Raw genomic sequence first — 115343 nt, 5'->3', positions numbered from 1 at the left:
GGCGCTGATGAAGGCCGGGTTCGCCGTCTTGGTGAACGCGAGATCGTTGGCGCGGTTCAGGGTGGTGGTGCGGGTGGCTGTGGCGGTGACGTTCGCGCCGGTGGGCGGCTTGCCCGTCACCGTCGCCGTGTTGACGACCGAGCCGGCGTCGACGTCGGCCTGGGTGAGCGTGTACGTCGCGGAGGCGGTGACCGACTGCCCGAGGCCGAGCTCGCCGGTCGCGCCCGGCCAGGTGCCGTAGACGACGGTGACCTTCGGGTCGGTGATCGCGACTCCGGTGAGCGGCACGTTGCCCGTGTTGGCGGCGGTGAAGGTGTACGCGATGGTCGAGCCGACCGTGGAGCCCGAGAGCATGCCGTTCTTGGTGAGGCTGATCGCGGGGGCGTAGCGGATGGGAGTGTTGACGGACGAGGTCGCCGTGACCGTGGTGGGAGTGGTCGCGAGGGTGCGTCCGCTGACCGTCGCGGTGTTGGTGAGCGAGGCGCCGCTGTTGATGTCGGCCTGCGTGACCGTGTACGGCGCGGAGGTGAAGGTGGCGGTCGCTCCGGGGGCGATGGTCGCGGTCGTCGGCGTGATGCCCGAGACCTTCGGGTCGGAGACGGCGACGTTCTGCAGGCTCACGTTGCCGCTGTTGCGGGCGGCGAAGCTGTAGGTGATGGTCTCGCCGGCGTCCGCGAGCGTGTTGGCGTTGGTGTCGGCGAGGGCGCCGGTCTTGGTGAGGGCGATCGCGGGGGCGGGCGTGGCGATCGGGGCGGTGACGGTGGCGGTCTTGCTGGTGACAGCGACCGTGGCCTGGCCGGGTGTCGTCTTCGTCGCCGAGGCCGTGGCCGTGTTGACGAGGGTGCCCGCCAGCGCCTCGGCGGGCGTGACGGTGTGCGTGCCGGTGCAGGTGACGGTCGCGAGAGGCGCGAGCTGCGTCGTCGGGCAGGTGACCGTCGGGACCTTCGGGTCCGAGACCGCGACTCCGCTGAGCGTGCCGTTGACCGAGCCGTTGGTGACGACGAACTGGTAGGGGATGACCGAGCCCTCGGTGTAGGCCGCGGGCTGCGTCGTGGTGCGGTCGATCTGCTTGACCAGCGTGACGTCGTCGAGGTTGGTGATGGAGGAGACCGACACGTTGCGGATCAGGTGCGTGTCGCTCGAGCCGCCGGTCGAGGCGGTGAAGCCGAGCTTGAAGGTGGGCGGCGCGTTCGTCGCCATCGTGAACTGCATCACCTGGGTCAGGCTCGCGGCGGGCAGCCCCGCCGAGCTGCCGTAGTACACGGTCACGACGGGCTTGGCGTCGGGCGAGATCGTGACGCGGATGGTGCGGCCGACGTCCGTGCCCGGCGTGCCGGTGCTGGCGAGGTTGAGGGTGGGGCGGAGGGAGATCGCGCTGCTGCGCGCGATGTAGCAGTAGTTGGCCGTCCCCTGCCCGGGGCCGCGAGCGACGATGCGGTTCTGCACCCGGGCGCCCGTCGCGGAGTTGGTGGGACAGCCGGCGCCCAGCCCGCCGTCGTCGAACGAGAAGTTGCCGTACACGTCGAGGCCGATGCCGAGGTAGCCGCCGTTGACGCCGGGGACCGCTGTCGACTGCCCGTAGCCGAGCGACCCTCCGGGGGCACCCGCGGCGGTCAGGCTGCGCGACCCGTCGGTGAGGAAGAAGCCGATGCCGTCGGCGCCCTGCAGCCCGAGGAGCGCCTGGTACTGGTACTGGTCGAACTGCACGTCGAGCCCGCCGGTCGCCGGGATCGGCCGGTTGAAGACGGCGCCGCCCTTCGCGTTGTTGCGGGTGTCGGTCAGCTGGAGGAACCCTGTCGCGAAGTCGGCGCGAGGAGCCTGCTCGCGGTTGGCGCAGACTCCGAGGTTCGACGCCCCGCTCGGCGGAGCCGCGGTGGCGCGGGTGATGCAGGCGCTGTCGAGCGCCTGCCAGGCCGGATCGGGCACGCTCGTACCGCCGAAGCTCTCCTGGAGGAGCACCGTCGCGGCCTCGGCCCTCGTCGCCGGCAGCACGACCAGGACGGCCGCGAGCAGCGCGAGAACGAGGGTCAGCGCGACGGAGCGGCGCTCGGTGCGCGGGGTGCGTCGGTGGCGCCCGAGCGCGCGCACTTCCGACATGACGTGTTCTCCCAGACTCCGCTGGGCCGGATCGTCCCGGTCGAGCAGCCATCAAGATACGGTTCTGCCCGGGATGAAATGTCCCCCTAAGTGGGCACGTGGAGGACCAATCCGATGACGCCCATTCGGGTGGCATCCAGAGCTGGTGCGGCGAGTGCTCACGGAGCATTCAGCTTCAGCGGGTGCGTGCAGAGACGGAGTCGTGGCCTCCCGCCGTCTCGGAGGCGCCGGAGACCGTGAAGATCCGCACAGATCCGGGCCGCGGGGCTCGTGGGCGGGGAACTCGCGGCTGAGCTGAGGGCGTCTGCGCATCGGGCCGGGCGCGACCGTGGGCGCCGGTCTGTTGCCGCGCGTGCTGGCGGAGAATGCCGCCGACCTGACGCGCGCGTGCTCCCTTCGGGTCCGTTTCTGCGCCCGTAGCGGTGCTGAGTTGCCCGAGAAGGCTCGTTCTCGAGCCCTCCGGCGAGCCTTTTCGGGCAACTGAATGTTCGGAGGCCGTGACAGCATGCCGGGATGAAGCTTCTGATCCTCGGTGGCACCGCCTGGCTCGGCCGGCAGCTCGCGACGGAGGCGCTCGCCCGCGGCCACGAAGTCACCTGCGTCGCCCGCGGCACGGACGTGCCCGAGGGCGCGCGCCTGATCCGCGCCGACCGCGACCACGACGACGCTCTGTCCTTCGTGGCTGCCGAGCAGTGGGACGCCGTGATCGACGTCGCCCGGCAGCCCGGCCACGTGCGCCGGTCGGTGCGCGACCTGGGGGAGGCGGGCCGGTACCTCTTCGTCTCGACCGGCAACGTCTACGCGTCGCAGGCCACGATCGGTGCGGACGAGGACGCCGAGCTGCTGCCGGCGCTCGCCGCCGACTCGTTTACTGATCCCGAGGACTACGGAGCCGCCAAGGTCGCCTGCGAGCAGGCCGTGCTCGCCGAGTTCGGCCCGTCACGATCGCTCCTCGCCCGGGCCGGCCTGCTCGGCGGCCCCGGCGACCCGACCAGACGCACCTCGTACTGGCCGTGGCGCTTCGCCCACCCCGCGGTGGAGGGAGCCGTCCTCGTGCCGGACGCCCCTTCGCTGCCGACCGCCGTCCTCGATGTGCGCGACCTGGCGGCCTGGCTGGTGCAGTGCGCATCACTGGGCACCGCGGGCGTCTTCAACGCTGCCGGAGTGACGATGCCGCTGCCCGCTCACCTCGCGGCCGCCGCGCTCGGCTCCACCGCCGTGCCCGTCCTCGCTTCGGAGCAGTGGCTCCGCGACCACGACGTGAACGAGTGGGCCGGCCCCCGCTCCCTGCCCCTCTGGCTGGCCGACCCCTCCTGGTACGGCATGAACGCCCGCTTGACCACCCGCGCCGAGGCCGCCGGCCTCACCCGCCGCCCCCTCGCCGACACCCTCCGCGACACGCTGGCCGCCGGCCACCCCGGCGGCGCCGGCCTCAGCGACCCCGACGAGCGCGAGCTCCTCTCCGCCCTCGGCAGCCCCTAACTCCTGGCGGAGAAGCCCGAGCCCTCGTCGCAGAAGGACGGGCGAGAGCCGGCCAGCTTTGCCTTGTGGAGAGCGCGGGCGCGACTCGCAGAGGAGGCGCCCGCCTTGATTTAAGCCCGCCCTCAAGCCTGTTGGTCGAGTAGCCGCCGAAGGCGGCGTATCGAGACCCACCTTCCTACGAACGCCGGCCCGCCTTAGTTCCGACCCATCTCGACGGCGCCGCAAACAGCCAAGGAAACCGCATCTTGTCCAGTACCCGGATCAGTACAACAGGCCCAGCAATACCGACCGCAACCCCCACGACGATATAAACAGCGACCGACGTCACCCCCAGCGCATCAAGCACAATTCGCGACCCCGAGGCAAATAAAATATGCCCGAGAAATATCTCCAGACTCCGCCGCCCTAACAAGCTGGCGAACGCCGCTACCGGCGAGGCATATCGCGCGATAAGCCACGCCACCGCGAGTACGAACACGATCCCCGCACACGTCGCCACCACCCCGACCGCCACCGACCCACCGGTCCGCACCTCCCCACCAGTCGTCGGAGGCGTCCCACCCCACACGTTCCCGGCAACGTAGATCCCGCCGCCGACCACCAGCGCAAGCACCACCCACGTAGCCCGCACGCGCCCAGCCCATGCCGCAAACGCCCCCGCCCCCACCAGCGCTCCGACAACGAAGAACGGCAGAATCCCGTACCCCTGTGTCCCCGCAACCGGCCCGTTAAGCCCCCACGATGCGAGCCCGACCACCAACGAGACCCCCACCGCCAGCCCCGCGCGCACCCCCGACCGCCACGGCCCGACAATCGCGATGAACGGCAGCACCACAGTGAGCAGTGGCAGATACCAGAGCTGCCCCTCCGGATACCAGAACCACAGCACCTCCACGAGCGCCTTCGGCGAGTTCACGAACGACGACGTCACTACCTTGACCAGCGACTGCAATATCTGCCAGACGACGTACAAGTAGAGGAATTGAATGACGCGCGCGCGCACGTAGGCCGAAACGCCCGCCTTCTCCACCGATTGCCGAATGAAGAGCCCCGTCAGAAACGCGAAAACTGCGAGGTGCACGGAGTATAGAAGCCGATCCGCGAGCTGCGCCGACGTGCTGAACGAATCGATGATCTGCGACGAGGCCAATCCGCGCAGGACATGTCCGGCGACGATAGCCGTGATGGCGAGACCGCGGGCGATATCGATCGTCTGGTCTCGCTCTGCACGCATCAGGACGCCTCTTCCGCCGGGACCGCGGCTCGGGCTTCGAACGTAGCAAGAAGGACCACCGGGAGCGCTCCCAGACCGGTCAGGCGTCGGAGGTTCGCGGTCAGAGACTCACCCGATGAGATGTCTCGAGGGCGGGTAGCAAGTGTGCTGGCGGGACCGCGCGGATCGACCTGATCACGGTGGGAGGGCGGCGATGAGGGGACGTTCGGGCCGCTGTTTCTGCTCGGTGAGACTTCACGGTTGGACTCGGTCAGCTGGGGGCGAGCTTGAAGTCGGAGACCGACTCGAGCAGTTCTCCAGACTTGACGTAGGGGTTCTCGGCGTCTCCGAGTAGCTCGATGACGATCGCGTCGCCGTGCTGTTCGATGACTCGGAACTGGTCACCGGCGCGCAGCTCGGGTGCGGTATCGCCTTCTGCGTCCTGGAAAACGGTATAGACATGCCCTGACAGCGGCGCGGGCTTGACTATACGCTTCACCGTTTGAGTAGCTTCGTGGAGACCCTTCTTGATCGTTGGGCCCGCGGCGGTTCCAATGATCGTTCCGACTGCAACGCTTCCGGCGACGACGTAAATCGCGAGCTTGACGGGGCCGTCGGTGGCTTTTGCGAGGCTGACCAGCCGCTGGTAGTTGCCGAGGTTGCCCACGCTGCCCATACGTTCCCCTGTCGATCGCGAGTTCGCGTGAGCGTAGCAGGCGGCCCACGGCGTCACGGCCTCGCATGGAGTTCCGGCCTCGGGGAGTTACTTCGTCGTCTGCGGTCGAGGTTGCGAACGGTCGAACTCAAGCCAATGTGGATGATTGCTCGAGACTCCCAGACCGTGCCTAGGTCTCCAGCCCAAAGAACTTGCCGTGAGAGCGGACCGTTCGGCGTTGCAGCAGTTCATGGCGTGCTTCCTGAACGAGGTGTAAAAGATCGGGAGTGAGTCCCGGGATCCACTGTGGTAGTAGGCGGTCGGTCGCCTCAATGAGCGCCTCGGGGGATGGGTCGGTTCGTGCGATGCGGTCGAGCTTGTCGAGTTCTTTGTGGGCGGCGGGCGCTGCGGGGAACAGTAGTGACGCAACCTCGCTGGGTACGAGTTCTAGGACGCCTCCGCCGAAGCTCCGCCCGTCTGTCTCGACGGAGAGCAACGTGAGTGAGTTGTGGAATGACGCGGCGACGTCGTTCGCGGTCAGGGTTGAAGTGGGAAGCATGTGGCCGCGGTAGATCGTGTCGGTTGTGACCACGCCGGCTTGGTTGACGATGACGCGAGGGAAGAGGTTTGAGCGTTTCGACATGAGTAGCTGGCCGGGCTGAACGACTGGAACGCGGTACCACGGGGTACGGACGCGGCATTTGAATCGTTCGTGCAGCTCGGCCGTTTCTCCGGTTGCGATGTAACTGCCGGCGCGGCTGTATTGCGTGGGGACGGGCTTGTCGGCGGCGAAGTGAAGCATCCAGGCCGCGGCAGTGGTGTCGGCGAGCTCGAGATGCTCTTCCTTGCTGTAGGTCAGTCCTGGCGCATAGCGCGTACGGGGGAGCAGCGGAAGGGCCCACTGGCTGAGGTCGTTCTCCTCGACCGTGGCGGTGTCGACGCAGAAGTATTCGTTGGCTCCTGTCACCGTCGACACGCTGAACCTGACTTCAGATCCGAGTCGCGTGATGCCTTCCAGGCGTGCGCACTCGGTCAGCGCGGACTCTTGTTCGGGGTTCAGTAAGTAGGACGTCCAGGTCTTCGCGGCAGGCGATACCTCGTGACGCCACTGGTGGGTGCCTCCGTTGTGGTCGAAGAATCGCACTGTTTTGCTCGCGTCCTGCGCGGAGTCGGCCTTCCGGCCGGTGAGGACGAGCACCTCCTGCAGCACGGCGGGGAAGGAGCCTGGTTTGAAGAGGTCGATGGTGAGGTCGCGGGTGGTCGCGAGAAGCCAGGCTCGAACGCGGCCGGCGGAAACGCCCGTGAGGAACTCGGTGGGCAGGATCATCGAGAACACACCGCCTGCTGCGAGTCGCTCGACCGCGAGGAGGAAGACCGGGATCCAGAGGTTGGAGACAGCTGAGCCGGTGATGCCGAGCTGATTGCCGATGGCCAGCGCACGTTGCTTGTCTTCAAGAGACACGAACTGGAACCGCACGTAGGGCGGATTGCCCAGCGCAAGGTCGAATGTTCCGGATCGACCCTGGTTCCATTCGAGGACGTTTGCAATGTGCACCGCACCAGGAATCCCGGACCGGGAGAGAGCTTCCATCGCCTTCTGCGCCTCGGACTCGAAGATCTCTACCGCCTCGACGTGAGCGACCGCCCGCCCCAGGTCAGTTCGATCCAGCCCGCGGATGAAGGCGCCATCACCAGCCGATGGCTCAAGTACCCTGACGTGTTGCTTGCCGCGGAGCAACTCGGATGAGCGGCCCAGGCACAGATCCACAAGAACGTCGGGTGAGTAGAACCCGCCACGTAGCTTCTCGGCGCTGACAACGTCGCGTGTTCTCATGGTCCTCACTTCAGTATCTGAAGCAAATCCTACCGGTCCTCCTCCCCCGAGCGAGCGCCCGCGGCAGGAGACTCAACACGTGAAAGCACGATTCGTCGGCCAACCCGCGCAAGGCCAACCCAACCTGCTCGACTTCATCGAGCACGTCCTGGACAGCGACGCGGATCGCCTCGACATCGTCGTCGCCTGGGCAAAACGTTCCGGACTTGGCCGGGTGATCCCTCAGCTCACTGACTTCCGAGACCGCGGTGGATACGTCCGCATGATCGTCGGTGTCAGTGAGGGCGGCGCGACGAGAGAGGGCCTCGCTCTCGCGCAACATCTCGCCGACGACGCTTACGTCTTCCACGACCCGCGTCGCACCTTCCACCCAAAGGTGTACCTCGCGACCGGCCCTCAGCAGCACTCCCTGTTCGTCGGCTCCAGCAACATGACTGCCGGCGGACTCGGCTGGAACTACGAAGGATCACTTTGGCTCGACGGCACCGGTGACCTGGACGGCCCGTTCGCAGAAGTAGAGAGCTGGATCGCATCGCTGCTGGCCGAGCCGACAGCGTGCCAGCCCCTCACCGACGAACTTATTCAGAACATGCTCCGCAGCTCGGACATCGCCATCGGAAGCGAGGATGCCAGCCGTCGGGTAGTGCGGCCGAAACAGGACGCCCCGGAAGACACCGACAGCGTAACGTCCGGCACGGCACGAGGGCTTTTCGGCCCGCCCGAAACCGCTATGCGACCCCTACCGCCGCTCGCGCCCGGTCTCATTTCTAAGAAGCCCATAACCCCCGGGAAGAGTAGCCAAACGCTTGAACCGGCGCCTACTCCCGTTGAACCGTACGTCGATACACCCCTTCCAGAGGCTTGGGTGATCAGGCGTTGGTTCAAACAAATGGACCACACGGCCGCGCAGAGGCCGAGGGCCGCGAACAGTAACCCAACAGGGAATCTCCGGCTAAGCCAGGAGGGGTTCCCACTCAATAACCAGACATACTTCATTTCTGATTTTTTTGGCGGCCTGCCCTGGACGCCTAACCTTGACAATTTGAGCGAGATGGAGGTTAACGTGACGTTCGACGCCTATATCAACGGCGAAACGCTTGGACCAATCGACCTCCGGGTCAGCCACAACCCCAATCGCACCGCTGGCCAGAATAATGTACCGACCGTCCTGCACTGGGGCTCCGAACTTGGTAAGCTGCTCCGCAAGACCAATTACATCGATTACTACGTCACCCTGGAGCGTATCGTGCCAGATCAGTTTCGAATCATCATTGCGCCGATGCCCTCGGGAGATTTTGCGGCCTGACTGGGATCAGAATTACGCGGAGCCCTCGTCCTACGGGCGCAGCTTCCTGAACCAGCGCGCGAGCCGCGTGCGTGGCCTTGAGGTAATAGGAACCGGTTCCCGTTCAGCGATGGAGCGTTGCTCCTTTCGTGCGTGGTCGGCTTCGCGGTTAGCTTCGACCTTCTGAGCCGACCATTGGTCCGACCAGATGACGTCACCGCGCCGAATCAAGTAGTGCGATCGACACGGAAAGCTCCAGTTCCCGATAGACGGTGTCAGGCTGACGGAGACGCCGTTGAAGATGATGGACCAGTCGTCGGGTGACAGTGGAGTGACGACCTTGATTCCGCATCCACATGCGCAGAGGTGAAGCGCGCTGGCGTAAGGCGTGGAGACGTAGACCGTCCCCGGGGCGGGCGTGGTCGGGAACTCGTCGTCGAACTCATAGTCAAATCTTTGGGTTTTCATGACGGGTCCTCGTTTGCGATCGCGTTGCTGTCGATCATGTAGATCGAGGTGTCGGTGACGTCCAGGTCGAGGAAGAACCCGAGATGCTTCTTGAACCTGATGACGGCGAGGGCAGCGTTCAACGCGTTGAGGTCGGCGATCTGGATGTTCTGCGTGTACTCGTTGGCGCTGTCGTCGCCGAACGAGATCCGGCTGCGTGCATCGGCCCGGCTCTGCTGGTCGTTCCGGCTGAGGGTTGTTCTGACGAGGCCGCCGAGTGCGCCGAGTCGCTCGTAGATGCCCATGCCGACGTCGATGAAGTCGATTCCGACCACCTCGAGGTGCGTGACAATGACCTCCTTGGCCGGGCCGTCGTCGATCGCGAGGAACACGAAGTCGGTGTCGTCTAGCTGGCTCAGGTTGGTGGCATCGATGTTGATCGGGTGTGGGAAGATTCCCTTCCTCATCGCGGCGTATCGGCCCGCGAGGTAGTTGACCTTGTATGGGGTGGAGCCAAGTTCGTCGAGGGTGGGGGCGCCGGGAGCGCGGAACGCGTTGTGCTGCAGGAAGCGATCTCCGTCGAAAAGGTGGAGTTCGCCAATGGGTGTCTTGGCCAGGAGGTCGAGGATATAGGCGCCGGTGCCGCCGACTCCGATGATCGCGACCTTACCGATTTGGAGCTTGCTGGCGATCATCGCGATCCCCGCTCGGCTGGAGGCGGTGTCAAGGTAGTTGAACACGCTGGTGTCGTCCTCATCGGTGACGGGCGCGAAGGTCTGGGCGATTGCGTCTGGATCCAGGGCCTGGGCTTCCTGCAGCAAAATTGTCGCGTATGTGCTCATCTTTGCGAAGTAGTCCGGGTAGAGCCCGGAGGGGACCGGCTTGTGCGAGAACATGAAGTTCACGGCGAGATTCGTCGTGAGCTGGGCGTCGTAGACCGCGTGGATCAGGTTGTCGAGCGGGGTGCCGTCTGCCGTGCACGGCGTCTCGCCGATGAAGTAGACCACGTGGGTGTCTGGTGTGGTGGTGGTATCGCCGCTGAGGGTGAGCGTGGAAACGAGGGAGCCGTAGGTGACCTGGCGAGCAGCGTTGACGTAGGGGACGTGGGAGAGGACGAGGTGCCCGTCGATGACGGACACCTCGTATCCCTGGTCACGCAGCTTCTGCAGGTCGGCGCTACGACTTATCAGTCGCTGTGACATTGAAGATGGTTCCGTTCTTGATCGTGACGGTCTCGCCGGCGCGCAGCGTTCCGGTGGGACGGGGGCCGACGCCTCGGGTGTAGCCGACCGTGTAGATGAGCTGGGAACCGGTGGGCGGCACGGGGAACGCGAGCCCGACGATGGTCTCGAAGGAGACGATCGGGCCGGCGACGGTGTGCCTCTCCGTGTTGACTCGGATTTCGAAGGTGGTGCGCTCGGGCACCTTGGTGAAGAAGCGATCGCCGTCTCTGATGAGGATGATCTCGTCTTCGGCGATGGGATCGTCGAGGTCGTCGTAGATGTCCTTCCAGATGCGGTGATCATCCGGAATCGCCGGTGAGGTGAGCTCGCGCAACTTCTGCTCGATAACGGCACCGGCTGGGACCCGATAGGGCACTGAGTCGATGTAGATGGTGATGGGCGTGTTCGTGAAGAAGCGCAGGTCGCTGGCGATGGTGATGGTGGACTCCGGCGGAACCGGGACGTCCTGCGCGTCCGGGAGGTCGAGCCACAGGTCGTTGGCCGCCGGGCTGGTGAGTTCCCGCAGTTCCTGCCCGGTGATGTCACCGTGCTCGAGCTGGAAGGTGGTGTTGTCGATGGTGATTACCGCGGAAAGCGGCCGAGCTGGGTCGTTCATTTTTCTCCTGACCGGGCCCAGGATGAGCCCTCGCAAGGAACAGACGATGTAACTCTGAGGCTTCGTCAGGCGGCGCAGTCGGAGCAGATGCCTTCGGTCGCCGATGCCTCTGCTGACCCCTTCAGGAGGAAGCAGTCGGTGCAGAGGAATTCGGCTGGGGCTGTGATGGAACAGGCGCAGCGGCCGCACTCGGTGCAGGTCGACTGATGGCAGACGGAGCAGACGTCTTTCGGCCCGGCCAGGAACTCGGCGGCGCAAGCAAGGTGGGGGCACACGTACCAGCGACCGTACGGAGCGCTTTCGTGTCGGGCGATGGACAGTGTCCACGGCACTCGTTCGATCGCGGCGACGATGATGAAGCCGGTGCCGGCAGGCGTGGCTTGCATGAAATAGATGTCGCCGGCCAGTGCTGCTCCGTAGGCGAACTGTCCCCGCGCCGTAACTGTCTCGTTCGCGTGAGCGCGCTCAATGGCCGACCAAATCGGCGTGGCAGTTTGGTCACTTCGCTGCCCTGGGCGGATCGCGGTCGTCGATGTCGCAAACGTGACGATGCCGTCGGCATTGAGAACGACAACGTGGCCGTCGCCATCAATCTGTCGACGAGCTCGCATCGCGACCGCTGAGCGAGATACCGTCCCGAGCGTCTGCCAAAGCTGAACGACGGATTCGGCGGAGGGCGTCCCTCTGCCGAGCAGACTGGATGCGGCCGCTTCCGGGATCAGGATCGCTGCGGCAAAAGCGTCGCAAGCCTCCTCCTCCAGCGCAGCTCCACCGTCCGGACGCTCCACGAGCGAGTTAAGAAGTTCCTCGTCGGTCATTTGAAGGTGATGCCCGAGCTCGTGCAGAGCGGTGAAGTTCATCCGCTGTCGGGTCTCGGAGAACGCAATACCGATCCGAGGCGGTGTTTCCTCCCCCCGGTAGAGTCCGGCTACATCACATCTCGAATCTGACTCCGCTCGCGAGGGTTCGAAGTCAAAGACGTCGACTTCGTTCCACTCCTCCAGCCAGCGGATGGGGTCTTGACGGATCTCCTCCAGCGAGACGTCGCCTCGAGCTTGCAGCGACGCAATCATGCGGCTGACATGGTCCGGAGCATCAAGTCGCGCGCGGATCCGGGCAGCGCGGTTGACGTCAGTCATCACGCTCCAGCTCGGACTGTAGGTAGCTATGGATTCGCGCACGCACGCTCGCGGTCTCGAGGTTGTTGCCCTGCCGCGCAGCAAGCGCGTACGAGCCGTAAGCCACGGAGCGCCAGGCCTCCGAGTCCGACTTACGGCGCTGTCGCGCCAGATTGCGCACTGGTCTGCGGTAAGCAGCGGACTGCAGCTCGTCCTGCCACTGCTGGGGCAGAGTCGGGTTGGAGGAAAGGATCTCGTGCGCGGTCAGAGGTACCGCGGCCGCGAGGGCTTCCGCTTCCTCAGATGTGACGGGTCGCCGGTTACGAAGGATGTTCGCGCCTACGACGAGGGGCTGGCCAAGCGCTTCCGCGATTTGCCGCGGAGAAATGTGAAGTCCCAGTAGACGCTCACGCAACGTGCCGTCACCTTCGCTGTCCCTGGTCAACGCCGCGAGCGTGTCGAGGGGTTCGGTCATCTGTGATTCGAGGACCTGATTGATGATCCGACCCGTCGTCTGTCTTGTTAAGGGGACGGATCCGAACGCGGCATCGAGGGTGAGCGGCGCGATATTTCGGGCCTGGCTCCAGAGAACGACGGCCGGCTGCCCCTCGAGCGCGACCTGATCCTCCTCGTTGAAGATCAGGTCGTCGAAGTCAAAGAAGAACGGAGCAACGCGGATCGAGATCTCAGTGGCCTCGAGGATGACAACGAGAGTTGCAGTTTCATCCCAGAGAGCCCGCCAGACCTGACCAGGCTCGGGCGGGAGCGCCTCGACCTGTTGGGGAATCTTGATCCTCCTGCCCAGCTCAATCAAGTCGGCGCGGGTCAGAGGAGGTAGGTCGATCATGACGACGTCCTCTCTGTAGTCGGTGATCTCACGTGAACGGACGACCTAACTTGCAACCATGCCGGAGGGCGAACACCAACGCGCAGCGAGGCTCACTGCATCACGCCCGACGTCGCTGCCCCCGTAGATGCGAAGACGCTCGAAGAGCGCGTCGCGGGCGGGGTTCAACGCCGACAGGTCTGCGGCCGTGCCCACGTTCCCCAGGATACGGATCTCCGCAACGGACAAGTCGTTGTAGATCGTTCGTGCGAGCACCGCGACCTCGTCGTCTAGGTCAAGGGACAACGTAGGCGGTGGACTGCTCGCCGATCCGGGCGACGTCGGTTCGGCGGAGTCGAGGGCGAAGCGGCGGTAGAGAAAACGGGCGAGGAGCTGAGCGCGCATCGCGCCAGCGGTCCGAAGCAAAGCCTCGTGACTCATAGTGAGAAGAGACTCGCGAACGGGCCCCGGCGTCGGGCCGGCACTGTTCAGGCGATGGATCGGCGCCACCTGCACGGATGCTGTCACGCGCTCCAGGTCCTCGAGATCTTCGGTCCACACGGCGGAGCCGTTTGCCGGGATCGTCCACGCTTCTTCGCCGGCGAGCAGCGTAGTCGCACTGACGAAACGCGCGTCCTTCCCGAGCAGACCGCGCAACCGGAGCCGAAGCTTTCCGACCGGGGTCGCCTTCGCCTCATCGATCATGAACCGCCGGATGGACGTGAGTAACAGCCGCTCCAACGAGCGGTCGTCCGTCGCTGACACCACGCACCCAATCGCCATACCGGACCCGCGCGTACTGGACAGAATGCTCCCGACGTAATCCAGAACGGCCTGGTCGGACCAGTTCCCGTGCCCAAGTGGAGGGGGAAACGAGTTGGTTCGACCCGTCTGGCCCACGAGGCGAATCAACAGATCGACCGTTTCCGATCCAATCACGCCCGACTCAGACAGCTCCTGAAACGCGGACATCGACACGACCTTCGACTGAAGAGCAGACTTTCGACCAACCTAGCGCCAACGACGGAGTGATTCCGCGCGCGCTGAGGCGTGGTCGAGATGCCCCACAAATCACGCCGTGCCGGGCGCCGGAACCACTGCTGCACGTCCAATCGTGGCGAGTTGCTTGAGTATCTTCGATGGCGGCGCGGAGACATCAATTCGCACAATCCTCACCACGATGTTCGACTCCCTCACCGTCGCCCTACGTTCCCTCGTTGCGTCGCCGTCCGAGATGTAGATGAGCGTCCCCTCAGCGAGTCCGAGCACCGTGCAATACGCGAGCATTTGATAAAGGTCTTCGACCCTCGGAACTCCGAGCTTGTACTTGGCGTCGATGACGACGAGCGGCTCGCCGTTGACGAGGTGGACGAAGTCGGGCCGGATCGGCTGCCGACGCTCGACGTCGAGATGCGTGGCGAACTGGCCGACGCTGACGCCGCGGGAGATCTCGGCGAAGGTCGCGCTGAGCGATGCTGTGACGAAGCCCTCGAATACCTCCGCCATGTTGACGACGAAGGACGCGACCGACCCGCCGCCGCCCGTCGTGGATGGGGTGAGGCGAGCGAGGATCAGCTCGGCGAAGCGCAAGGCTGGTTGATATCGCTGGTTGAGCCGCGACGGCTGCCACTGCGGTGTGCCGGTGCCCGGACGCAACAGGGTCGCCTCTGACAGCTTCGATTCGAGATGAAGGAGGCGCCGCCGGGTGTCCGAGGTCACTCGGGGAATCGTGAGTAGGAGTCGCGCAGCGGCACGAAGGATCTGGTTCTCAGCGATGTCGGCCGAGTAATCGTCCACGGTCAGCTCGACGGGGAGGAGTCTGCCACCGCGACGGGACATCTGATCAGAGAAGCGAATGCGCCCGCGCACGGTGACCGCGCTCTCGTCGAGGCGACGGTAGCCCTGCAGAATGCCGCGACCGACTGCCCGCTCGGCGACACGGGCGTAGGTCTCGGCGATCGCCGGGAAGATGTCCGATCCGGCACCGGAGACCTCTTCGGGACGAAAGCCAGGATCGGCTGCGTACCCGAGCATAAACAGGACGGACGAGAACGACGCCTTCGGGTGCACGACGAATTCGTCGTCACGGATCGCTACTGAACCGACCCTGTTCAGTAGCGGCTTCAGCTCTGCACCGCATGCGGTGATCCGTGATTCGAGGAGTCCGCTGCTGCACGCGCGGTCGATGACGTCGAGGGCGAACGGCGCGGCCGTCCATCCGCCGTTCTCGTCGAACTCGACGCGGGTCATTCGAGCGGGGCCTCGTCGACCGACTCGTCCGGCTCCTCCAGAGCACCCGGTTCGAGAGCGGCGAGCCCGAAGGTCGCCCGGATCTCCGCCCGGGACAGTCGACCGTAGTAGTGCTCGTCGAGCAGAGGGAGGATGTCGTACTCCCAGATCCGAGCGAGTCCGGCATCGGTGCGCGCGGAAGCGCCCATGAGATACGACGGGCCGATCTGGAAGTCGCGGTCGAGGTCGCCGATCCGCTCATTGAGCTGCCGGAGGAGGCCGCTGCGGCTGACCTCGTGGCGCTGCGCCTTCGACCAGCGCTCGATGAGGCCGAGGACCGGCTCCTGGGCCGGGTGCAACTCGACAAAGGAGAAACGACGCCGGATCGCCGCGTCCACCAGCGAGATCGACCGGTCGGCCGTGTTCATCGTGCCGATGACGAAGAGGTTCTCGGGCAGGCGGAACTCCTCTTCGGGCGAGTACTGCAGCGAGACCCCCGCATCGCGGTACTCGAGCAAGAGGTAGAGCTCGCCGAAGACCTTCGCGATGTTGGCGCGGTTGATCTCATCGATGATCAGGACGTGCGGCACGGTCGGGTTGGCTTCTGCCGCCGCGGCGAGGAGGCGGACCGGCCCCGGCGCGAGGCGGAAGCTCGCCGCGCCGTTCTCGTTGACGGTCGGGCGGAAGCCCTCGAAGAAGTCCTCATACGAATAGGAGGGGTGGAACTGCACGATGCGCACCGCCCCCTTCGGAGCGATGAACTCGGCGAGAGCGCGGGCGAGATAGGTCTTGCCCGTGCCGGGAGGGCCGAAGAAGATCGCCTGTCGACGCTCCTCGAGAAGGCCGAGCACCTCATCGAGCCAGGCGGAGTCGTAGTGCAGGCGATCCGCGAACTCGGATGTGCTGCGGGGAAGGCGGAGCGGTCCTGGCGCGGGGGAGGGCGACGGGGCGATCGGCTCCGGGACCAGGAAGCTGACTTCGCTGATCGACGCAGTTGCCGCCAGGGCGTCGAGAACCGCGTGAGGCACCTCCGATCTCGAGACCGGCGACCGCCACTCGACGGTTCGAGCCTGTCGGGCATCGATGCCTCCCACGACTCCCCAGTGGATCCCGTCGGACGCGTCGACGAAGACCTGGTCGCCGGGCTGCATCGTGATGAGGAGCGTCGCCGCAGCATCGACCTTTGCGAGGACCTCGGTGACCGGAGGCCGCGATCCCGTCTCATCGACCGACGGCTGGCTCCACGAGCGGAGTGCTTCGTCGCGAAGGCCTCGGCGGCCGCCCTCGGTCGGCGGCGTGAAGTGCAGTGGAGGAAGAGCCAGCGGCGATCCGGGGACAGCGGAGGGGACGGCCCATCCGCGCTGCTGAACCGATGGCTTCGGCAGCCACCACTCGGCGTCCCATGGCGGCGAATACCAATCGATGTCGAGATCTCCGCTCGGGTCGAGGCGGTCTCTCAGGGCGAGGAGATCGCGATCGACGTCGTCGGTCACGGCAGGGAGCGCCGCCATGAAGGTGTCGCGGATGGTGTGCTTCTGCGCGATCGAGACGATGCGCTCGAAGTAGGTCGGCCAGGTCAGGGCGAGGAGGGAGCTGCGAATAGGAGCGACGTCCGGCTGCACGTCGAGGGTGCGGTCTCGGAACAGCCAGGGATCACCGAGCGCTGCCTCCCGCGCGTCCGGGTCGAGCTCGTCCCAGTGCTGCACGAAGTCGCAGAGCCACTGCACGTGCTGAGCGATCTGCTGATTGAACCCCTGGCCGCCGTTGAACACGCCGCGGGTATCGAGCGCGTCGACGATCACCTCGGGGACCTGTGGTCGGTCGGGCAGCACATCGAGGATCTCCTGCAGCAGCTGGAGCTTGGTCTGCGGCCGGATGTTCGTGAGAGGGAGGCGCTGCAGGAAGCAGAGCTCGGCGGCGAGGAGGACGACCGCGCGCGGTTGACCCGAGATCAGCTGAACGAGTCGCTCGCGGAAGCTTCCTCCCGAATCAGGCGCATCGACTGCCTGACGGAGAGCCGCCGCCGCCTCCGCCGTCCAGGTGATCGTCGTGCCATCGAAGACCGACGCCTCGCGCCTGAATCCGGCGTCGAGGACGACGCGAGCGGCCTGAGCGATGGCGGACCGCTCGGCGCGACCCGTCTTGGCTGTCCTCTGGTCGCGGTCGGCCGGGGCTCCGGGATCGACAGTGCCTCTGATCGCAGCGCAGTCGGAGCACCAGCCCGGGTGGTTCAGTGACCGGAGGTCGAGGTCCGGAGCGGTACGCCATGCCTCCGCGGCATCGTCCTGCGACCAGACACGGACCGGACTCGACACGCCGTGCGCGCAGCCGGGCAGGTGCAGCTTGCCCGACGGCGCCTCCTCGTAGCCGTTCTCGGACTCGGCGAGACCCCATTCGACGCCGCCGAACGAGCGGGTGGAACCGGGGATGCGGCCTCGCGCACCGGGCACGGTGCTGAGGACCACGAACCCGAGACCCTTCAGAACCCGCTGCGCGAGTCCGGAGCCGAAGTCCCGCTTACTGAGGTCGGTCGCCTCGGCGAGCACCTGCTTCACGGGATAGCGGCGGCCACCGACCTCCATGAAGTAGGTGCTCACCTCATCCGGCGGAGTCGTCGCGAGGATGCCCTCGACCTGCTGCCGGGTCAGTTCGTATGTGGTGCCCTTGATTGTGAACTGCACTTCGTCCCCTTTTATCCTCTCCGCGAGTCTGCCGGATGGGGCCGACATTCTCGGCGACAACCCGATAGCCGGTCGAGGTGCCCGTCATCCTTCCTCAGGCGATCAGTGCCTAGACTCACGCACCCTCCCGCCGGGCCAGCCATCCCCGCGACTCACGTGGCCCGTATTCGAGCTTCGCGGTGCTCTTCTCATCCACGCAGATGGGTTGCCCCCTGGATGCGAAGGCCCTCAGAGCGACGGCTCGCTCGCAGTGCGGCTGAGGTCTGCGCCTTGCTGCGCCCACGGCGAGGTCCGAGAATGCAGAGATGCCCTCCTCGACATCACGCCGCAGGCCCAAGGCCTCGCCACGGTCGTGATCGATACCGCGTTCGACTTCCGTTCCGATTCTCCGCCCGGGCTCGATCCTGATGCACACAGTCCCACCCTCCGCCGATATCACCAGCTTCTGTGGAGCAGGCCGCTACCGGACGGCACGACGTTCGAACTGCGGACCGACGTTCCCGGTGCTTACCTGCTTCACGAGTCGGAGCTCGGACGCTTCCGGCTCTCGAGCGACACCGTCGCGTCGTCGCACCGGAAGCGCCTGCCAGCGCTCTACGAGGCGATGCCGGCCGCTGAGAACGAGGCGTTCCATGCTCTCGGCTACACGATCGGCGGCTCGATCGTCTTCCCAGGAAATCGGATCGGTTCTGCTCGGACCCTAAATCAGAGTCGTGGAACCAACCGGCGTATCGAGGATCGGATCGACCTCACGATCGAGTGCATCCGTCTGAACTACTTGGGTGCGAGCAGCCCACTTTCGTCCACGCTCGCCCTGTACAACGAGTTCTTCGCGCTTTTCGGGACTTTCGAGGATTACGTCAGGTTCTTCCTGCTCCAGGATCTTGTGAACGGCGACGGCACGGTCCGCTTTCTTCATCCACACGACGGGTTCGATGGCAGGGCTCTTCCGGCGTCGGTCCCGTCATACGCCGCATACCGGGCGCGCGTGGTCGAGTTCCTCCACGCTCGGAACAACCGCATCGCCGGACTTGCCCTCTGACACGGCTGCTCAAGTAAAAGACGATCGCACCAGTGAGGGATGCGCTCGACTGCCACTGGTGTCGGGAGGCTGTTTTGACGTCCCGCGCCCCGAGCCAGCCGTCTGTCGTCTCTTCGTTGATCGTGGCGGCGAGGCTCCGGGCCATTGCACGCGGCTCGTGTGAACTCAGCGGTGAGACCGGTGGTCCACGCCGCCGGTGCTCTAGCTCCATGCGCCGCCTGACAACCCCTAAACCCGCGCCGATTCGCGCCTCGCAAGCCACCCCCGCGACTCCCGCAGCCCGTCCTCGAGCGACGCGGTGCTCTCCTCATCGACGCAGATCCACCCGGAGTAGTCCGCACGGTCGAGCGCGTCGAGCACCCCGCCGAGATCGAGCACCCCGTCCCCCGCAACCCGCCACTCCCCATCCCGCCCGACCGGCACCGAGTAGTCCTTTAGATGCACGTTGTCGACATACGCCCCGAACTCGTCGATCAAGCCCGGCAGATCCTCGACCCCCGACCGCGCCAGATGCGCCGTATCGACGGTCAGCCCGAGCACCCCCGGCTCCACCCCGTCGAAGAACTCGCGGAAGTCCGTCAGCTCCATCACCGGCTGATCGGTGTGATGGTGCAGCGAGAACGCCACCCCCGCCCCCCGCGACCGCGCAGCGATCTCGAGCAGCGTGCGGGCGAACGACCGCCGCATCGAAGCATCCACCCCGTCGTGCGGGTGCCCGTGGCAGAACACGATCCGCTCGGCTCCAACCGCGGCGGCGAAGGCGATGGTCCGCCCGATCCGCTCCTGCCCCGCCTCATCGAGGGAGTCCCCGGTGATGAGCGCCGAGTAGATCCCCGGGTCGTCCCCCAGCTCGGCGAGGGCACGAGACGGGTCGTCGATATAGGAGGAGTACTGCGCCCCCTTCAGCTGCAGACCCTCGTACCCCTCCTCCCGGAAGCGAGCGATAAGAACGGGAACCGCCTCAGCCTTCAGGAACTTCGAGAACGCCAGCCGCTGCACGCTCATTCTCCGATCACCTCGCGCTCCGCCGTGTCGAAGATGATGAGCAGCTCGCACTCCTCGTCGCCGATGTTGACGGCGTTGTGGGTGGCGCCGAGGGGGATGGAGATGGTGTCGCCGGGGCCCATCTCGATGTAGTCGTCGTTGACGCGGTTGCGGATGCGGCCACGGATCACGGTGAGCACCTCGTCGCAGTTGGGGTGGTGGTGCACGGGGTTGTTGCGGCCGGGCTGGATGAAGCACTTGCCGACGGTGAGGACGTCGGAGTTCCCCTCCGAGCCGGCGATCATCCACTCCAGCCGGCCCCACTCCTGCGGGGCCACGGTGGCGGCGCCCTGGGGCACGAAGCCTCCGCGGCGGGTCTGGTTCTCGATCATGTCGTCTCCTTCTCATCGGGGCGCGAGGCCCTCGGTAGCAATAAGGGGCGCCCGGCCTACGCAGGCCGGGCGCCGAGCGGGGCTCAGCCCCCGAGCTGTGCGACCTTCGCGTCCAGCGCCGCGCCGACCTCGGCCGGGGTCAGCTGCCCCTGCGCCATCAGCTGCAGCTGCGCGACCATCTCGACGTTCAGCGCGTCCTGGTAGCGCGGCCAGGCGGCCTGCGGCAGGTAGACCCGTCCCTCCTGCAGGGCGAGGAGGTTGGGCGCGAGGTGCTCGTCGATGACGGGCTCGTAGTTGGTGGTCGTGGTCATCGAGTTGGTCGCCTGCTGGAAGGCCTCGACGCCCTCGGGGCTGGCCAAGAACCCGAGGAACGCCTGCGCCGCCTCCGGCTCCTTGGCCTTCGCATTGATGACCCAGCCGGGGGAGGCGTTACCCGAGAACCACGGCTCGCCGTCGGGCTGCGGGAAGCCGGCGATCTTCCAGTTGAGATCGGGGTTCAGCTCGGGGACCTTCGTGACGTTCCACGGGCCCATCGGGATCATCGCGGCGCGGCCGGTGACGAACTCCTCGAGCACCTGGTCGGCGTTCACTCCGACCACGTCCTTCGAGATCAGGCCCTCGTCGAACAGCTCGGCCCACTGGCTCAGCGGCTCGGTCCAGTTGTCCTCGAACGAGCCTCCGCCGTCGAAGGCATCGAGGTCGCTCACGCCGTTACGGGCGTTCGCCGCGCCGACGCTCGAGGCGATGCTGTCGGGCAGCTGGCCCCACGGCTCGAGGTAGGGGGTGACTCCGGTGGGCTTCAGATCGCGCAGCAGCTGCACGAACTCGCTCCACTCGGTCGGGAACTCGTCGTAGCCGACCGACGCGATCAGGTCGGCGTCGTAGGCGAGACCGGTCGACCACGACGAGATCGAGAGGCCGTAGGTGCGGCCGTCCCGCCCGCGGATCTCCTTGTTGAGGGGCGCGATCGCGTCCATGTAGGGCTCGTCGGTGATGTCTAGCACGAGCTCGCCGTCGATCAGGTTGGTCTTGTTCTCGGAGCCCATCACGAAGACGTCGGCGGCGGTGCCGGCGAGCAGGCGGTTCTGCAGGGTCGAGATGTACTCGGCGACGGGCGGGGCGTGCGAGACCTCGACGCGGATGTCGGGGTTCGCCTCCTCGAAGGCGGCGACCACCGGCTCCATGGTCTCGGGGTTGTCCCAGGTCATGAAGGTGAGGGTCGTGCGTCCGTCACCACCGCCTGATGCGGAGCAGCCGCTCAGCACGAGGGCGAGAGCGACACCCCCGAGGAGGGCGGTGCGGAGGCGGGAGCGGTGCGACATTGCAGGACTCGCTTTCTGGGTAGGGAGGAACACGTTCAGCCTTTGACGCTGCCGGCCAGGAGGCCGTTGACGATGTGGCGCTGCATGGCGACGAAGAAGATCACCATCGGGATCAGCGCGAGAACGGAGAGGGCGAGGAACGCCGGCCAGTCGACCGAGAACTCGCCGACGGCCTTGTACACCTGCAGCACCAGCGTCTGGTTCTGCTCGGAGCTGAGGAAGACGACCGGGGTGAGGAAGTCGTTCCACACCCACATCGTCTGGAACACGCCGACCGTGATGAGGATCGGGCGGATCAGCGGCAGCGCGATGCGCCAGTAGATCTGGAACGGGGAGGCGCCGTCGAGCTTGGCGGCCTCGATCATCTCGCCGGGGATCGTGCGCATGTAGCCGACGATCAGGAAGTAGCAGAACACCGATCCGGCCGTGTACATCAGGATCAGCCCCCACAGCGAGTCGACGAGGCCGAGTTGCGCGAAGAGCCGATACAGCGGGATGAGCGTCACCTGGCCGGGGACGAGGAACGCGATCACGAACACGATCGTCACGAAGCGCGAGCGGCGGAGGATCACCGAGAACGCCGCGAGCGAGCCGATCAGGAGCATGAGCACGATCGAGACCGCAGTGACGAGCAGCGTGTTGCCGAAGGCCTGCACGATCGGCACGTCCTCGAGGACGCGGGCGTAGGTGTCGAGCCGCCAGACGGTGGGCAGCGCGAGGGGCGCCGCGGCCGTCTCGGCCTGCGTCTTGAAGGTGTTGACGACGATGTAGTAGAACGGCAGGCCGACGATCAGGGCCAGCGGGATCATGATCGCGGTGGTGAGCAGGGCGCCGGGGCGGAGAGCCTCGGAGCGGTGAACGCGAGTGGGAGCGGCGACGGTGCGGCTCATGACGTCCTCCGTTCGAGGCGGTTCGAGAGCAGGAGCTGCACGGCGACGATCGCGCCGACGAGCAGCATGAACACCACGGCCAGGGCGGAGGCGCGGCCGAACTGGGCCTGCGAGATGCCGTTCTGGATGATGGTCTGCGTGATCGTGTTGGTCGAGAATCCGGGGCCACCGCTGGTCAGCGTGAACGGCAGCTCGTAGACCTTGAGCCCGCTGGTCATCAGCAGGAGGCAGCTGATCGTCAGCGCCGGGGTGAGCAGCGGCACGGTGATGTGGCGGAACTTCTGCAGGGCCGAGGCTCCGTCGACCGTCGCGACCTCGTAGAGATCGGCCGGGATCGACTGGAGGTAGGCGAGGTAGAGGATCGCGTGCCAGCCGGCGTTCGACCACACCCCGACGACGATCACCGAGAGCTGGGCGAGGGCGGAGTCGGACAGCCACGGGACGGGCCCGACGCCGAAGGTGGTCTGCAGGAGCGAGTTGAGGGCGCCCGAGCCGAGCGGCGAGAGGATGAACCCCCAGACCAGGCCGAGGATCGCGACGCTCGGGATCGACGGGAAGAAGAAGACCGATCGGACGAAGTTGCGGCCGAGGAAAGCCCGGTTGAGCACCACCGCGGTCGGGATCGCGATCACGGTGATCAGCACGGTCGTGCCGAGCGTGAAGAGGATCGTGAAGCCCAGGCCCGCGATCATCGACGGATCGGTGAAGATCGCGGCGTAGTTGTCGAGGCCGACGAACGAGACGTCGGTGCTGTAGCCGCCGAAGTCGGTGAAGCTCCAGTAGAGCGACTGCGCCAGCGGATACGCGAACAGCACCGCGAAGACGATGAGCAGCGGAATCGCGAAGGCGCGGATCTGGAGCAGCTCTCGGAACGCCGCGACGGGTGTGCGGGGCGGAGGCGCCACCGCGGGCGGCCGGACGACCGCCCGCTCGGACGGCTGCAGCACGGTGGTCACGGCCGCAGCCCGCCGACCAGCTCGGACGGCAGCAGTCCGCCGACCAGTTCGATCGGCTCGCCCGTCTCGGCCGAGCGGTACGCGCCGTCGATCAGGGACACGGTCTTGAGGTTGTCGCGGCCGGAGTTGGGCGCCTCGATGCCGGTCTCGACCGCGTCGAGCAGGCCGGCCAGCGCTCCGTAGGCGGTGAGCGGCTTCGCCTCGCCCGTCGAGAGCGGGTTCTCGATCCGCTCGGTGCCGTCGGGGCCGGCGAGGATGATGCCTCCGCCGGTGATGTGCAGGGTGCCCTCGTCGCCGAGGACGATGGTGTCCCACTGCGTGATCCAGCTCGAGAAGCTGTCGGTGTAGGTCACGGTGACGTCGCCGAAGTGGATCTGCAGGTTGGCGTCGGTCTCGCCGACCGCGGGGATCGACGGCGACGAGAAGGTGCGGGCGACGAGCCAGGTGGCGTCCTGGTCGATCAGGCGGCGGAAGCCGTCGAGCCAGTGCACGCCCATCACCATCAGCGCGTGGTGCGGCTGCTCGTTGCGCCAGCCGCCGTCGACGCGGTGCATCAGCTCGCGGTGGTTGATCACGCGGACCCGGCCGATGCGACCCGTCTGGATCAGCTCGCGAGCGAGCTCGAAGCCGTAGTGCTCGCGGAAGTTCTGGTCGACCGCCAGCTGCACGCCGGCCTCGTCGGTGATGCGCACGAGCTCGCGCGCCTCGTCGATGCCGTCGGCGAAGGGCTTCTCGACCAGGATGTGCTTGCCCGCCGCGGCCAGTTCGCGCACCGTCTCGAGGCGCACATGGCTCGGGGTGCAGACCACGGCGACGTCGAACTCGACCGCGGCGAGGGCCTCGGTGATGCTCGCGAACGAGGCCGGGACTCCGTAGGTCGTGGTGGCCCACTCGCGGCGCTCGGCCGACGGGTCGATCACGGCGACCACGTCGATCCGCTCGGGCCGCAGGCGGAAGCCATCGAAGTGCATCTCGCTCACACCACCGGCGCCCACGACCGCGATGCGATGGCGTGTCGGCTGGTGTGCGGTGCTGGTGGTGTCCTGTCGGGTATTGGCGTTCATCCGGACCTCCTCGTCGGACGACGAGGTCAGGGTGTTCGACCTCGGCGTCGAGCGGCACGATCACCGCTGCGAGTTCAGCTTGGGGGGCCTTCGAGGACGAAGAGAGAGCCAATGCGGCCGTGTTGGCCCACGGAGCCGGATCAGTCGGTAAGCGTGTTCCAGGTCTCGGCCAGGATCTCGATCCCGGCGCGGGTCAGGGCCGGGTCGTTGGCGTACGAGATGCGGACGAAGTCGTCGAGGCGGTCGTCGACGCTGAAGGTTGGCCCGGGGAGGATCCGCACTCCCGCCCGCTCGGCGCGCTGGGCGAGGGCGGTGGCGCGCGCCTCCGGGAGCCTCACCCACAGCGAGCCGCCGCCCTGGGGGATCTGCGGCGACCAGCTCGGCAGGTGCTCGGCGACCGCGTCGAGCACGAGCCGGCGGTGCTCCGAGAGCATCAGGAGGCGCTCGTCACGGGCCCGCTCGATCCTCCCGAGCAGCCGCGCGGCCACGATCTGGGCGAGGACGGAGGTGCCCAGATCCTCGCCGCCCTTCACCGCGGCCAGCTCGGCCACGAGATCGGGCCGGGCGCGCAGCCAGCCGACGCGGAGCCCGCCCCAGAACGACTTGCTCACCGATCCGACCGTCATGATCGAGTCGCCGCCGGCGGCGAGCGGCAGGGGTCGGCGCTCGCCGTCGATGACGGTGTCGGCCAGCGTCGCGTCGTCGATCACGGGGACGCCGTACCGGGTCGAGATCGTGGCCAGGCGGCTGCGGCGGAAGTGGTCGAGCACCGATCCGGTCGGGTTCTGCGCGGTCGACTGCACCACGATCAGCGCGGGCTTCAGCGCGACCGTCTGCCGCGCGAGCTCGTCGACATCGATGCCGTCGGGCCCCGAGGGGATGCCGACGAGCCGGGCGCCGAGTGCCTTCATCGACTCGATCGCACCGCGGAAGGTCGGCTCCTCGACGAGCACGGTGGCGCCGGGGGCGATGACCATCGCGGCGGCGAGGCGGAGCGCCTGCTGCGCACCGGACGTGATCAGGATGTGCTCGGGCGTGGTCGGCAGGCCGAGGTCGGTGTAGTAGCCGGCGACGGCGAGCCGCAGCTCGGTGAGACCGGCCGGGATGTAGCCGTGGCCGGCCACCAGGTCGCGGGTGCGCGAGCTGTCGATCGCGTTGAACTCGTCGGCCACCATCGGGAGGCCGGGCAGCGCCGCACTGCGCAGGTCGATGCGGTCGGCGCCGGCCGGGTCGGCGACGAACGAGCGGAGGCGGTCGCCGCCGTGACTCGTCTGCGGACGTCGCGAGGTGCTCACGTAGGTGCCGTCGCCCCTCCTGCTCGAGAGCAGGCCGTCGGCGCGGAGGTCGTCGAGCGCCTTGGTGACGGTGTTGCGGCTGACCCCCAGTGCTGAGCCGAGCAACCGCTCGGACGGCAGCCGTGAGCCCGACGGCAGGGCCCCGCTGCGGATGAGCGTGCGCAGCCCGGCGGCGAGCTCCTCGTGCAGCGCGCTCTCGCCCTGCTGCCACTCGCCGAGCAGCCGGAGGAGGCGGCTCGCGCCCACCGCGACCAATCGGAACGCATTGGCACTCGCTGCCTCGTAGGTCATCGGCACATCATGGAAGCAATCCCCGGCCGGGTCAAACATCCCCGACCACGCGGGACCGGATGGAAGGACCCTGCGATGGCGCACACTGTCGTGCTGCTCGGAACTCTCGACACCAAGGGCGAGGAGTACGCGTTCCTCCGGGACCGCCTCCGCTCGGCGGGTGTCGACTCGATCGTGATCGACGTGGGCGTGCTCGGTGCGCCGAGCCTCGAGCCCGATGTCGACCGCGAGACGGTGGCTGTCGCCGGAGGCTCGACTCTGGCCGCCCTCGTCGCCGGCGGTGACCGGGGCGCCGCGATGGCCGTCATGGCGGCGGGGGCGACGATGATCGTCCGCGACCTCGTCTCGGCCGGGACCGTGCAGGGTGCGCTCGCGCTCGGCGGCACCGGCGGGACCTCGCTCGCCGCGACGGCGTTCGCCGGCCTGCCGCTCGGGTTCCCGAAGCTGATCGTCTCGACCGCCGCCTCCGGAGCGACCGAGCAGTACGTCGGCAGCACCGACCTGATCCTCGCGCCGTCGGTCGTCGACATCGCCGGGCTCAACCGGATCTCGCTGCGCATCCTCGCCAACGCGGCGGCGGCCATGGCCGGGATGGTGACCGCCGACCCCGTGCCCGACCGCGAGGCGCGCCCGATGGTCGCGGCCAGCATGTTCGGCGTGACGACCCCGTGCGTCACCCGCGCCCGGGAGCGGCTCGAGGAACTCGGCTACGAGGTGCTCGTCTTCCACATGACCGGGACCGGCGGGCGCGCGATGGAGTCGCTGATCGCCCAGGGCTTCTTCGCCGGGGTGCTCGACCTGACCACGACGGAGCTGGCCGACGAGCTGGTCGGCGGCGTCTTCTCCGCGGGGCCCGATCGGCTCACGGCCGCGGGGCTCGCCGGAGTGCCGCAGGTGATCTCGGTCGGCGCGCTCGACATGGTGAACTTCGGAGCCGTCGACACGGTTCCCGAGCGCTTCCACGAGCGCCGGCTGCACGTGCACAACTCGAGCGTGACGCTGATGCGCACGACGGCGGCCGAGTGCACCGAGCTGGGAGCCCGGCTGGCCGCGCGGGCCGCGGCCGCCTCCGGACCCACCGCCGTGCTGCTGCCGCTCGGCGGTGTCTCGGCGATCGCCGTGCCCGGCGGCCCCTTCGCCGATGCGGAGGCGGACGACGCGCTCGTCACGGCCGTCCGCTCGGGGCTCGCCGGCTCCGCAGTCGACCTCATCGACCTCGACACCGACATCAACGACCCGGCCTTCGCCGACGCGGCCGTTGCGCGGCTGCACGCCGCGATCACCGCACCTCGCACACCGACCCTCCAGGGAGCGCACTCATGACCTTCGTCAGCCGCACCGACATCCTCGACCGACTCCGCACCAAGGTCGCTCTGCGCGAACCGATCGTCGGCGCCGGAGCCGGCACCGGGCTCTCGGCGAAGTGCGAGGAGGACGGCGGCGCCGACCTGATCATCATCTACAACTCCGGCCGCTTCAGGATGGCGGGCCGCGGCTCGCTCAGCGGCCTGCTCGCCTACGGCAACGCGAACGACATCGTCGTCGACATGGGCCGCGAGATCCTCACCGTGCCGCAGCGCACGCCGGTGCTCGCGGGGGTGAACGGCACGGACCCGTTCCTCGACGCGCCGCGCTTCCTCCGGCAGCTGAAGGACCAGGGCTTCTCGGGCGTGCAGAACTTCCCGACCGTCGGGCTCATCGACGGCAACTTCCGCGCCAACCTCGAGGAGACGGGGATGGGCTTCGACAAGGAGGTCGAGATGATCCGCGCGGCCCGGGCCGAGGACCTGCTGACCACTCCGTACGTGTTCTCGGAGGAGGACGCGGTCGCGATGACCGAGGCGGGGGCGGACGTGGTCGTCGTGCACCTCGGGCTCACCACCGGCGGCTCGATCGGCGCCGAGACGGCGCGGACCCTCGACGACGGGGTGGAGCTGGCCTCGGCGTGGGCGGCCGCGGCCCGCAGCGTGCGCGACGACGTGATCGTGCTCGTGCACGGCGGCCCGGTGGCCGAGCCGGAGGACGCGCAGTACGTGCTGAGCAACGCGGTCGGCATCGACGGCTTCTACGGGGCGTCGTCGATGGAGCGGCTGCCGACGGAGCGTGCGCTGACGGCTCAGGTGCGGCGGTTCACGTCGCTGACGCTGCCCACGGGGGAGCTGCACGCCACGTCGCCGTCGGCCTGAGCTGAGTTGCCCGAGAAGGCTCGTTCTCTGCGTCGAGAACGAACCTTCTCGGGCGACTCAGCGACCGGTGACGTGCAGAAGGGCCGGGGATGACCCCGGCCCTTCTGCGCGTGTGAGCCGTCAGAGGATCAGCGGCAGGCCGTCAGCGACGCGACTCCGTCCGACAGGGTGCCGGTACCGCCGAGCAGGACGACCTTCGTGGCTCCGAGGGTCGTGATGTCGTCGAGCACGGGCTGCGGGACGCAGTCGGGCTTCACGGTGTAGAGCGGGTTCTTCGTGAAGCCGGCGGCGGTCGCTCCGGCGAGGGCGTCGGGGAAGTTCTCGCCGGTGGCGAGGTAGACCGTCGACGCGGCCGTGAAGGCGGCGCGGTTGAGCTGCACCGAGGTGTCGTAGCGGTCGACGCCTCCGATGCGGACCGTCGGGGTGCGGAACGAGTTCTCGATGCCGGTGCTGACCGAGAGCTCGCTGCCGGCGATCGTCAGCTTCTTGATGCCGAGACCGTCGACGAGGCCGGTCGTGGTGGCGTCGGCGCGGTTGAGGCCGCCGTTCACCAGGATGACCGGCGCACGGAACGAGCCGGCTGCGGCGGCCGCGGCGAGGGCGTCGGGGAACTTCTCGCCGGTGGCGATCCACGCCTGCGACGCGCCCCGCGGGAACGCGCCCTGGACGACCTTGGCGGCGGTGTCGTAGCGGTCGACGCCTCCGACGCGCTCGATCTCGCCGCTCTTCGTGTAGCCGGCGAGCTCGTTCTTGAGGGTCTCGCTGACGCTCAGCTCCGACCCGACGACGACGATCTTGAACGGCTTGAGCCGGCGCAGCTCGTCACGGACCGACTGCGACATGGAGTCGCGGTCGACCAGCAGGAGGGGTCCGCTCTGCTTCGCGGCGGCGGGGCCGGCGGCGAGAGCGTCGGGGAAGTTGGCTCCGGTCGCGATGAAGACGACGGGCACGTTGGGCGAGAACGTCGCAGCCGAGATCTTGGCGGCGGTGTCCTGGCGGTCGACTCCGGCGATGCGGGTGACGATCGGGGCGCCCGGGGTGCCCGTCGGGGTCGGGGTGGGCGTGGCCGTCGGAGTCGCGGTGGGCGTGACCGTCGGAGTCGCGGTGGGCGTGGCGGTCGGCGTGGCCGTCGCGGTGGGCTCCGGGGTCGGCGTGGCGGTCCCCGTAGGGGTCGGCGTCGGTGTTCCTCCGCACGTCTGCGCGGTGATCCGGTAGGTGTACTGGATGTTCGCGGAGCTGGCGGCCCAGACCTGGAGGGTGTCGCCGACCGAGACGCTCACCGGGGCGAAGGTGAACGCGCCACCGGACGCGGGGACGGTCTGCTGCTGGACGGTGGTGGCGTTGCGAGCGAGGCCGATGGCGACGGGCTCGGGCGTGGGGTCCGTGGTGCCGGAGACCACCGCGCTGACCGGGACGCCGGCCTCGCAGGTGACGGCGGTCGACGCGGTGGACGCGGCGGCGGCGGCACTCAGCGCAGGGGTGAGGCCCGCGGTGCCGGCGATCAGCGCGACAGCGAGCAGGGCGAGCCGTGAGCGGCGCGGGGCCTTCACAGTGCCACCACCGGGGCGGGGAGCAGGCAGGAGAGGTGGAGCGATGACGACATCGTGTCGCTTTCTCGAGAGGGCGGATCGGGCGGTCCGCCTCTGCGTCGGCGGAGCCCGTCGCTCACGCGAAGTGCGACGATGCGGCCGGGTGCCGGAGCCCGACAGGTGAGGCGGAACGGTGCTCGAAAGCTAGCGTCACGCTCCGCGCCTCGGCAATGGGGCACCGCGTTGCGTCCCCTGAAGGGGGGTGCCGGCGGCCGGTCCTCGTGACCACGCCGCCGGAACGCGGAATCGCCCGGGAGCGCCTCTCTGGCAAGGCGTTCCCGGGCGACTCGGCCTAGCGGATCAGTTGCAGGAGGTCAGCGTGGCCACCTTCTCGGAGAGGGTTCCCGCGCCGCCGAGCAGGACGACCTTCGAGGCGCCGAGGCGCTCGATGTCGTCGAGCACGGGCTGCGGCACGCAGTCGGGCCGCACGGTGTACAGCGGGCTCTTGGTGAAGCCGGCACTGGTCGCTCCGGCGAGGGCGTCGGGGAAGTTCTCGCCGGTGGCGAGGTAGACCGTCGATGCCGAGGGGAAGGCGGCGGTGTTGAGCTTCACCGACGTCTCGTAGCGGTCGACGCCTCCGATGCGGGTGGGGGTCACGGGGAGCGACGCGGCGATGCCGTCGCTGACCGAGAGGTTGCTGCCCGCGATCGTCAGCTTCTTGACGCCGAGCCCCGAGATGAGGCCGGTCGTGGTGGAGTCGGCGGTGCTGAGCCCGCCGTTCACCAGGAGGACGGGTGCCCGGTAGGAGCCGGCTGCCGCGGCCGCGGCGAGGGCGTCGGGGAACTTCTCACCGGTGGCGAGCCACGCCTGCGAGGAGCCCTTCGGGAAGGCGGACTGGACCAGCTTCGCGGCGGTGTCGTAGCGGTCGACGCCTCCGATGCGCTGGATGTTGCCGTTCTTCGCGTACTGGGCGAGGTCGTTCTTGAGGGCGTCGCTGACACTCAGCGCCGAACCGACGACGACGATCTTGGCCGGCTTGAGCCGGGACAGCTCGTCGCGGACCGGCTGCGACATCGAGTCGCGGTCGACCAGCAGGAGCGGTCCGCTCTGCTTCGCGGCGGCGGGCCCGGCGCTCAGCGCGTCGGGGAAGTTGCTGCCGGTGGCGATGAAGACGACGGGCACGTTCGCGGCGAACGTCGCCGCCGAGAGCTTCGCGGCGGTGTCCTGACGGTCGACTCCGGCGATGCGCGAGACGACGAGGGGCGTCGCGGTGGGGGTCGGGGTCGGCGTGGGGGTGACGGTCGGAGTCGCGGTGGGCGTGGGGGTGACGGTCGGAGTCGCGGTGGGCGTGGGCGTGGCCGTCGGCGTCTCAGTCGGGGTCGGCGTCGCGGTCGGGGTGCTCGTCGCGGTGGGCTCCGGCGTGGGAACGGTGGTCTCGGTCGGAGTCGGCGTCGGGGTGGGCTCCTCGGTGCACGACGCCTCCGTCACGGTGTAGTCGTACTGCACGTTCTTCGGATCGCCGACGTAGATCTCAAGGGTGTCACCGGTCTTGACGTTCACCGGGTCGAAGGCGAAGGCGCCGGTGGCATCGACGGGGTTCGCCTGGTCGCCGGGCACGCCGTTGATGAGGAGGCCCAGGATCACGGGGTTCTCGGGGTCGTTGGGGCCCTCGGCCGTACCGGAGACGACCGCGCTGACCGGGCTGCCGTCGACGCAGGTGACCTTGGTCGATGCGAAGTCGTCGGCCGCGGCAGCACTGAGTACAGGGGTGAGGCCCGCGGTGCCGGCGATCAGCGCGGCGGCGAGCAGGGCGAGCCGTGAGCGGCGCGGGGCCTTCACAGCGTCACCGCCGGAGTGGGGAGCGAGCGGAGGTGGAGCGTTGACGACATCGTGTCGCCTTTCTCGAGAGGGCGGGATCGGGCCGTCCATCTCCTCCTCGGCGGAACCGTCGCCCTCGTGAGGCGCGACGGAGCGATCGGCATCCAGGGATCCGAGAGGGGGAGGTGCGGTGCTCGAAAGGTACCGACACGACCGCCCCACGGCACAGAGTAGAAACACCGTGTCCCAAATGGGGGCGCAGAGCGGTGGAAGCGCTCTCTGCGACACCGTGTCCCCCGTAGAGTGACACCCATCGCTGCCCTGTCCGGATCCCGCCGCGCGCCCTGCCGTGCCTCGCCGGCGATCACGCGCGCCGGATCAGCCGCCTCCAGCCTGGCCGCCCTCGCCGCGGTCGTCCTGGCGGCGTCCGCCCTCCTCGTCGGAGTCACCGCCACCGTCGACGCCGGCACCGGCGCGGCGGCGCAGCGGGCGGTCGGCTCCGCGATCGGCGGCGACGGCGCGGTCGTGGTCACGGCCGAGACCGCCTCCGACTCCGCCGAGCAGGACGCGGCGGTGCGCCAGATCCTGCAGCAGCGCGTCCCGACCGCGCAGATCACCCGGAGCGAGCGTGCGGGCCCGATCGGCGCCGAGCTCGACGGGGTGCCGACGCGCGTCGAGCTGCTCGCGGGGCAGGAGCTGCCGATCGACGGCGCGCAGCCCCAGCAGGGTCAGGTGGTGCCGCAGACCGCCGCCACCACCCTCACCGTCTCCGGGCTCACTCTCCCGGCCGCGGGGATCTGGGCACCCAGGGACCCCCTCGACCCTCGCTGGGCCGGCCACCCCGCCTCCGGTCGTGACGGCGACGCCGTCGGCCCCCTGCTCGTCACCGAGCAGGACCTCCGCGCGATCGCGCAGGAGACCACCTCCGAGTGGGTGATGACCCCGGGCGGCGCCGCGATCGACCGGCTCGCCCGCCTCACCGACCTCGAGCGCGACTTCGCGGTCTCGGGCGCGGCAGGTGAGGTCACCGTGACGGGCGGGCTCGCCGAGACGGCCGCCGCGGCAGCACGCGCGAGAACTGCCGCCGCCGGGCTCACGGCCGCCGCACTCCTCCTCCTGGTGACGGTCGTCGTCGTCGGCAGCAGCCGCCTCCTCGCGCTCGCGTCCCGGAGGCGCGAGCAGGGCGACACGCTGCTGCGGGCCCGCGGCGCCTCGCGCGGGCAGCTGACCGGCTGGTCGATCGGCGAGGTCGCCGCGGTGGCGGTGCCCGCGGGCGCGATCGGCGCGCTGCTGGGGTGGGGCGCCTCCGCTGCTCTCGTGCCGGGCGCGAGCTGGCAGCCGGCGGGGATGCTCGGAGTCGTCGCCCTCGTCGGCGCGCTGATCGCGACCGCGGCGGGGCAGCCGGTGCCGCTCACGCGCCGGCGGTCGGTGAACCCGGTGCTGGTCGTCGTCCTCCTGCTCGCGGCGGCGGCGGTCGCGGTGTGGCAGCTCGGGTCGGCGGAGCGGGAGCTGGGCGTCGCGGGCATCGCGGCGGTGCCGCTGCTCGTGGTCGCCCTCGCCGGAGCGACGACCACGGCGGCGGCGGCGGCGACGCGACGGCGCCGCACTCTCGGGCGCACCGCCCGCGCCCCCTGGCTCTTCGTGGCGCTGCGCTCGCTGCGGTCCCGAGCGGCGTGGTTCACGGCGACCGGGCTCGTGGTGGTGCTCGCCTCCGCCCTGTGCGTGGCGGCCTCGATGCTGCCGGGGGCGGTCTCGGAGGCGGAGCGCTCGGTCGTGGTCGACGAGAACGGGGCCGAGGTGCGCGCGTCGTTCGCGCTCGGGCCGATCGTGGCGGTCGGCGACGAACCACTGCCGGTCGCGGCGATCCCCGACGCCGCCGCGGTGCTGACGACCGCGGTCGAGGTCGGCAGCGAGGATCTCACCGCTGTGGTGCTGCCGGCGGCCCGGGCGGAGGCGCTCACCGGCTCGGCCTTCGCGCCGACGTCCGAGCGGCCCGGCGGCCTCGGCGCCGAGGCGGTCGCGGTCGGCGTCCGCCTCACCTCGCTCGGCGCGGATCGGCCGGGCACGCTCTCGGGGACCGCGTGGCTCGCCTCCGTCGACGGCGCGCTCGCGGCGATCGATCTCGGCACGGTGCCCGTGGCGGCGGGGCGCGGGGCGCTGCTCTCGGGCGAGCTGCCGAGCGGGTTCGGCGACGCGGAGCTGCTGGCGATCGACCTGCGTCTGGAGGGCGCGGAGGCGGCGAACATCGCGCTCGACGAGGTCGCGGGGCTCGACTCCGCGGGCGCACCGACCGTCATCGAGCAGGCGCGGCTCTCGCGCGACGCCTTCTCGCTCTCGTCGCAGCAGCCGCGCGCCCGGGTGATCGTCGACCCGACCGACGCGCCGCTGCCCGTGGCGCTGAGCGCCTCCGCCGCTTCGCTGCTCGGGCTCGCTGTGGGCGACGAGCTCGACGTCAGCCGCGCCTCGGGGCGCACGCTGGCGGGCGCGGTGGCCGCGATCGTGCCGGTGGTTCCCGGTGCACGGGGCGCGCGCTCGCTCGCGATCGACACGGCCGATTTCGCGCGGGCGAGTCTTGATGCCGAGAGCTCGCTGCCGACTCCCTCCGAGGTCTGGGTCGCGACCGACGACACCGCGTCGGTCGCCCGGATCGTGGCGGAGAACGCCGACGCCGACTGGACGGTGCGCGGCGCCGGCTCGCCCTTCCTGTCGACGGGCGTCGCGGTGTGGGCGGTCGCGGCGTCGACGGCGGTGCTGATGGCGTTCGTGGCCCTCGCCGCGAACGGGGCGGTGCTGCGGAGGCTGCGCGCCGGCGACGAGGCGGCCCTTGCGGCCCTGGGGCTCACCGTCCGTGAGCGGCGCGCCCGCCGGCTGGTCGAGAACGGGATCGTCGGGGCGCTCGGGATCGTGGCGGGCGCGGTGATCGGGCTGGTCGCCTCCGTGCTGTGCGTGCCGGCTGCGGCGGCGCTCGCGGCCGGGGGCTCGACGCGGCCGGGGCTGTCGGTCGATCCGCCGCTGCTGCTCGGGCTCTCGGCGGCCCTCCTCCTCGCCGTCGTCGGCGGAGTCGTCGCGGCCTCTCGTGAGCGGGGCATCCGGTGAGGCACACGCTGCGGGCGGCCGTCGCGGCGCCGGCGATGACGATCGCGCTGGCCGTGCTGAGCCTCCTGGTCGCGGGGCTGCTGGTGCTCGTGCCCGCGATGAGTGCGGCCTCGGCGACGGCGGCTCTGCGCGAGGATCTCGGGCGCGAGTCGCGGGTCGACCTCACGACGCAGGGGCTGGAGGGCCTCTCGACCGGTGGCGACGACCCGTGGGCGCGGATCGACTCGTCGCTGCGGGCGCTGCGCGACGAGCAGCCCGAGCCCCTCGCCTCCGCTCTCGGGGAGCCGGGCGAGGCGATGCTGCTCGAGGCGGTCCCGGTCGCGGCGCTGGTGCCGGGCGATCCGGTGCGGGCGTCGCAGCTCGCCCTCGCCTTCGAGCCCGAACTGGCCGACGACGTCGAGCTGACCGCCGGGGCGCTGCCGGGGGCGCCGACGCTCGGCGACGAGCCGTCCGTGCCGATCGTCCTCAGCGACGCCGTGGCCGCCGAGATGGTGTGGCCGGTGGGTGAGCGCCGGCGGATCGAGCTGCCGGAGGGCGGCTTCGCGCAGGTCGAGCTCACAGGCACGTTCGCGCCGCGCGACGCCGACGCGTCCGTCTGGACCCACGTGCCGGAGGTGCTGCGTCCCGCGATCCTGCTCGCCGGCAGCGGGGGCACGCTCGCCCGCGCGACGGCCCTCGTGGATCCGACGTCGTGGCCGCGCCTCGCGACCCTGCCCATCACCTCGCGCCTGCTCGCCTGGTACCCGGTCGAGGTCGACCGGGTCGAGGGATCGGAGGCGCCGCTGCTCGCCCAGCAGCTGCGCACCTTCGCGGGGCGACAGCAGGAGGTCGACGGCGGCCTCGACCCCGGGTACACCTTCGCCACCACCCTGCCCGTGCTGCTCGACCGCTCGCTCGCGGAGCAGCGCGCCAGCGACGCCTTCGTCGGCACAGCGGTGAGCGGCCCGGCCCTCGGCGGCGCGGTGGTGCTCGCGCTGATCCTGCTGCTGCTCGGGCGCGCCCGCGGGCCGGCGCTGGCGCTGCTCGAGGCGCGCGGGGCGTCGGCGGCCCGGCGGAGGCGCGCGCCGGCCACCGAGGCCGGGGTCGCCTCGCTCGCGGGGACGGTGCTCGGGGCGGGCGCCGGGGTGCTGCTCTCACAGCAGCTGACGGGCGGAGTCGTGATCGAGGGCTGGGCGGTCGCGACGGCGGCGGGGCTCGTGCTCGTCGTCGCGGGGGCGGCGGCGCTCGGGCAGTCGCGCGCGAGACCGGTGCTGCGGCTCGCGGCCGAGGCGCTGCTGGTGCTGGCGACGCTCGCCGTCGTGCTGGCGCTCGTGCAGGGCGCGCCGCTGCCGTTCGCGACCGTGCTCGCTCCGCTCCTCGGGGCGCTGACGATCGCGGCGGGGGCGGCGCGCCTTCTGCCTCTCGCCCTCGGAGCCCAGCGCCGGCGCGCTCGTCGCGGTCCAGGGGCGGTCGGGCTGCTGGCCTCGGCGCGGGTCGACGGCGCGCTCGTCGTCGTGGGGATCGCGGGCGCGCTGGCCGTCGCCCTCTTCTCGGGGGCGCTGCTGACCACGGTGCGCGCGGCGGTCGTCGACGACTCCGTGGCCGAGGTGGGGGCCGACCTCGCGGTGCGCGGCGGCTCGACCTCGGCCGACGTCGATGCGCTGCGAGCGCTGCCCGGAGTGGGCGAGGTGGCGGCGGTGGTCGCCGACGACCCCGCGACCGTGTCGATCGGGGCGGCCCGCGCACCGATGCGGATCGTCGTGGTCGACTCCGCCGCGCTGGCCCGGGTGCAGGCGGGGCTGGTGGGGCGCCTGCCGATCCCCGAGGGGTTCGCCGAGACGGAGGCGGACGGCACGGTGCCCGTGATCGCGTCGCGCGCCGCGGCGGCCGAGATCGGCGACGCGACGGTGTCGCTCCGAGGCCACGACCTCGCCGTGGTCGGGACGGCCGACGATGCGTCGCCGCTGACCTCGGCGGCGCAGTGGCTGCTGGTCGACGTGGCGACGGCGCTCGAGCTGCGCGTCCAGCCCGGTGTCGCCGACGTGGTTCTGGTGCGGCTCGACGACACGGCGGGCGAGGCGGCGGTCCGCGCGAGCGTCTCGGGCGAGGTGGTCACCGCCTCCGGAGTCGCGGCCGAGCGGCTCGGCAGCCCACGGCTCGCGGCCGAGCAGGTCGCGCTGATCGGAGGCGTCGCGGGCGGGGTGCTCGCGGCCGCGGCGGCGCTGCTGCTCGCGGGGATCGCCTCCGCGGGGGCTCGACGGCGGAGGGCCTCGGTGCTCGCCGCGCTCGGGATGCCGCGGTCGCAGATCTCGCTGCTCGACCTCGCGGGTGCCGCCGTGCCGGCCGTGATCGGCGCCGTCGCGGGAGTGGTCGCGGGTCTCGTCCTGCCGTTCGCGCTGATCCCGCTGCTCGATCTGCCGGCGGTGCGCCTCGACCCGGTGACGATGCTCGTCACGCTCGGCGCCTTCCTCCTGGCGGCCGCCGTCACTGTTCTCCGCCCCTCGAGAGGATCACTCCGATGACCCCACCCGCCGTGCTCTGCTCGGGCCTCGTGCGCATCTTCACCACCGCCGGAGTGGAGGTGCAGGCATTGCAGGGCCTCGACCTCGTCGTCGAGCGGGGCGAGCTGCTGGCGATCGTCGGCGCCTCCGGATCGGGCAAGTCGACGCTGCTCGGCATCCTCTCCGGCCTCGACACCCCGACGGCCGGGCGCGTGGAGGTGGCGGGCCGGGACGTGCTGACGCTGACCGAGAAGCAGCGCGTCGACTTCCGGAGGCGGACCGTCGGCTTCGTCTTCCAGCAGACGGCGCGCAATCTGCTGCCGTACCTGTCGGTGGAGGAGAACATCTCGGTGGTCGCCTCGGTCGCGCGCGGGCCGCGCCGCCTCCGCGGGCAGCGGGTCGACGAGATGGTGGGGCTGCTCGGGCTCGGCGACGTGCGCGATCGTCGGCCGTCGGCGCTGTCGGGCGGGCAGCAGCAGCGCGCGGCGATCGCGGTCGCGCTGGTCAACGAGCCCGACGTGCTGCTCACCGACGAGCCGACGGGCGAGCTCGACGAGGCCTCGACGGTCGACGTGCTGGAGGCGCTGCGCGGCATCAACCGCGAGCGCGGCGTGACGACGGTGATCGTCACGCACGACGCGGGGGTGTCGGAGCACGTGAGCCGCACCGTGCGGATCCGCGACGGGCGCACCTCGACCGAGACGCTGCGGCGCGTGAGCGAGGAGGGCGCGGGCCACTCGGCCGAGGAGTTCGCGGTGCTCGACCGCTTCGGCCGGCTGCAGCTGCCCGAGGAGTTCACGGGCGCGCTGGGGCTGCGCGACCGGGTGCGACTCGGGCTCGAGCCGGACCACATCCGCGTCGAGTCGGGAGTGGCCGCGGTGCCTGCTCCGGAGGCGCCCCTCGCGCCCCCACCGCGCCGCCGCGGCCGCCACTCGCTCGGAGACGACTCGTGACCGCCGTGCTCGACGCCGTCGACCTGCACCGCGTCTTCGCGACGCCGGCGGGCGAGGTCGTCGGCTGCGCGGGCGTCTCGCTCTCGGTCTCCGCGGGCGAGCTCGTGGTGGTGCGCGGCGCCTCCGGAGCGGGCAAGTCGACGCTGCTGTCGATGCTCGCCACGGTCGACCGGCCGACGAGCGGACAGGTGCTGATCGACGGCGCCGACGTCACCGGGCTCGACGAGCGGAGGCTCGCCGACCTGCGGCGGAGCGCGCTCGGCATCGTCTTCCAGGACTTCGCCCTGCTCGAGGACCTCACCGCGCGCGAGAACGTCGAGCTGCCGCTGCGCCTCCTCCGCACCGACCCCGCCGAGCGCGACGAGCGGGTGACGGAGGCGCTCGCCGCGGTCGCCCTGGACGAGCAGGGCGACCAGCGCCCCGACCAGCTCTCGGGCGGGCAGCGGCAGCGGGTGGCGATCGCCCGGGCGCTGGTCGGCCGCCCGCGCCTGCTGATCGCCGACGAGCCGACGGCGCAGCTCGACAGCGCCACGGCGGCGCGCGTGATCGACCTGCTGGTCGCCTCCGTGCGCTCGGGCGGCCTCGCGGCCGTCGTCGCGACCCACGACCCGGCCTTCGCCGAGCGCGCCGACCGCGTCCTCACCCTCCGGGATGGTCGCGCCGTCTGACTCGTGTCACGCTGGCCGCATGGATCTCGAGGTGCGGCCCGACCTGGTCGTCCCCGCGTCGGAGCTGCAGTGGAGGTTCTCGCGCTCCTCCGGGCCGGGCGGTCAGCACGTCAACACCTCGGACAGCAGGGTGCAGCTGACGTGGAACGTCGCGGAGTCGACGGCGCTCAGCGACGAGCAGCGGCTGCGGATCCTCCAGCACCTCGCGCAGCGCCTCGTCGCGGGTGCGATCACGGTGACGGTGCAGCGCGAGCGCTCGCAGCTGCGCAACCGCGAGATCGCCCTCGACCGGCTCCGCGATCTGGTGGCCGCCGCGCTGGCGCCTCCGGCCGCTACGCGCCGCCCGACGCGGCCCACGCGCGGCTCGGGCCGCCGCCACCTCGCGGCCAAGCAGCAGCGCTCGGCGACGAAACAGCAGCGGAGGCGCCCGACGGGCGAGTGAGTGCGCCGCCGTCAGCGCAGTGGCTTGCGCATCCGGAAGTTGGTCAGCGCGACGCCCGCGCGCACGGGGTGCTGCTCCGCGACGACCGTGAATCCGCGGCTCTCGAAGAACGGGCGGGCCGTGATGCTCACATCGGCCGACAGCTCGGCGGCGCCGTCGCGCACGGCGAGCGATTCGGCGTGCGCGAGGAGGCGCGTCGCGACTCCGCGGCGGAGGAACCGCGGCGAGACGAACATCATGTCGATGAAGCCCGACGGGGCGACGTCCGAGAAGCCGGCCACGGCGCCTCCGCTCTCGATCACGAAGGCCCGGCGGGCCTGCATCGCGGCATGCCAGGCCGAGACATCGCGGTCGTCGGCGCGCGCCCACGCGCGGATCTGCTCGGGGGAGTAGTCGGCGGCGGCGGTCTCGGTCACCGCGGCGAGGAACATCTCGAGCGTCGCGGCGCCGTCCGACACCCGGTACGCGCGCAGGATCTCCACGTGCTCATCCTCCCAGCGCCCCTACCCCCACCGCGAGATGCCACTTGGGTACGCGACACGCCGTGAAACGTGTACCCAAGTGGCATCTCGCGGGAGGCACTAAGCCGGGCCGCCTCACCGCACTTTCTTGATGGGGAAGATGACCAGGGCGCCCACGATCGCCGCGACCGCGCAGACCGAGAACCACAGGCCGTAGTTGTTGCCGGTCGGGTCGCTGACGTAGACGAGGATGCCGCCGATCAGCGGGGCGATCGTCTGCGGGAGTGCGTTGGCGATGTTGAAGACGCCGAGGTCCTTGCCCGAGTTCTCGGGATCGGGCAGCACGTCGACGACGAGCGCGAGGTCGACGCCGACGTAGATGCCGTAGGCGACGCCGAGGATCGCCTCGAGCACGTAGAAGGTGCCGACGTCCTGCACGAAGATCAGCGCGAACGTGCCGATGGCGAAGAGCGCGGTCGAGCTCCAGACGAAGACCTTGCGGCGGCCGATCCGGTCCGAGAGCCAGCCGGCGAAGTAGCTCGCGCCGACGAGCCCGATCGTGTAGATCAGGACGCTCGTCGAGATGACGCCCGGGATGTCTCCCTCCGGGACCTCGATGTGATTGAGCAGGTAGAAGAAGCGGAACGTGGTGAAGCCGAAGCTCGCGAAGGTGATCAGGAAGCGCGACCACCAGGCGAGCGCGTAGTCGGGGTGCTTGCGGGGGCTCACCCAGAACGTCTCGGCCCACTCGCGGAGCGTCGCGCGCGGCGGGCGGACGGGCAGGCGGCGGTCGGGCAGGACGACCGCGAAGACGACCATCACGATGATCGCCAGGACCGACGGGCCCACGAACATGATGAGCAGCTGGTCGGCGAACGCCTCGGCGACGTAGGTGCCGCCGAGGATGCCGACGTTCTGCGCGATGCCGATGGCGGCGGTGATCTTGCCGCGCTGGAACCGCGGCACCTGGTCGGCGATCGTGGCGATGAACGGCGCCAGCGCCATGTTCGCGCCGAGCTGGGCCAGCGACCAGCCGATCGTCGCGACCAGCAGGGTCGGGGCGAGGGCCATGATCGCGAAGGCGACGGTCATGATCACCGTGCCGGCGACGATCCAGATGCGGCGACGGCCGAGCCGGCTGGTCGTGCGGTCGGAGAGGCGGCCGAAGACGACGTTGGCGAGGGTGGCGAAGAGGGCTCCGAACCCGCCGAGCACCGCGGCCGCGCCGGTCGCGCCGTTCTGCGCGATCTCGCCGGTGTCGACCAGCGCCTGGATCTTGATGCCGATGCCGACAACGGCGGGGCCGAGGAGGGCGATGAAGAAGATCAGCTGCGCGGCGAGGAGCCAGAAGACGTACGACTTCTTCGCCGGTTCGGTCGGTTCGGGAAATTGCCGGTCCCGCCGCACGGTCGCCGTCGATGTCGTCATGCCCGAGGGCATCCCCGCAGCGGATCCGCTCGCTGTCGTCACGGCCGACTCCTCTCGTCGTTGAGCTCGAGACAGGATCTGAAAACCGATCGCTGTTCGGGATCGAGTATGCACACCCCTCCTGGGGCCGGCAAGACGCGTGCCGCAAAAACCCGAGTGTCAGATGGTTTTCACAGTCGAGGCCGTGGCGGTGGACGGTTCGGAGCGCGACCGTGCTCCACTCCGCCCACCCCGACGCCCGGTCGCGTGCGGATCGAGGTGGGCTGTCGAGCTCGTCCGCCGCGTCGGCGAAGAACTCACAGTGGGACTGGACGGCCGAGCCCCACCGACCAATATGATGCAGTCTCGATCATCCGAGTCGCACTGTGGCAGACCGACTTGGAGAGGATGAGAGGGACTGCAGTGATTGTTCTCTACAACACCCGGGTGCGAAGATGACCGCTGAGCTCCTGGATCGAGGTTTCCGAGCGGAACTTCTTCAGCAAGGATTCGACGTCGCTTTCGACGCTCTGGGAAGAGGCTCGGCGAGCGGCAGCCACTACTTGCTCGCACAAGCGAACAGTGTCGAGGAGGGTGATCGGGTCGCCTACGTCGTTCCGCGCGATGATGGGTTCGTGATTCTCGTCGAAGTTGCCGGAGCGGATGTCTCGCGGGATGCCATCGAACAGCTCCGCTCGGGAGACAGTTACTCTCTTGTGGCCTTTCCGCCGGCGATCGACGGCGTATCCAACGGTGGCTGGTCGATGGCCGAGTTGATCGGCGATCATGTCTGGGATCAGTTCCCCGGCTGGGAAGTCGTGGTGGCGGATCCGGAGGTGAGCCGCCAATTCGTGCAATTCCTCGTCAGTCGAGCTCAATTGTTGAAGAGCTACGCCTGGGGCATGGTTCAGCGGGTGGCAGCCGGGCCCGACTCTCGCGAAGACGTATTCGGGCCACTGCAGTCCCTCATCAACACGCCGGAAGACATCGAAGCAGGAACAGTCCTCCCCTCCCAAGTGATCGAACAACTTCGACGCGCGTTCACCACCATGCCCGATGGTGACTCCTTCGAGTCACTTCGCATGTGGTTCGCGGGTCAGGCGATGCAAGAGATGGCTGGCGGCCGTCTGGATGGTCCTTGGGTTTCAATCAGTATCGGCGCCAACGATTTCGGCAAGGAACGTGGTTGGTACTAGACCAGACCCTCATCTCCTCAGGAAGAACGCATCTCTTCCAGAAAGAGGCCAGGGTCCGGTCGTGGCGCCGATACCGCGTACAGCAGCTGCTGCATCGGAGTGAATCCGAATGATGCTCCCAGACCATGTGAAGTTCTTCGGGTCAGGAATGGTTCCTTCGTCTGGCACTCGGCCGCTCCATCCCCGCGTTCACGACCGCGGGAGGATCCCGACACGGATGCCCCTGGCCATTCCCCAGAATGGGCGGGGTGCGAGCGGATCGGAAGTCGGCCCTGGTCGGTGAAGGTGCGGACTTGTGTGGTGATGTCGTCGGCACTCAGATCGAACCGTTCCCTTCTTCTCGGGTAGGTACTGCGTCGGTCAGCGGCGTCATAGGCGTTACGGGGGGCGCCGTTCGCTGTCTCGCCGGGGAGCTCAGCCCTCCAGCACCGAGGCGTACACCGCGAGGTAGTCGTCGACCATCCGCTCGACCGCGAAGCGCCGACGGGCGACGGAGCGCACGACTGCGCGGTCGAGGAGGCGCGCCCGCGGCACCGCGGCGACCGCCCCCGCACGAGACCCCAACGAGAAGCCGGTGACGCCCTCGTCGATGATCTCGGGCATCGATCCGCGCCGATACGCGATCACCGGGGTGCCGCACGCCATCGCCTCGACGACCGACAGGCCGAACGGCTCGTCGAAGCCGATCGGGTGCAGCAGCGCCAGCGCCGACCCCAGCACCTGGGCGCGCTCCTCGGGCCCGACCGAGCCCCGGTACACGACGCGGGAGCCGTCGACGAACGGCTCGACCTCCTCGCGCCAGTAGCTGTCGCTCTGCACGATGCCGCAGATCACCAGTCGCCGGCCGGCGTCGGCGGCGATGCGGATCGCCTCGGCCGTGCCCTTGTCGGGGTGGATGCGTCCCAGGATCACGAGGTCGTCGCCTCCGGGACCGGCCGGGAACTGGTCGACGTCGATGCCGTGGTGCACCGTCGCCGCGTACTCGAGCTCGGGCGAGCGGTCGCTCGACGAGATCGACACCAGGTGCGCGGTGCGCGGGTGCCGCAGCGCCTCGCGGTACGCGGGCAGGATCTCGGGCCCCGAGAAGCCGTGGACGGTCGTGACCACCGGCACCGGCCACTGAGCAGCGAGGGCGAGCGGCAGCCAGTCGAGGTGGTTGTGCACGAGGTCGAAGTCCCAGGCGCGATCGAGCACCGAGGCGATGTGCAGCGCCTCCCAGACCCGCCCGTCGCGCCCCGATTCGGCGTAGCCCGTCGGGGCGACCGACTCCAGCGCGGCCGCGGTCACGGAGTCGCCGGTCGCGAAGAGCGTGACGTCGACTCCGCGGCGCACGAGGCCCTCGGCCAGGAGGCTCGCGACCTGCTCCCACGGTCCGTAGTGGCGCGGCGGGGTCCGCCACGCGATCGGCGCGAGCATCGCGACGCGCAGGGCGGTCACGGCGTCATCGCGTCCAGCAGATCGTCCACCTCGATCGAGGCGACCCCGATCCGCACGTCGCCGATGCCGAACGGGATCCAGAGCACGCCCTCGTGCAGCACCGAGCCGCAGCTGTAGACGACGTTGGGCACGTAGCCGTCCTGCCGCTCGCCGTCGGGCTCGAGCAGCGGAGTCGTCAGCGACGCGAGCACGACGCGGGGATCCTCGAGGTCGAGCAGCATCGCGCCGAGGCTGTAGCGGCGCAGCGGCCCGACGCCGTGCGTGACGACCAGCCAGCCGCGGTCGGTCTCGATCGGCGGCCCGCAGTTGCCGCGCTGCACCGCGTCCCAGAGGTGGCGCGGCGGCTCGAGCTCGGCGATGTCCTCCCAGTGCCGGCCGTCGTCCGAGCGGGCGAGCGTGTTGGTGTCGCCGTCGGTGCGGCTGAGCGCGTAGAGCACCCCGCCGACCGGCCGCGGGAACAGCGCCATGCCCTTGTTGCCCGCGGGCTCGCCCGTGAGCTGGTGCGTCTGGAACGTCTGCAGATCACGCGAGACGAGGAGGCGCGACGAGATCGCCGAGCCGTCGTAGGCCGTGTAGGTGGCGCGGTACTCGCCCGACACGTCGAGGGTGAAGCGGGCGTCCTCCATGCCGTGCGACTCCTCCGCGGCGGAGGGGATCAGCGTGCGCTGCGCGAGCGCCTCGCCGTGCGGGAAGGACGCGCGGTAGGCCGAGCGCGCGGTGCTGCGCAGAAGGGCGAAGGCGGCGGGAGCGTCGTGGCGGCGGGCGAGCGAGGCGGGCAGCGCCGCGATCACGGGCTCGAGGTCGTCGGCGGTGAACGAACCGGACAGCGCGCGCAGGACCGCGAGCGCGACCTCGCCGGGGTTGCGGCCGAGTGCCGCACGGAGCGCGGCGACCGTCCACGTGCCGGGGGAGATCTCGGGAGCGGCGGGAGCGCCTCCGCGGTGCTCGAACGCCCAGGTGCGGCCCGGGCCGATGACGGCCGACGCGAAGCCGATCGAGGAGCGGTGGCCCTCGCCGATCTGGCGGACCGAGAGGGCGACGCGCAGCTGCCCGTCGTCGAGTCCCGACTGGTCGGGGTGCGGCATCGCGCTGGGGTTGCAGAGCGCCGCGCCCTCGAGCGCGTACTCGGCAGTGAACGCGGCTCCGATCACGAGCACGCGCGGGTCGTCGGCAGCGATCCCCTCGACGGCGGCGTGCTCACGGAGGGTCGTGTCGCCGTCGGCCGCGCGGGCCGCCGACATCGCCTGCACGTCGCTGAGAGCGTCGGCCAGCTTGTCCTCGTCGAGGGCGCGGATCCGCTCGAGGATCTCGCTCACCCGCGAGCGCGTCTCGGTCGGCGCCGAGCCCGGCAGGTAGAGCTGCCACAGCACGCGCGAGGCATCGGAGTCGAGGGTCGCGTCGTGGACGCGCAGCCCGGGGGTCATCCGGTCACCGCCGCGATGCTCGTCAGTGCGGCGAGCCGATCGCCGGCGCGGGTCGGCATGAGGCCGGCGCGGCGGACGACGAGCGAGGTGTGCAGGGCGGCGACGGTCGACTCCGCGCCCCGGTTCTCGTTGCGGCCGCCCGGTTCGAGGCCGTCGAAGCCGGCGCCGGTGGCGACGTCGACCATGGGGGTCCCGGAGTCGTTCACCCCGTGGAACCAGGCCCAGCACGAGGCCAGACCCTCGCGCCAGAGCGGATCCTCCTCGAGGGTCAGCGCGCGGGCGCAGGCCGCCGCGATCGCCGCGACCTCGATCGGCTGCTGGTCGAACATCGGGCTGCCGCGCTCGTCGGGATCGCGCCCCGACCATCCGGTGACCGAGAGGTGCCCGTCGAGAGACTCGATCTCGAGCAGGAACGCCAGCGACTCGAGACCGCGCTCGAGCAGCACCGGATCGGCCAGCGCTTCGCCCGCAGCGAGCAGCGCCTCGGGGATGCAGCCGTTGGCGTAGCGCAGCCGTGCCTCGGGCCACGGCCACGCGGGGTCGGAGCCGTCGAGCAGCGGCAGCGCGGCGTCGCGGAGGAGCTGGGCGGCGGCCGCGGAGTGCGGGCGCACCGCCATCACCTCGGCCGCGCCGAGCACCGCGAAGGTCATCGAGCGCAGGTGCGGCGAGCGCTGCTCGACGAGGTGCTGGAACAGCTTCATCGCGCGGCGCCGGGTCAGCGGCAGCTCCGCGCTTGCGGCGACGACTCCGGCGGCCCAGACGCTGCGGCCCCACCAGTCTCCGACGTCGGAGTCGTCGGTCCACTCGCCCTCGGGAGACATCCGGTTGTGGACGGTGCCGTCCGCCTCCGTCGCCCCCTCGAGGAACCGGAGGTACTGCTCGGTGAGGCGGCGCGTGCGGTGCGACTGCTCCGGCTCCTGCGCCACGACGATCAGCGCGCGCGCCGCGTCGTCGACGCAGTAGCCGTGCTCGCGCCGGGGCCGGTCGAGCTCGGCGTGCTCGAAGAGCCCTCGCTGATCGGTGAGGGCGTCGAGGTGCGTGTAGGGGAGGGGCGTGGCCGGGCCGGTCACGCCGCACGCTCCAGGCGGAGGCGCTCGGCCAGCGCGAGGAAGCGGCCGGCTGCCTCGGGCCACGAGAGCATCGTCGAGTCGGGGGTCGGCGCGATGTCGGTCGCGGCATCGGTCCCGCTCAGCACGGCGCGCAGGGCGAGCGCCATCGCGGCCGGATCCTGGTGGGCGACCGCGCGACCCTGGGGGCCGCCGAGCAGCTCGAGCGCGTGCGGGAACGAGGTCGCGACGACGGGGCGACCGGCCGCGAGCGCCTCGACGAGCACGCCCGAGGTGACCTGGTTGCGGGAGTCGTAGGGCAGCAGCACCGCATCGGCCTCCGACACCGCGCCGGCGAGCTGGCCCGCGTCGAGGTAGCGGCCGTCGAGCACGACGTCGTCCTCGAGCCCGAGCTCGGTGATCAGCGCGGCGAGCGAGTCGCGGTACGCCTCGCCCTGCGACGCGACGACCTTGGGGTGCGTCTGCCCGTAGACCGTGTAGCGGGCGCGGACTCCGAGCTCGCGCAGCTCGGCCATCGCGCGGATGCCCCACTCGATGCCCTTGCCCGGGCCGATCAGGCCCCAGGTGATGATCTGCGGGGCGCCGGTGCCCGTGGCGCGGCCGCCGGTCCAGACGGGGACCCCGTGCGCGATCACTCCGACCTTGCGGGTCTCGACGGAGTAGCAGCGCTCGAGGATCTCGGCGGCCACCTCTGTCATGACCACGACGGCGTCGGCGAGGGCGGCGACGCGCTCGAGCACGAGGCGCTGGTTGTCGCTGGGCGTCTCGAGGACGGTGTGCAGGACGACGATCGCCGGGACGAGGAGCTCCTCCATGACGGCGAGGACCTCGTCGCCGTCGCGACCGCCGAAGATGCCGTACTCGTGCTGGATGACCGCCACCTCCGCCCGGTTGAGCTCGGCGGCGGCGTGCTCGATGCTCGCGCGGTCGCCGGCGACGAGCTCGGCCACCACCTCGACACCGGGCATCGGAGGAGTCGAGCCGGGGATCGCGAGCTCGTCCATCACGCGGACGGTGCGGATCGAGGCGCCGTGGTCGGCGACGAGGGCGCCCGCGAGCGCCTCCGAGAAGGTGGCGAGGCCGCAGCGCGTGGGCGGGAACGTCGAGAGGAGGCCGACGGAGGTGCCGGTCGACGCCGTCCGGGACGAGAGGGGGAGAGGGTGCTCCAAGGGGACTCCAGCCGTGGGGGTGCGGAGGGCTCCTCTGATGGAGGGGTTCCGCGAGCGGTCGGGACGTCTGCCGGTCGGCACCTCCCGAGGGATCGCAGCGCGGATCCGGTCCACGTCCGGGCGCGCCGGCCGTGAGTAGCGTCACCCTAGTGGGGGTATCCGAACGGACGGGGTCGCCCTGCGTTTTTCGGACACCGGGTGCGGGCGCGGCTCGCGGGGTGGATCAGCGCGTGCGCGCCACCGCCAGGGTCACCAGCGCCGCGCAGATCAGCCCGAGCGCGATCAGCACTCCGCCCACGCCGAGGGGCTCCGCGAGCAGCGGCGTCGCGAGCACGGCGGACACGGCGGGCAGCACCAGCCGGGCCGGCATCGGCTGCTCCTCGCCGAGCGGGGAGTGCACCGCCCAGAGCAGCAGCAGGTACGCGGCGACCGGCACCGCCACCGCGGCTCCGACCACCACGTCGGCCGCCTCGAGGTGGCCGGCCGTCGCCGCGACCGACACCTCGAGCCCGGAGCCGAGGGCGGCCAGTGCCGCGAAGACCCCGAAGTGCGCGTACCCCCACAGGTACGACAGGCCGCGTCTGCGCTCGAGCAGCTCGCCCGAGGGGTGCAGGTACGAGAGCCACCACAGTGCGAAGACGATGACCAGAGCGCAGGCCGACACGAGCACGAGCGAGGGGCTGACGCCTCCCTCGGACAGGGCGCGCTGCACGCCGGTGACCGCCGCGAGCACGCCCTCGCCGAGCAGGATGATCGTGAACAGCCCGTACCGCTCGGCGATGTGGTGCGGATGCCAGCTCGGGTCGCCCGCACGCACCGACCAGAGCGGCACGCACAGCTCGAGCGCGGCGAGCACGACGAAGCTCACGGTCGCGAGCTCGGGCGGCAGCAGGAGGCGCAGCAGCCAGCCGACCTGCACGACCGAGAAGCCGACGGCGCTGCGCAGGGCCGAGGTGCGGTGCTCGGGAGTCGACACCGCGACGCGGATCCACTGGCTCACGAGCGCGAACCGCATGATCGCGTAGCCGACCGTGATCGCGGTGAGGTCGCCCTCCTCGAACGCGCTCGGGACGCCCGCGGCGAGCACGAGCACGCCACCCATCTGCGCCATCGTCAGCAGGCGGTAGGGCACGTCGTCGGTGTCGTAGCCGGAGGCGAACCACGTGAAGTTCATCCACGCCCACCAGATCGCGAAGAAGACCATCGCGAAAGGGCCCACGGTCTCGCCGAGGTGCCCCTCCTCAGTGGCGTGCGCGAGCTGGGTGACGATCTGCGCGATCGCGACGACGAACGTCAGGTCGACGAGCAGCTCGAGCGGCGACGACACCCGGTGCGGCTCGTCGATCGCGCGCGGCCGCATCCGCACGCGGAGGGGGTGCGCGGCGCTCACGCGCTCACGGCGGCGGGGCTGCTCGTCTGCATGCCGCCCATCCTGCCGCGCGGGCGCGGGTCTGCTGCAGCCGAGCCTCCGAAAGTTGTCGTACTCGAGCGTCGACTACTCCAACTCTCGCGTTCTGGACGAGCGCGGGCGCCGGGCCCGCGCGTCGAGACTCCAGAAGTTGTCGTACTCGAACGCCGAGTACGACAACTATCGAGGAGTGGGGGGCGGGCCGCGCTCAGGCCTCCGTCGCGAGCACGCGCACGTCCCACGGCCCGAGCTCGAGCACCGCGCCCGCGGGCAGCGCCTCGCCCGAGAGCACGTCCGAGGCGGCGTCCGGCAGCGTGAACGTCGACGGCTCCCACGACCAGTTGTGCACGAAGCGGATGCGCTCCGCGTGCCGGTTCGTCGCGCTCGTCACCGTCTGCGACGCGGAGTCGCGTCGCCACGCCGACGACACATCACCCACCGCCCACTCCATCAGCGCCCGCGCGAGCGCGAGATCCGGAACCGTGCCCACGTACGTGACCCGCCCCGCCCCGTGCTCCCGCGTCGTCACGGCCGGGAAGCGTCCGTAGTGCGGGTGCTCGTAGCGCACCAGCACTGTCGCGTCGTCGACCTGCACGCCGTCGGCCCACAGCGTCGCGCACGCGCCGTCCGGCAGCACGAACCCGCCCTCGGCCACCAGCGGCAGCGGCACCGCCAGATTCGCGAACTCGTCGTAGTGGACGCCCGCCGCGACGTCGAGGAACGCGGGCTTGCGCTGCAGCCGCGCGCGCGCCTCCTCGTCCTCGTAGCCGGTGCGCACGCCCACGATCAGGTGCCCGCCCGCGGCCGCGTACGCCTCGAGCCACTGCAGCTCGGCGTCGGTCGCGATGGTGAACGCGGCCGCGACCAGCACCGGATGCGCGACGGCGAACGCCCCGGGATCCGAGAGCTGCGACGGATGCACGGTCCGCGCCGAGAGCCCCGCGTCGAACGTCCCGCGCGCGAACGCGTCGAACGCGGTCTGGAACGTGCGCCCCGACGCCACCGGCACCCCCCGCGAGTCGGGCGTGCCGTGCGCCGAGTCGCTGAACGCCGGGTACTCCTCCAGCGCCCACTTGCTCTCGTTCGAGAACAGCAGCGCCACATCGGAGTCGGGGACGAGCTCGGTCACCCGGTCGCCGGCCGCCGCGAAGTCGGCCCCGAGCGCCGCGATCTGCTGGTAGACGCGGCCGGGCTCCTGCGAGTGCGGCAGGATGCCTCCCCAGTACGTCTCGGCCCCGTGGTGCAGCGTGTGCCAGTGCCAGTACTCGATCATCGTGGCGCCCCGCGAGACCAGAGCCCACGCGGCCTGGCGCCACTGCCCGTCGAAGCCGGGCTCGTTCTGCCACGGCATGCCGATCGCCTGCGCGTCGGTCTCGGTCACGAGGAACGGCGCCTGCTTCGACCCGTACATGCGGTCGGCGGTGGCGTAGAGCGCCCAGGTGCCGGAGGTGGTCCAGTGCTGATCGAACGGCCGGGCGTCGGGCAGCGCGAGGCCGTCCTGCATCCGGTAGTAGGGATTGCCGGCGGTCACGTCGAGGCCCGACGCGAGCACCTCGTCCTGCACGGTCTTGCGCTCGTACGAGATGCAGGTCGTCACGAACTGGTCGTCGCGGCCGATCCGCGCGGTGATCTCGCGCACGATCTCGGCCTGCCAGTCGATGAATCCGGTGGTCAGCGACGCCTGGAACCGGCGCCACGCCAGGTCGTACTGCGGCTGGAGGTTCGCGTCGGGCGTCCAGAGGTCGGCCCAGGTCGACAGCCGGTGCGACCAGTAGGTGAGCCCCCACTCGTCGTTGAGAGCCTCGACCGTGCCGTACCGCGTGCGCAGGTGGTCGACGAAGCGCTGGAAGACCTGGTGGTTGGCGAAGATCTCGTTGCCCGGCTCGTTGTCGACCTGGAACCCGATGACGGCGGGGTGCGCGGCGTAGCGCTCCACGATCCTCCGGACGACGCGCTCGGCGTGGAAGAGGAAGGCCGGGTGCGAGTAGTCGATCTCCTGCCGCGCGCCCCAGCCCATCGGCTGCCCGGTCGAGCGCTGCACGTTGATCTCGGGGTAGAGCCGCGCGAGCCACATCGGAGCCGCGTAGGTCGGCGTGCCGAGCACCACCGCGATCCCCTGCTCGTGCGCCGCATCGAGCACCGGCTGCAGCCAGTCGAGCTCGAACACCCCGTTCTCGGGCTCCCAGGTCGACCACACCGATTCGCCGACGCGGATGACGGTGAAGCCCGCCGCCTTCATCAGCCGGAGGTCCTCGGCGAGGTCGCGGCTGCCCAGCCGGGAGGTGGGCTGGTACTCGTGGTAGTAGGCCGCGCCGAAGAGGATGCGATCGGTGAGGTGCTGCATGGTCGCCTTTCAGACGCGTTCAGGAAAGAGGGAGAGGAGGAGGGCGTCAGCCCTTGACGGCGCCCGCGGTGAGCCCGTCGAGCAGCTGCTTGCGCAGCAGGAAGAAGACCAGGATGGTCGGAACCGAGGCCAGCACCGCACCGGCCAGGACGAGGTCGTACGAGCGGTTCTCCGAGGCGAACAGGATGTTGAGCCCCAGCGGCAGCGTGTACTGCGACGAGTCCGAGAGCGGGCGAAGGCGGTGCGCTCGTCGGCGAGCGGGAGGGCCTCGGTGAAGAACGTCACGTAGCCGTCGTCGTGGGTCCAGAACGAGAGGTCGACGGCTCCGCTGGTGAGCGCGGCCTGCGGGCCGGTGGTCGAGCACGCGGCGAGGAGGGAGGCGAGGGCCGCCGATCCGCCGGCCGCGGCGCCGAGGCGGAGCAGCCCGCGTCGCGAGAGCGCGGGTGAGAGGGGGTGCATGGGTACTCCTCGGGGAGGGGGCGGGGTCGCGTGAGGGCGCGCCGGAAGGACCGCGGTGCCGCGGGGATCGGGCGCGGGAGGCGGACGCCTCCGTGGGGTGTGCCTAGGGGACGGGTGTCGGAGGGGCGGGCCGCACCGAGGCCCGCGCGGCGCTCGCCGGGCCTGAGGAGGCGCGGACGATCAGCTGGGCGGGGACGGAGCGGTGGCGGTCGGCGGGCGCGTGGCCGTCGAGCGTGCGGATCATGCGGTGCATGGCGATCCGGGTGACCTCGGCGAAGTCCTGCTTCACCGTGGTGAGGGGAGTGTGCAGGAACTCCGAGAGGGGGTCGTCGTCGAACCCGACGACGCTGATGTCGCCGGGGACGCGCAGACCGGCGGCCTCGGCGGCATGGATCGCGCCGACCGCCATCTGGTCGTTGGCGGCGAACACGGCGGTGACGTCGGGGCGGTGCAGGATCGACGCCATCGCCTCGGCGCCCGAGCGCGGGCTCCAGTCGCCGCTCAGCACGGGCGGCTCGGCCGCATCGGCGTCGGCGAGCGCGGCGCGCCAGCCGTCGATGCGGCGGCGGGTGGCCGACCAGGTGCTCGCGCCGGCGATGTGCCAGACGGTCTCGTGGCCGAGGGCGAGGAGGTGCTCGGTCGCGCTGCGGGCCGCTCCGGCCTCGTCGGTGCCGACGACGAGCTCCTCGGGGCGGTGGTTCTCGCTCGGGTGATCGAAGCTGAGCACGGTCACGCCCGCGGGGATGCGCAGCTGCGGGTGCCCGAAGTCGACCGGCTCCGAGAGGATGATGCCGTCGACGCCCTGGTCGAGCAGCGTGTCGACGGCGGTCTGCAGCTCGCTGCCGCTGTTCTCGAGCGTGCGGACGACGCTGAGGAAGTAGCCGGCGGCCCGGGAGGCGTGCTCGACGCCGTCGAGGATCGCGGACGGGCCGTACAGCGACGTGCCCATCGTGACCATGCCGATCCTCCGGCTGCGCTGCGAGGCGAGTGTGCGGGCGGCGGCGTTGGGGCGGAACCCGAGCGAGCGGATCGCGGCGGTGACGCGGTCGGCGATGGCGGGCGAGACGTGCGCCTCGGCGTTGACGACGCGCGACACGGTCTTCTGGCTCACGCCGGCGACGCGGGCGACGTCGGCCATCGAGACGCGGCGGGCGGGGTCTGCGGGCGGTGCGTGGTGTGCGTCCACTGGATCCAGCTCCTTCGCTCGATGCGCCGTTCGCGGCTTGACAGCGCAGTCAACGCGCCGTGCAAGGAGTAGACCACGTATTGACAGCGCAGTCAACGCCGCTCCCCGCCGCGAGAGTCCAGGAGTTGTCGTACTCGGCGTCCCAGTACGACAACTCCTGGACTCTCGTACGTCCGACGCTCGCTCCGCCCCGCCGTTCCTCAGAAGTTGCGGTAATCGGACGCGACTACCGCAACTCCTGAGGAGTCGCGGCCCGGCGAGCGACCCGCGCGCGGCCGTGTACCGTCGCAGCCATGCAGTGGGGGCGCACGTACTTCGCCGCGCAGGCCCTCGGCGGCGCCGCCTGGTGGATCGGGGTGGCCCTCGTCCCGCTCGTGCGCACCGCGACCCTCGGCTCGCTCGACCCGCTCCCGATCGCTGCGCTCGACCTCCCGCTGTTCGTCGGCGCCTCCGCCCTCGCCGCCGCGGGCGTGCGCTGGGCAGCCCGGCTCGCGACCGGCTGGACTCTCCTCGTCACCGCAGCGCTCGCCGTCTACGCGACCGTCACCGCGGAGGCGGGCTGGGGCGTCCTCGCCATGCTCGCCGCGTCCTGCGGCTCGGTCGCCGCCCTCTGCCTCCTCGTGCTCGGCCGCATCCCCACCCGCTGGATCGCCTCCGGTCCCTTCGCGTTCCGGGTCGCCTCCTCCGGTCGTCGCCCCCTCGTGCACCTCGCCGCCACTCTCGGGCAGATCGTCGTGTTCTGGGGCGGCGCACTCGTCGTCCTCCCCGTCGTGATCGCGGTCCTGGAGGCGCGCTGGGCGGTCACGGTCCCGTTCCCGCCGATCGCGTGGCCGGCCGGCCTGGCGCTGCTCGTGCTGGCGAGCGCCCTCGGACTCTGGTCGGCGCTGTCGATGTCGCTGCTCGGCGACGGCACGCCCCTGCCGATCGCCATGCCGAACCGGCTCGTGATCGCCGGCCCCTACCGCTGGGTGCGCAACCCAATGGCGGTCGCGGGGATCAGCCAGGGGGTCGCGGTCGGCCTGCTGCTGTCGTCGTGGCTGGTCGTGGTCTACGCGCTGCTCGGCTCGCTGATGTGGAACTACGCCGTCCGCCCGCTCGAGGAGGCCGACCTCGAGGCGCGCTTCGGCGACTCCTTCCGCCGCTACCGCGATCGGGTGCGCTGCTGGATCCCTCGCCGCCCCGGCTAGCACCAGGAGCGCGCCCGGGGAGGCCCTGCGGCAGGCGGCGCTGGCCGCAATGGTGCGCTAACTCAGGAGCGACAGTTCTTCGCTGAATCCCAAGGCGAGGCTCATGCCCCAAAGAGATTACCTGTTCAAATCCACTATCGGGCCCACAGGTGGGGCGTGCGGCGTCGCTGAGCGCTCGCAGAGGCCAATCCTCAGGGTCCTGTTGCATCGTGCTGATAGTGCGCTAACATCGCCACATCCACCTCACAACAAAGGAGTTGACGTGACTGAGCCGTACACCGTCGTTGCCCTCTCGCCCCTGCAGATCCCGATCGTCGAGCCGGAGGACGCGGTCCGCAACACGAAGCGCATCATCGGCTTCATGCGCACCGCTGTCGGCATGGCCTCGACCGAGGGCTACCCCGTGAAGCTCGTGGTGATCCCCGAGATGGCGATCCAGGGCATGCACATGGCCTTCAAGGCGGGCGACCGCGACGCGGAGAAGAAGTTCGCGCGCACCATCCCCGGACCCGAGACCGACGAGCTCGCGAAGGCTGCCCGCGAGCTGAACACCTACATCGCCGGCGAGCTCTACCTCGTCGCCGACGACGACTTCCCCGGGCGCTACTTCAACGTCGCGTTCATGATCGACCCCTCGGGCGAGGTCGTGTACCGCCGCGCGAAGGCGACGAGCGACGGCTTCGAGGGCGGCACCCTCGGAACCACCAACCCGCACGACCTCTGGGACGAGTGGGTCGAGAAGAAGGGCGGCGGAGACGCGCTCGAGGCGATCTACCCCGTCGCCAAGACGCCCGACATCGGCAACATCGGCTACGTGATCTGCCACGAGGGCGCGTACCCCGAGATCGCCCGCGGCCTGGCCATGAACGGCGCGGAGGTCATCATCCGAGCCACGCTCATCGAGCCGCAGACGATGAACGGGATGTGGGAGGTGCAGAACCGCGCCCACGCGATGTTCAACAACGCGATCGTGGTCGCGCCGAACCTCGGCCCCGAGCTCGGCCCCGACGGCGTGCTCAACGACCTCTTCGGCGGCCAGTCGATGATCGTCGACCACAAGGGCAAGGTCATCGTCAAGCAGGAGGGACTGACCCCGGGCGACAGCTTCGTCAGCACCGTGATCGACATCGACGCCCTGCGCCGCGCCCGCCAGTCGAACGGCGTCTTCAACGGCTTCAAGGACCTCCGCACCGAGCAGTACGCGGCGATCTACGCGAAGCCGATCTACCCGAAGAACCAGTACCTCGACGCTCCGCCCGAGACCGGCTGGCTCGACCGCGAGCGCGCCACGCGCCAGCGGAACATCGACCTGCTCATCGAGCGCGGTGTGTTCACGGCGATCGACGTCCCCGCCGCGAGCGAGCTGCAGGCCGATGAGGAGACCCTGCAGCTCCAGGACTCGAACGTCTAGCTCCCCCGACCGCGGCGCAGCCGCGCACGAACACCCGGGCCGCCGCTCTCTCCGGCGGCCCGGGTACCACCCCCAGGACTCCCGATCACTCTCACAAAGAAGTGGAACCCATGATCATGCGCGAGAACACCCGTACCCGACGACGACTGCTCGTCGGCACCACCCTCCTCGTCACCGCCGCCTTCGCCCTCACCGGGTGCCGCGCCGGCACCGCCGTCTCCTCCGAGGACAAGGCGAGCGGCGAGGGCCTCGTCATCGGCTGGAGTCAGCGCGGCATCAGCGGCAGCGACTGGTGGAAGACCCTCGTCGAGGGCGGCCAGGCCGAGGCCGACAAGCTGGGCGCCACGATCCAGCTGCTCGATGCCAACGGCGACACCGTCCGTCAGAACTCCGACGTGCAGACCCTCGAGACCAAGAACGTCGACGTCGTCATCATGAACCCCAACGATCCGATCGGCGTGGGCCCCTCGGTCGCCTCCCTGGCCGACGCCGGGATCCCGCTGGTCACCGTCAACTCGAGCCTCGACGCCTCCCTCGTGCCGGACATGTTCTGCTACGTCGCCGAGGACCAGGAGTACACCGGATCGCTCGCCGGCACCGAGGCGGCGAACCAGGCGCTCGAGCGCTTCGGCGACAAGCCCGTGAAGATCGTCGGCATCGGTGGATTCCCGGGAGACGTGCTCAGCGACCTGCGCTTCAACGGCTTCAAGGAGGGCTTCGACGCCGTCATGGCCGAGCACCCCGACGTCGAGGTGACCTACCTCGACACGAAGTACGGCGAGTGGAAGCCCGACAAGGCGCTCGACCCGATCCGCGACGCGGCGACCGCGAATCCCGACCTCAACATCGTCTACAGCATGAGCGACGTCATGAACGGCGGGGTCATCCAGGGTCTGCAGCAGGCGGGCCTGTGGGGCCCCGACGTGCTCCTGGCGAGCTACGACGGAGGCATGGTCTCGGTCAAGCAGATGGTCGACGACCCGACCGGTCCGCTGATCGCGACCGCCTCCAACCAGCCGTGGGACCAGGGTGCCGAGGCCGTGCGCATGGCGGTCGCCGCCTACAACGGCGACACCGGAGCCTGCCCCGACAAGACCCTCTACATCGACACGACCGTCGTGACGCCGGCGAACGCCTCCGAGTACTACATCGCCGAGGACACCTACGTGCGCGCCACGGACGACGAGTGAGCACCGCACCCGTCGACGACCGTCCGGTCGAGCTCCTCCTCGAGGGGATCACCAAGAGCTACCCCGGGGTCAGTGCCCTCAAAGGAGTCAGCTTCGCGGTGAGGCGCGGGAGCATCCATGCTCTGGCGGGTCAGAACGGAGCGGGCAAGTCGACGCTCGTCAAGATGATCTCCGGCGCCGAGACCCCCGACGCCGGGGCCATCTCGCTCGACGGAGTCGCCCAGCGGTTCCGCGATCCCGCCGACGCGCAGGCCGCGGGCATCCACACGATCTACCAGGAGCTCAGCCTCGTGCCGTCGCTGACGGTGGCCGAGAACATCTTCCTCGGACAGCTGCCGCTGACGGCGGGGCGGGTCGACTGGGCGCGGATGAACGCCGAGGCCCGCACGGCGCTCGCCAGGGTCGGCTTCGACCTCGACGTGCGCCTGCCCGTCTCGAGCTTCTCGGTCGCCGAGCAGCAGGCGGTCGAGCTCGCGAAGGCCCTCCGCAAGAACGCGCGGGTGCTGCTGCTCGACGAGCCGACCTCGACCCTCCCGCGACCCGATGTTCTGAAGCTCTTCACCGTGCTGCGCAAGCTCGCGGCCGAGGGCGTCACGTTGATCTTCATCTCGCACCGGATGGACGAGGTCTACTCGCTCTGCGACGCGGTGACGGTCCTGCGCGACGGCGTCGCCGCGGCGAGCATGGCGACGGCCGACAGCACGCCGGCGGAGGTCGTCACGGCGATGATCGGCAAGAGCCTCGAGGGCTCGATCGCCGACGCCGCCCTCCGTGGGGAGCGCAGCCCCCGGCTGGGCTCCGGCGGAGGCGACGAGGTCCTGCTCTCGGTCTCGGGCCTGTGCGAGGAGGGCCGGGTCGAGGACGTCTCGTTCGAGCTCCGCCGCGGCGAGGTCCTCGGCATCGCGGGTCTCATCGGCAGCGGTCAGTCGGAGCTGGCGGGCCTGCTCGCCGGCGCCCGCAGGAAGACCTCGGGCCGGATGACGGTCGCGGGGGAGAAGGTCGGCTTCTCGTCGCCGCGGGACGCCATCCGCCACGGGATCGGACTGCTGCCCCAGGACCGCAAGGCGCAGGGCTTCGTGCCCGACCTGGGCGTCGCCGCGAACATCACGCTCGCGAGCATGCCGATGTTCAGCCGCTTCTCCGTCATCGACACCAGGCGCGAGCGCCGGGTGGCCCTCGACATGATCGACCGGCTCGGGATGAAGGTCTCGAGCGTCAACCAGTCGATGAAGACCCTGAGCGGAGGCACGCAGCAGAAGGGCATCCTCGCCCGCTGGCTCGTGCGCTCCTCCTCGCTGCTCGTCTGCGACGAGCCGACCCGCGGTGTCGACGTCGGCGCGAAGGAGGACATGTACGAGCTCCTCCGAGCCTTCGCCGCCTCGGGCGGGACCGTGATCATCGCGAGCTCCGAGATATCGGAGGCGATGATGTGCGACCGCGTGCTCGTCATGGCGGGCGGCCGCGTGGTCGCCGAGTTCGAGCACGACGACATCGATCCGCGCGGCACCGCGCTCCTCGAACGCCTCGCCTGACCGGCGACCCCACCTCCGGCGCTGCCGGGCCCCCCACGACTCAAGGACGAGACAACCATGCCCAAGAACACCCTCGAACGGCCGCCGGCTTCGCGGCGCCCGGACACCTCCTCCTTCGCGGCGGTGACCGATCGACCGACCTCCGCGGCCGGGTCGCTCGCCCGCCGCATCCTGCCCAAGAGCTACCTCGTGCTCGTGCTGGTCGCGATCATCATCGTCGGCTACTACGTGTCGGCCGACTTCCTCACTCTGCGCAACGCCGAGAACGTGGTCGCGGCGGCGTCCATCGTCGCCGTCCTCGCGGTCGGCCAGTTCTTCGTCGTCCTCACCGGCGGCATCGACCTGTCGGTCGGGTCGACGCTCGCCCTCTCGACGGTGGTCGTCGCGCTCACCCTCCAGTCGGGGCTCTCGGCCGAGCTGTCCGCCGCGGTCACGCTGCTCTGCTGCGCTGCCGCCGGGCTCGTCAACGGCCTCCTGATCGTGTGGCTGCGCATCCCGCCGTTCATCGCGACCCTCGCCATGATGAGCGCGATCAAGGGCTTCAGCTACATCATCCAGTCGACGAGCCTGATCCAGATCCTCGACGAGCGCTTCATCGACGAGTTCTCCCGGGCCGAGGTGCTCGGGGTCAGGAGCCCCGTCCTGATCTTCGTCGTCGTCGCGGTGCTGGCCGGCCTCGTCGCGCGGTTCACGACGTTCGGCCGGTCGCTCTACGCGATCGGCGGCAATCCGGAGGCGGCCCGCCTGTCGGGTCTGCCGGTCGCGCGGAACCTCGTCATCACCTACACGATGTCGGGTCTGCTCGCCGGTCTCGCCGGTCTGATCGCCGCCGCTCAGCTGCGGCAGGGCTCCTCGCTGATCGGAGTCGGCTACGAGCTCGACGCGATCGCGGCCGTCGTCGTCGGCGGAGCGTCGCTGATGGGCGGGAAGGGCGACCCGATCAGCGCCGTGATCGGAGTCTTCGTCCTCGCGACGATCATCAACATCATGAACCTCGTCGGCATCTCGTCGGAGCCGCAGCTGGTGATCAAGGGCGGGGTGATCATCATCGCGGTCTTCCTCTCCAGCGCCGGCGGAGTCGCGCGGATAGGCGCCTTCTTCGCCAAGCACGGTCCCGGCCGCCGCGCCGCGCGAGCGAGCTGAGCCGATGTCCAGGCCCGCGGAGGCACCGGGGGGCGGCCGCGGGGCCCGGATGGTCGACGTCGCACGACTGGCCGGGGTCTCGCAGCAGACGGTGTCCCGCGTCGTCAACGGCTCGCACAACGTGGCTCCCGAGATCCGGGAACGCGTCGAGCGCGCCATCGGCCAGCTGCGCTACCGCCGCAATCCCGCGGCCCGGGCGCTCGCCAGCCGGAGGTCGATGAACATCGGGATCGTCAGCTTCGGACTCGCCCAGTACGGTCCGTCCGTCGCCCTCACCGGCATCGCGGACGAGGCCCGGCGGTCGGGCTACGCGACCAACCTCGTCACCCTCGGAGCGGTCGACCGCTCGAGCATGAGGGCTGCTCTCGACCACCTCGTGACCGACCTGGTCGACGGCATCGTGGTCCTCGCGCCGCTGACCTCGGCCGTGCACGCGATCGAGGGCTTCGAGGCGGCGGTGCCGCTGGTCGCCTTCGAGCCGGGAGGCGTGCCCTCCGGCGCGACGGTCGTCACCGACGAGGTGGCGGGGGCGCGGCTGGCGACCGAGCACCTCCTCGGACTCGGCCACCGCACCGTGCACCACCTCGCGGGACCGAGGGGCTGGCTGGCGACCGATGCCCGGATCCACGGCTGGACGACGGCGCTCAGCGCGGCCGGCCGGCCCCACCGCCCCACCGTCGTCGGCGACTGGTCGACCTGCTCGGGCTATCGGGCGGGCCTCGAGCTGGCGGCCGACCCGGAGTTCTCGGCGGTCTTCGCGGCCAACGACCAGATGGCTCTCGGTCTGCTCGCCGCCTTCGCGGACGCCGGCCTGCGCGTCCCGGCCGATGTCAGCGTCATCGGCTTCGACGACATCCCGGAGGCGCGCTACTTCCGCCCCGGACTGACGACCGTGCGCTTCGACTTCGAGGCGGTGGGCCGGCTGGCCGTCGACCGGATCCTCGCCCTCATGAGCTCCGACGAGTCGGATCACGTCGTGATCCCGCCCGTCGGAGCCACCCTCGTGGCGCGCGACAGCGCCGCACCACACCAGCCCCGCGGGGCTCATCCCAGAGAGACACGACCATGACCATGAACGACACCACAGCGGGCCTTCGCCCGTTCGGCCGCACCGAGCTCACCGTCTCGAGCGTCTGCGTCGGCACCAGCGCCCTCGGCAGCTTCCCCGCCCAGTACGGCTACGAGGTGAGCGAGGAGGTCGCCGTGGCCACCATCCTCCGCGTCTTCGACGGGCCCTTCACCTTCATCGACACCTCCAACGAGTACGGCGGAGGCGACAGCGAGCGCCGCATCGGAGCCGCGATCCGCGAGAACTCGGGCGTACCCGACGGCGTCGTCATCGCGACGAAGGTCGACCCCCTGCCCGGCTCGAGCGACTTCTCGGGAGACCGCGTGCGGCGCTCGGTTGAGGAGAGCCTCGAGCGCCTCGGCCTCGACACCCTCCCGCTCGTCTACCTGCACGATCCCGAGAAGATCAGCTTCGAGGAGGGCACCGCTCCCGGCGGGCCGCTCGAGGCGCTGATCCGCCTCCGCGACGAGGGAGTCATCCGGTACCTCGGTGTCGCGGGTGGCCCGATCGACCTCGAGCTGCAGTACCTCGCCACCGACGTGTTCGACGCGGTCATCAGCCACAACCGCTACACCCTGGTCGAGCAGACCGCGGCTCCGCTGATCGAGGACGCGCACCGGCGCGGCGTCGCGTTCGTGAACGCCGCCCCCTTCGGCGGCGGGATGCTCGTGAAGGGCCCCCGCGCCGTCCCGCGCTACTGCTACGCCCCCGTGGGTGAGCGCACGATCGAGCGGGTGCTCGAGATGGAGCGCCTCTGCGCCGACTTCGACGTCCCGCTGGCCGCCGCGGCGCTCCAGTTCTCGACCCGCGACCCACGGGTCGCCTCGACGATCGTCGGCATGTCCGAGCCCGCCCGCATCGACCAGACCCTCGCCCTCGCCGAGACCGCGATCCCCGAGGAGCTGTGGGACGCGCTGCTCCCGCTGGCCGCGGTCGGTCGCGACGGCATCGAGAAGTGACCCACCGGTTCGTCCCTGAGGAAGGAACACTGCAATGAGAACCATCACGAACCCCGAGCCCGTCGACGTCGTCATCGTCGGGGCCGGAGCAGGCGGCGCGACCGCCGCCAAGGTCCTGACCGAGGCGGGACTGCGGGTCGTCGGACTCGAGAGGGGCCCGTGGCTGAAGCCCGAGCACGCCTCCGGCGACGAGCTGAAGTACCTCAACCGCAACTTCATCTGGCAGGACCCCAAGCTCAAGCCGCGCACCTACCGGCAGAACGAGAGCGAGGAGGCGGTGGTCACGAACTTCTCGGCCACCCCGCAGGTCGTCGGCGGCGGCACCACGCACTGGGGCGGGATGGTCCCGCGCATGACGGAGTCGGACTTCAAGCTCCGCTCGCTGCACGGCGACGTCGAGGGTGCGAGCCTCGTCGACTGGCCCATCACCTACGACGAGCTCGAGCCGTACTACACGCGCGTGGAGTGGGAGTTCGGCACGTCGGGCCTCGCCGGCGCGAACCGCTGGGAGGGCCGTCGCTCGAAGGGCTACCCCACCAAGCCGTCGCCGCTCAGCCAGATCGGCCGCACCTTCGCGACGGCCATGGACAGGCTCGGGCACTCGACGTTCCCGATGCCGCAGGGCATGGTCACCGAGCCCTACCGCGGGCGTCAGCCGTTCAGCGAGAACGGGTTCTGGCAGCAGTACCCCGACCCGGGCACCGGCAAGTCGTCGACGCTGATCAACTTCATCCCCGACGCGATCGCCACCGGGCTCTACGATCTGCGCCCCGACTGCTACGTCAGCGAGATCCTGGTCGGTCCCGACGGCAAGGCGACCGGCGTGCGGTACCAGGACGAGGACGGCAATGAGTTCGTGCAGAAGGCGAACGCCGTGATCGTCGCGGGTGGCGGCATCGAGACTCCGCGCCTCCTGCTGATGTCGAGATCGGCGCAGTTCCCCGACGGGCTGGCCAACGGCAGCGGCCAGGTCGGCCGGAACGCCACGTTCCACCAGTACTCGTTCTCGGTCGGCCTCTTCGACCGCGAAGTGAGCGACCCGCTGTACGGCTGGGCCGGCCACTACATGAGCCTGTGCTCGTTCGACTTCTACGAGACCGACGCCAGCCGGGGCCACATCCTCGGCTCGCTGATCTTCCCGTCGATGATCGGCCACCCGGTGAACTGGAGCTTCCCGGGCCGCCCGAGCTGGGGACAGGCCTCGAAGGACGCCGACCGCGAGCTCTTCAACCACTCGATGAAGATCGGCATCCTGCTGCACGACCTCCCCCGCGAGAGCAATCGGGTCGACCTCGACCCGACGGTGAAGGACGCCTGGGGTCTCCCGGTCGCGCGCATCACGCACACCCCGCACCCCAACGACTTCGCGCAGGAGAAGTGGCAGGTCGCCAAGAACGGCGAGATCCTCGAGGCCGCGGGCGCCAAGAAGGTCGTGCCGGTGAACATGGAGCGCATCACCGGCAACACCTCGCACGAGCTGGGCACGGTGCGGATGGGGAACGACCCCGCCACCTCCGTCGTCGACAAGTGGTGCCGCTCGCACGAGGTGCCGAACCTCTACGTCTTCGACGCGAGCTTCTTCCCCACCGCGACGGGGATCAACCCGGCACTCACGATCATGGCCAACGCCTGGCGCTGCAGCGACCGCATCATCGCGGTCGACTCCCGCGGCTGGTCGTCGGACGACTGAGCACGATCAACGAAGGAGAGGACGATCAACATGGGACAGGCAGAGTGGGTCACGGTACCGATCTCGACACGCGACGTCGACGGACCGCTGTTCTTCGACCAGCACCAGTGGGACACCATCGAGGCCGCTACAGCGCGGATCATCCCGACGGACCACCACCCCGGAGCCCGAGAGGCGAAGGTGGTCCGCTTCATCGATCGGATGCTCTCGGGAACGGCTTTCGTGTTCCCCGCCGCGGACGGCATCGGCTGGCTCCGGATGGAGGGGCTCGAGGAGCAGGCGTGGCAGGAGCGGATCGACAGCCGGCGGGTCTTCTACCGTGAGGGCGTCGTCGAGCTCGACCGGCTGGCCGGCGAGCACTTCGGCGGCGTGTTCGTCGACCTCGACGACGACCAGCAGGACGCGGTGCTCGTCGCGCTCTCGAGGGAGGAGAAGCCCGCGCGGTTCCTCTTCGCCGAGTCCGACGGGCAGGGCAGCGGAGGAGCGCCGGCGGGCAACCAGCCGGTCAACGAGGACTTCCTCGAGTTCTTCCCGCTCCTGGTGCTGAACACCCGGCAGGGCTTCTACGGCGATCCGGTCTACGGAGGCAATGAGAACCGGGTCGGCTGGGCGGTCATCGGCTTCGACGGACCGCCGTCGCTGAAGGCGACGATGGACGGCAGCTACACCACGACGAAGTACATGGTGCCCGAGGCCGAGTGGCCCTACGAGCGCCACCCCGAGGTGCTGCGCTACCGGCGCCCCTGACAGGGTCGGCGGTTCGGCTCGGGGCATAATTCCCCCATGGCCCCGACCGAACCGCCGTTCCTCCCTCCTCGCGTCGGGACCGCAGGATGAGCCGGAGGTCGTCGCGGTCCCAGGGGCCGCGGATGGTCGACGTGGCGGTACTCGCGGGGGTCTCGCAGCAGACGGTCTCCCGCGTCATCAACGGAGCGCCGAACGTGTCGCCCGAGATCCGCGCGCGCACCGAGCAGGCGATCGCCCAGCTCCGCTACCGCCGCAACACCGCGGCGGCGGCCCTGGCCAGCAGCAAGACCATGAACATCGGAGTGGTCAGCTACTCCCTCTCGGTCCACGGGCCGTCGGTCGCGCTCTACGGCATCTCCGAGGAGGCCCGCCGCAACGGCTACTCGACGCGCCTGATCACGCTGGGCGACGTCGACCGGGCGAGCATCCGGCACGCGCTCGACGAGCTCACCGCCGATGAGGTCGACGGCATCATCGTCCTGGTCCCGCTCGTGAGCGCGGTCGAGACTCTCCGCGGGACGGATTCGACCATCCCCGTCATCTCCTTCGAGCAGGGCTCCGCGCCCGGTCCGTCGAGCGTGTCGATCGACGAGGTGCACGGCGCGCAGCTCGCCGTCCGGCACCTGCTCGACCTCGGCCATCGGAGCGTCGCCCATGTGCGCGGGCCCGACGGCTGGATGGCCTCCGATGCGCGCGAGCGCGGCTGGGCGTCGGAGCTCGCTCGCGAGCGCCGGGTCCTCCGGCCCGCGGTCCGCACGGCGGACTGGAGCGTCGCCGAGGGCTACCGCGCAGGAGTCGAGCTCGCGGCCGATCCCGACGTCACGGCCGTCTTCGCCGCGAACGACCCCTTCGCGCTCGGAGTGATCAAGGCGTTCGACGACCACGGGATCAGCGTCCCTGGGGATCGGAGCGTCATCGGCTTCGACGATGTGCCCGAGGCCGGCTACTACCGGCCGAGCCTCTCGACGGTCCACCTCGACTTCGCGCAGGTCGGTCAGCTCGCCGTCGACCGGGTGCTCGCGCTGATGCGCGGCGAGGACGTGGGCCCGATCCCCCTGATCGCCCCGACCCTCGTCCCCCGGGGGAGCACCGCGCCTCCCCGCTGAGGTCAGGTCTCGTGGACCTCGATCGGCAGGCCGTCGGGGTCGCGGAGGAAGAACAGCGCGCGGCCCGTGTGCGGGTCCTCGCGCAGGGGCTCGCACTCCACTCCTGCCGCCACGAAGCGGGCGCGGACCGCGCTCGGGTCGGAGGCGGCGAGTGCCAGGTGCCGCAGTCCGAGCGCCTCCGGATCGGACACGCGGTCGGGCGCGCGCGGGAAGGTGAAGAGCTCGATCAGGTAGGTCCCGTTCAGGCTGAGGTTCGCCATCCACGAGTCCCGGTCGGCCCGGTGCACCTCGGAGTCGAGGCGGAAGCCGAGGACGTCGAGGTAGAAGCGCTTCGAGCGCTCGTAGTCGCTGACGATGATCGCGAGGTGGTGGAGGCCGAGCAGGTCGCTCATCCCCGGGCCTCCGATCCTCCGCCCATCGCGCGGGCCGCGACCAGGCTAGCCGTCGAGTCGATCAGTCGAAGCGCGCGCCCTCGGGCCGCGGCGGCAGCAGGAACAGGATGAGCAGGAACACCCAGCCCGCGATCGGGATGAACAGCGCGAAGATCCACATCCCGCTGCGGTTCACGTCGTGCAGCCGCCGCCAGAGCAGCGCCAGCGAGGGGATCAGCGTGCCGAGCGCGACGATCCCCGCGAGCACCGCCACCCACGGCGTCTCGAACGAGGCGTTCCCTGAGCGGAACGGCGTGAACGAGAGCTCGAGTCCCGAGACGGAGCCGTCCAGCGCTCGGAAGGCGAGGTTCAGCACGGTCCCGGCGAGGATGATCCACCAGTACTCGGCGCGGCTCGCCCGGCCGCGGAAGGTCGCGTACTTCGTGAAGAACCGTCGCACCGCCTCGAGCGGTGGGGCGCCGTAGTAGGGCTGAGTGATCGGAGGCATGCCCTCCACGCTATCCGTCAGTTGTGGTCGAGGTCATCGGTCGGGCGGATGAGCCGGCGTGCCCCCTACGCCGCGACGGGCTCCCTGGAGGCGCGCGCCGACCGCGCCTCGAGGACGAGGCTCACCGCGAGCCCGACCAGCACGAGCACGATCGCCACCCACGGCAGCACGTCGAGCCCCGCGGCGTCGATCGCCACTCCGCCGGCGATCGCGCCGCCGCCGATGCCGATGTTGAACGCCGTCGTCTGGAGCGCCGCCGCGAGACTCCGCAGCTGGAACGACGAGGTCCGCAGCATCCGCGTCTGCAGCATCACCGGGATCCCGCCGAACGCGATGTTCCAGAGCACCGCTGCGGCGACGACGCCGGCCACTGCTCCGGCTCCGGCCGCGAGGGCGAGCCCGGCCAGCGCCAGCACGACTCCGACGGAGGCGATGATGAAGCCGAGGCGCGGGAGCCGGTCGGTCGCGAAGCCGGCGAGCACGAGCCCGATCGCCCCGGCGCCTCCGAAGGCGAAGAGCACCAGCGGGATGCTGTCGGGCGAGAACGACGCGTTCTCGAGCCACGGCGTGATGTAGGTCGAGAGCGTGTTGTGGCCGATCAGCACGAGCAGGATCACCAGGCACACGCCGAGGATGCGCGGCAGCGAGCGGTCCTTGCGCGCGGGCAGCCGGATCTCGCCCGTCTTGATCGGCACTCGGTGGTCGACCGCGGGGAGGAACTTCACGACGACCAGGGCGAGCACGAGCACGATCCCGCCCAGGATCGCGAAGGTCGGCCGCCAGCCGAACGCGTGGCCGAGCGCCGTGCCCACGGGGACGCCCAGCACGAACGCCGCGGAGCCTCCGCCCGCCGTGATCGCGGTCGCCCGGCCGAGCTGTGCGGGCGAGACGAGGTGCGCGGAGTACGCGGCGACGACCGCCCAAAACAGGCCGTGCGCGAGGCCGCCGACGATGCGCGCGCCGACGAGCAGCTCGAAGGTGGGCGCCAGCGCGGCGAGCACGTTCGCCATCGCGATGGTGCAGAGCGCGACCAGCACGAGGCTCTTGCGCGAGTAGCGCTGGGTGATGAGGGTCAGCGGAGTCGTCGCGACCACCACGGTCGCCGCGAAGATCGTCACGAGCTGGCCGGTCAGCGAGATGCTGACGCCGAGGTCGCGCGACATGTCGGGGATGAGCCCGGTCGGCAGGAACTCGCTCGTGACCGAGACGAAGATGGCGCCGGCCAGGGTGAGCAGGCCGATCCACGGGAAGGCGGGCGTCTTGGCAGTGTTCTGAGGGGTGTTCACGGTGTCCAGAGGGAGTGTGGTGCGGGAAGCGACCATCAAGCCTCGCACGCCTGCGGTGCGAACGGGCGCCTCCCGCCTCCGCGATGCCCGCCGCCCCCGAGTGTTCACGCGGGGGAACCAGTTCTGGCCGAGACACCGTTAAGACCGCGGTGTCTCGCCGAGAACTGGTTCCGTCGCGGGTCCGCGTTACCACCTCCGCCGCCGCTTGGGAACGGAGTGACGCCGCCCCCGCCTCCGGCGTTCCCTGGATCTGTGCGGCCGCCCGCCGCAGGAGGAGGAGTCATGCCCGACCAGACCGCGCCCGACCAGACCGCGCCGGATCAGACCGCGCCGGATCAGACCGCGCCCGACCAGACCGCGCCGGATCAGTACACGTTCACGAACCCCGCGACCCAGTACCCGAACGTCACGCCGCCCGTGCAGCAGCAGCCCGAGCCCGGCCTCCAGTCGCAGATGACGCCGGTGCCCGACCTCGGCGAGCACAGCTATCGCGGCACCGGTCGCCTCACCGGCCGCCGCGCGCTGATCACGGGGGCCGACTCCGGCATCGGAGCCGCCGTCGCCATCGCCTTCGCGCGCGAGGGCGCCGACATCGCGCTCTCCTACCTCCCCAGCGAGGAGGCGGACGCGCAGCACGTCGTCGAGCTCATCCGCGCCGCCGGCCGCACCGCGATCCCGATCCCCGGCGACCTCACCGACGCGCAGTACTGCTCCGACCTCGTCGCGCAGGCCGTCGAGGGCCTCGGCGGACTCGACGCCGTCGTCAACATCGCCGGCAAGCAGATCTGGCAGGACGACATCCTCGAGCTCACCGACGAGCAGTTCGAGACCACGTTCGCGGTCAACGTCTTCGCGCCGTTCCGCATCATCCGCGCCGCCCTCCCGCACCTGCCCGCGGGCTCGACGATCATCAACACGGCATCGGCGGAGGCGCACAAGCCCGCCCCGGACCGCCTCGACTACGCGATGACCAAGGGGGCCATCAACAACCTCTCCAAGGGCATGGCGCAGCAGCTGGCCTCGAAGGGCATCCGCGTGAACGTCGTCGCCCCCGGCCCGACCTGGACCGTGCTGCAGGTCACCGGCGGAGTCGACCCCGAGTCCCTCCCCGACTTCGGCTCGAGCGAGGCCCCGATGGGCCGTGCCGCGCAGCCCGCCGAGCAGGCTCCCGCCTACGTGTTCCTCGCCTCCGCCGAGTCGAGCTACGTCATCGGCGAGACCCTCAACGTCAACGGCGGCATGGTCTCGCCGTAGCGCCCGGCGCGAGGTGCAACCGCCCACAACCACCGACGGAACCAGTTCTCGCCGAGACACCGCTCAGAACGCGGCGCTTCGGCGAGAACTGGTTCCCCGGCAGGCTCCTACTTCGCGACCGTCTTGCCGGCGCTCGTCTTGGCCAGCGTCGTGAAGCCCGCCTTCGTGCCCGTGACCGTGACCGTCACCGACTTCCCCGCGTCGGCCGACACTGTCTTGTACGTCGCCCCGGTCGCGCCCGCGATGGCCACTCCGCCGCGCTTCCACTGGTAGCTCAGGGCGACGGGCGCCGGAGCCCAGGTCCCCGGAACCGCGGTGAGGGTCTGTCCGACCTTGGCGGTGCCGGTGATCGTCGGCGTCGCTCCGGTGAGGATGCCGCCGGTGATCACGGCGGTGGCGGCGCTCGATTTGGTGACGGGCGCGTAGCCCGGCTTCGTGGAGGTGATCGAGACGGTGATCGTCGCGCCCGCGTCGGCGGCCTTGAGGACGTAGGTCTTCGCGGTGGCTCCCGAGACGACCACGCCGCTCCTCTTCCACTGGTAGGCGAGCGTGGTGCCCGCATCCCAGGTGCCGGGGGTGGCGGTGAGGGTCGAGCCGACCTTCGTGGTGCCGGTGATCGTCGGAGTGGGCGCGAGGGTCTGCGCTGCGGCCTTGACCGTGGTTCCGGCGCTCGTCTTGGTGACGGCGGTGTAGCCCGTCCTCGAACCGGTCACGGCGACGGTGATCGCGGCACCGGAGTCGGCGGCCACGAGCGTGTAGGTCGCGGCGGTGGCTCCGCTGATCGCGGTCCCGTTGCGCTTCCACTGGTAGGCGAGCGTGACGGGCGAGGGCGTCCACGCTCCCGGAACCGCCGTGAGCTTCTGGCCGACGGTCGCGGTGCCCGTGATGGTCGGTGTCGCTCCGGTGATGACGGCGCCGTTGGTGACGGGGCCGTTCGCGGAGGTGGACTTCGTGGCGGGGGAGTAGCCCGGCTTGGTGCTGGTGACCGAGACGGACACGACCGCGCCGACGTCCGTCGAGCGGAGGACGTAGGTCTTCGCTGTGGCGCCGGAGATGTAGACGCCGTTGTTCTTCTTCCACTGGTAGGTGAGGGTCGTGCCGGAGTCCCAGGTGCCGGGGTTGGCGGTGAGCGTCGATCCGACGGTGAGGGATCCCGTGATGGTCGGGGTGGGCATCAGGGTCTGCAGCGGCAGTCCGATCTGGATCGCGGAGCTGGTGCGGGTGGCCGGGGTGTATCCGTACTTGGTCCCGGTGACGCTGACCGTGAGCGAGGTGCCTGAGTCGGCGGAGGCGACGACGTAGCTGCTCGAGGTGGCGCCGGAGATCGCGGTGCCGTTGCGCTTCCACTGGTAGGCGAGGTCGACGGGGGCCGGACCCCAGTTGCCCGGGTTCGCGGTGAGGGTGCCGCCGATCGAGGAGGAGCCGGTGACGGTCGGGACCGAGTTGGTGAGCGAGCCGGTGGTGACAGCGACGGCGGCGCTGGTGCGAACGGCCTTCGCGTAGCCGGTCTTCGTGCCGGTGACCTGCACGCTGATGTTTCCGCGCCCAGCGTCATTCGGGGTCACCAGGTACTGAGGGTCTGTAGCTCCGCTGATGGGATAGCCGTCGCGGAGCCACTGGTACTCGAGCACGACGGGCTGGGGGCCCCACGTGCCGGGGACCGCGGTGAGCGTGGTGCCGACCGCACCGGAGCCGCTGACGGTCGGGGTCGCCGCCGTGAGAGTGCCGACGTTCGTCAGCTTCAGGACGAAGTCGCCCTGATAGAAGTCGAAGTTCGAGACCTGGAGGAAGTAGGTCTTGCCCGCCTGGACGGCGAATGTCGTGTTCGCTCGATCGAATGAGTAGGAGTCGCCGGAGTCCGTCCATTGATCCGGACACTCGAGCAGAGACCCCGGAGTCACTCCGTCGGAATCGTAGACGCCGACGTTCACGGGAGAGAAGCTCTCGCTGAGGTCGGCCTTCACGCTTCCGTTCGATGGCGCGCGGTACTTGTACCAGACCGATCCCATGAACGGGTTGAAATCGCAGCCCGAGTACGGCTCGTACCAGTTGTTGTCGATCTTGGACGTCGAGCCCTGGATCGTCGCCGGGATCGTCGAGATCACGGATGCCGACGAGTAAGTGGTGTTCGGGACAGCAGCGCTCGCGGAGAGGAAGAAGTCGACGGGCGAAGTCGAGCCGGTCGAGGTCGAGTACTCGTCTTCACTGGCTTGGAAGTAGTAGGTCTTCCCGGCTTCCGCTTGAACGAAGTTCTGACGCCGGAACCCGACTTCGGTGCAGCTGATCCGGGTCGCATCCGTCGTCGGGCCGTCGACGAAGGCACTGATGATGTACGCCGAACCGCTGAACGTCAGGGTCTGACGTTTCGTCGAGACGTACTTGAACCAGATCGAGCCCAAGCCGCCGTCGAAGTACTCGGTGTTGTCTGGGTCGGTGGTCCGACACGTCGCGTCCTCACCCTCTGAGAGAGTGGCCCCCTCGTACGGCGCGTTGTAGATCGAGTACGGCAGCGAGGTGATGGCGGTCGCGTTCTCGCGCAGGTCGTTCGCGGGAGGAGTGACCGCGACGAGGGGCGCCGCCTCCGGTGCCGCTCGGCGAGCGGAGGGCTCGTCCGTGTGCCAGGCGCCGGCGACGGTCGTTCGCGGCTCCTCCGCTGGTGCGGCGGACGCCGCCGGAGAGACGAGCAGCCCGACGCCGACCGCGAGGGTGGTGGCGAGGGCGAGGACCCGCGAGCGGGCAGGACGGAACAGCGGCATGGCGGGACTCCAGGGAGCGAGCGGCGGATCGGGTGGCGGTGCTGCGCCTGCAGAGTCCGATCGCGACACGTTCCGCGCCTATCGGGGGAGGGCAGCTCAGCGTCCTGCTTCTCACAGGAGACGCATAGGTCCCGTTCGGGGGTACGACCCGTCACGATCGCGGTGACGCAGCCCGTCTTTCGGCGCACCCGGAGGCCTGCCGCGCTCGGCCCGCCCGTCTCTCCCTCGTCACCCGCCAGTAGAACTACCCACCGGAGGCGCCTCGGCGGCGCGGAAGAACGCGCGCCCGTCAGCAGCACCACCGTGCGCCAGGACTTCGCCGACCCCGGCCGCCGCGGCTTCCGGCTGCTGCTGCGCGTGATGGAGGGCGAGACCGGCGCGATCTTCTCCTCCGAGCGCCCCGAGCTCGTGATCCGCGAGAGCTCGCCGCCGCCGCGCGCCCGGGGCTGAGCCGCGAGGTTGCGAGGATGGTGCGATGACCGCTCCTCCGCCCGTCGCGCACCGGACGATCGAGGGGTCGCCCGCGCGCTTCGTCGAGTACGGCGAACCCGGCGGTCGGCCCTCCGTGCTCTTCGTCCCTGCGCTCGGCGTTCCGCTCGGCTACTACGGCGACCTGCTCGCGGCGTGGTCCGCGCGCGGCCGCCACGTCGTCGCCGTCGAGCTGCGCGGCATGCCACACAGCTCGGTGCGCGAGGTGCGGAGGCAGCGCTTCGGTTACTCCGCGCTCGCGAACGAGGATCTGCCGGCGGTCGTCCGCGAGGTGCTGGGCGGACCGGCCGGATTCCTCGCCGTCGGTCACAGTCTCGGTGGCCAGCTCGCCCTCCTCGCCACGGCGGCCGGCAGCATCAGCCCGCTCGGAGTCGTCGCGATCGCGAGCGGCACGAGCTCGGCGGCGGCGCGCGCGACGGTGCTCTCGCGCTCGTCGCGGCGTGCCCAGGTATCGACCGTGGCTCTCATCGCGGGCGTCCTCGGCTATTGGCCGGGTGACCGCTTCGGCTTCGGTGGCCGCCAGCCCCGGAGCCTGATGCGCGACTGGGCGCACGAGGGCGTCCGCGGACGCTACCGGCTGCACGGCGACCCCCTCGACTACGAGCGCGCGCTCGCCGCGATCAGCGCTCCCGTCCTGCTCCTCAGCCTCGAGGGCGACGCGCTCGTCACGCAGCTCTCGGTGGAGCACCTGCTGCGCCGGCTGCCCGCCTCGGCGGAGCACCGGCGGCTCGCTTCTCCGACGAGGTTCCATCACCTCCGGTGGGCGCGCCGGGAGCCGGGGCCCGTGCTCGACGCCGTCGAGGCGTGGGCGGAGTGAGGCGGGCTGTCGCCGTGCTGCCGTGCTGCCGTGCTGCCGTGCCGCCCTATCGCCCTGGTGTCCGCTGCCCTGCCATCGTGCTGCGTGCTGCGTGCTGCGTGCTGCGTGCTGCGTGCTGCGTGCTGCGTGCTGCGTGCTGCGTGAGCCCGCAGCCCTCGCAGAGGGCGTATCGAGATCCATCAGCGTCACAAGGCGGGGCCTTCACACGCTCTGAGGCGCGAGTCGTCCGGTTCTGGCGCCTTTGCCGGTCTGGTGTCGGTGCTCGCTGGTTCGATGTCCGTATGGCAGTTGCAGCAGAAATGAGACCCGCGGAAGCGTCGCTCGACGCGATCCGCGAGGGCGCCGATGAGGTCGGCCGGCTCGCCCGAACCGCGTCCCCGGCTCTGCTCGCGGCTGCCGAGAAGCTGTACGAGGTGTACCGGGCTGCGTTGTCGATCCCGCTCGCGTTCGCGCGCGGAAGCCTGTCGGGCGGTGAGTCCCACGATCTCGTCGAGCGCTCGATCCGTGCCGAGCTCGCGGTCGGATCGGGGGTCTCCGAGCGGGAGCTGTCGCGCGAACTCGAGCGCGCGCATCTGCTCGTCGAGGACCTGCCGCTGACCCGAGAGGCGCTCGCGGCCGCGCGGATCCGGTGGCGGGCGGCCGAGGTGATCTGCTCCGTCGCCGCGCTGCTGCCCAAGGAGTCACTCCCCGAGTTCGACGAGCGCGCCGCCGAGCTCGCGCTCACGACGACGCCGACGCAGCTGCGGCGCGCCGTGGACCGCCTCCGCGACGAGCTGCACGACGAGCCCCTCGAGAAGCGGCACGCCCGCGCGAAAGAGGACCGCGGCGTCTGGCTCACTCCCGAGACCGACGGGATGGCGACGCTGTCCGCGTACCTTCCGGCACCGGTCGCGGTCGGCGTGTACAACCGCCTCGACCGCATCGCGCGCATCCTCCGCGACGGGACTGACGGCAATGGGGAGTGCGGCGACGAGCGCACTCTCGCGCAACTGCGCGCCGATGCCCTCGCCGATCTGCTCTGCGACGGCGACATCGCCGGCACCACCCCGCTCAGCGACGGAACGACGACTCCGACGTTCGTCCCCGGAATCCGCGCGGAAGTACGCCTCACCCTCGCCGCGAGCACCGCCGCGGGCCTCGATGACGCGCACGCCGACCTCGACGGCTGCGGAGCGATCCCCGCCGCGACCGCCCGCCATCTCGTCGGGATCGCCGCCACCTTCACGCGCGTCCTGACCGACCCCGACACCGGCACGGTCGCCTCCGTCGGACGCACCCTCCGGGTCCCGCCGCCGCAGATGCGCCTGCACCTGCAGCTGCGCGATCAGACCTGCCGCTTCCCCGGCTGCACCCGCCCCGCGTCCACAGCCGAGGCCGACCACACGATCGAGTGGCGCAACGGAGGCGAGACGGCGCTGAGCAATCTGGCCTCGCTCTGCACCGCCCACCATCACGTCCGCCACGGCGACCGCTGGACCTACCGCCTCCACCCCGACGGCACCACCGACTGGACCACCCCCACCGGCCGCCACGTCACCACCCCTCCACCCGCCCTCCCCGGACGACCACCCGCCCCACCGCCGCGCCCGCGCTTCGACGACCCACCACCCCCGTTCTGACGCGCCTGCTCCAGAGTGCGTGGCCGGAGCCCCGATCCACTGACGCCGGCGGGTCTTCGAGACCCACCTCACGACGGCCTCACTGCGGACGTCTGCCTCCTCCTCGCCCTTCGCCGCGGCGAAGGACTCCTCCGTCCGATGCGCCCCTGCTCACCCCTTCGACCAGCGTGCTGGCACCCGTGCCGCGGAGCACGCGCCCGCGCCCGCGCGTTTCGCGCAACGGCGTCATAGCGGAGCAGCCCCCGTGTCTCTCGAGCATGGCTCCCACCCGCACGACCCTCCTCGCGTTCGACTCCCGCGTGGCCGGCGCGCTCTTCACGCGCCCGCGCCCGGCGAGCCGCCGGCACGACGTGCTCGCGATCGCCACGGCGGCGCTGGTCAACGAGCGCTACCTCGATCGCCGGTTCACCATCGCCGGCCTCAGCCGCGAGCTGCGGGTCTCCGCCCTCGTGCTCCGCCTGCGGTTCCGCCGCTTCTACGCGCTTCCCCTCGAGGAGCACCTGGCGTCGAGGCGCCTCGAGCTCGCCTGCATCCTCATGTCGCGGACGCCGCACCGCCCCGGCGCGCTCGAGGACATCGCCCGCCACGCCGGCTACCGCAGCGCTGCCGACCTCGACCGCGACTTCCTCCGCTACCGTCACACTCCGGCTCTCGCCGCCTGGTTCCGGATGGGCGCGAGCCGCGCGACTCCGGTCGACGGGCCCTCGTGATCCGCGCGCTCCTCCGCCCGGCGGAGCCCTTCGACGGCGACGCCCACGCAGCCTCCGACGACGACGACCACGAGGCGCTCTCGACGCTGCCCAGCAGCTTCGGTGGCCTGATCGCCGGGCTCGCGATGATCGCCGCCGTGTCCTGGATCGGTACCGCCGCCCTCGTGGCCGCAGGCGACCCCCGGGCCGCGATCCTCCTCCTGGCGGCGTCACTGCTGGTGCTGCTGATCGCGCCGAGCACGGTCCTCGTCCGGCCTCGCCAGGTCTCCCGGCCGGCCGCGGCTCTCCACTACAGCGCATCCGCTGCACTCGGACTCCTCGGCTGGTCGACCCTGCTGTGGGCGCCGGGCCTGGCCTGGGCGGCGATGGCCGCCGCCGGCGTCCTGCAGACCGGGTACACCCTCGGCGCCGGCCTCGTCGCCCTCCAGGCGCGTCTCGCGGAGTTCCCGACCGGCGAGTGACCGCGGCGCTCAGCGCGCGAGCGCGGCCAGCTCCGCGCGGGTGCGCGCGCCGGCCTTCCGCAGCAGGTTCGAGACGTGGAACTTCGCCGTGTTCTCGCTGATGCCGAGCTCGTCGGCGATGCGGTGGTTCGAGGCGCCGAGCGTGATCAGGTGCAGCACCTCGCGCTCGCGAGGGCTCAGCTCGACCACGTCGAGGCCGTCGGGCTGCGCGGGCGGGTCGAGGGGGAGGCGGATCGACAGCGTCGACCCCCAGCCCGACGTCGAGGTGATCTCGAGCTCGCCGTCGAGTCCGCTCACACGCTCGGCGATGGGGCGCAGCGCCTCGTCGCGGGCGGTGAGCTCGCCCCGACCGTCGTCGCGGATCTCGATCAGCAGGTTCAAGCCGTCGCAGTCCCACTGGATGCGCACGCGGCGGGTCTCCTCCGACTCGACCGAGGCGAGCACGGCGCTGCGCACGATCGCCCGGGCGGCGTGCGCCACCTCGCCGGGCAGCGCGCGCCCGGTCGCCGGCGGCTCCACGAACTGCACGTCGAGATCGCCGAACCGCACCAGCGGTCGCAGGTCGTTCCGGAGGCGCGCGAAGGCGCCCACGACGGGCTCGAGCATCGCGCTGCGCTGCTCATCGGTCGCAGTGCGCAGCTCGACCAGGGCGTTCGTCGCGATCTCGACCGCCTCCGCCCGCGCTGCCCGGTCGTCGAGTCGCGGGGCGCGCAGCGCCGCGAGCACCGACTCCAGCGCGACGGCGTGCCGGTCGGCCTGCTCGGCGACCAGCCGGGCGTGCTCGAGGAGGACCGAGCGGGAGGCGGGTGTCGACGTCATGCTCCGAACCTACCCGCCCCTCCTACCCGTGGCGCCTCGAACCACCCGTTCGGGTAGGTACTCCTGCTCGGTCAGGTGGCGGCCCGGGCGCAGACCGGAGCGCACGCTGAGGACATGCCCGCCGACCCGACTCCCGTAGACCTGACCGCCGCCGCCCCGACCCCTGCCGATCCGACCCCTGCCGACCCGACCACTGACCCGGCCCGCGCGCTCGCCGCGATCGTCGCCGAGGTCACCGCGGCGTCCGGAGCTCTCGAGGGTCTCGACCGGGTGGCCTCGCTGCTGAGCGGTGCCGAGCGCGTCTTCGTGCACGGCGCGGGCCGCTCGGGTCTCGCGCTGCAGATGACGGCGATGCGGCTGATGCACCTCGGGCTGCGCGTGCACGTGGTCGGCGACGCGACGACTCCGGCGATCACCCCGGGCGACGTGCTGCTGACCGCGAGCGGCTCCGGCACCACCGGAGGCATCGTCCGCGCCGCGCAGTCGGCCGTCGACGCCGGCGCGCGCGTGGCAGCCCTGACCACCGCGGCCGACTCTCCGCTGGCCCGCCTCGCCTCGGCGGTGGTCGTCGTGCCCGCCGCCGACAAGCTCGACCGCTCGGGGAGCGTCTCGGCGCAGTACTCCGGCGGGCTCTTCGAGCAGGTCGTCGTGCTCGCGGGCGACGCGCTGTTCCACGCCCTGTGGAAGCGCAGCGGCGCCGGCGCCGACGAGCTCTGGCCCCGCCACTCCAACCTCGAATGACTCCCACCACTACAGGAAGCAGAACCCCATGAAGCTCCAGTTCGCCATGGACACCCTCAGCACCGACGCCGCCCTCGAGCTCGCCGCCGCGGCCGCGCCGCACGTCGACATCCTCGAGCTCGGCACCCCGCTCATCAAGAGCGAGGGCCTCTCGGCCATCACCGCGATCAAGCAGGCGCACCCCGACAAGATCGTCTTCGCCGACCTCAAGACCATGGACGCCGGCGAGCTCGAGGCCGACATGGCGTTCAAGGCCGGAGCAGACCTCGTGACCGTCCTCGGCGTCGCCGGCGACAGCACCATCGCGGGAGCCGTCACCGCCGCGAAGAAGCACGGCAAGGGCGTCGTCGTCGACCTCATCGGCGTCCCCGACAAGGCCGCCCGCGCCCGGGAGGTCGTCGCCCTGGGCGCCGAGTTCGTCGAGATGCACGCCGGTCTCGACGAGCAAGCAGAGGACGGCTACACGCTCGACTCGCTGCTCAGCGACGGCGAGTCCTCCGGCGTGCCGTTCTCGGTGGCCGGCGGAGTGAGCACCACGACGATCGAGGCCGTCCAGCGCTCGGGCGCCCGGGTCGCCGTCGCCGGCGGCGCGATCTACGGCGCTCCCGACGTGGGCGAGGCCGCGAAGGCCCTGCGCGCCGCGATCGTCTGACGCGCGCGCCCGGAGTGACCTCCGGCTCGTGAATCCCCGTTCGGCTCGTCGAATCCGCCCGATTCTGCGAGCCGAACGTGTTTCTGCGAGCCGAGAGCGGGCCCGAGGACACGCCCTCGACCGAGCGTCAACCCTCTGGGCACCCCCGCCGTCCCGCGTTCTGCTGGAAGCACGTCCCCCGACCGAGAGAAGCCTCACCCGATGACCCGACCGCAGATCTCCCCGATCGAGACATACTCCGACGAGCACGGCTGGCACAACCGCGTCGCCGACGCCACTGTCGCGCTCACCGACCACGGCGACTCCCGCGACGAGGCCGAGCAGCTCGGTGCCGAGATGGCGCGGCAGCGCGGGGGCGGCCACATCGTCTCGGACTGAGCTCTCGCGCTCCCCGAGCGCCTCCGTAGCGCGCTCGTCGTCGTCCGGTCAACCGCCTCGCCGCCCCGCGCCCGCGCTGCCTATCGTTGCCCGGTCGCGCGGAGCGCGATCGACGAGAGGACGACCATGGACCGCGTGACGACCGAGACCTCGGCGAGTGAGGGCAGCGACCAGCCCTCGCTCAAGCGCCGCATCACCGGCCCGCTGCTCTACTTCTTCATCCTCGGCGACGTGCTGGGCGCAGGCATCTACGCCCTCATGGGCACCCTCTCGGCCGAGGTGGGCGGCGCCGTCTGGATGCCGCTCCTGCTCGCGCTCGGCCTGGCGCTGCTGACCGCCGGGTCCTACGCCGAGCTGGTCACCAAGTACCCGAGGGCCGGAGGCGCCGCCGTCTTCGCGCAGCGCGCGTTCCGACGCCCGGTGGTCTCGTTCCTCGTCGGCTTCGCGATGCTCGCGGCCGGAGTGACGAGCGCCGCCGGCCTCTCGCTCGCCTTCGCAGGCGACTACCTCGGCACCTTCCTCGATGTCCCGCCCGTGCCGACGGCGATCGTGTTCCTCGTGCTCGTCGCCCTGCTCAACGCCCGGGGCGTCGCGGAGTCGCTCCTCAGCAACACGGTGATGACGATCATCGAGGTGTCCGGCCTGCTCATCGTCATCGCCTGCGTCGCTCTGCTCGTCGCGGGTGGCGGTGGCGACCTGGGCCGCACCGTCGAGCTGAGCTCGGAGCAGGCTCCGGCGCTCGCCGTCCTCGGCGCCGCGATCATCGCCTACTACTCGTTCGTCGGCTTCGAGACCTCGGCGAACGTCGCCGAGGAGGTCCGCGACCCCAGCCGCGTCTACCCGCGCGCGCTGTTCGGCGCGCTGCTCACGGCGGGCGGCGTCTACCTCCTGGTCGGGCTCGCGAGCTCGATCGCGCTGCCCTCCGACGAACTGGCCGGGTCCTCCGCCCCGCTGCTCGACGTCGTGACCGCCTCGGGCGTGGGCGTGCCCGCGTGGCTGTTCAGCCTCATCGCCCTGATCGCCGTCGCGAACGGCGCCCTGCTCACCATGATCATGGCGAGCCGCGTCACCTACGGCATGGCGAAGGAGGGGCTCCTGCCCGCCGCGCTCGGCCGTGTCCTGCCGAAGCGCCGGACTCCGTGGGTCGCGATCGCGGTGACCACTCTCGCCGCCGCCCTGCTCACGCTCGTCGGCGATCTGGCGACGCTCGCCGAGACCGTGGTGCTCCTGCTGCTCCTCGTCTTCATCAGCACGAACGTCTCGGTGCTCGTACTGCGCCGGGACCGCGTCGATCACGACCACTTCCGGGTCTGGACGGCGATCCCGGTGCTCGGAGTCGCGTCGTGCGTCCTCCTGCTCACGCAGCAGGATCCCGAGGTCTGGCTCTACGCGGCGATCCTGCTCGCCGTCGGCGCCGTCGTGCACCTCGTGACCCGGCGGGCGTCGCGCGCCTCCTGATCCCCCTCTGCCCAGGCCCTGCACAGAGCGCGCTGGCACGATGGCGGGAGCCGATGACGGCGATCCGGACGAGGGAGCAGTACCCGGCACCACGACAAGACTGACTCGAAGGAGTGAGTCGTCGTGTCCTGGATCGTTCTCGTGGTGTCCGGAGTCCTCGAAGCCGTCTGGGCCACCGCCCTCGGCAAGTCGGAGGGCTTCACCCGCCTCGGCCCGTCGGTGGTCTTCGGAGTCGCCGTCGTCGCGAGCATGGCGGGCCTCGCCTTCGCGATGCGCGAGCTGCCCACCGGAACCGCCTACGCGGTCTGGGTCGGGATCGGCGCCTCCCTGACCGTGCTGTACGGCATGTTCTTCGGCGGCGAGGGCTTCTCGGTGGTCCGGACCCTGCTCGTGCTCGGCATCGTGGCGTGCGTGATCGGGCTCAAGGTCCTGCACTGATTGCACCGGGGCGTTGCGGGAGAACGCTCGTTCCCTTAGGCTCGGGTCATCCGGAGAGAACGCCCGTTCTACGAACGCGCGACTCCCGCCCCGAAGGAGGAACCATGCCCACTCGTTCTGCACGCACCGCCTGGAACGGCTCGCTCGAGACCGGCGAGGGCCAGGTCGAGCTCTCGAGCTCGAAGCTCGGCACCTACGACGTCTCGTTCCCCAAGCGCGCCGCCGACGACGCCAACGGCGCGACCAGCCCCGAGGAGCTCCTCGGCGCCGCGCACTCCGCCTGCTACGCCATGCAGTTCTCGGCCGTCCTCGGCCAGGCCGGCGGCACCGTCGAGGCCCTCGACGTGCGCGCCGACGTCTCGCTCGGCCCGGACCCCCAGGGCGGCTTCAAGCTGACGGGTATCGCCCTCATCGTCAGCGGCGAGGTCAGCGGCATCGACGAGGCGGCCTTCCTCAAGGCGGCCGACGAGGCCAAGGCGACCTGCCCCGTCAGCAAGGCCCTGACCGGAGTCGAGATCACCCTCGACGCGACTTTCGAGAGCTGACCTGGCTGTTCTCGAAGCAGAGGAGCACCCCGTCGCGTACTGCGACGGGGTGCTTCTGCGTTGGGGGCGTCATGGTCACGCCTGCGGGCGGTAGCGGAATCCGGCGCCCAGGTGCTCCTCCGGGAGCCGGTCGCCGCGGCCGTGCAGCTTGTGGCGGAGGCTGCCCTCGACGTACTCCTCGGGGTACGCGCCCCGGCGTCGCAGCTCGGGGACGATGAACTCGACCACGTCCTCGAAGGTGCCGGGCGTGATCGCGTAGGCGAGGTTGAAGCCGTCGACGTCGGTGTCCTCGACCCACTCCTGCAGGTGGTCGGCCACCTCCGACGGCGAGCCGACGACGAACGGGCCGAGCCCGCCGATGGCGCCGAGCTTCGCGATGTCCCTGACCTTCCACTCCGAGCCGTCCTCGTTCGCCTCCTGGAAGTTCGCGACCGTCGACTGGATCGCGTTGCTCTTCACGTTGCCGATCGGCTCGTCGAGGTCGTACTGCGACAGGTCGATCCCCATCCAGCCCGACATGAAGACGAGGGCGCCCTCCTCGCTCGCGTACGAGAGGTAGTCGCGGTGCTTCGCGTGCGCCTTCTCGCTGGTCTCGTCGGTGATGATCGTGAGCAGCGTGTAGATCGTCGCGGAGTGGCGGTCGCGGCCGGCCGCCTCCAGGGCGTCGCGGATGCGCGAGACGGTGGCCTTGAGGCCCGCCTTCGTCGAGGAGGCGACGAAGATCGCCTCCGCGTTGCCCGCCGCGAAGCGGATGCCGCGCGGCGACGCGCCCGCCTGGTAGATCACGGGCGTGCGCTGCACCGACGGCTCCGAGAGGTGGATTCCCGGGACGGTGAAGTTCTTGCCGCTGTGCCCGATCTCGTGCACCTTCGCCGGGTCGGTGAAGACCCCGGAGTCGCGGTCGCGGATCACCGCGTCGTCCTCCCACGATCCCTCCCACAGCTTGTAGAGCACCTCGAGGTACTCGTCGGCGACGTCGTAGCGGTCGTCGTGCTCGAGCTGGTCCTCATGGCCCATGTTGCGGGCGGCGCTCGGCAGGTAGCCGGTGACGACGTTCCAGCCGACGCGGCCCTTGGTCAGGTGGTCGAGCGTCGACATCCGCCGGGCGAACGGATACGGGTGCTCGTAGGCGGTGCCCGCCGTGATGCCGAAGCCGAGGTTCTCCGTCGCGGCCGCCATGGCCGAGACGAGCAGGATCGGGTCGTTGACGGGGACCTGCGCGCCGTGGCGGATCGCGGCCTCGTTGGAGCCTCCGTACACGTCGTAGGTGCCCAGCACATCGGCGATGAAGATGCCGTCGAACGTGCCGCGCTCGAGGAGCTTCGCGAGGTCGGTCCAGTACGAGAGGTCCTTGTAGCGCCAGGACTGGTCCTCGGGGTGGCGCCACATGCCGGAGGACTGGTGGGCGACGCAGTTCATGTCGAACGCGTTGAAGCGGATCTGACGAGTCATGCGTCGATGGTGCCGACCGCGCCTGAGTGCGGGCGCCGTCGCCGACTCGCGGCGTCACACAGCGACGGCCGTCGCGCTGCCCCTCGTGCGGCTACGCCAGCTCGCGCGCCAGGAAGCGCACGTGCTCGCGCAGCTGGAAGGTCCCGCCGCCCTCGTGGCCGTTGTACGGGTAGACGCGCATCTCGCGCCGGCCCGAGTAGCGGTTGTAGGAGGCGTAGACCGTCGACGGCGGGCAGATGTCGTCGAGCAGGCCCACCGAGAACATCGACGGCACCTCGGCGTGCGGGGCGAACGACGTGCCGTCGAAGTACGAGAGGGTGTCGAAGACGAACGACTCGGCGCCGCGGTGATTCCGCAGGTACTGCGTGATCTCGCCGTAGGGCATCGTCTCGATGAGCCGCACGGCGTGCCCGATGTGGCTGAGGAACGGCACGTCGATGATCGCCGCGCGCGCCGCCGCCGACTCGCCCAGCAGCCCGAGGATGCCCGCGACGGCGAGGCAGATCCCGCCGCCCTGGCTGCCGCCCGAGATCGCGACCCGGGAGGAGTCGACGGCGGGGTGCTCGCGCAGCACGTCGAGCGCGCGGACGGCGTCGGTGAACACGCGGCGGTAGAAGTAGTCGTCGGGCGACTCGATGCCCTGCGTCATGAATCCGCTCGCGTGCGGGCCGCTGCCGACCGGGTCGGGCGTGACACCCACGCGGTGGCCGGAGCCCTGGCCGCGGGTGTCCATCACGAGGTGCGCGTAGCCGGCGGCGCTCATCGCGGTCCACTCGTCGAGGAGGCCGCGGCCGCCGCCGTAGCCGATGTACGTCACGAGGGCGGGGAGAGGACCCTCGATGCCGCGCGGCAGGATCAGCCAGCCGCGGATCGGGTGCCCGCCGAATCCGGAGTACGTCACGTCGTAGGTGTCGAGCAGCGGGTAGCCCGCGTCGACCGGCTCGAAGCGCGCCTCGGTCGCCACGGCACGGGCCTCGGCGATGGTGCTGCGCCAGAACTCCGCGAAGCCCTCGGGCGTGGGCGGCTCGGGCGAGTACTGCTCGAGCAGCTCGAGCGGGAGGTCGAACTGCGGCATCAGGTCTCCTTCTGGAGGGCGGCGATCGTTGCCGCCCGTGTCGTCATCGGCGTTCGAAACTATCGCAGCGGCGGACGCTGAGTGCGGCGTGGGAGAACGCGTCGCGGCGGAATCCTGGGGCCCGCCCGGCGTTGTCCTCCCGTATGACCACTTACGGAATCATCGGAGCAGGACACATCGGCAGCCAGGTCGCGCGGGCGGTCATCGCCCTCGGGGACGAGGTCGTGATCGCGAACTCCCGCGGCCCGGAGACGCTGGCCGACCTCATCGCCGAGCTCGGCCCGAAGGCTCGCGCGGCGACGGCGCAGGAGGCGGCGGAGGCCGCGGAGATCGCCGTCGTGACGGTGCCGTTGAAGGCGCTCGACGCCGTCCCGGTCGCGCCGCTCGCCGGCAAGATCGTGCTCGACACGAACAACTACTACTTCGAGCGGGACGGACGGATCGAGGCCCTCGACAAGGGTGAGACCACCGTCAGCGAGATGCTGCAGCAGCGCCTCCCCGAGTCGAAGGTCGTGAAGGCGTTCAACCACATCATGGCCGCCGACATCACCACCACCGGAGCCCCGGCCGGCACCCCCGACCGCCGCGCGCTGGCGACCTCCAGCGACTACCCCGAGGCGATCCACTTCGTGACCGACCTCTACGACCGCCTCGGCTTCGACACCGTCGCGATCTCTCCGCTCAGCGAGTCGTGGCGCGTCGAGCGCGACCGCCCCGCCTACGTGGTGCGCCAGAACCGCGCCGAGCTCGAGGCCAACCTCGCGAGGGCCCCGCGCACGGTCTGATCGCCGGAGGAGGGGGCGGTGCCGAGAGGCGCCGCCCCCCTTTTCGTGTCGCGCCACCGGTATGCGAATGCATACCATCGCTGCATACTGACAGCGGAGGAAGCGATGACACTGATCCGTGCACTGAGGAATGCCCGACTGCAGAAGGGCTGGAGTCTGCGGGCGACCGCCGCGAAGAGCGGTCTCGCTGCTCCCAATCTCTCCGCCATCGAGAAGGGCCGACGTGGAGCGACCGTCGGCACGCTCGAGCGCGTCGCTGAGTCGCTCGGGATCGCGTTCGTGCCGGTGCAGACCGGAGGACGCAGGACGGTCGCCGACGCGGTCCAGTCGATCGGGACTCACGACGGGACGGCGGGGTACCGCGTCCTGGTCCAGCTCTCGGACGACCTGTCCGCGGTCGAGCCCTTCCTCCGCGCACTCCTCGCCGCCGAGCGCCCGGCGGCGATCTCGCCGCGGTGGGACGCCGCTGTGGCGGGGCTCGTCGAGTGGAGACTCGAGGCGGTCGGCATGCCTTCCCCGGCGTGGGTGATGGAGACGACAGGTGACGTCGGATGGGAGTGGTCACCGTCCGGGGGGCCGCTTCCCGCCCGACCCGACAGGGTCCCCGACCCGTTGCTGCGTCGCGGTGTGCTCATCGAGGCCGATGAGCTGGAGTCGGTGTGACAGCGAGGCCCGTCCTCCTCGATCGGGACGCCATCATCGACGGCCTGAGAGAGCTGGTGCGGGAGCTGCGGCGGCGCGGCGGCCCGGCGCGCATCAGCATCGTCGGCGGTGCGGCAATGGCTCTCACGATCACGGCCGAACGGCGATCGACGGTCGATGTCGACGGTCCACTCGCCCCGGCGGAGCACATCCGCGCTGCTGCCCGAGACATCGCGCGACGCCGCGGATGGCGCGACGACTGGATCAACGACGCCGCAGGGGTCTTCCTGCCTTCCTGCCTTCCGGCCTCGGTACCCGATCCGCAGTCTGGACCGTCCTCCACGACGAGGACGACGTGGTCGTCGAGGTCGCCTCGCCCCAGACGCTCCTGGCGATGAAGCTGCATGCGGCACAACGTCGCGGCAATCGCGAGGCAGAGGATCTCGAGGCGCTCCTCGCCGTGTGCTGCGTCACCTCCCTCGGTGATGCGGAGGAGATGTACTCGGCCCACTATCCGGGCGACAGCTTCACAGAGCGGACGGCCGACCTCGTCGATCGACTGCTTCGGAGGCCTCCTCCTCCCCTCGAGAGGCCGGACGCGCCCGACCTGTCGGCGTGAGGCGGCAGTGTCGGAGGCGGCTGCGATAGTGGAGGGAGACCACCACGCACCAGGGGCCCAGGGCTCCGAGAGGAGAGGTCTGCGCCATGGCTTCAGAATCGCCGACCACCGCGCCCCGACGGGCGCTGCACCGACGGGCGCTGTCCCGGCGCAGCGTCGTGGTGGGGCTGTCGGTCCTGCCGCTGCTGAGCGGGTGCACGTTCGACGCGCCCGAGCCCGCGGCCTCGGAGGCGCCCCGCACCCGCACGGCCGCGCCGGCCGGTCCGGTGGCGCTCGCCGCCGACTCCGAGTCGGCGAGTGCGGCGCTCTTCACGGAGGCGCCGCTCGTCGTGGTGGTCGAGGACGTGCCCGCGTCGGTCCTCCTCGCGGCGCAGCTGAGCATCGCCTGGGGCGTGCCGCTGCTGGTCGACGCAGCGGGCTCGACCCTCGCCGACGAGCTCTCCCGACTCGGAACGGGCCGCGTCGTCGCGGTCGGCGCCGTCGCCGCGCCGGTGGAGGGCATCGAGCTCGTGAGCGCCGGGGCCGACGCCGCCGCGATCCAGGAGGCGACCGGGGTGGCCGTCGCCGCGCTCAGCATCGACGAGCTCGCCTCCTTCTCGCCCGGGGCGCCCGGTGAGCCGCCGTTCGGCGCGGTGCCGGCCCGGGCCGAGGCGCCGGCGGGCGTGGTGGCGCTCGCGCAGCCGGCCGACTCCGATGTCGCCGCGATCGCCAACGCCCGGGCGGCGGGGGTCGCGGTGACGCTCGTCTCCACGGGCGACCTGCTCGCCTCGGGAACCGCGGTGTCCGCGATCGCCGACGCGCGCGCCTCCTGCACCCTGCTGCTCGGCCCGGGGCTCGCCGCGCAGACCGCACCCGAGTGGTCGGTCCGCGCAGCGGCCAGCGGCTGGCAGCTGCCGGGCGGCGGGCAGCGCCTCTTCGGCGGGCACCTGTTCGTCGCGATCTACGGCACCCCGGGCGCTCCCGTGCTCGGCGTGCTCGGCGAGCAGGGCCTCCAGGCCACGATCGAGCGGGCGGAGGCGGTCGCCGAGCCCTACCGCTCGCTCACCGAGCTGCAGGTGGTGCCGAGCCTCGAGATCATCACGACCGTCGCGGCAGGCAGCGCGGGCGACGACGGCGACTACTCCAACGAGCTGTCGGTCGAGGGCATCCGCCCCTACATCGACGCCGCCGCCGACGCCGGGATGTACGTGGTGCTCGACCTGCAGCCGGGGAGAACCGACTTCCTCACGCAGGCGAAGGCCTACGAAGAGCTGCTGCGGCTGCCGAACGTCGGACTCGCCCTCGACCCCGAGTGGCGGCTGCTGCCCGACCAGGTGCCGCTCGAGCAGATCGGGCGGGTGTCGGCCGCCGAGGTCGACAGCGTGTCCGAGTGGCTCGCCGACCTCGTTCAGGCCGAGGGCCTGCCGCCGAAGATGTTCGTGCTGCACCAGTTCCGGCTGTCGATGCTGCAGGACAGGGGAAGCATCCGGCGCGACCGGCCCGAGCTCGAGTTCCTGATCCATGTGGACGGTCAGGGCGGGCAGCCCGACAAGCAGGCGACCTGGGAGGCGCTGCACGACGGCGCACCCGAGGGCATCGCGTGGGGCTGGAAGAACTTCTACGACGAGGATCTGCCGATGCTGACGCCGGCCGAGACGATGGCCGAGGTCTCGCCGCTGCCAGACCTGATCACGTACCAGTAGCGTCCCGCGTCAGTAGTGGTAGCGGGCCTGGAGGATCGTGATCCGCTCGGCGTCGGCGACGTAGACCAGGCGGTTCGCCTCGTCGATGCGACGCGACCAGGCGCCGGCCAGTGCGTGCTTGAGGGGTTCGGGCTTGCCGATCCCCTCGAAGGGGTCGTCGCGGAGGACGTCGGCGATCAGCAGGTTCACCCGCCGCAGCGTCCGGCGGTCCTGCGTCCGCCAGAACAGGTAGTCCTCCCAGGCCTCCGCCGTCCAGGCGAGGAGGCGGGTCACGGCTCGAGCAGGTCCCGCTCGACGGCGTCTCCGGCGCGGGCGCTCTCGAGGGCGGACAGGAGGCGCCGGGCGTTCTCGGGTGAGCGCAGCAGGTAGCTCGTCTCGATGAGCGAGTCGTACTCGTCCTTCGACATCAGGATCGCCGAGCCGCGCTTCGACGTGATCTCGACCTCGGAGTGGTCCAGGTTCACGCGCTCGATGAGCCCGAAGAGATCGCGCCGAGCCTCGCTGGTGGTGATGGCCATGGTTCCTCCCGAGTGGTACAGGAAACGGTACCACTGAGAGGGGGGTTCTCAGCGGGCGTCGGCGCCCTCGCGCAGGCCCTCCTCGCGGGCCTCGCGCACGAGCTGGGCGATGCGGCGGCGCGAGCGCGAGCGGCCGGCGAGCAGCGCGGCCAGGATCAGCGCGATCCCGAGCAGCACCAGCAGCTGCGGCAGCGGCACGGCGAGCACGGTGGCGGAGGCGGTGACCGGCGCGATCGAGACGGGGTCGACTCCGTCGGGGGTCACCACGGTGGGGGCGACGGTCACGTCGGTGCCGATGGCGAACAGCGGCCAGACGCCGTCGAGCGCGACCGAGATCGTCCGGCGGTCGCCCGGCAGCAACTCCTGCGCCGCCGCGTCCTCGGCGACGAGCGGGGCCGAGGCGCCCTGCGCGCTCACGGTGCCGTCGAGCAGCAGGCGGACGTTGCCGGTGTTGACGATCTCGGCGTCGACCGAGAGCGAACCCGGCGCGAAGGGGTTCCACGAGAGGCGGTAGTCGGTGGCGATGTCCTCGACGGTGACGGAGGGGACGACATCGCCGGTCACCCGGGTCATCACGCGGAAGCCGATGCGGCTCTCGACTCCGACGGAGGAGCCGCCGGCGTCGGCGCCGACCGAGACGAGGGAGGCGGCGAGGCCGGCCGCGTGGTCACCGGGCTCGGCGTTGTCGGGCACGGTCACGGTGAACGGCACGATGCCGACGGCACCGGGCTCGACGGTGACGGTCTCCGGGGCCTGGATCCAGGTGCCCGCGTCGACCGACTCCTGGTCGGAGGGCAGCATGTTGAAGCGGCCCTTGTCGGTGAAGTAGCCGTCGGCGGCGTCGATCCGGAAGGTGACGGTCTGGTTGCTGAGGTTGGTGACCGCGGCCTCCTCCGACACCACCGCGCCCGGGTCGAGGTCGAGCTCGATCCACGAGCGCTCGTCGGGGGCGCCGTCGGAGGCGGGGCTCACCGCCCACGAGATCTGGTCGGCGGCGGCAGCGGCGGCAGGGGGAGCGGCACTGAGCGCCAGAGCGCCGACGAGGAGCGCGAGGAGTGCGCGCAGGCGCAGGGTCGGGCGGACGGGGGATCGGCGCTGATCGGTCATGGCACCCTCAGGTTCTCACGGGGGACGCACCATGCGGCCGAGCGCAGGGGCTCTGCCGCATGGTGCGGGGAGTGGGGGGCGGTCCCGCCCCCGGGGGTCACTCGAAGAGCGACAGGGTGAGGGTCGAGCTGTACTGGCCGGCGTCCACGGTGGGCTCGGTGCGCAGGAACAGTCCGGCGTTCGCGGTCCAGGAGCCCTCCTCGGCCACGGCTGCCGAGTCGTTCGTGATGGCGAGCAGCTCCTGGTCGACGAGGCCGACTCCGTCGACGCCACGGTCGATCGCGGTGTCCACCACGTCGCCCTCGGCGACGAGGCCGGAGTCGCCGCCGTCGATCAGGTTCGGGGCCCAGCCGAAGTTCTCGGCGCCGATGACGTCGCCGGTGGTGCTGGTGAAGTCGCTGGCGGTGCCGAGCACGTACCAGCCGGCGCCCTCGGGGATGCTCTCGGGGTCGCGGGTGTCGGTGACGGTGACGGTCGGCAGGGTGCCGGTGAACTGGCGGATGACGTTCGTCGATCCGCTCTCGGTGAGGCTCGTCGAGGTGCCGGCGACCGACATCGAGAGCGAGCCGGGAGTGGTGAGCGGCGCGATGTCGACACTGACGTCCACGTCGTCGTTGCCGACCTCGATCTCGGCGGCCATGGCGGTTCCGGCGACACCGAGGAGGAGGAGTCCTCCGGCGAGTCCGGCGGCGCCTCGGGTCAGGAGGGAGCGAGTGTTCATTGCGGGTGTTCTCCGTTCTCCGGCCGGCTGCGTCGCCGGCTCGATGGGGTGGTGTTCGGGTGGGGGCCGTCGTCAGCCGCAGCTGGCAGCGGAGTAGGGGGCGGTGGCGGTGGCCGTGGCCGGCTTGCCCGCGACGAACGCGGTGGCCGTCGCGCTCGCCTGACCGGCGGGGATGCTCGCCTCACGGGTGGTGAAGGAGTGGGTGGCCGACTTGCCCGCGGCGACCTCGGCGATCGTCTTCGAGCCGTACGTCGATCCGATGACGACCTTCACGGGGAAGGAGTTCGGGTTCGTGACGAGGACCGAGAGGACGACCCTGCCCGAGATGCAGCGCGTGCTCGCGGAGGCGGTCGTGGTGATCGCGGGTGCGGTCACCGGGACCTTCTGCGGAGCGACGCTCTCGAGGGTCGGGACGACCTTCCGCATCAGACCGGTCGTCGGGTCGAAGGTGACCTTGTCGATGGTGGTCTCGCGGTTCGTCCCGTTGCCGCCGGGGATGGCGAAGCGGTGGTAGGCGATGTACCAGTCGTCGGTGCCGGGGACGTTGATGATCGAGTTGTGGCCGGTGGCGAGGATCCCGAGCGACGCGTTCTTCTCGAGGATCACCCCGCGGTATGTCCACGGGCCGTCGATGCTCGTCGAGGTGGCGTAGCCGACCCGGTAGTTCTCGCTGCCGGTGTCGTCGATCGAGTAGGTCAGGTGGTAGAGGCCCTGGCGGTAGTTGACGAAGGCGCCCTCGCGGAAGTCGGTGAGGCCGCTGATCCGCTTGATGGTGCCCGCCTTGACCGAGAGCATGTCGTCGGACAGCTCGGCGTAGACCGGGTTGCCGTTGCCCCAGAAGAGGTAGCTCTTTCCCGTCGCCGGGTCGGTGAACGCGGCCGGGTCGATGGCCTGACCCGAGTTCACGGACTCGCCGTTGGTGATCATCGCCGTCGGCTGCGCCGTGAAGGGGCCCATCGGGCTGTTCGCCACCGCGACTCCGATGGTCTTGCGGTCGAGCGCCGCGTTGTGCCCCGAGAAGTAGAAGTAGTACTTGCCGCCCTTCTCGATGATCGTCGGCGCCCACGCGTTGCCGGTCGCCCAGGGGACGGTGCCGTTCGCGCCGTCGAGCGTGAGGAAGGGCTTCTCGGAGCGCGTCCAGTCGACGAGGTTCTTCGACGACCAGACGTAGAAGTCCTTGCCGCCCCAGCCCGGAGTGCCGTCGGTGGTCGCGTAGAGGTAGTACGTGTCGCCGAAGACCGCGATGTTCGGGTCGGCGTAGAGGCCGGGGATGACCGGGCTCTTCATCTCGACGGCCGTGAGGGTCCAGGTGGTGCTCGCTCCGCCACCCACGGGAGCCAGGACCACGGTCTTCGGGGTGGAGAGGTCGCGTACGGTGCCCGAGGCGGGGCTCGCGGTGACGCCCGCCGCCGTCGAGTACGTCGGGGTGAGCGTCGTGCGGTCGGTGCCGGGCTTCACCGGGAAGGTGACGGTCCGGGTGGCCTGGTCGATGATCGGTGCGGTCTTCAGCACGTCGCCGGTCAGCGTCACGTCGGCCAGGACCGTGGTGTTGCCCGAGGAGGCCAGCACCTCGGCGGAGCTCAGCGCCCGGTTGTAGATCGCGAACTCGCGGATCTGGCCGCGGAAGCGGTTGTCGGCGTCGTAGTTGGAGCGGCCGATGGCGTTGGCGGTGGTCGTCCCGCCGCCGATGTCCTTCGGGTCGGCGGTGACGGTGCCGCTGCCGACCTTGACTCCGTCGAGGTAGACCGCGGCGGTGGTGCCGGCGAGCGTGTAGGTGAGGTGCGCCCACTGCCCGCGCGGCAGCGCCGAGCCGGAGGAGACGGTCTGCTCGGTGGTCCAGTTGCCGGTCGCGAGGCTCGTGCGGTAGTTGTTCCCGGAGGTGAACAGGTAGCCGTCACCGGCGCCGGCGGTCGTGTTGCCGAGGCCGTAGATGAAGTACGCGCCGCTCTGGGCCGAGTCGATCCAGACGTCGGCCTGAACGGTGATGTCGGTGACTCCCGTGAGCAGGTTGTCGGGCAGATCGATGTAGTCGTCGGTGCCGTCGAGCTTCACCGAGCCGGTCTGCCAGGCGGCGCCCGAGACGAGCGTGCCGTTCAGCCCGTGGCCGGTGACGTCCTGCACGGTCGTGCCCGACCCTCCGTCGAAGGAGTAGCGCAGGATCTCGCCCGCGGCGGTGACCGGCTGGGGCGTCGGGCCCGCGGTCGTGCCGTAGGCGGCGGTGATGCGCGCCTCCTCGGCGCTCGAGAGTCGCAGGACCGAGCCGTGGCGGAACGGCTTCGAGAAGGAGTAGGTGTTCGCCCCGGTCGCGCCGGTGCTGAGCGCCGTGAACTGCAGGCTCGCGAGCGAGTCGGTGACGTAGGCGGAGTATCCGCCCGAGTCGCCCATGACGACCCATCGGCTGTCGGGCAGCTGGTAGACGGTCAGGCCCTCGATGTGGTTCGAGAGGCCGTACGCGGTGTCCTCGCCGCGGGCGATGACGCGCTTCCAGGGGCCGGCGAGGCTCGGGGCGGTGTCGACGACGGTGCGCCAGTCGGAGGTGGAGAAGCGGTAGTAGACGCCGTTCTCCTTCGCGATGGTCGTGTCGATGATGTTCGGACCGTCGGCGTTGTTGGTCGGCGAGTTCTCGTCGAGCCAGATCGTCGGGGTCGAGAAGTTGACGAAGTCGCGGGTGGTGCTGACATAGACGCGCAGCGCCCAGTCGTCGGTGCCGACCTGCGTCTTGTCGCGGCCCGACCAGTACACGTAGTACTGACCCGTGGTCTCGTCCCAGATCGCCTCGGGGGCCCAGACGTTGCCCGCGTTCGGCGAGCCGGCGAAGACGAGGCTCTGGTCGCTCCAGTTCACGAGGTCGGTCGAGCGCCAGACGACGAGCTTCTGGCTCGCGTTCACCTGGTCCCACGAGCCTCCGCCCGCGGTGCCCTCGGCGTGCAGGTCGGTGCCGAGGATCCAGTACTCGTCGCCGGCGGGGGAGCGCACGAGGTGCGGGTCGCGGACGCCGAGGGTGCCGGCGAGGTTGGCGAGCACGGCCTTGTCGCCGTTGAGCTTCGACCAGTGCAGGCCGTCGGTGCTCGAGCCGAAGTAGATCTTCTCGTAGTCGGTCGCGGCGAAGTGGGTCCAGAGGTAGCCGGCGTCGTAGTCGGTATCGAGGCCCGCGGGAGCCGCGGTGACGGTGACCGGGATCTGCCGGGTGGCGGTGGTGCCGGCGACGCTCGCGGTGAGGGTGACGGGAGTGCTCGCGGCCTGGCGCGTCACGACTCCGGTGGCGCCGATCGCGGCGGTGTTCGACGAGGTCCACGAGACGTCGTAGGCACCGGCCTTCGCGGGCAGCGTGACGTTGCCGCGGAGGTCGCCGGCGTTGACGATGGTGAGCGCGTCGAGGGCCTTCTGCGCGTCGGCGTTCACGTCCTGCGCGGGGACCTTCGCGGTGAAGGTCCGGGTCTGCGTCGCGGAGCCGCGGGTCGTGGTCGCGGTGAGCGTGACCGTGGCGACTCCGCCGGCGGGCCGGGTGACGACTCCGCTGGTCGAGATCACGGCGGGGTCGCTCGAGGCCCACGCGATCGCGGAGCCGTTGGCCCCCGACGTCGGCAGGGTGAGGTTCGCGGTGACCGACGAGAGATCGCCCAGGTCGAGAGCGGCGGTATCGCGGGCGGCTCTCGTGGTGTCCGTGGCCTGCAGTCCCGCGATGTCGGAGGCGGTGAGGGCGCTGCTGTAGATGCGGAAGTCGCGGACCGAGCCCGCGAGCGTCTTGTCGGCGGTGTAGACCGAGCGCCCGATGGCGTTCGCGGCCGTCTTGCCCCCGCCGATCGCGCCCGGGGTGATGGTGACGCCGGTCTGCTGCGCGACCCGGGTGCCGTCGAGGTAGAGGCGGGCCGTGTCGGAGGCGTCGTCGAGCGTGTAGGTGAGCGTCTTCCAGACGCCGCGCGCGAGGTTCGCGCCCGAGTTCACGGTCTGCTCGGTGGTCCAGTTGCCGGTCGCGATCGAGGCCTTGTAGCTGTTGCCCGTGGTGTACAGGTAGCCGTTGCCGGCGCCCGAGGTCGTGTTGCCGAGGCCCCAGATGAAGTAGGGCGTGCCCTGCGTCGTGCTCACGAGCACCTCGGCGCTGACCGTGATGGAGCTGAGCCCCGAGAGCACGTCGTCGGGGAGCTTCACGTAGTCGTCGACGCCGTCGAGCTTCACGCCCGAGGTGCCGGAGGCGGCGGCGCCGCCGGAGAGGGTGCCGTTGCGTCCCCTGCCCGAGCTGTCGACGGCGACCGTGCCGCTCGTCTCGTCGAGGGCGTAGCGGAGGATCAGATCGTCGGCCGGCGCCGCCGCGGCGGACTGCGCCGTGAGGAGGGGGACGGCGAGCGCGAGGGTCGTCGCGAGGACGAGCGGTCGCAGGAAGGGCTTCATCGCGCTTGCTCCTAGTTCGGCACCATTGCTGAGGAGAGGGGGCCGACAGGAGTCGGCGATGTTCACGGTAACACGATGTTGACGTCAACGCGACGCCGAATCTGCCCACTTGTTCAGGCCGCGGGCAGGCCGCGTCCGTCTGGTGTGCGAATCGTTCCATCTCCGAGCCGATCGGTCACGAACGGTCGTCTCCACCGCCTCGAGGCGACCGTTCGCGACGGATCGATCACGCGGCGAGGCCGGCTCAGGATGCGAGCTGCTGCACTCGCTGCTTCGATAGGCCGAGCACGACGCCGGCCTCGGCCTGGCTCATGTGAGTCTGAGTGAGGAGGCCCCGAACCGCCTCGCGTCGCAGCAGCGCAGCGCGACCCTCCGCTTCCTCGGCCTGGGCGCGGAGGGCTTCCGCCTCCCGCCAGACGGCGGCCACTTCGGCGGGCAGCTCATAAGACAGGCGGACGGTCAGCTCCTCCTCGTCGACATCGAGGAGCGCGGAGATGACTCCGGTCGCCATCGAGGGGACCTCTCGGAGGGACCGTGCCTGAGTGACTGCGTCGAGCGCGGCGATCCGAATCATCCACCAGCGCCCCTCCCGGGTGACCACGGCGTCGAAGGTCCGCTCCGTCGTGCTGAGTCGCTCGATGCTCGTCACGCTGTCCTCCTTCTGCAGTGGGCCACGATGATCATCGCCAGCTCGCGGGGCTTCCCGGCTGTGCCTTGATGATCTGTGTGACGACTCCTGGCGACACCGTGCCGTGACGGGGGATCGCGATCACCTGCGTACCGTCCGGAGAGCCCCAGACGTTGTGCGGGCCCTTCTCGCGCAGCAGGCGCCACCCGGACGCCTCGAGGAACCGCTCGACCTCGCGCTGCTTCACTTCTTTGACCACGGTAGCGGACAATACCCCCTTGTCAACTAAGACAAGGGGGTATTGTCGCAGACCGCGCAGGACGCGGCGCGAGCCCGCGTCAGGTCTTGTTGCGGGCCATCACCGCGCGCTGCAGCAGCACGAAGACCAGGAGGATGCCGCCCGTGATGATCGTCGTCGCCTCGGGCGGGATGCCGCCGTCGCGGGTGATCAGGACGTTCATCAGACCGAGCACCAGGGCGCCGATCACCGAGCCGAGCACGAAGCCGACGCCGCCGGTGAGCAGCGTGCCTCCGATGACGGTCGCCGCGATCGCGTCGAGCTCCCAGCCGGTGCCGGTGATGTTCTGCGCGCTGCCCAGACGGGCCGTGTAGACGACGCCGGCGAGGCCGGCGAGGGTGCCGCTGATCACGTAGATGAGCAGCTTCGTCCGCAGCACCGGGAGGCCCATCAGGGCCGCCGACTGCTCGGATCCGCCCATCGCGTAGACCGTGCGGCCGAGACGGGTGCGGTGCAGGACGAAGAACGCTCCCGCGACGACCAGCAGAGCGATGATCACTCCGGGGCTGATCACGAAGTCGTTGACCTTCGGGCCGTCGATCAGCTTGATCGGGGAGGCCAGGCCGAGCACGGCCGAGTCCTCGGGGAGGCGCTCCGGCACGGTGCTCAGCATCGAGGCGAGACCCCGGGCGAGGAACATCATCGCGAGCGTCGCGATGAACGGCTGCACGTTGAAGTACTGGATCAGCACGCCCGACACGAGGCCGAAGCCCGAGCCGATCAGGACCATCAGCACCATCACGAGCCACGGGTTCCAGCCGGCGTTGATGAGCAGCACGCCGCTCACGCTGCTGAAGGCGATGATCGCGCCGACCGAGAGGTCGATGCCTCCGGTCAGGATCACGAACGTGAGGCCCACGGCCAGGATGATCAGGTGCGCGTTGTTGATCAGCAGGTTCGAGATCGTGCTCGCCTGCAGGATACGGCCGTAGGCGGCCTCTCCGTAGACGATCATCGCGAGGAAGATGATCAGCGCCGCGAGGGTCGGCAGCTTGTCGAGGTGCTGGGTCAGCCACGACCTCGCCGACTGGCGGTTCGAGCTGGTCGGAGGGGCGGGTCGGGTCATCACGGCGCTCATGCGGGGATCGCCTCTTTCTGCGGTGCGCTGCGACGCGCCTCGCGACGTTGAGTGAAGGCCGAGCGCACGCGCTCCGACTGCAGCAGGCAGAGGGCGACGATCACGATCGCCTTGAAGGCGGGGGTCGCGCTCGAGGAGACGCCGAGGAACACGACCGTCTTGTCGAGCGTGGCGATCAGGAGGGCGCCGATGGCGGCTCCGGTGATGTTGAACTTGCCGCCGGCGAGCGACGTGCCGCCGACGACGACGGCGAGGATCGCGTCGAGCTCGAGCTGGTAGCCCGTCCGCGAGACGTCCACGGTCATCACGCTTGCGGTGGCGAAGATCCCGGCGACTCCGGCGAGCAGGCCGCTGCCGATGTACGCGGTCATCAGGAGGCCGCGGCGGTTGATGCCGGCGAGACGGGCGGCCTTGGGGTCCATGCCGATCGCCTCGATCATCAGGCCGAGAGCGGTGCGGCGCACCAGCACTCCGACCACGACGACGATCGCGATGGCGAGGAGGAAGACGACGGGGAGTCCGAAGACGTAGCCGTTCGCGATCCAGCGGAAGGGCTCGTTGGTCGCCGCGGTGTTCTGGCCGCCGGTGATCACCTTGGCGAGACCGCGGCCGGCGAGCATCACGACGAGGGTGCTGATGAAGGGCTGCAACCCGACGACCGAGACCAGGATGCCGTTCACTGCACCGAGGACCCCGGCGACGAGGAGGGCGACCGCGAAGGCCGCGGCAGCGGCGCCGAACGAGTCCGGAGCGCCGTTCGCGTTGAGGAACTCCATCGACACCGCACCGGCGACGACCATGATCGAGCCGACCGAGAGGTCGATGCCTCCGGTCGCGACAACGAGGCACATGCCGACCGCGATCATCAGGATGGGCGCTGCCGCCCTGGCGATGTCGATCACGTTGCCGACCAGGTAGCCGGTGGTCGGGTTGACCGACACGGCGAGGTAGGTCGGATCCTTCACGACGTTGACGAGGAGCAGCAGCACGATCGCCACGGCCCCCCAGAAGTACTGACGGCGGATCAGTCCGGTGAGGACCGAGCCCCGGCCGGGCCTGGTGTCGCTGCTCATGATGCGGCCTCCTGCGTGGCGCCTTCGAGAACGACGACGTCCTCGTCGACGACTCCCTCTGCGGCGATGGTAGTGACGATCGACTCCGCGGTGACAGCCGGACCGTTGAGGATCTCGGCGATCACGCGGTGGTCCTTCAGGACGATGATGCGATCGCTGAGGCGGACGACCTCGTCGAGCTCGGACGAGATGAACACCACGGCGACGCCCTCGCCCGCGAGAGCGACGACCTTCGCCTGGATCTCGGCCTTGGCTCCGACGTCGATGCCGCGGGTGGGCTCGTCGAGGATGAGGATCTCGGGGGAGGTCGCCAGCCAGCGTCCGAGGAGGACCTTCTGCTGGTTGCCTCCGGAGAGCTTGCTGATGGGCCGGTCGGGGTCGGCCGGGCGCACGTTGAGCTCGACCAGGTACTTGCCGACGATCTCGTCCTTCTCCTTCTTGGAGAGGGGGCGGGCCCAGCCGCGCTTGGCCTGCACCGCGAGTATGAGGTTCTCGCGGACCGAGAGGTCGCGGATGATGCCCTCGTCGCGGCGGTTCTCGCTCGAGAAGGCGATCTTGTGCGCGAGGCCGGCGGTCGGCGTCGGGACGTCGATCTTCTTGCCGTGCAGCGTGATCTCGCCGGTGTCGGGCTTGTCGACGCCGTAGATCAGGCGCGCGAGCTCGGTGCGGCCGGAGCCGAGGAGGCCGGCGAGTCCGACGACCTCTCCGCGGTGCAGGGTGATGTCGGTCGGATCGATCGAGCCCTTCTTGCCGAGCCCGGTCGCGGAGTAGAGCGGCGCCTCCTTGTAGAGGTGGTCGCTGTTCTCGCGCTCGGAGTCGAGCGAGCGCAGCGCCGCGATGTCCTTGCCGATCATCTTCGAGATCAGGGACGTGCGGTCGAGCTCGTGCGTGAGGTACTCGCCGACGTACTGCCCGTTGCGCAGCACCGTGAGCCGGTCGCTGATCGCGTAGACCTGGTCGAGGAAGTGCGAGACGAAGAGGATCGCGACACCCTCCGCGCGGAGGCGGCGGATGACGACGAAGAGGTTCTCGACCTCGTTCGCGTCGAGGCTCGAGGTCGGCTCGTCGAGGATCAGGACCCGGGAGTCGCTGACGGTCGAGCGGCTGATGGCGACGAGCTGCTGCATCGCGATGGAGAGCGAGGCGAGCGGCCGGCGCGGGTCGAGGTGCCCGAGACCGAGCTTCTCGAGGGCGGTGCGGGCGGCGTCGTGGGTCGCGCGCCAGTTGATGCCGAAGGGCCCCCGCACTTCGTAGCCCAGCATGACGTTCTCGCCGATGCTGAGGTTGGTGCAGAGGTTGACCTCTTGGTAGACCGTGGAGATCCCGGCGGCCTGCGCGTCGGCGGTGCCCGTCAGACGCCGCGTCTCGCCACCGACGACGATGTCTCCGCTGTCGATCGTGTAGACGCCCGTCAGCGCCTTGATGAGGGTGGACTTGCCGGCGCCGTTCTCGCCCATGAGGGTGTGGACCTCGCCCGGGAACAGGCGGAAGTCGACTCCGTCGAGGGCTTTCACGCCGGGGAAGCTGATCGAGATGTTCTTCATCTCGACGATCGGAGGCGAACCTGTCATGCCGCGTCGTTCCGTTCTCGAGTGGCGCTTCGCTGCGCCGGAGGCCGGAGCGACCGGGACCCGATGGGGATCCCGGTCGCTCCGCGTGGAGTGGTGCTGTCTAGAGGTGGTTCCTAGAACTTGCGGTCGGGCAGGGCGGTCGACGCGGCCTCGGGCGAGTCGAACGTCTCGCTCGGGACGACGATCGAGGACTCGACCGTGTCGCCGGCGAGGGTCTTCTCGACGGCGTCGAGGGCGGTCTCGCCGAACAGCGGGTTGTACTCGGCGACGAAGCTCAGCTTGCCGTCGGCGAGGGCCTGCAGGGCGTTCTTGGTGCCGTCGATCGTGGCGATCTTGACGTCGACTCCCGGGGTGAGTCCGGCCTCCTCGACGGCCTGGACGGCGCCGAGGCCCATCTCGTCGTTCTGGGCGAAGACCATCTGGACGTCGTTGTTGTTCGACTTCAGGACGGTCTCGAAGACGCTCTTCGCCTCTTCGGTCGACCAGTTCGCGGTCTGCGCGCCGACCTTGGTGAAGGCGGAGTCGGCGCCGATGACCTCGTCCCAGCCCTCGTTGCGCTCGTTGACGACCGAGACGCCCGCGGGGCCCTCGAGCGTGAAGTACTTCGCGCCGTCGGGGAACGTGGACGTGGCCCAGTCGGCGACCGAGGTGCTGACCGCGATGTTGTCGGGCGCGATGCGGGTGACGTAGAGGTCGGTGTCGTCGGGCTCGATGCCGCGGTCGATCAGGATGACCGGGATCTCGGCCTCCTGGGCGCGCGCGAGCGAGTCCTCCCAGCCGGAGCCCTCGGTCGCCGACAGCAGGATCACGTCGACGCCCTCGTCCACGAAGGAGGTGAAGGAGTCGATCTGCGACTTCTGGTCTCCGTTGGTGGCGGGTGCGTACTTGAGGTCGTAGCCGGCCTCCTCGGTGAACGTCTCCTCGATGTTGGTCTCGTTGGCCTGGCGCCAGGCGCCCTCGGGGCCGACGGCCACGAAGCCGATGGTGGTCAGGTCGCCGTCCGAACCGGAGCCGGAGCCCGAGTCCGATCCGCCGGAGCAGCCCGCGAGGCCGAGCGCGAGGGCGCCGACTGCTGCGAATCCGAGGAACTGGCCGAAACGCCTCTTGTTGTACATGGATCTCCTCCTTGAGATCACGGGCGCGCAGGAGCGCCCGTGCGGGTGCGGGCCCAGGGGCCCGGATGTGGTGAATGCGGTGCGGACCTGGCGGCCCGAGGTGCAGAGGTGCAGGATGTGCAGTGGACAACGGCTGAGCGCGTCCTCATCCGGAATGTTACCGTGAACAATTCTTGTGACGCAACAGCGGTGTCGACGGGTCCGGTAACGATTGCGTACTCGGTGCTCGACCGGCTGTGTCAGGGGCGGGCCACGGGCTGCCGGAGGATCGTCCGGAGCCTCTCGGGCGCGGCTCGCCGCGGATCGCCGAGGTAGATCTCGTGGTGCCGGCCCGTCATCCGGAGGCCGTTCGCCGGGATGAACGTCTCGTGCATCGCGGCGAGGACGGGGCCCTCGGCGTCGTACGGACCGAGGTGCAGGATCTGCACGGCGAGGCCCTCCTCGAGGGTGTCCATGCGGAGGCGATCGAGGGCCGGCGCGCGGCCCTTGCGTCCTGCCGCGGCCACCGCCTCCGCCACGTGCTCGTCGGTGAGCCAGTCGGGCGTCAGGATCATGGCCGTCCAGCTCCACCGGTCCTTGTCGCGGGACGCGGTGAAGGCGCTCATGTCCTCCGACCACCACAGCGCCTCCAGCGGCATCACCGTGAAGTCGCGGTCGAGGTCGTTCCTGCTGAGGAACTTGAGCGCGTAGGCGACGGGGTAGAGCGTGGCGAGGGCGTCGGAGTAGGCGGCGGCAGTGTTCGGATCGCCGTGCCCGTCGATCATGAGGAAGCGGGCCGGTGCGACGTCGACGATCTCGAAGCGGCCGTGCGGCGCGCGGTAGGTCGCGATCCGCTTCTTCAGGTCGAGCGCCGCCATCGTGTCCTCCGGAACACCATGATGCCGCGACGGATCGACAGTGCGTCAGACCATCGTGCCGCCCGACGCGACGACGCGGCCGCGGTGCAGGACGAGGCGGTCGGGGTCGCGGTCCATCACCGCGGCGGTGGGGGTGTCGCCGCGCAGGACGACGAGCTCGGACGGGTCGCCGACGGCGAGGCCCGGGCGGTCGCCGACGGAGGAGAGGCGGTGCAGACCGCCGTCGATCACGGAGGCGCCGCCCCAGGTCGCGACCGTGAGCGCGTGCTCGATGTCGACGTCGTTGTCGAAGCCCTGGCCGTGCGAGAGGAGGAACGCGCGCTCGAGCATGTCGCCGTTGCCCCACGGCGACCAGTAGTCGCGCTGGCCGTCCATGCCGAGGCCGACGCGCACGCCGGCGGCGAGCAGCTGCAGGAGCGGCAGTTCGGCGCCGTGACCCGGTGCGATCGTCGTCAGCGCCACGTCGAGCGCGGCGAGTCCGTCGATCGACTTCGCGACCCCGCGCTCGCTGGAGGACAGGGCGAAGGCGTGCGAGATCGACACCCGCCCCTGCATCCCGTGGGCGCGGATCCGCTCGGCGATGAGGTCCATCGAGAAGAGACCGAGCGAGCCGCGCTCGTGCAGGTGGATGTCGAGGCCGACTCCGTGCTTCTCGGCGAGCGCGAAGACCGCGTCGAGGTGGCGCACCGGATCGCGGTCGATCTCGCACGGGTCGATGCCGCCGATCAGGTCGCCGCCGAGCGAGAGGGCCTCGTCGAGCAGCTCGACGACTCCGGGCTCCACGAAGACGCCGACCTGGGGGAACACGACGATCTCGACATCGGCACGATCGCGGTGCGCCTCGCGGGCGGCGAGCACGCCCTCGAACTTCTCGAGGCCGGAGTCGGCGTCGACCTGGGCGTGACTGCGCACGCGGGTCGCGCCCTTCTCGATCATCGTCGCCAGGGTCGAGGTCGCGCGGTCGGCGACCGGCGCCTCCGCGCTGCGCCAGTGCGCGCGGTCGTTCATGATGCGGCCCCAGCGGCCCTCCTCCCCGGTGCGCGGCCGGAACGGCAGGCCGAGGCGCGTCGAGTCGAGGTGCACGTGCACATCCGAGAAGGAGGGGACCAGGATGCCGCCGCGGCCGTCGACGACCGTGTCGGCCGACCCCTCGCCGACCGGGGTGATCGCGACGATGCCGGTCTCGTCGACGACGACGTCGCGCGCCTCGCCTCCCCAGGGGCGGACGTCGCGGAGGAGCGTGGAGTTCGGCATGGGGTCGAGCCTTTCAGATCGAGTGCAGGGTTCCTTCGGTGGCGGGTGCTCAGTCGGTGAACGACACGTCGCTCAGCACGTACTCGCCGTCGGCGCGGGGCGTCCACTCGATGCCGGGGGCGACCGCGTAGTCGGCGTCCGGAGTGAACAGCGGGTCGATGAACGCGTTGTCGATGTTGGTCTGCGCGATCTCGCCGAAGACGGCGTCGCGCTCGTCGCCGGTCACGGTGCGCTGCTTCTCGACGAGGGCCGCGAGCTCGGGCGACTTCGCGTAGTCGTTCTGGCCGCCGGCGAAGAGGTTCGTCGCGGGCATGTCGCCGTCCATCGTCGACGGCGCCCAGGTGTTGAGGTACAGGCCCTCGACCGAGACGGTGCCGTAGATGATGTTCGAGAGGCTCGCCTGGTCGGTGCCCTTGAGCTCGACCGTCATGCCCGCCGCCTCGAGGTAGCCGCCGATCGCCTGGGCGATCTCGGACGAGAGCGGGATGCGCCCCTCCGTCGCGTACTGGAGCGGGATGGTCTCGCCGCTGTAGCCGGCCTCGGCGAGGAGCGCCTTCGCGGCGTCGGGGTCGTACTCGGTGGCGTCGATGTCGGCGTAGCCCGTCACATCCGGAGCCACGATCTGGTCGTTCGCGACCGCGCGGCCGCCCAGCACGCCGTCGACCAGCGACTGCTTGTCGATGGCGAGCCAGATCGCCTGGCGGATGCGGGAGTCGGCCAGCACTCCGGTGCTCGAGTTCATCCCGAGGAAGGTCACGCCGTTGGCGGTGCGCGAGGCGACCTCGATGCCGCTGCCGCTCAGCGAGTCGACCTGGTTGGGCGAGATGAGGGCGATGTCGAGGCTGCCGGACGAGACTCCGTTGAGCCGCGCGTCGGAGTCGCCGACGGTCTGGAAGGTGACCTTCTCGACCTCGGGCTCCTCGCCCCAGTAGTCGGGGTTCCTCTCGATGACGTACTCGACGCCGCGGGTGTAGCTGACGAAGCGGAACGGGCCGCTGCCCACGGGGGCGGCCGCGAAGCCCTCCGAGCCGAGCTCGGTGTAGACCTTCTCGGGCACGATCGAGATGGCGGTCGTGATCGACGGCCACGGCGAGAAGGGCGCGTTCAGGGTGAAGACGACCGTGGTGTCGTCGGTCGCCTCGACCGACTGCAGCACGCCCATGTAGCCGAGGTTGTCGGAGTCGGGCGAGGCCAGGATCGTGGTGTAGGTGAACGCGACGTCGCCGGCCGTGACCGGGTCGCCGTTCGAGAAGACGGCGTCGTCGCGGAGGGTGAACGTCCACGTCGTGAGGTCCTCGCTCGGCGTCCACTCGGTGGCGAGCGAGGGCTCGATCGCGCCGTCGGCGTCGAGCTTCGTGAGCTGGTCGAACACGTTGTAGTAGTAGTTGTAGCCCGCGAGGGACCCGTCCATGATCGGGTCGGGCGCGCTCTCCGGCTCCGCCACCTGGCCGATGACGATGTCGCGGTCGGCCGAGGCTCCGCTCGAGGCGCCCGAGCAGCCGGTGAGGGCCGCGATCGTGAGCGCGAGGGTCGTGAGGGCGATGACGGGCGTGGCCCGGTTCCTGGTCATGAGCGGCTGATTCCTTCGGTCGGAGATGCGGCGGGTGCGAGGGGGGAGGCGGCAGGCGCGTCGGGACGCTGCCGGGGGTCGGAGAGGGGGATGGAGTCGAGGAGCGAGCGCGTGTAGGGGTGCGCGGGGGCGTCGAACACCTGGTCGCGGGTGCCGACCTCGACGAACTCGCCGCGGTTCATCACCGCGACGCGATCGGAGAGGTAGCGCACCACGGCCAGGTCGTGGGCGATGAAGAGGTACGAGAGTCCGCGCGCGGCCTGCAGGTCCTTCAGCAGGTTGATGACCTGCGCCTGCACCGACACGTCGAGGGCCGAGACCGGCTCGTCGAGCACGAGCACGTCGGGTTCGAGCGCGAGAGCGCGAGCGATGCCGATCCGCTGGCGCTGCCCGCCCGAGAACTGGCCGGGGCGCCGCTCGAGCGCGTCCGTCCCGAGGCCGACGTCGTCGAGGAGCGAGACCACGCGGTCGCGGGAGTAGCGCCCGGCGATGCGCAGCGGCTCCGCCACGATCTCGTGCGCCGTCAGCCGCGGGTTGAGGGCCGAGTACGGATCCTGGAACACGAGCTGCATCCGGTTCTGCACGCTCCGGCGCTCGCGGCTCGAGAGGGTGTCGAGCCGGCGCCCGAGCACCTCGATCGAGCCGCTCGCGACGGGGTTGAGGCCGAAGATCGTGCGGACCAGGGTCGACTTGCCGCAGCCGGACTCGCCGACGAGCCCGAGGGTCTCGCCGCGCCCGAGCTCGAACGAGACGCCCTTGACCGCCTCGATGACGCGTCGCGAGCGCAGGCCCGTGCGCTGAGGGAACCGCACGTGCAGGTCGTCGACCTTCAGCACCGGCGCGTTCACGCGGTCACCTCGGCGGCGAACCGCGGCGTCTGCCGCGCGAAGTGGCACGCGGCCCACTGGTCGCCTCCGACGTCCTCGAGCAGCGGCTCGAGCTGCGTGCAGAGCTCCGACTTGGCGGGCAGCTCGCAGCGGGGCGCGAACGGGCAGCCGCGCGGGCGGTTCTGCGGCGACGGAGGCGAGCCCGGGATCGCGTAGACGCGGTCGCCACTGTGCTCGGCCGACAGGAGGCTGCCGAGCAGCCCCGCCGTGTAGGGGTGCGTGGGGTGCGCGAAGACGTCCCAGACCGAGCCCCGCTCGACCACGCGGCCGGAGTAGAGGATGCAGACCACGTCGGCGACCTCGGCCACGAGTCCCAGATCGTGCGTGATCAGCACCATCGCGGCGTCGGTCTTGGCGCGCACGGTGCCGAGGACGGTCATGATCTGCGCCTGGATGGTGACGTCGAGTGCGGTGGTCGGCTCGTCGGCGATCAGCACCGAGGGTTCGTTCGCCATCGCCATCGCGATGACGGCGCGCTGCCGCATGCCTCCCGACCACTGGTGCGGGTAGGCCTTGGCGCGCTGCTCCGGATCGGGGACCCCGACGTCGGTGAGGAGGCCCGTGACCCGGCGCCGCACCTCGGCGCGGCCGAGCGAGCGGTCGTGCACCTTCAGCGCCCGTCCGATCTGGCCGCCGACCCGCTTGACGGGGTTCAGCGCCGTCATCGGGTCCTGGAAGATCATCGCGAGCTCGCTGCCGCGCAGGCCCCGCAGCTCCGGCTCCGGCATCCCGAGCACATCGCGGCCGCGGTAGTGCACAGTGCCGCCGAGCACCTCGAGTCCCGCGGGGAGCAGGCCGAGCACGGCCAGCATCGTGACGCTCTTGCCCGAGCCCGACTCGCCGACGAGGCAGAGCACCTCGCGCTCGTGCAGCGTGAACGAGACGCGGTCGACGAGGGTGACGGTGTCGCCGTGCTCGTCGGTGTAGCCGACGCTGAGGCTCTGCACGTCGAGGAGGACCGCGCGGTCCTCGGGGGAGGAGGGGCTGGTCATCGGAGGCTCCGCTTCACGGATCGTCGTGACGTGCGTCGGAAAGTGGTCGCCGAGCCCTCGGCGGTGAAGCGCTGGCTCAGCAGGTTGGTGCCGGCGACCGTGAGGAAGATCGCGACGCCGGGGATGATCGCGAGGTGCGGCGCCTGGCGGACGTAGTCCTGGCCCTCGCTGATCATCAGGCCCCAGCTGGGTGTCGGCGCCTGCACGCCGAGGCCGAGGAAGTCGAAGGAGGAGGTGAGAAGCATGACCGCGCCGATGTCGCTGGAGGCCAGGATCATCATCTGCACCGCCACGTTCGGGACGATGTGGCGCCGCACCGTCCACACTCCGCCCGCGCCCTGGATCCGCGGGGCGAGCACGAAGTCGCGGTCGCGCAGCGCCATCGCGGTGCTGCGGGCGACCCGGGCGTAGCCGACCCAGTAGGTCGCGGCGAGCACGGTGATCATCAGCCAGACGCTCGGGCCGAGCGAGGCCGCGAGGGCGATCAGCACCAGGATCACGGGCATCGCGAGCTGGATGTCGGCGAGGCCCATCAGCACGTTGTCGGTCCGGCCGCCGACATATCCCGACCAGGTGCCGATCGTCATCCCGACGAGGCTGTTGACCACCACGATCAGCAGGACGATCCCGAGCGTGACCCGCCCGGCGAGGGCGAGGCGGCTGGCCTCGTCGCGGCCCAGCGCGTCGGTGCCCAGCCAGTGCTCGGCGAACGCGCCCGGTGCGGCGAGGACCTTCGAGAGGTCCTGTGCGAAGGGGTCGTAGCCGGGCAGGAGCGGGTAGACGAGCGAGAAGAGGACGATCGAGCCGACCATGGCGGCGCCGAGGACCTGCAGGGCGGGCACCCGGCGTCCGCGGGTGAAGGCGGTGGTGATGCCGGCGCGGAGAGCCCCGGTGCGGATGATCTCGGTGGTGGTCATGCGAGCCTCACTCGGGGATCGATGAGCCCGGACACGACGTCGACGAGCAGGTTGGCGAGGATGAACAGCAGGGCCACGACGATGAGTCCGGACTGCACGACCGGGAAGTCGCGGGAGTAGACCGCGCCGAGCATCAGCTGCCCCATCCCCGGCCAGGCGAAGACGTTCTCGACGATGACGAGACCGCCGAGGAACGAGCCGAGGCTGATCCCGGCCACGGTCAGCACGGGCAGGAACGCGTTGGGCAGCAGCTCGCCGACGACCACGCGGAAGCGGTTCTCGCCGCGCGCGAAGGCGGTGCGGGCGTAGTCCTGCGTCGACTGCTCGGTCAGGGCGTTGTCGAGCAGCCGCGTGTAGAGCACGAACTGACCCGTCGCGATGGTGAGCGCCGGCATGATGATCGCCAGCGGGTCCCGGTTGCCGAGCGAGGGCAGCAGCCCCAGCCAGACCGACAGGATCAGCACCAGCAGCAGGCCGAAGAAGAAGTCGGGGATCGCCTGGCGGGTCGAGCCGAGGCCGAGCGACAGGGCGCGGAGCCCGCGGGAGCGGGTGAGCTGGATGGCGACTCCGGCCACGAGCGCGAGCGCCAGGCCGAGCACGAGGCCGACCGCGCCGAGCGAGAGCGAGGCGGGCAGCCGCTCGAGGACAAGCTGCATCGACGAGACGCCGGCCTGGCGGTAGGAGTCGCCGAAGTCGCCGGTGACCAGCCCGCCGAGGTACTGCAGGTACTGCTGCCAGAGCGGCAGGTCGAAGCCGAGGCGGTGGTCGAGGTCGGCGATCTGCTCGGGCGAGGCGTTCTCGGTGAGCAGGAGCGCTGCGGGGCTGCCGCTGAGACGGCCCAGGCCGAAGGCGATCGTGACGACGGCGAAGATCGTCGCGAGACCCTGCGCGAGTCGTCTCACGATGTAGGGGCCCATGGCGCCGCCTCCGTTCTCGTTGGCTGTTGGTCGTGCTGTCGGTATACAGAATTGCGCTGTTTCTGTTTCGTGCGCATCACCGGAGGTTTCGGCTGTGTAAACAGTTCGGCGGGTTTCTGTATCCGGAGTCGGGTCGGGACGCCTTACTTTTCGCGTGTATCCGCTCCGGTTCGGCCGGTCTGCATACCGGTTCTGATCCAAGACGGCCACTCGACAGAGATGCGCGCTCCTCACTTCTGCATACAGAATGGGTGCAGGAGGACGACATGTCGACACGCATCATCACGTCGGAGGAGTGCGAGGCGCTCACTGAGTGGCCCGGGCTCATCGCCGCGCTCGCCGATGCCCACCGGGCGCTCGCCGACGGAGGCGCGGTGCAGCCGGTGCCCGAGGCCCTGCGGATCCCGGGCGACTCCAGCGCCGACGGCCCCGCGGCCGTCCCCATGAGCGCCTTCGCGCCCTACCTCGGACTCGCCTCGGTGAAGCTGCTGATCGACGCCCCGCGCAACCGCGCGAGCGGGCTGCCTCCGCAGCGCTCGACCGTGTCGCTCTACTCCGCCGACACCGCGGAGTGCCTCGCGCTGATCGACGGCCGAGCGCTGACCCGGCTGCGGACGGCCGCGGTCTCGGCGCTCGCGACATCGGTGCTCGCCCGCCCGGACTCCCGGATCCTCACCCTCGTCGGCGCAGGCCCCCTCGCCCGCGAGCACGCGCTCGCCCTCGGCTCGGTGCTCCAGCTCGATGAGGTGCGCGTCTGGTCTCCGTCGGGCTCGAGTGCCACGGCGCTCGCCGCCGAGCTCGTCGCGAACGGCGTCCCCGCGACGGCGCCGGGCGCTCTGGAGGACGCGGTGCGCGGCTCCGACGTCGTCTGCACCCTGACGCCGTCGGTCGAGCCGCTGCTCGACGCCTCCTGGCTCGCCGCCGGGATGCACGTGAACGCGGTCGGCTCGCCTCCCCGCCACGGGTACCGCGAGCTCGGGGCCGATGCCTTCGCGCGCGCGGACCGCGTCGTCGTCGACACCCGCGGCATCGCCTTCTCGGAGTCCGACAACATCCGCCACTCGGGGCTCTCTCCCGAGGAGGTGGCCGAGCTCGGCGAGGTGCTGGTCGGCCGCGCCACCGGGCGCCGATCCCGCGACGCCGTGACGGTGTTCAACTCCGTCGGCATCGGGCTGCAGGATCTGGCCGCCGGCGCCTACGTGCTCGCCCGGGCCGAGCGGGCGGCGCTCGGCGTCGAGGTCGAGACGCGGGCCGCCCGGTGACGGTGAGCGCGCCGACCCGGTTGAATGGGGGGAGTCGAGCGAAGGAGGCCCGCGTGTCGAGCATCGCCCCCGAGGAGTCGCTGACCGCCCAGACCTACCGCACGCTCCGCCGCGAGATCATCCTCGGCCGCTACCCGCAGGGGTCGCGTCTGGTCGAGTCGACGCTGGCGAGCGAGTTGAACGTGTCACGGCTGCCGATACGCGAGGCGGTGCCGCAGCTCGAGAACGAGGGCTTCGTGCGCACCCTGCCCCGGCGCAGCTCCCGCGTCTCGGAGTGGACCGCCGCCGACGTCACCGAGCTCTTCGACGTGCGGCTCAGCCTCGAGACGCTGGCGGCGCGCCTGGCCGCGCAGCGGGTGGCCGGGGGAGTGTCACCGCAGCCGCTGCACGACGCGATCGCCGCCGAGCACCGTGCGCTCGACAGCGAGGACTGGCTGCTCGTCGCCGAGACCAGCACGATCGTGCACGAGGCGATCGTCGACATCGCCGGCAGCGCGCTGCTCGGCTCGCTGATGCGGGCGGTCAGCGGGCGGATGACGTGGCTGTTCTACCTCACGTCCGCTCGCGACCAGCATCAGCAGTCCGACGAGCACCAGGGGCTCCTGGAGGCGATCCTCGCCGGCAACGACCGCCTCGCCGAGTCGATCGCCTACACCCACATCGAGAAGGGCCGCGCCCCGTCGCTGCAGCTGCTCGGGACGGCGGCTCACGAGGACCGAGCGCACTGAGGGAACCCCGAACCGTCGAGGCCGGCCCGGAGGACGGGCGCCCTCGACAGCCCGGGGTTCCCTCGGTGTCAGGCTGCGCGGCGGCGCAGCAGCAGCATCCCTCCTCCGAGCAGGAGCGCGAGCGCGCCCACCGGCAGGAGCGACAGGTCGGCGCCCGTCGCGGCGAGGGCGTCGTGCCTGCCCGCCGCCGGCGCGGCGGTCGGAGTCGTCACGGGGACGACGACCGCGGTCGGCTCGGGCGTCGGAGCCGGCGTCACCGGGGGCTCCGTCGGCACGGGCGCGGGCGTCGGCGCCGTCGCCTCCTGCGCGAGCACCGGCACCGTCGACCAGTCGATGTCGCTCGCCAGGCCGTACGAGGTGTACGACGGCTGGTTGTAGGCGGTGTTCTGGCGTGCGACCTCGACCCGGTACTGCGGGTCGTGCATCAGCGTCGTCAGCTTGCGGTCGGTGACCTCGGTGCTCGAGTAGATCCGGATCGCGCTCGAGTCGGCCGTGGGCAGCAGCAGCTCCTCGCGCCAGTCGCCCCGCACGTCGGCGACCAGGGAGGCGTTCCCCTTGGTCCCGTTGTTCGTCACCGTGCCGTCGGCCGAGAGCAGCACCGTGCCGTCGCCGGTGACGATCGTCGGAGTGACCGGAGTCGCGTCCTGCATCGTCGTGCTCGCCACGATCTGCGTCGTCATGTCGGCGGCCCAGCGGATGCTCTGGTTGGTGCCGGGCTGCGTGTCCGAGAGCGGCTCGCCGGCGGCCGACAGCTCGCCGATCGCCCACACCTCCTGGCCCGGGATCGCCGGGTCGATGTCGCCGATCATCCCGCGCCCGGTGTCCTTGCCGGAGTAGGCGCCGAAGAGCACCTCGCCGGTCGCGGCGTCGCGCAGCGCGTAGCCGTAGGGGGCGCCGACTCCGCCCTCGTGCACAGTGAAGATCTCGAGGCCCGGGCGCGCGGGGTCGATGTCGGTCACGTGCATCGCGTCGCCGTGGCCGAGCTTCGCCTCCGTGCCGGGGGCGGAGCTGCCCTCGGGGAGGGTGTCGTACGAGCTGTAGAGCAGGCTGCCGTCGTCGTCGAGGGTCGCGGAGCCGTAGACGATCTCCTGGCGGCCGTCGCCGTCGACATCCGCTGCGCTGAGGGAGTGGAAGCCCTGCGTGGTGAGCGTCGCCCATTCGGGGCTGGTCCCCTCCCGGCCGTGCGGGGTGTCGTTGAAGGGGTTCGTCAGCGGGACGTGGCCGCTGTCGGCGACCCACCGCGTCGTGAGCGAGGTGCCGTCCCAGTCGTAGGCGACGACGACCGCGCGGGTGTAGTAGCCGCGGGCGAAGACGGCCGACCGGGTCTCGCCGTCGAACGAGGCGACTCCGGCGAGGAAGCGGTCGTTGCGGTTGCCCGGCTCGATCCGCGAGTAGGCGTAGTCGCCCCAGAGCAGGCCGTCGTCCCCGCGGCCCGGTTCGTAGGCGACGGTCTCGAGCTCGGCACCCGATTCGCCGTCGAACACGGTGAGGTACTCGGGTCCGTCGAGGATGAAGCCCTCGAAGGTGCGGAGGTCGTTGCGATCGCTGCGGCCGGGGGCGTAGACGTCGAGGAAGTAGTCGACGAGCTCGGTGGCGCCGGCGCGGTCGAGCGGGTACGAGTGGGTCGGAGCGATGCCGAACGCCTCCTCGAGGGTCGCGGGCCACTGGCCGCTCGTCACCTCCTCGCGGGTGCCCCAGCCCTCGAACACTCCGATGAGGTGCTCGCGGTAGTCGGCGGCCGAGAGGCGGTAGTCGTCGGCGGGCGTGACTCCCGCGGCGACGTCCTCGGGGAGCAGGGTGATCGACTCCGCCTGCGCCGGGTCACCGCCGCGCAGCGTCACGGTGCCCGGCGCGGTCTTCGTCATGATCTCGGAGCGGCCGTCGCCGTCGAAGTCCGAGACCATGAACTGCGTGTAGTGGGCGCCCGAGCGGATGTTCACGCCCAGGTCGATGCGGTGCAGCAGCGTGCCGTCGGCCTCGTAGGTGTCGAGGTAGGTGCTGCCGGTGTAGCCCTTCTGCGAGACGTCCTTCGCGTTCGAGGGGTACCACTTGACGACGTACTCGTAGTCGCCGTCGCCGTCCATGTCGCCGACGCTCATGTCGTTGGCGCTGTACGTGTAGGCCTCGCCGGCGGGCGTGACGCCGTCGGCCGGCTTCTGCAGCGGCAGGGTCTCGAACGCGTCGGCGGAGGCGGTGGCCGGCGCGCTGGGGTCGCCCGGCTCCCCGTCCACCAGGGCCACCACGCGGTACTCGTCGCCGGGAGAGCCGACCGGGTCGTGCAGGTTGGTGCTGTCGGTGACCACACCGACGCGCTCCGCTCCGCGGTAGACGGCGAAGTCGGCGCCGATCATCCCCTTGTCGGAGGAGCCGGTCACCTCCGTCGCGAGCAGCCGCCAGCTGACGAAGACGCCGCCGTCGGGCGAGGCGAGCGCGACGACGCCGCGGTCGAGATCCTCGAGCTGCGCGGTGAGGACGGGGTTCGCGGGGGCGGCGGTCTGAGCGGAGGCGGGCCCCGCGGCGGCGAGCGCGACGCTCGCGACGAGCGCGAGTCCGACTCCGGAGCGGAGCGCGCAGCGGCGCAGCGGAGTCTCTGCGCGGCGTGTTCGGGCAGCGGTACGTGAACGTGAATTCGGCATTGAATCCCTCGGCATCGATGGCGCCGAGCTGCTGGAATGCGTTTTCCCTCGGCCGTGCCACCCTATGTGAAACCTTTCAGAGAGGTCAACGCCTCCGACCTCGGCAGGATCGTGCTGGGCTACTCGATCAGCGAGGGGGTTACCAGGAGTCGTCGGAGTCGGCCTCGTCGGAGGTGTCGGCGGCGATCATCTCGACGATGGTGTCGACGGTCAGCCAGGGGCCGTTGCTGACCTCGCCGATCTTCTCGCGGTCCTTGAAGACGACGATGCGGTCGCTCAGCCGCACCACCTCCTCGAGTTCCGAGGAGATGTACACGACCGAGACCCCCTCCTTCGCGAGCTGCGCGATGTGCGCCTGGATCTCGACCTTCGACGCCACATCGATGCCGCGCGCGGGCTCGTCGAGCACCAGCAGGCGCGGCCGGGTGGCGAGCCAGCGCGCGAGGACCACCTTCTGCTGGTTGCCTCCGGAGAGGTACTTGACCGGCATGTCCGGGTCGGCGGGGGTGATGTTGAGCGCCTCGACGTAGGTCGCCACGAGCGTGTCGGTCTCGGCCGCCGACAGCGGGTGCGCCCAGCCGCGCAGCGCCTGCAGGCCCAGCACGAGGTTCTCGCGGAGGGACAGGTCGCCGATGATGCCGTCCTCGCGGCGGTTCTCGCTCGAGTGCGCGATGCGGTTCCGCAGACCCGAGACCGGGTCGGAGATCTGCGCCGGCTCTCCGTCGATGAGCACGCGGCCGCTGTCGGCCTTCTCGACGCCGCTCAGGAGGGAGGCGAGCTCGGTGCGTCCGGAGCCGCGCAGCCCTGCGAACCCGACGATCTCGCCGCGGTGCAGCTCGAGGTCGGTCGGCGCGACCGCTCCGCGTCGCCCGATGCCGTACGCGCGGTAGATCGCGGGCCCCGTCGGCTGCTTGCGGTGCTCGCGGCGGTCGGAGCCGATCTGACGCAGCGCCTCGATGTCCTCGCCGATCATCTTCGCGATCAGCTCGGCGCGGTCCATCGCGCGCGCCGGGTACTCGCCGACGGTGCGGCCGTCGCGCAGCACGGTCACCCGGTCGGACAGCGTGAGGACCTGCTCGAGGAAGTGCGACACGAACACGATCGCGACTCCCTGGCCGCGCAGCCTCCGCAGCACCGCGAACAGGCGGGCGACGTCGCCGAGGTCGAGGCTCGAGGTCGGCTCGTCGAGGATCAGCACGCGGGGCCGGTCGACCATGGCGCGCCCGATGGCGACCAGCTGGCGGATCGCGGGGGAGAGCGAGCGCAGCGGCAGGTGCGGGTCGAGGTCGCCGAGGCCGAGCTCGGTGAGCATCTCGGCCGCCCGGCTGTGGGTGCGCGCCCACGAGATGCCGAGGCGCCCGCGGATCTCGTGGCCGATCATCACGTTCTCGCCGATGCTGAGGTTGTCGGTCAGCCGCTCGTCCTGGAACACGGCCGTGATGCCGGCGGCCTTCGCGTCGGCGGGTCCGGAGAAGCGGCGCGCGACCCCGTCGAGCACGATCGTGCCCGCGTCGGGCTGGTGGATGCCGGTGAGCGTCTTGATCAGCGTCGACTTGCCCGCGCCGTTCTCGCCCATCAGTCCGTGGATCTCGCCCGGGACCAGCCGCAGGCTCGCACCCTCGAGCGCCGGGCCGGACGAGAAGGAGACGCTGATCCCCGTCATCTCGACGACGGGGTCGGCGCAGCGCGGAGTCGTCCTCGACTGGAATGCCACGTGCCGTCCTCGGTTCGTGTCGGGCGCGTCGTCGGGAACGACGCGCCAGGATGCCGCTGATGATACGCGAGGGCGGCCCCGCGGATCACCCCCCTCGGGTCAGGCCCGCGGGGGAGCCGTCGACTCGCGGACGATGAGCTCGGTGGCGATCCGCGTGCGCTGGGGGATCTCCTGGCCGCGGATCCGCGCGTGGATCACCTCGGCGACGGTGGTGCCGAGCTTGTCGAAGTCCTGCCGCACGGTCGTCAGCGGGGGCAGGAAGTGCCGCGCGGTCGGCAGGTCGTCGAAGCCGACGATGCTGACGTCCTCGGGCACCCGGATGCCGCGCTCGACGAGACCGTGGATCACTCCGAGCGCCATCTCGTCGTTGGCGACGACCATGGCGGTGAAGTCGGGGATCGCGCGCAGGCTCTTCGCGAAGTCGTAGCCGGAGTCGGGGGTCCAGTCGCCGACGACGATCGGCCGCTCGTGCATCCCCCATGCCTTCGCACGGGTGTGGAAGGCGCGCTCGCGGGCGCGGGCATCGAGCCAGTCGAGGGGGCCCGACATGTGCAGCACGTCACGGTGGCCGAGGGAGGCGAGGTGGTCGACGGCCTGGCTCATTCCGCCCTGCTGATCGACCGAGACGGTGAGGAAGCTCGGGTCCTTGTCGGACTTGACGACCAGGGTCGGCACGCCGATCTCGACGGTGCGCAGCGTCGCGACGGAGGAGGAGCGTGGCGCGATCACGCACAGCGCGTCGATCCCGAGACCCGAGAGGTGATTGATGGCGTCGACGGGCGACATGTCCCTGTCGTCGCGGAGAGCGACGGAGGTGACCGAGTAGCCCTTCTCGCGGGCGGCCCGCTCGATCGCGCGCAGAGTGCTCGAGGGGCCGAACTCCGCTCCGCTCTCGATCATCACGCCGATGCGGTCGGTGCGCTGCGTGACGAGCGAGCGGGCGGCGATGTTGGGCCGGTAGTTCAGCTCGTCGACGGCCTCGAGGACCTTCTGGCGGGTCGACTCCTTGATGTTCGGGTGCCCGCTGAGCACCCGCGAGACGGTCATGTGCGAGACGCCCGCAACCGCGGCGACATGCCGGAGGTTCGGCCGATCGGCCATGGACGCGGACCTCCTCCGCTCCCCTGACGGGAGAGCCGTGCACCCCCGGTGCGAGCGGATGTCGAGGGCTCGGCATCGCGGGTCCGTCCAGCATAGTCAGCCGGAGCAGTGCGGCCGCGAGCGCCTCCCACTGCGCGCCGCGCCGGTCGCCGCTCACTCCGAGACGAGAAGGACGAGCGTGCGCGCACCCGGCTCGCCGCCCGCCGAGCGGACGCTGAGCACGCCGATGCCGATGTCCCAGTTCGTGGTCCAGACGGGCAGGCCGACGGGGAACGCGACCTCGACGTCGACCGCGCGGCCGAGGAGGCTCGGGAACGCGAGCGACGTCTCTCCGGCGTCGTCGCCCCGGTCCCAGAGCGAGAGCGCGATCCGGTCGCCCCGGCGCAGCGCGGAGGCGACCCAGCGGTCGGTCCAGCCGGGCAGCCCGAGGGGCCAGAGCGGCGTCGACTCGATCAGGAGCGGGCGCAGCTCGGCGGCCGTCCGCACCGCCTCGGCGACGAGCGTCCGCTGGTGCGGCCGCATCCGATCGAGGTGACCCGAGAGGTAGAAGCGGCCCGCGAGCCCGGTGACGAGCGTGAAGGCGAGGGCTTCGTCGCTCATCTCCGGCTGCGGGTAGGCCCAGTTCGCGGCCTGCTCGGGGAGCATCGAGAGTGCCGCGGAGGCGGCGATCGGCGGGTAGAGCAGCGGGTCCTGCTGGTCGGAGGTCGACTGCAGCTGCATCCGCGAGAGCAGTGCGGAGTCGGCGCGCATCGCTCCCGAGGCGCAGTTCTCGAGCACCAGCCGCGGGTGGCGATCGAGGACGCCGTCGATCCAGTCGAGGTGGGCGCGGTCGTGGGCGAGCAGTCCTGCTCCGGCGCTCGCCGCCTCCCGATCGGTGCCGGGGCCCGGGTCGATGTTGTAGTCGAGCTTGAAGTACCCGACGCCGAGGTCGCGGACGAGCCGATCGACGGTCTCGTCGAGGTGCGCGAGCGCGGCGGGATGGCGCAGGTCGAGGTGGAACCGGCCGCTCTCCTCCACCCGGACGCCGCCACGCGAGAGGAACGCCTCGTCGGGGAGCGTCGCGGCCATCGGGCTGTTCACGCCGATCACCTCGGGTTCGAGCCAGAGCCCTGGAACCATGCCGCGGCTCCGGATCGCGTCGACCACCTCGCCGAGCCCGCCCGGGAACCGGGTGCTCGACGGCGTCCATTCGCCGACCGTGTCCCACCACGACGCCGTCTCGGCGTACCAGCCCGCGTCGATGCAGAACGTCTCGGCGCCCACCTCGGCCGCCGCCGCGACGAGGGGGAGGAGCTTCTCGGTGGTCGGGTCGCCGACGAGCGTGTTCATGTAGTCGTTGAAGACGAGGGTCGGCAGGGAGTCGTCGGGGTGCGCGCGCCGCGCGAGCCGCTTCGCTCCGGTGAGCGCCGCGGCGGCCGCCTCGAGCTCGTCGCCGACGGCGACGAGCGCCGGCACGGAGGTGAACGTGTCCCCGGGTGCGAGCATCTCCGACCACTGGTGGTCGCGGTCCGTCGGACCGGAGAGGGCGAGGTAGGCGTCGCCGATCTGCTCGCCGACCTCCCAGCGCCACGGGCCGTTGTGCGCGACCTCGCACAGCCAGGTGACGTCCTGTCTGCTCGAGCGGAGCGCGGCGATCGGGAGGGAGCCGCCGGTCGACCAGGTTCCCGTGGTGGCGCGGACGACGGATTCGCGGGCCGGCTGATCCGCGAGCCCGGGGTGCAGGTCGGGCAGCAGCCCGCGGAGGTCG

The 115343-nt window shown here is 70.5% G+C and carries 98 protein-coding genes and 1 riboswitch (2 of these 99 running past the window's edge); of the genes, 39 read left to right on the top strand and 59 right to left on the bottom strand.

What is annotated here, in order from left to right:
* On the bottom strand, window positions 1-2097 hold the 5' portion of the coding sequence (locus ASG06_RS05060) for a DUF7507 domain-containing protein (RefSeq protein ID WP_056039350.1). The gene continues 1266 nt to the left of window position 1, outside the view; 2097 of the gene's 3363 nt are visible here — the first part of the coding sequence; the start codon lies at window positions 2095-2097; its stop codon lies beyond the left edge, outside the window.
* 513 nt (window positions 2098-2610) lie between these two features.
* Here ASG06_RS05060 and ASG06_RS05055 point away from each other — a divergent pair.
* Entirely contained in the window at window positions 2611-3579 is a 969-nt protein-coding gene (locus ASG06_RS05055; protein WP_056039346.1) for an NAD-dependent epimerase/dehydratase family protein, read from the top strand.
* Between the two features lie 175 nt (window positions 3580-3754).
* Here the strand turns inward: ASG06_RS05055 and ASG06_RS05050 are convergent, their stop codons facing one another.
* The 3 genes from ASG06_RS05050 to ASG06_RS05040 form a co-directional block, all read right to left on the bottom strand.
* Window positions 3755-4813 carry an acyltransferase family protein gene (locus ASG06_RS05050; protein ID WP_056039343.1) on the bottom strand — a complete coding sequence of 353 codons (1059 nt, stop codon included), beginning with the start codon at window positions 4811-4813 and terminating at the stop codon, window positions 3755-3757.
* A gap of 250 nt (window positions 4814-5063) precedes the next feature.
* Entirely contained in the window at window positions 5064-5459 is a 396-nt protein-coding gene (locus ASG06_RS05045; protein ID WP_156465862.1) for a hypothetical protein, read from the bottom strand.
* Between the two features lie 178 nt (window positions 5460-5637).
* Window positions 5638-7281, bottom strand: a complete 1644-nt coding sequence (locus ASG06_RS05040; RefSeq protein ID WP_056040515.1) for an Eco57I restriction-modification methylase domain-containing protein — start codon at window positions 7279-7281, stop codon at window positions 5638-5640.
* Between the two features lie 79 nt (window positions 7282-7360).
* On the opposite strand from ASG06_RS05040, the gene ASG06_RS19440 reads away from it, so the two are divergent.
* Entirely contained in the window at window positions 7361-8587 is a 1227-nt protein-coding gene (locus ASG06_RS19440) for a phospholipase D family protein (RefSeq protein ID WP_162239001.1), read from the top strand.
* Window positions 8588-8617: 30 nt separating this feature from the next.
* On the opposite strand, the gene ASG06_RS20675 is transcribed toward ASG06_RS19440, so the two are convergent.
* The 8 genes from ASG06_RS20675 to ASG06_RS04995 all read right to left on the bottom strand — a co-directional run bounded on the left by ASG06_RS20675 (window position 8618) and on the right by ASG06_RS04995 (window position 17706).
* Window positions 8618-9034, bottom strand: a complete 417-nt coding sequence (locus tag ASG06_RS20675) for a DUF6527 family protein (protein WP_442965596.1) — start codon at window positions 9032-9034, stop codon at window positions 8618-8620.
* Window positions 9031-10215, bottom strand: a complete 1185-nt coding sequence (locus ASG06_RS05025) for a ThiF family adenylyltransferase (RefSeq protein ID WP_056039335.1) — start codon at window positions 10213-10215, stop codon at window positions 9031-9033. Before ASG06_RS05025 ends, ASG06_RS20675 begins: the two co-directional genes overlap by 4 nt.
* Window positions 10190-10852 carry a multiubiquitin domain-containing protein gene (locus tag ASG06_RS19435; RefSeq protein WP_082498951.1) on the bottom strand — a complete coding sequence of 221 codons (663 nt, stop codon included), beginning with the start codon at window positions 10850-10852 and terminating at the stop codon, window positions 10190-10192. The genes ASG06_RS05025 and ASG06_RS19435 overlap by 26 nt, the downstream gene beginning before the upstream one ends.
* Before the next feature lie 65 nt (window positions 10853-10917).
* Window positions 10918-11991 (bottom strand): ImmA/IrrE family metallo-endopeptidase, encoded by a 1074-nt coding sequence (locus tag ASG06_RS05015; protein ID WP_056039332.1) that lies wholly within the window; start codon window positions 11989-11991, stop codon window positions 10918-10920.
* Entirely contained in the window at window positions 11984-12817 is an 834-nt protein-coding gene (locus ASG06_RS05010) for a hypothetical protein (RefSeq protein WP_056039330.1), read from the bottom strand. Before ASG06_RS05010 ends, ASG06_RS05015 begins: the two co-directional genes overlap by 8 nt.
* Window positions 12818-12862: 45 nt before the next feature.
* Window positions 12863-13774, bottom strand: a complete 912-nt coding sequence (locus tag ASG06_RS05005; RefSeq protein ID WP_056039327.1) for a hypothetical protein — start codon at window positions 13772-13774, stop codon at window positions 12863-12865.
* Window positions 13775-13867: 93 nt separating this feature from the next.
* Window positions 13868-15046 (bottom strand): McrC family protein, encoded by a 1179-nt coding sequence (locus ASG06_RS05000; protein ID WP_056039323.1) that lies wholly within the window; start codon window positions 15044-15046, stop codon window positions 13868-13870.
* Window positions 15043-17706 (bottom strand): AAA family ATPase, encoded by a 2664-nt coding sequence (locus ASG06_RS04995; RefSeq protein ID WP_056039321.1) that lies wholly within the window; start codon window positions 17704-17706, stop codon window positions 15043-15045. The genes ASG06_RS05000 and ASG06_RS04995 overlap by 4 nt, the downstream gene beginning before the upstream one ends.
* A gap of 352 nt (window positions 17707-18058) precedes the next feature.
* Here ASG06_RS04995 and ASG06_RS04990 point away from each other — a divergent pair, with 352 nt between their 5' ends.
* Complete coding sequence (locus ASG06_RS04990) at window positions 18059-18748, top strand: DUF6994 family protein (protein ID WP_082499034.1); 690 nt, start codon at window positions 18059-18061, stop codon at window positions 18746-18748.
* A 228-nt stretch (window positions 18749-18976) separates the two neighbouring features.
* Here ASG06_RS04990 and ASG06_RS04985 read toward each other — a convergent pair whose 3' ends face one another.
* From ASG06_RS04985 to yczR, 7 genes are all read right to left on the bottom strand, one after another.
* Window positions 18977-19753 carry a sugar phosphate isomerase/epimerase family protein gene (locus ASG06_RS04985; protein ID WP_082498949.1) on the bottom strand — a complete coding sequence of 259 codons (777 nt, stop codon included), beginning with the start codon at window positions 19751-19753 and terminating at the stop codon, window positions 18977-18979.
* Window positions 19750-20124 carry a cupin domain-containing protein gene (locus tag ASG06_RS04980; RefSeq protein ID WP_082498948.1) on the bottom strand — a complete coding sequence of 125 codons (375 nt, stop codon included), beginning with the start codon at window positions 20122-20124 and terminating at the stop codon, window positions 19750-19752. Before ASG06_RS04980 ends, ASG06_RS04985 begins: the two co-directional genes overlap by 4 nt.
* 83 nt (window positions 20125-20207) lie before the next feature.
* A complete protein-coding gene (locus tag ASG06_RS04975) occupies window positions 20208-21446 on the bottom strand; it encodes an ABC transporter substrate-binding protein (RefSeq protein WP_056039311.1) in 1239 nt (412 codons plus the stop codon).
* A gap of 35 nt (window positions 21447-21481) precedes the next feature.
* The gene (locus ASG06_RS04970; RefSeq protein ID WP_082498947.1) at window positions 21482-22336 is read right to left on the bottom strand and encodes a carbohydrate ABC transporter permease; all 855 of its coding nucleotides are present in this window, start codon (window positions 22334-22336) and stop codon (window positions 21482-21484) included.
* Complete coding sequence (locus ASG06_RS04965; RefSeq protein WP_231727616.1) at window positions 22333-23292, bottom strand: carbohydrate ABC transporter permease; 960 nt, start codon at window positions 23290-23292, stop codon at window positions 22333-22335. The genes ASG06_RS04970 and ASG06_RS04965 overlap by 4 nt, the downstream gene beginning before the upstream one ends.
* A complete protein-coding gene (locus ASG06_RS04960; protein WP_056039308.1) occupies window positions 23289-24356 on the bottom strand; it encodes a Gfo/Idh/MocA family protein in 1068 nt (355 codons plus the stop codon). Before ASG06_RS04960 ends, ASG06_RS04965 begins: the two co-directional genes overlap by 4 nt.
* A gap of 140 nt (window positions 24357-24496) precedes the next feature.
* Complete coding sequence (gene yczR / locus ASG06_RS04955) at window positions 24497-25942, bottom strand: aminotransferase-like domain-containing protein (protein WP_056039304.1); 1446 nt, start codon at window positions 25940-25942, stop codon at window positions 24497-24499.
* Window positions 25943-26017: 75 nt separating this feature from the next.
* Between yczR and ASG06_RS04950 the strand changes: the two genes are divergently transcribed.
* Complete coding sequence (locus ASG06_RS04950) at window positions 26018-27265, top strand: Tm-1-like ATP-binding domain-containing protein (RefSeq protein ID WP_056039301.1); 1248 nt, start codon at window positions 26018-26020, stop codon at window positions 27263-27265.
* Entirely contained in the window at window positions 27262-28128 is an 867-nt protein-coding gene (locus ASG06_RS04945; protein ID WP_056039298.1) for a phosphoenolpyruvate hydrolase family protein, read from the top strand. Before ASG06_RS04950 ends, ASG06_RS04945 begins: the two co-directional genes overlap by 4 nt.
* A gap of 128 nt (window positions 28129-28256) precedes the next feature.
* Here the strand turns inward: ASG06_RS04945 and ASG06_RS04940 are convergent, their stop codons facing one another.
* On the bottom strand, window positions 28257-29678 hold the full coding sequence (locus ASG06_RS04940; protein WP_056039294.1) for a cell wall-binding repeat-containing protein: 1422 nt from the start codon (window positions 29676-29678) through the stop codon (window positions 28257-28259).
* A gap of 339 nt (window positions 29679-30017) precedes the next feature.
* On the bottom strand, window positions 30018-31496 hold the full coding sequence (locus ASG06_RS04935; RefSeq protein ID WP_056039291.1) for a cell wall-binding repeat-containing protein: 1479 nt from the start codon (window positions 31494-31496) through the stop codon (window positions 30018-30020).
* A 282-nt stretch (window positions 31497-31778) separates the two neighbouring features.
* Between ASG06_RS04935 and ASG06_RS04930 the strand changes: the two genes are divergently transcribed.
* The 5 genes from ASG06_RS04930 to arfB are packed head-to-tail and all read left to right on the top strand — an operon-like array spanning window position 31779 to window position 39114.
* Window positions 31779-34571 carry an FtsX-like permease family protein gene (locus ASG06_RS04930; RefSeq protein WP_056039288.1) on the top strand — a complete coding sequence of 931 codons (2793 nt, stop codon included), beginning with the start codon at window positions 31779-31781 and terminating at the stop codon, window positions 34569-34571.
* Window positions 34568-37072 carry an FtsX-like permease family protein gene (locus ASG06_RS04925; RefSeq protein ID WP_056039285.1) on the top strand — a complete coding sequence of 835 codons (2505 nt, stop codon included), beginning with the start codon at window positions 34568-34570 and terminating at the stop codon, window positions 37070-37072. The genes ASG06_RS04930 and ASG06_RS04925 overlap by 4 nt, the downstream gene beginning before the upstream one ends.
* On the top strand, window positions 37069-38004 hold the full coding sequence (locus ASG06_RS04920) for an ABC transporter ATP-binding protein (RefSeq protein WP_082498945.1): 936 nt from the start codon (window positions 37069-37071) through the stop codon (window positions 38002-38004). The genes ASG06_RS04925 and ASG06_RS04920 overlap by 4 nt, the downstream gene beginning before the upstream one ends.
* Window positions 38001-38672 (top strand): ABC transporter ATP-binding protein, encoded by a 672-nt coding sequence (locus tag ASG06_RS04915; RefSeq protein WP_056039282.1) that lies wholly within the window; start codon window positions 38001-38003, stop codon window positions 38670-38672. The genes ASG06_RS04920 and ASG06_RS04915 overlap by 4 nt, the downstream gene beginning before the upstream one ends.
* 19 nt (window positions 38673-38691) lie before the next feature.
* Window positions 38692-39114, top strand: coding sequence for an alternative ribosome rescue aminoacyl-tRNA hydrolase ArfB (gene arfB / locus ASG06_RS04910; RefSeq protein ID WP_056039279.1), 423 nt, complete (start codon window positions 38692-38694; stop codon window positions 39112-39114).
* 11 nt (window positions 39115-39125) lie between these two features.
* Here the strand turns inward: arfB and ASG06_RS04905 are convergent, their stop codons facing one another.
* Window positions 39126-39596: a GNAT family N-acetyltransferase gene (locus ASG06_RS04905; protein ID WP_056039276.1), complete on the bottom strand. Its 471-nt coding sequence runs from the start codon at window positions 39594-39596 to the stop codon at window positions 39126-39128.
* A gap of 114 nt (window positions 39597-39710) precedes the next feature.
* A complete protein-coding gene (locus tag ASG06_RS04900) occupies window positions 39711-41045 on the bottom strand; it encodes an MFS transporter (protein ID WP_231727615.1) in 1335 nt (444 codons plus the stop codon).
* A gap of 392 nt (window positions 41046-41437) precedes the next feature.
* Between ASG06_RS04900 and ASG06_RS04895 the strand changes: the two genes are divergently transcribed.
* A complete protein-coding gene (locus ASG06_RS04895; RefSeq protein ID WP_056039273.1) occupies window positions 41438-42178 on the top strand; it encodes a hypothetical protein in 741 nt (246 codons plus the stop codon).
* Window positions 42179-42592: 414 nt separating this feature from the next.
* Here the strand turns inward: ASG06_RS04895 and ASG06_RS04890 are convergent, their stop codons facing one another.
* The 7 genes from ASG06_RS04890 to ASG06_RS04860 form a co-directional block, all read right to left on the bottom strand.
* Window positions 42593-43615 carry a glycosyltransferase family 4 protein gene (locus ASG06_RS04890; protein WP_231727614.1) on the bottom strand — a complete coding sequence of 341 codons (1023 nt, stop codon included), beginning with the start codon at window positions 43613-43615 and terminating at the stop codon, window positions 42593-42595.
* Entirely contained in the window at window positions 43612-45039 is a 1428-nt protein-coding gene (locus ASG06_RS04885) for a glycoside hydrolase family 130 protein (RefSeq protein WP_056039270.1), read from the bottom strand. Before ASG06_RS04885 ends, ASG06_RS04890 begins: the two co-directional genes overlap by 4 nt.
* Window positions 45036-46109 carry a hypothetical protein gene (locus ASG06_RS04880; protein WP_056039267.1) on the bottom strand — a complete coding sequence of 358 codons (1074 nt, stop codon included), beginning with the start codon at window positions 46107-46109 and terminating at the stop codon, window positions 45036-45038. Before ASG06_RS04880 ends, ASG06_RS04885 begins: the two co-directional genes overlap by 4 nt.
* The gene (locus ASG06_RS04875; protein WP_056039264.1) at window positions 46106-47275 is read right to left on the bottom strand and encodes a glycosyltransferase; all 1170 of its coding nucleotides are present in this window, start codon (window positions 47273-47275) and stop codon (window positions 46106-46108) included. The genes ASG06_RS04880 and ASG06_RS04875 overlap by 4 nt, the downstream gene beginning before the upstream one ends.
* A 223-nt stretch (window positions 47276-47498) precedes the next feature.
* A complete protein-coding gene (locus tag ASG06_RS04870) occupies window positions 47499-48665 on the bottom strand; it encodes a low temperature requirement protein A (RefSeq protein ID WP_231727613.1) in 1167 nt (388 codons plus the stop codon).
* Between the two features lie 226 nt (window positions 48666-48891).
* Complete coding sequence (locus tag ASG06_RS04865) at window positions 48892-51027, bottom strand: beta-galactosidase (RefSeq protein WP_056039261.1); 2136 nt, start codon at window positions 51025-51027, stop codon at window positions 48892-48894.
* A 562-nt stretch (window positions 51028-51589) separates the two neighbouring features.
* A complete protein-coding gene (locus ASG06_RS04860; RefSeq protein WP_197409357.1) occupies window positions 51590-52672 on the bottom strand; it encodes a LacI family DNA-binding transcriptional regulator in 1083 nt (360 codons plus the stop codon).
* A gap of 293 nt (window positions 52673-52965) precedes the next feature.
* Between ASG06_RS04860 and ASG06_RS04855 the strand changes: the two genes are divergently transcribed.
* From ASG06_RS04855 to ASG06_RS04810, 10 genes are all read left to right on the top strand, one after another.
* Window positions 52966-53859, top strand: coding sequence for a methyltransferase family protein (locus ASG06_RS04855; protein WP_056039260.1), 894 nt, complete (start codon window positions 52966-52968; stop codon window positions 53857-53859).
* A gap of 262 nt (window positions 53860-54121) precedes the next feature.
* Window positions 54122-55270 (top strand): nitrilase-related carbon-nitrogen hydrolase, encoded by a 1149-nt coding sequence (locus tag ASG06_RS04850; RefSeq protein WP_056039257.1) that lies wholly within the window; start codon window positions 54122-54124, stop codon window positions 55268-55270.
* Window positions 55271-55380: 110 nt separating this feature from the next.
* Complete coding sequence (locus ASG06_RS04845; protein ID WP_231727612.1) at window positions 55381-56460, top strand: sugar ABC transporter substrate-binding protein; 1080 nt, start codon at window positions 55381-55383, stop codon at window positions 56458-56460.
* Window positions 56457-57992, top strand: coding sequence for a sugar ABC transporter ATP-binding protein (locus tag ASG06_RS04840; RefSeq protein WP_056039254.1), 1536 nt, complete (start codon window positions 56457-56459; stop codon window positions 57990-57992). The genes ASG06_RS04845 and ASG06_RS04840 overlap by 4 nt, the downstream gene beginning before the upstream one ends.
* A gap of 57 nt (window positions 57993-58049) precedes the next feature.
* On the top strand, window positions 58050-59135 hold the full coding sequence (locus tag ASG06_RS04835; protein ID WP_056039251.1) for an ABC transporter permease: 1086 nt from the start codon (window positions 58050-58052) through the stop codon (window positions 59133-59135).
* A gap of 49 nt (window positions 59136-59184) precedes the next feature.
* Window positions 59185-60204, top strand: coding sequence for a LacI family DNA-binding transcriptional regulator (locus ASG06_RS04830; protein WP_056039248.1), 1020 nt, complete (start codon window positions 59185-59187; stop codon window positions 60202-60204).
* Entirely contained in the window at window positions 60201-61163 is a 963-nt protein-coding gene (locus ASG06_RS04825) for an aldo/keto reductase (protein ID WP_231727611.1), read from the top strand. Before ASG06_RS04830 ends, ASG06_RS04825 begins: the two co-directional genes overlap by 4 nt.
* Before the next feature lie 34 nt (window positions 61164-61197).
* On the top strand, window positions 61198-62853 hold the full coding sequence (locus ASG06_RS04820; RefSeq protein WP_056039242.1) for a GMC family oxidoreductase: 1656 nt from the start codon (window positions 61198-61200) through the stop codon (window positions 62851-62853).
* A gap of 30 nt (window positions 62854-62883) precedes the next feature.
* The gene (locus ASG06_RS04815) at window positions 62884-63600 is read left to right on the top strand and encodes a gluconate 2-dehydrogenase subunit 3 family protein (RefSeq protein WP_056039238.1); all 717 of its coding nucleotides are present in this window, start codon (window positions 62884-62886) and stop codon (window positions 63598-63600) included.
* Window positions 63601-63722: 122 nt separating this feature from the next.
* Window positions 63723-64706, top strand: a complete 984-nt coding sequence (locus ASG06_RS04810) for a LacI family DNA-binding transcriptional regulator (protein WP_056039235.1) — start codon at window positions 63723-63725, stop codon at window positions 64704-64706.
* A gap of 2 nt (window positions 64707-64708) precedes the next feature.
* On the opposite strand, the gene gloA2 is transcribed toward ASG06_RS04810, so the two are convergent.
* The 3 genes from gloA2 to ASG06_RS04795 form a co-directional block, all read right to left on the bottom strand.
* On the bottom strand, window positions 64709-65098 hold the full coding sequence (gene gloA2, locus ASG06_RS04805) for an SMU1112c/YaeR family gloxylase I-like metalloprotein (RefSeq protein WP_056039232.1): 390 nt from the start codon (window positions 65096-65098) through the stop codon (window positions 64709-64711).
* A 61-nt stretch (window positions 65099-65159) separates the two neighbouring features.
* Window positions 65160-65585 carry a DUF805 domain-containing protein gene (locus tag ASG06_RS04800; protein WP_056039229.1) on the bottom strand — a complete coding sequence of 142 codons (426 nt, stop codon included), beginning with the start codon at window positions 65583-65585 and terminating at the stop codon, window positions 65160-65162.
* 65 nt (window positions 65586-65650) lie between these two features.
* Complete coding sequence (locus tag ASG06_RS04795; RefSeq protein WP_162239000.1) at window positions 65651-66871, bottom strand: MFS transporter; 1221 nt, start codon at window positions 66869-66871, stop codon at window positions 65651-65653.
* Between the two features lie 282 nt (window positions 66872-67153).
* Here ASG06_RS04795 and ASG06_RS04790 point away from each other — a divergent pair, with 282 nt between their 5' ends.
* Entirely contained in the window at window positions 67154-68125 is a 972-nt protein-coding gene (locus ASG06_RS04790) for an SDR family oxidoreductase (protein WP_082498943.1), read from the top strand.
* 107 nt (window positions 68126-68232) lie between these two features.
* Here the strand turns inward: ASG06_RS04790 and ASG06_RS04785 are convergent, their stop codons facing one another.
* Window positions 68233-70881, bottom strand: coding sequence for a hypothetical protein (locus ASG06_RS04785; RefSeq protein WP_056039223.1), 2649 nt, complete (start codon window positions 70879-70881; stop codon window positions 68233-68235).
* A gap of 303 nt (window positions 70882-71184) precedes the next feature.
* Here ASG06_RS04785 and ASG06_RS19845 point away from each other — a divergent pair, with 303 nt between their 5' ends.
* From ASG06_RS19845 to ASG06_RS04765, 5 genes are all read left to right on the top strand, one after another.
* Complete coding sequence (locus ASG06_RS19845; RefSeq protein WP_156465860.1) at window positions 71185-71331, top strand: hypothetical protein; 147 nt, start codon at window positions 71185-71187, stop codon at window positions 71329-71331.
* Window positions 71332-71356: 25 nt separating this feature from the next.
* Complete coding sequence (locus ASG06_RS04780; RefSeq protein WP_056039219.1) at window positions 71357-72187, top strand: alpha/beta fold hydrolase; 831 nt, start codon at window positions 71357-71359, stop codon at window positions 72185-72187.
* 299 nt (window positions 72188-72486) lie between these two features.
* Complete coding sequence (locus ASG06_RS04775) at window positions 72487-73806, top strand: HNH endonuclease signature motif containing protein (RefSeq protein WP_056039216.1); 1320 nt, start codon at window positions 72487-72489, stop codon at window positions 73804-73806.
* 257 nt (window positions 73807-74063) lie between these two features.
* Complete coding sequence (locus ASG06_RS04770; protein ID WP_056039215.1) at window positions 74064-74516, top strand: hypothetical protein; 453 nt, start codon at window positions 74064-74066, stop codon at window positions 74514-74516.
* Window positions 74513-74977 (top strand): hypothetical protein, encoded by a 465-nt coding sequence (locus ASG06_RS04765; RefSeq protein ID WP_056039212.1) that lies wholly within the window; start codon window positions 74513-74515, stop codon window positions 74975-74977. Before ASG06_RS04770 ends, ASG06_RS04765 begins: the two co-directional genes overlap by 4 nt.
* 9 nt (window positions 74978-74986) lie before the next feature.
* On the opposite strand, the gene ASG06_RS04760 is transcribed toward ASG06_RS04765, so the two are convergent.
* Window positions 74987-75796, bottom strand: a complete 810-nt coding sequence (locus ASG06_RS04760) for a LuxR C-terminal-related transcriptional regulator (protein ID WP_056039209.1) — start codon at window positions 75794-75796, stop codon at window positions 74987-74989.
* Window positions 75797-75910: 114 nt separating this feature from the next.
* On the opposite strand from ASG06_RS04760, the gene hxlB reads away from it, so the two are divergent.
* From hxlB to ASG06_RS04735, 6 genes are all read left to right on the top strand, one after another.
* Window positions 75911-76537 (top strand): 6-phospho-3-hexuloisomerase, encoded by a 627-nt coding sequence (gene hxlB / locus ASG06_RS04755; RefSeq protein WP_082499032.1) that lies wholly within the window; start codon window positions 75911-75913, stop codon window positions 76535-76537.
* Between the two features lie 28 nt (window positions 76538-76565).
* Entirely contained in the window at window positions 76566-77189 is a 624-nt protein-coding gene (gene hxlA / locus ASG06_RS04750) for a 3-hexulose-6-phosphate synthase (RefSeq protein ID WP_056039206.1), read from the top strand.
* Window positions 77190-77390: 201 nt separating this feature from the next.
* Entirely contained in the window at window positions 77391-77567 is a 177-nt protein-coding gene (locus ASG06_RS19840) for a hypothetical protein (RefSeq protein ID WP_156465859.1), read from the top strand.
* 126 nt (window positions 77568-77693) lie between these two features.
* On the top strand, window positions 77694-79025 hold the full coding sequence (locus ASG06_RS04745; RefSeq protein ID WP_056039204.1) for an APC family permease: 1332 nt from the start codon (window positions 77694-77696) through the stop codon (window positions 79023-79025).
* Between the two features lie 44 nt (window positions 79026-79069).
* A riboswitch (guanidine-III (ykkC-III) riboswitch) is annotated at window positions 79070-79135 on the top strand.
* Between the two features lie 13 nt (window positions 79136-79148).
* Entirely contained in the window at window positions 79149-79463 is a 315-nt protein-coding gene (locus ASG06_RS04740; RefSeq protein WP_056039201.1) for a DMT family transporter, read from the top strand.
* Between the two features lie 104 nt (window positions 79464-79567).
* On the top strand, window positions 79568-80008 hold the full coding sequence (locus ASG06_RS04735; protein WP_056039196.1) for an OsmC family peroxiredoxin: 441 nt from the start codon (window positions 79568-79570) through the stop codon (window positions 80006-80008).
* 75 nt (window positions 80009-80083) lie between these two features.
* Here the strand turns inward: ASG06_RS04735 and ASG06_RS04730 are convergent, their stop codons facing one another.
* Together ASG06_RS04730 and ASG06_RS04725 are read right to left on the bottom strand one after the other, a co-directional pair.
* The gene (locus tag ASG06_RS04730) at window positions 80084-81460 is read right to left on the bottom strand and encodes an LLM class flavin-dependent oxidoreductase (protein WP_056039194.1); all 1377 of its coding nucleotides are present in this window, start codon (window positions 81458-81460) and stop codon (window positions 80084-80086) included.
* 91 nt (window positions 81461-81551) lie between these two features.
* Complete coding sequence (locus ASG06_RS04725) at window positions 81552-82535, bottom strand: acetylxylan esterase (RefSeq protein WP_056039191.1); 984 nt, start codon at window positions 82533-82535, stop codon at window positions 81552-81554.
* Between the two features lie 11 nt (window positions 82536-82546).
* Between ASG06_RS04725 and ASG06_RS04720 the strand changes: the two genes are divergently transcribed.
* The 4 genes from ASG06_RS04720 (at window position 82547) to ASG06_RS04705 (ending at window position 86263) form a co-directional block, all read left to right on the top strand.
* Complete coding sequence (locus ASG06_RS04720) at window positions 82547-83320, top strand: NADPH-dependent F420 reductase (protein WP_082498941.1); 774 nt, start codon at window positions 82547-82549, stop codon at window positions 83318-83320.
* Window positions 83321-83425: 105 nt separating this feature from the next.
* On the top strand, window positions 83426-83983 hold the full coding sequence (locus tag ASG06_RS04715) for a helix-turn-helix domain-containing protein (protein ID WP_056039183.1): 558 nt from the start codon (window positions 83426-83428) through the stop codon (window positions 83981-83983).
* Between the two features lie 334 nt (window positions 83984-84317).
* Window positions 84318-84581 (top strand): hypothetical protein, encoded by a 264-nt coding sequence (locus tag ASG06_RS04710; protein ID WP_056039179.1) that lies wholly within the window; start codon window positions 84318-84320, stop codon window positions 84579-84581.
* Window positions 84582-84667: 86 nt separating this feature from the next.
* Complete coding sequence (locus ASG06_RS04705; RefSeq protein ID WP_056039177.1) at window positions 84668-86263, top strand: hypothetical protein; 1596 nt, start codon at window positions 84668-84670, stop codon at window positions 86261-86263.
* A 9-nt stretch (window positions 86264-86272) separates the two neighbouring features.
* On the opposite strand, the gene ASG06_RS04700 is transcribed toward ASG06_RS04705, so the two are convergent.
* From ASG06_RS04700 to ASG06_RS04615, 18 genes are all read right to left on the bottom strand, one after another.
* Complete coding sequence (locus ASG06_RS04700) at window positions 86273-86536, bottom strand: Txe/YoeB family addiction module toxin (protein ID WP_056039174.1); 264 nt, start codon at window positions 86534-86536, stop codon at window positions 86273-86275.
* Window positions 86533-86781, bottom strand: coding sequence for a type II toxin-antitoxin system Phd/YefM family antitoxin (locus ASG06_RS04695; RefSeq protein WP_056039170.1), 249 nt, complete (start codon window positions 86779-86781; stop codon window positions 86533-86535). Before ASG06_RS04695 ends, ASG06_RS04700 begins: the two co-directional genes overlap by 4 nt.
* A 48-nt stretch (window positions 86782-86829) precedes the next feature.
* Entirely contained in the window at window positions 86830-87888 is a 1059-nt protein-coding gene (locus ASG06_RS04690; protein WP_056039169.1) for a WxL protein peptidoglycan domain-containing protein, read from the bottom strand.
* A gap of 97 nt (window positions 87889-87985) precedes the next feature.
* The gene (locus tag ASG06_RS04685; RefSeq protein WP_056039166.1) at window positions 87986-88609 is read right to left on the bottom strand and encodes a hypothetical protein; all 624 of its coding nucleotides are present in this window, start codon (window positions 88607-88609) and stop codon (window positions 87986-87988) included.
* Between the two features lie 72 nt (window positions 88610-88681).
* The gene (locus tag ASG06_RS04680) at window positions 88682-92998 is read right to left on the bottom strand and encodes a family 43 glycosylhydrolase (protein ID WP_056039162.1); all 4317 of its coding nucleotides are present in this window, start codon (window positions 92996-92998) and stop codon (window positions 88682-88684) included.
* 244 nt (window positions 92999-93242) lie between these two features.
* Window positions 93243-93647 carry a hypothetical protein gene (locus ASG06_RS04675; RefSeq protein WP_082498940.1) on the bottom strand — a complete coding sequence of 135 codons (405 nt, stop codon included), beginning with the start codon at window positions 93645-93647 and terminating at the stop codon, window positions 93243-93245.
* A gap of 31 nt (window positions 93648-93678) precedes the next feature.
* Window positions 93679-93885, bottom strand: coding sequence for a type II toxin-antitoxin system HicA family toxin (locus ASG06_RS04670; RefSeq protein WP_162238999.1), 207 nt, complete (start codon window positions 93883-93885; stop codon window positions 93679-93681).
* Between the two features lie 79 nt (window positions 93886-93964).
* Complete coding sequence (locus ASG06_RS04665) at window positions 93965-95002, bottom strand: ABC transporter permease subunit (RefSeq protein WP_056039151.1); 1038 nt, start codon at window positions 95000-95002, stop codon at window positions 93965-93967.
* Complete coding sequence (locus ASG06_RS04660) at window positions 94999-96075, bottom strand: ABC transporter permease (protein WP_056039149.1); 1077 nt, start codon at window positions 96073-96075, stop codon at window positions 94999-95001. The genes ASG06_RS04665 and ASG06_RS04660 overlap by 4 nt, the downstream gene beginning before the upstream one ends.
* Window positions 96072-97646, bottom strand: a complete 1575-nt coding sequence (locus ASG06_RS04655) for a sugar ABC transporter ATP-binding protein (RefSeq protein WP_056039146.1) — start codon at window positions 97644-97646, stop codon at window positions 96072-96074. The genes ASG06_RS04660 and ASG06_RS04655 overlap by 4 nt, the downstream gene beginning before the upstream one ends.
* Before the next feature lie 113 nt (window positions 97647-97759).
* Window positions 97760-98761, bottom strand: coding sequence for an ABC transporter substrate-binding protein (locus ASG06_RS04650; RefSeq protein WP_056039143.1), 1002 nt, complete (start codon window positions 98759-98761; stop codon window positions 97760-97762).
* A 239-nt stretch (window positions 98762-99000) separates the two neighbouring features.
* Window positions 99001-99618, bottom strand: coding sequence for a GyrI-like domain-containing protein (locus ASG06_RS04645; protein ID WP_056039140.1), 618 nt, complete (start codon window positions 99616-99618; stop codon window positions 99001-99003).
* 45 nt (window positions 99619-99663) lie between these two features.
* Window positions 99664-100872 (bottom strand): amidohydrolase family protein, encoded by a 1209-nt coding sequence (locus ASG06_RS04640; protein ID WP_056039139.1) that lies wholly within the window; start codon window positions 100870-100872, stop codon window positions 99664-99666.
* Window positions 100873-100921: 49 nt separating this feature from the next.
* Window positions 100922-102442 (bottom strand): ABC transporter substrate-binding protein, encoded by a 1521-nt coding sequence (locus ASG06_RS04635; RefSeq protein ID WP_056039137.1) that lies wholly within the window; start codon window positions 102440-102442, stop codon window positions 100922-100924.
* Window positions 102439-103290: an ATP-binding cassette domain-containing protein gene (locus tag ASG06_RS04630; RefSeq protein ID WP_056039134.1), complete on the bottom strand. Its 852-nt coding sequence runs from the start codon at window positions 103288-103290 to the stop codon at window positions 102439-102441. Before ASG06_RS04630 ends, ASG06_RS04635 begins: the two co-directional genes overlap by 4 nt.
* Entirely contained in the window at window positions 103287-104321 is a 1035-nt protein-coding gene (locus ASG06_RS19835) for an ABC transporter ATP-binding protein (RefSeq protein WP_056039131.1), read from the bottom strand. Before ASG06_RS19835 ends, ASG06_RS04630 begins: the two co-directional genes overlap by 4 nt.
* Entirely contained in the window at window positions 104318-105238 is a 921-nt protein-coding gene (locus ASG06_RS04620) for an ABC transporter permease (protein WP_056039128.1), read from the bottom strand. The genes ASG06_RS19835 and ASG06_RS04620 overlap by 4 nt, the downstream gene beginning before the upstream one ends.
* Window positions 105235-106155 (bottom strand): ABC transporter permease, encoded by a 921-nt coding sequence (locus tag ASG06_RS04615; RefSeq protein ID WP_056039122.1) that lies wholly within the window; start codon window positions 106153-106155, stop codon window positions 105235-105237. Before ASG06_RS04615 ends, ASG06_RS04620 begins: the two co-directional genes overlap by 4 nt.
* A 266-nt stretch (window positions 106156-106421) precedes the next feature.
* Here ASG06_RS04615 and ASG06_RS04610 point away from each other — a divergent pair, with 266 nt between their 5' ends.
* Both ASG06_RS04610 and ASG06_RS04605 read left to right on the top strand, forming a co-directional pair.
* Entirely contained in the window at window positions 106422-107417 is a 996-nt protein-coding gene (locus ASG06_RS04610) for an ornithine cyclodeaminase family protein (RefSeq protein WP_056039120.1), read from the top strand.
* 53 nt (window positions 107418-107470) lie between these two features.
* The gene (locus tag ASG06_RS04605; RefSeq protein WP_056039117.1) at window positions 107471-108145 is read left to right on the top strand and encodes a GntR family transcriptional regulator; all 675 of its coding nucleotides are present in this window, start codon (window positions 107471-107473) and stop codon (window positions 108143-108145) included.
* 68 nt (window positions 108146-108213) lie between these two features.
* Here the strand turns inward: ASG06_RS04605 and ASG06_RS04600 are convergent, their stop codons facing one another.
* The 4 genes from ASG06_RS04600 to ASG06_RS04585 all read right to left on the bottom strand — a co-directional run.
* Window positions 108214-110781, bottom strand: coding sequence for a rhamnogalacturonan lyase (locus ASG06_RS04600; protein WP_162238998.1), 2568 nt, complete (start codon window positions 110779-110781; stop codon window positions 108214-108216).
* Between the two features lie 139 nt (window positions 110782-110920).
* Window positions 110921-112495, bottom strand: coding sequence for a sugar ABC transporter ATP-binding protein (locus ASG06_RS04595; RefSeq protein WP_327205481.1), 1575 nt, complete (start codon window positions 112493-112495; stop codon window positions 110921-110923).
* A 99-nt stretch (window positions 112496-112594) separates the two neighbouring features.
* A complete protein-coding gene (locus ASG06_RS04590) occupies window positions 112595-113596 on the bottom strand; it encodes a LacI family DNA-binding transcriptional regulator (protein ID WP_056039113.1) in 1002 nt (333 codons plus the stop codon).
* Between the two features lie 153 nt (window positions 113597-113749).
* Window positions 113750-115343, bottom strand: the 3' portion of a protein-coding gene (locus tag ASG06_RS04585; RefSeq protein ID WP_056039110.1) for a glycoside hydrolase family 36 protein. Its footprint extends 539 nt past the window's final position; only the last 1594 of its 2133 coding nucleotides appear in the window; its start codon lies beyond the right edge, outside the window; the stop codon is at window positions 113750-113752.

The organism is Rathayibacter sp. Leaf185 (assembly GCF_001423885.1).
GTDB lineage: Bacteria > Actinomycetota > Actinomycetes > Actinomycetales > Microbacteriaceae > Rathayibacter.
Note: the sequence above shows the minus strand (reverse complement) of the source record. Positions and strands in the feature narration are given on the sequence as shown.

What these genes read in the sequence shown, in the direction of transcription:
- ASG06_RS04665 (WP_056039151.1), bottom strand. Translation starts at nt 95,002, where the DNA reads ATGAGCGCCGTGATGACCCGACCCGCCCCTCCGACCAGCTCGAACCGC.
- hxlA (WP_056039206.1), top strand. Translation starts at nt 76,566, where the DNA reads ATGAAGCTCCAGTTCGCCATGGACACCCTCAGCACCGACGCCGCCCTC.
- ASG06_RS05050 (WP_056039343.1), bottom strand. Translation starts at nt 4,813, where the DNA reads ATGCGTGCAGAGCGAGACCAGACGATCGATATCGCCCGCGGTCTCGCC.
- ASG06_RS04650 (WP_056039143.1), bottom strand. Translation starts at nt 98,761, where the DNA reads ATGTACAACAAGAGGCGTTTCGGCCAGTTCCTCGGATTCGCAGCAGTC.
- ASG06_RS20675 (WP_442965596.1), bottom strand. Translation starts at nt 9,034, where the DNA reads ATGAAAACCCAAAGATTTGACTATGAGTTCGACGACGAGTTCCCGACC.
- ASG06_RS04745 (WP_056039204.1), top strand. Translation starts at nt 77,694, where the DNA reads ATGGACCGCGTGACGACCGAGACCTCGGCGAGTGAGGGCAGCGACCAG.
- ASG06_RS04590 (WP_056039113.1), bottom strand. Translation starts at nt 113,596, where the DNA reads ATGGCCGATCGGCCGAACCTCCGGCATGTCGCCGCGGTTGCGGGCGTC.
- ASG06_RS05055 (WP_056039346.1), top strand. Translation starts at nt 2,611, where the DNA reads ATGAAGCTTCTGATCCTCGGTGGCACCGCCTGGCTCGGCCGGCAGCTC.
- ASG06_RS04945 (WP_056039298.1), top strand. Translation starts at nt 27,262, where the DNA reads ATGACCTTCGTCAGCCGCACCGACATCCTCGACCGACTCCGCACCAAG.
- ASG06_RS04895 (WP_056039273.1), top strand. Translation starts at nt 41,438, where the DNA reads ATGACCGCTGAGCTCCTGGATCGAGGTTTCCGAGCGGAACTTCTTCAG.
- ASG06_RS04845 (WP_231727612.1), top strand. Translation starts at nt 55,381, where the DNA reads ATGATCATGCGCGAGAACACCCGTACCCGACGACGACTGCTCGTCGGC.
- ASG06_RS04780 (WP_056039219.1), top strand. Translation starts at nt 71,357, where the DNA reads ATGACCGCTCCTCCGCCCGTCGCGCACCGGACGATCGAGGGGTCGCCC.
- ASG06_RS04885 (WP_056039270.1), bottom strand. Translation starts at nt 45,039, where the DNA reads ATGACCCCCGGGCTGCGCGTCCACGACGCGACCCTCGACTCCGATGCC.
- ASG06_RS04985 (WP_082498949.1), bottom strand. Translation starts at nt 19,753, where the DNA reads ATGAGCGTGCAGCGGCTGGCGTTCTCGAAGTTCCTGAAGGCTGAGGCG.
- ASG06_RS04695 (WP_056039170.1), bottom strand. Translation starts at nt 86,781, where the DNA reads ATGGCCATCACCACCAGCGAGGCTCGGCGCGATCTCTTCGGGCTCATC.
- ASG06_RS04640 (WP_056039139.1), bottom strand. Translation starts at nt 100,872, where the DNA reads ATGCCGAACTCCACGCTCCTCCGCGACGTCCGCCCCTGGGGAGGCGAG.
- ASG06_RS04680 (WP_056039162.1), bottom strand. Translation starts at nt 92,998, where the DNA reads ATGAAGCCCTTCCTGCGACCGCTCGTCCTCGCGACGACCCTCGCGCTC.
- ASG06_RS04735 (WP_056039196.1), top strand. Translation starts at nt 79,568, where the DNA reads ATGCCCACTCGTTCTGCACGCACCGCCTGGAACGGCTCGCTCGAGACC.
- ASG06_RS04835 (WP_056039251.1), top strand. Translation starts at nt 58,050, where the DNA reads ATGCCCAAGAACACCCTCGAACGGCCGCCGGCTTCGCGGCGCCCGGAC.
- ASG06_RS04790 (WP_082498943.1), top strand. Translation starts at nt 67,154, where the DNA reads ATGCCCGACCAGACCGCGCCCGACCAGACCGCGCCGGATCAGACCGCG.
- ASG06_RS04715 (WP_056039183.1), top strand. Translation starts at nt 83,426, where the DNA reads ATGACACTGATCCGTGCACTGAGGAATGCCCGACTGCAGAAGGGCTGG.
- ASG06_RS04615 (WP_056039122.1), bottom strand. Translation starts at nt 106,155, where the DNA reads ATGGGCCCCTACATCGTGAGACGACTCGCGCAGGGTCTCGCGACGATC.
- ASG06_RS04825 (WP_231727611.1), top strand. Translation starts at nt 60,201, where the DNA reads ATGACCATGAACGACACCACAGCGGGCCTTCGCCCGTTCGGCCGCACC.
- ASG06_RS04600 (WP_162238998.1), bottom strand. Translation starts at nt 110,781, where the DNA reads ATGCCGAATTCACGTTCACGTACCGCTGCCCGAACACGCCGCGCAGAG.
- ASG06_RS05040 (WP_056040515.1), bottom strand. Translation starts at nt 7,281, where the DNA reads ATGAGAACACGCGACGTTGTCAGCGCCGAGAAGCTACGTGGCGGGTTC.
- ASG06_RS04620 (WP_056039128.1), bottom strand. Translation starts at nt 105,238, where the DNA reads ATGACCACCACCGAGATCATCCGCACCGGGGCTCTCCGCGCCGGCATC.
- ASG06_RS19835 (WP_056039131.1), bottom strand. Translation starts at nt 104,321, where the DNA reads ATGACCAGCCCCTCCTCCCCCGAGGACCGCGCGGTCCTCCTCGACGTG.
- ASG06_RS04685 (WP_056039166.1), bottom strand. Translation starts at nt 88,609, where the DNA reads ATGAACACTCGCTCCCTCCTGACCCGAGGCGCCGCCGGACTCGCCGGA.
- ASG06_RS04705 (WP_056039177.1), top strand. Translation starts at nt 84,668, where the DNA reads ATGGCTTCAGAATCGCCGACCACCGCGCCCCGACGGGCGCTGCACCGA.
- ASG06_RS04865 (WP_056039261.1), bottom strand. Translation starts at nt 51,027, where the DNA reads ATGCAGCACCTCACCGATCGCATCCTCTTCGGCGCGGCCTACTACCAC.
- ASG06_RS04610 (WP_056039120.1), top strand. Translation starts at nt 106,422, where the DNA reads ATGTCGACACGCATCATCACGTCGGAGGAGTGCGAGGCGCTCACTGAG.
- ASG06_RS04960 (WP_056039308.1), bottom strand. Translation starts at nt 24,356, where the DNA reads ATGAACGCCAATACCCGACAGGACACCACCAGCACCGCACACCAGCCG.
- ASG06_RS05010 (WP_056039330.1), bottom strand. Translation starts at nt 12,817, where the DNA reads ATGATCGACCTACCTCCTCTGACCCGCGCCGACTTGATTGAGCTGGGC.
- yczR (WP_056039304.1), bottom strand. Translation starts at nt 25,942, where the DNA reads ATGACCTACGAGGCAGCGAGTGCCAATGCGTTCCGATTGGTCGCGGTG.
- ASG06_RS04775 (WP_056039216.1), top strand. Translation starts at nt 72,487, where the DNA reads ATGAGACCCGCGGAAGCGTCGCTCGACGCGATCCGCGAGGGCGCCGAT.
- ASG06_RS04810 (WP_056039235.1), top strand. Translation starts at nt 63,723, where the DNA reads ATGGTCGACGTGGCGGTACTCGCGGGGGTCTCGCAGCAGACGGTCTCC.
- ASG06_RS05000 (WP_056039323.1), bottom strand. Translation starts at nt 15,046, where the DNA reads ATGACCCGCGTCGAGTTCGACGAGAACGGCGGATGGACGGCCGCGCCG.
- ASG06_RS04760 (WP_056039209.1), bottom strand. Translation starts at nt 75,796, where the DNA reads ATGACGTCGACACCCGCCTCCCGCTCGGTCCTCCTCGAGCACGCCCGG.
- ASG06_RS04785 (WP_056039223.1), bottom strand. Translation starts at nt 70,881, where the DNA reads ATGCCGCTGTTCCGTCCTGCCCGCTCGCGGGTCCTCGCCCTCGCCACC.
- ASG06_RS04655 (WP_056039146.1), bottom strand. Translation starts at nt 97,646, where the DNA reads ATGACAGGTTCGCCTCCGATCGTCGAGATGAAGAACATCTCGATCAGC.
- hxlB (WP_082499032.1), top strand. Translation starts at nt 75,911, where the DNA reads ATGCCCGCCGACCCGACTCCCGTAGACCTGACCGCCGCCGCCCCGACC.
- ASG06_RS05015 (WP_056039332.1), bottom strand. Translation starts at nt 11,991, where the DNA reads ATGACTGACGTCAACCGCGCTGCCCGGATCCGCGCGCGACTTGATGCT.
- ASG06_RS04635 (WP_056039137.1), bottom strand. Translation starts at nt 102,442, where the DNA reads ATGACCAGGAACCGGGCCACGCCCGTCATCGCCCTCACGACCCTCGCG.
- ASG06_RS04980 (WP_082498948.1), bottom strand. Translation starts at nt 20,124, where the DNA reads ATGATCGAGAACCAGACCCGCCGCGGAGGCTTCGTGCCCCAGGGCGCC.
- ASG06_RS04770 (WP_056039215.1), top strand. Translation starts at nt 74,064, where the DNA reads ATGGCTCCCACCCGCACGACCCTCCTCGCGTTCGACTCCCGCGTGGCC.
- ASG06_RS04950 (WP_056039301.1), top strand. Translation starts at nt 26,018, where the DNA reads ATGGCGCACACTGTCGTGCTGCTCGGAACTCTCGACACCAAGGGCGAG.
- ASG06_RS04800 (WP_056039229.1), bottom strand. Translation starts at nt 65,585, where the DNA reads ATGCCTCCGATCACTCAGCCCTACTACGGCGCCCCACCGCTCGAGGCG.
- ASG06_RS05025 (WP_056039335.1), bottom strand. Translation starts at nt 10,215, where the DNA reads ATGTCACAGCGACTGATAAGTCGTAGCGCCGACCTGCAGAAGCTGCGT.
- ASG06_RS04725 (WP_056039191.1), bottom strand. Translation starts at nt 82,535, where the DNA reads ATGCCGCAGTTCGACCTCCCGCTCGAGCTGCTCGAGCAGTACTCGCCC.
- arfB (WP_056039279.1), top strand. Translation starts at nt 38,692, where the DNA reads ATGGATCTCGAGGTGCGGCCCGACCTGGTCGTCCCCGCGTCGGAGCTG.
- ASG06_RS04855 (WP_056039260.1), top strand. Translation starts at nt 52,966, where the DNA reads ATGCAGTGGGGGCGCACGTACTTCGCCGCGCAGGCCCTCGGCGGCGCC.
- ASG06_RS04645 (WP_056039140.1), bottom strand. Translation starts at nt 99,618, where the DNA reads ATGGCGGCGCTCGACCTGAAGAAGCGGATCGCGACCTACCGCGCGCCG.
- gloA2 (WP_056039232.1), bottom strand. Translation starts at nt 65,098, where the DNA reads ATGAGCGACCTGCTCGGCCTCCACCACCTCGCGATCATCGTCAGCGAC.
- ASG06_RS04690 (WP_056039169.1), bottom strand. Translation starts at nt 87,888, where the DNA reads ATGACCGATCAGCGCCGATCCCCCGTCCGCCCGACCCTGCGCCTGCGC.
- ASG06_RS04975 (WP_056039311.1), bottom strand. Translation starts at nt 21,446, where the DNA reads ATGTCGCACCGCTCCCGCCTCCGCACCGCCCTCCTCGGGGGTGTCGCT.
- ASG06_RS04970 (WP_082498947.1), bottom strand. Translation starts at nt 22,336, where the DNA reads ATGAGCCGCACCGTCGCCGCTCCCACTCGCGTTCACCGCTCCGAGGCT.
- ASG06_RS04730 (WP_056039194.1), bottom strand. Translation starts at nt 81,460, where the DNA reads ATGACTCGTCAGATCCGCTTCAACGCGTTCGACATGAACTGCGTCGCC.
- ASG06_RS19435 (WP_082498951.1), bottom strand. Translation starts at nt 10,852, where the DNA reads ATGAACGACCCAGCTCGGCCGCTTTCCGCGGTAATCACCATCGACAAC.
- ASG06_RS04830 (WP_056039248.1), top strand. Translation starts at nt 59,185, where the DNA reads ATGGTCGACGTCGCACGACTGGCCGGGGTCTCGCAGCAGACGGTGTCC.
- ASG06_RS04815 (WP_056039238.1), top strand. Translation starts at nt 62,884, where the DNA reads ATGGGACAGGCAGAGTGGGTCACGGTACCGATCTCGACACGCGACGTC.
- ASG06_RS04920 (WP_082498945.1), top strand. Translation starts at nt 37,069, where the DNA reads ATGACCCCACCCGCCGTGCTCTGCTCGGGCCTCGTGCGCATCTTCACC.
- ASG06_RS19840 (WP_156465859.1), top strand. Translation starts at nt 77,391, where the DNA reads ATGACCCGACCGCAGATCTCCCCGATCGAGACATACTCCGACGAGCAC.
- ASG06_RS04660 (WP_056039149.1), bottom strand. Translation starts at nt 96,075, where the DNA reads ATGAGCAGCGACACCAGGCCCGGCCGGGGCTCGGTCCTCACCGGACTG.
- ASG06_RS04820 (WP_056039242.1), top strand. Translation starts at nt 61,198, where the DNA reads ATGAGAACCATCACGAACCCCGAGCCCGTCGACGTCGTCATCGTCGGG.